This is a genomic window from Methanospirillum hungatei JF-1 (assembly GCF_000013445.1).
Classification (GTDB): domain Archaea; phylum Halobacteriota; class Methanomicrobia; order Methanomicrobiales; family Methanospirillaceae; genus Methanospirillum; species Methanospirillum hungatei.
In genome coordinates this window covers 461,374-576,716 of record NC_007796.1, presented here as the reverse complement: position 1 = coordinate 576,716, position 115,343 = coordinate 461,374, and the positions used below count along the sequence as shown (strand labels likewise).

Below are 115,343 nucleotides of genomic sequence, written 5' to 3'. Positions count from 1 at the left end.
GTCAGGGATCTGGTCGGCGGGGCGGCAACGGTTTTTCAGGTATACAATAACACCTATGCAGTCAGAATATCCACAAATGTCAAAGGGACTGATGGGGAACGTGCCGTCGGGACCCACCTTACTGATAATGTCTATGAAGTTGCGGTAAAGCAGGGTGAAACCTATTATGGCAGACGTGATCTGTTCGGAGTCAACTATGTGACGGCGTATGAACCAATCAGGGACCGGAATGGCACGGTCATCGGAGTATTATTTGTCGGGACTGAAGAAGAACAGACCCTTGATGTCGTAAAAAAGAGTATCCGTGATACGGTCGTCGGCAAGAATGGATACATGTATGTTCTTGACGGGAATGGAATGGTCCTTGTCCATCCGACACTTGATAATGTAAACTGGTCGGACATGGAATATGTCAAGGAGATGATGGAGAAAAAGGAAGGAGCCATCATCCATCAGGTTAATGGAACAACAATCCTTGATGCATATACCTATTTTGAGCCCCTTGACTGGTATATTGTATCGCGGGCAGAAATGTCAGATTTTGATGGGCCGATTAACACTATCAGAAATACCATCCTTGCCATTGTTATCGCATCCATAGTCATCGGTGCAGTCATTGCCATCCTCTTCGGTCAATCAATTGCAGGACCCCTTCAACAGGTCGTCGTCATGATCAAAGAGCTCAGGAATGGTCATTTATCAGCCAGACTGAACATCAGGAGAAAAGATGAGATCGGTATCATGGCCACCACTATGGATGAATTTGCCGATGACTTGCAGAAAAATGTTGTAGGAAATATTGTCAAGATTGCAAATGGTGAATATATTCAGGAGTTCACCGGGCCGGTCGATGAATTGGACCAGATCCGTCCATCCCTGCAGCTTCTGGTTGAGTCCTTTGATCACCTGCATAAAGAGACCATAAAACTTACCGATGCAGCACGGGCCGGAGATCTCTCCATACGTGGCGATGAGAAGGCCTTCCGAGGCGGTTACCGGAGAATTATTGCCGGATTTAATAAAACCCTTGAGACGATCACAGAACCGGTTAATGAAGCCATGCGTCTTGCAGGCTGTTATGCATCAGGTGACTTTACCGCGAGATTTGATGAGAAGATCCCGGTTGCAGGGGAATTTGTGGCATATCGGGATGCACTAAACACCATCGGTATCGAACTCTCACGACTCATGAAATTGATAACCGAGGAACTCTTTGAGGGAGTATCAGTACTGTCAGTTGCATCCAGTGAAATTCTGACCGTCACATCCCAGCTCTCTTCTGCTAGCAGTCAGACGGCAAATACCGTTAATGAGACATCTGACACGGTAGAGACGGTCAGAAAGAAGACCGATCTCGTCAACCTGAAGACAAAATCAATGTCAGAAAAGGCGATGAAGGCCATAGAGGTTTCAGAGACCGGTCAGCAGTCGGTTCAGGAGATCCTTGATGGAATGAATCATATTCAGCGACAGATGGACATGATCAGTATGAATGTTGTGAAATTATCCGAGCAGAGCCAGGCTATCGGAGAGATTATCGCAACCGTCACTGACATTTCAGAGCAGTCCAACCTTCTTGCCGTGAACGCGTCTATTGAAGCAGCAAAGGCCGGAGACTTTGGGAAAGGGTTCGCCGTGGTTGCTCATGAAATTCATAATCTTGCCCAGCAGTCAAAGCAGGCAACAGGAACAATCAGAACTATCCTGACCGATATCCAGCGTGGTGTTTCATCCACCGTGGTATCAGCCGAGCGTGGTTCAAATACGGTCGCTGATGCAGTCCGGCTGACAACTGATGCACGAAAAGCCATAGAAGTGTTGACAAGGTCAATTGCAGACTCCTCACACGAGGCGATCGAGATTACAGCATCCATACAGGATCAAGTAGCCGGTATGGATCAAATATCAGAAGCAATTGAAAATATCAGGAATGCTGCACAAAAGAATCTTGAAATCACCCATAAAGCAGAAAAGACAGCAGAAGATCTGCATGAACTGGGTATCAGACTTAAGAAGATAACTCTCCAGTACCAGGTATAACCTCCTCCATGACAGATTCAGATGATGAGTTTTATGCAATCCTCCTGGCAACATTCCGGGAGGATGCAGAAGAACTGCTCACCGGTATAACTGACGGGTTGATAAAACTGGAGCAGGCTGAGGATCATCCTGAACCATTCCTCATAGAAGAAGTGTTCAGAAAGACACACAGTCTGAAAGGTGCAGCACGGGCGGTAAATCTGCGTGAGATAGAATCGGTTTGTCTGAATCTGGAGAATATCTTCTCGTTAATGAAGAGAGAGGAGTTTTTTGCCTCTGCAGCAGAATTTGATCTCTTTCATGATGCAGTAAAAAGTATCAGAAACTTCCTTTCAGATGGAGAGAAGAAAAGTCCACAGCCGGTTGATATCATCCAAAAACTACGGGCATCACTTGCAGAACGAAAACCGACAGAAAAGAATGAGGAAGTATTTTCCGTTCAGACTGAAGAAGGACCTTTTTTTCAGACCCCATCAATAATGAGGCAGGGGAGTGAAGAGAAAAAACCGGTTATTCCTTTGAATCCTGATCCGGCCGTATTTGCTGCTCCCAGTACTTTTCTTGAAGTAAAACCAGCCCTTCATTCTGCACAATATGGGAGTGATGCCTACCATGGCCCGCCAGCATCCGATTCCGGTACCGTCAGGATAGCAGCAAAAAAACTTGACCGCCTGATTATCGGATCTGATAATCTCCTCTCGACACGGCTCTTTCTGACTCACCGGATGCAAGAACTTGAGGAGATGATAAGCAGGTTTTCTCTCTGGAGATGGAATCATAGCCTTGTGTTTAATGATATGCATCTTATCAGGGATGCCATGTATGGGTTAAACCGGACTTCCCTTCCGCCTGAACTGTTGTTATTTCTTGAACGGGTCTGTGATTTTCTGGAATATGACAGGGAATTTGTTACCAACCTGCAGCATGACCTTGCTGCCCATATTCATGCTACTGACCTTGACCGATCAGCTCTTGAAGCCAGCACGACCGAGATCGCAGATCTTATCCATGATGCGGTTCTTGTCCCCGTTTCAAGCATTCTTATACCGATATCCGGACAGATCCGTGAGAGTTCACGGGGTCTTGGAAAAGAAGTTGATCTGAAGACCGAGGGGGGCGAGATAGAGATGGATCGTCGTCTCCTGGACATGCTGAAAGTTCCCATGATGCATCTTATCAATAATAGTGTTGATCATGGGATTGAATATCCTGATGAACGGGAGGCGAACGGGAAACCACCACGAGGCCAGATCCGCATAAAAATTACGGCTCATTCTGGTAGTAAAGTTGAAATTACCCTCTCTGATGATGGCAGGGGAATTGACCGGGAAAAAATCAAAAAGACGGCTATTGAAAAAGGGCTGCTCTCCGATGAAGAAGGAACCGCCATTGATGATGATGAGGCAATCTGGCTGATTTTTAAGTCAGGTCTTACCACCAGCCCGATGATCACTGACCTCTCCGGACGGGGTCTTGGTCTTGCCATCGTCGAAGATACCATCACCCGTATGGGAGGAGAGGTTCTAGTTACCTCTGAAAAGGGGAAAGGAACTACTTTCTCACTCATTCTCCCGATCAGACTTGCAACCCTACGCGGATTGGTTATCAGGAGCGGTACATCGTATTATGTCGTTCCGGTCCAGCAGATCCTCCAGGTTATCAGGGTGCCACTGGATCAGGAACACAAAAAGAACGTCAGACAGATGATCCACTATAAGGGAGAGATGCTCCCGATAATCAGACTTTCAGAAGCGTTGAAGGTTTTGGATTTCGGGACAGATGACCCGTCCAAAGAAATCCCGGTATTGATAGTTGCGTATGGTGCAGGAAAAATCGCATACGCCGTAGATGAAGTAATCCAGGTTCAGGAGATCGTTGTGCGCCCGCTCGGAACACAATTGCGAAGAGTAAAGAAGATCACCGGAGCTGCCGTCCTTGGAGATGGAAAACTTGCACTGGTCCTTGACCCTCCCGAACTGATCCAAGAAGGGCTGCGGTTATCAGGCCAGGCACCTGCCCCCCTGCCGCCAAGAAAGACATCCGGAAAGGTCCTTATTGTTGAAGACTCGGTTACTTCCCGTGCACTCTTACGCAGGACCCTTGAGAATGCCGGTTTTCAGGTGACAACTGCCAGTGACGGAATGGAGGCTTTTAGTATCCTTCTTGAAGAAGAGGTGGATATCGTTGTCTCTGATGTGGATATGCCCAGGATGAACGGGTTTTCCCTTACCGAGAAGATTCGGAATGATGAACGGCTCTCCCATCTGCCTGTTGTTCTGGTCACCGCACTTGATTCGAGGGAAGATCGGGAACACGGGCTCTCATCAGGGGCAAATGCGTACATTCTGAAAGGCACATTTGAACGAAGTGAACTGGTCAGGACGGTGAAAGGATTATTAGCATAAATCCTAAAGTTCATACAGGGTTGCATCTATTAGTACACAATAATAATGTAATCAGGATCATGGTCTGTGACCGGAATAGTCTGATTTCAGGATAGATATGGCTGATATGGTTCAAAACTCATCGGTCCCCATACTCGTGGTAGAGGATAACCGAACACAGGGCGAGTATTTGCGTTATGTCCTCGAAAAAGAGGGCTATCCGGTAACCATTGCTACCAACGGGAAGGAGGCGCTCATCTCTATGAGCAAAAGCCGTCCCCATCTTGTATTGACTGATGTCATGATGCCTGAAATGGACGGGTATGAACTCTGTTCAGCAATAAAAAATGATCCTGCGACATCAGATATTCCAGTCATCCTGGTCACCCATCTTTTCAATCCGGTGGATGTCATCAAGGGTCTGGAAGCTGGCGCAGACAATTTTATCATCAAACCCTATACGCCCGAAGTTATCCACACCCGCATTGGAAGCATTCTGCAAGCCATTAATAAACCAGACCCGAATGATCGACCAACACCGCTTAATGTAATATTTTCTGATCGATCGTATACCATTACCGCCACCCGTCTGCAGATAATAAACATTCTCCTCTCAACCTATGAGGTGGCGATTAAGAATAATTCAGATCTGCAGGTAGCCCAGGAGAAACTTCATTATCTGAATGACCAAATGCAAAAAACCCTTGAAGAATTGCAAAAAAGTAACCATGACCTATCAGTCGAGAACCATGAGAGAAGGATGGTTGAGACGGCTCTTGGGAATGCAAATAAGAAACTACAACTGATGGCAAGTATCACCAGGCATGACCTTTTAAATCAGCTTAACTCACTGCAGGGATATCTTGAGCTGGCGACCATGGACCGAAAAGAAAATCCTGATCTGGCATGGTCTTATATTGACAAAGCCGTGGGAATTCTTGGACAGACCGTCAATACGGTGAAATTCACCAAGGAATATCAGGAGATCGGAATAAAAACCCCGATATGGCATAATTGCAAGAACCTTGTCTCTAAATCGCTGAAACATACCTCATTGCATCACGTACATCTGGAAAATCAGATTCCAGAAGATTTGGAAATATATGCAGATCCCCTCATTGAAAAGGTCTTTTCAAATCTCATTGAAAATGCAGTCAGATATGGAGGCAAGATCTCAAAAATATGTATCAGGTTTGAGAGAGAGAACGGGACCAACCGGATCATCTGTGAAGACGACGGATCTGGTATAGAATCAGACGAAAAGAAAAAGATATTCCAGTATCAGTATGGGAAAAACACCGGTCAGGGATTATTTCTTTCACGTGAGATACTATCCATCACCGGTATTATGATCGAAGAGACTGGTGTTTTCAATGAAGGGGCACGATTTGAGATCATCTGCCCTGATGGAACGATACGGTTCTCTGACAAAGATATCTGATTGAATCCTTTTTTAGATAGTGAAACAAAGCTCATTTAATTGCAATTTCCAGAATTATGACGCAGGAAAGCCTGAGAAAGTCTGATGTCTGGACTATTATTCCCCCTGAAGAAAAATGTATCGGGTAATAATGTGGTGTTCGTGGATGAACTATACGGTTATGAAGACATTGTCCTTATCAACCTCTCATCCGGTGAAGAGGAGATAATCAGTCATGTTCCTGATATTCAATGGCAGCCGGATATCGATAAAGACTGGATAGTCTGGGAGGACTGGCGAGATGGTGCCCATTCACGGGGAGATATCTATGCCTTTCACCTTCCAACCAGGACAGAGGTACAGGTCACCGATACATCCTGGGGAGACTGGTTCCCGGGCGTTTCATCAGAATGGGTAGTCTGGCAGTCGCAAAAGTATGGAAATTTTGATATTTTCGATATGAATCTGACCACCAGACAAGAGGTACAAATAACAACAGATCCCTCCAGACAGTGGCTGCCCCGTATATCGGGGGATCAGGTTGTCTGGATTGATGAGCGGAATGGAAACTGGTATATGTATGGGTATAATCTCTCTTCCCGGAAAGAATACCAGATTTCATCAGGACCGGATAATGAGGCATGGCCAGATATCTCTAATGAGACTGTGGTATATGTTGAATATGCAAAAAGGACGCAGCCATACCTTATGGTGATAAAAATGCCAGATGTAGTCAGATAATTCCAAACACATTCCATGAGCGTATAGGAAATGGTAAGAAAATTTAGGAATATCAGACCCGACTACCAAAAAAAGCACTCCCAAAAAAACCAAATATTCATAGGCAATCATGAGAATTCGGCCACCGAGAAAATATTTTTTTCCCAACCCTCCTGATATGATCCAGAAGGTTAGAGTTTTCAATTCGCTGAATATGGACAAGATCTACAAAGTATGGAAGATTCAGATCATCTATCCGGGTATGGAGCCTGAGTATATCCTCAAACGTCAGTTCCTCTCCATCAAGGGCAATATCAATATCAGAACCGTTCCGATATGTTCCAAGAGCCCGTGAACCAAAAATAAAGGCCTGATTTAATCGGGGACATCGGGCTAATGAATTTCGGATTCGTTCTAATTGGATCTCTGATAATCCGAAAGAAGATTTATCCTTCATTGGCAATCCTGTTCATCTTCTCCTGAAATGCTACCATAGCAGGGAAATACCGGAAAGCTATCTTTTGCATAATCTCTTCTGCGGTATTTTCATCATATGTATGTGAGGTAATATAACAACATTCAAGCATATCCATCCATATTTCACCATCAGAAATTAGATCCATTGATAACGCAAGCCGGATGGCATCACGAGAACCTCGAATCTCCTGATGCCCCTGATAGAGAGAGTAATCTCTCATCAGATTCCAAGCTAATTCATACGTAAATTCGAAGGATTTGATGAACCCCTGTTTTTCCATATTTGATAGAGGACGCGAGGTATATGATTGAACCCCTTCCTGTACCATCAAAAGGGCACGGTTATAGTTTTGAAGACGTTGTATATACCTGATGCCCTGTGACATGCATAATATTTAGTGTCCCGAACAATTATAATTTCATTCGAATCTTAAAAAATCCGGAGAAAATTAAATTTTATATGATTGATCATCAGGATGATTTCGAAATATATATGCAGCCCACATGCAATACTCCTGTAATTCAAGGAGGTATTTCATGCATCAAAAAACGGCAGCACGTATCATACTTATCATCGGACTCTGCATCCTTGCCTGTACAGCCCATATTGTGGCTGCATCTGAAGGATCAAATGACACTGAATCACAGGTTCTTGGCATAACCGGAATTAACGCGGTAAACTTCCCCAACGTGATCACCTATGTCACGGTTAACACTCCGGAAGGAAGAGAGGGGAGCCTGACTGCAGATGACTTTCAGGTCTTTGAAAACGGTGATCTGATGGAGATAACCTCCGTTCAGTTTCCGGATACTTCATCACGGACCAAACTGGATCTTGCCATTCTCTTTGATGAGACCGGGAGCATGAGCGAAGAGATTGCCGATATGAAAGCACGGGTTAATGAACTGACGGATGCCATCGACAGTGCGAATATTGACAGCAGGTACATGCTCATTAGTTTTCGCGATTCCCTCACCGTCCGGCAGGGATGGACGTCTGATCCGAGTCTTATCAAACAGGCTGTTGACAGTCTTGAGGCGGATGGAGGAGACGATGCACCGGAAGTAAACCTTGATGCCATTGAAACTGCCCTTTCGTCAGGGTTCAGGCCTGATGCCCAGCACATGATCCTTGACATCACCGACAGCATAACCCATTACCGGGGCGACGGAACAGAATTTTCTCAGTATACTATTCCTGAAACCGCAAGTCACCTGCTGCAGAACGGAACCAGTTACATTCTGGTCGGGCCTTCATCAGTATCAGGCGGATTTAACGTGCATACCGATAAAAAAGAGATCGTGAAAGCACTTGGAGGCAGTGGTCTCTTTATCGACATCCATGGAGATGAATTCTCCACCATCCTTGATAGAATCCAGTCCATAATCACCCATACCTATACCATCAGTTATTTCACTCCACGAATGTATGGCGAGGACCAGAAAATCACCCTTGAGATCAGAGTTGGTGCAGATTCAGCAACCGGACTTTTCAAAGTTCAGAAAGACCGTATATTCTCTCCTGCACCGTCAGAGACCAAAGACACTTCAGGAATGCAGGGCCAGCAACAAATCCGGGACATTGATGACATCAGCACGTATGGAACTTCTGTTGTAGACATTACCGGCATTAACGGGGTGAACTTTCCCTATATCATGACCTATGTCACGGTTAACAGCACTGCAGGAAAGAACGGGGCACTCAAACAGGAGGATTTCCAGGTGTTTGAGGATAATGAACTCATGAATATCACCTCATTCGCGTTTTCAGACCAGTCCACGACATCAAAACTAGATCTTGCCATCCTCTTTGACGATACCGGCAGTATGAGTGACGAGATCAATGAAACCAAAGAAAAAGTTATGGGGCTGACGAAAAGTATCGCTCTCGCCGGGATTGACTGCAGGTATGCACTCATCAGCTTTAAAGACACGGTTACCATAAACCAGGAATGGACTTCCGATCCCTTGGTCATACAGCAGGCCGTTGACGGATTACATGCCAGCGAAGGGTTTGATGCACCGGAAGCAAACCTTGATGCCATTGAAGCTGCCCTGGAGATGGGATTCAGGTCAGATGCACAGCATATGATCATTGATATAACCGATGACCTGACCCACTACCGGGGTGATGGCTCTCCATTTTCACAGTATATCATCTCTGAAACTGCGGAGAATTTGCTCAATAACGGAACAAGTTTTGTCCTTGTCGGGCCGACGACCGTCTCTGGTGCATTTAACGAGCAGAATGATAAAAGGGAGCTGGTAAAGGCCCTCGGCGGAAGTGGTCTCTTTATTGACATTCATGGGGAAGAATTTTCAACAATTCTCAACAATATCCAGGGGATTATTACACATACATACACGCTGGGATATTATTCACCAAAACAGACGGCAGACGGGAGTAAGCGTACGATCAGGGTTGTCGTTACACCTGATGAGGATAGTGGGCAGTATACTGCCATCGCCCGATGAAGGGGGTAAATCCCTGACTCTTCTTTATTTTCTATTTTCTCTGATATTTTCCATGTATTTATAATCATGTAAAACAGGGAAATTTATCTGAAAGGTCCGCATTACTATATGAAAGACAATGGACCATCTATGCATAATAAATCAGTTATAATATCCTCATTTTGGTGCATTCAACTTTTTTTCTTATTCATTCTCTGCTCATCGACGGCTTGTGCCGATACTGAACCAATATACATGGGAGTACTTCTCCCCCTTTCCGGACCGGAGGGGCAGCCCTTATATGATGCCATAACCCTTGCCAGGGACCAGATCAATGCAGGAGGAGGAATTGGTGGAAGACCGCTTGAGTTAATTCTCCGGGATACACGGCTTGGTGATATCATGACGTATGCGGATTATTTTGTCCGTGATCCCAGGATACGGGTGGTTATCGGCCCATATACTTCAGATGAAGTCTTTCAGGTATCAGAAATATTCATAAAAAATCATAGGGTGCTCATCTCACCGACTGCTTCATCTGATGAGATGTATCGTGCCTATGCAGGAACCGGAGGGGTATGGCGGACCATAACAAATGACGGGGAGACCACTGCAGTCATGATGCAGCATATCAAAGCCCATGACGGGAAGTATGTCTCGATCCTCACCATAAACAGTTCATATGGAGAGACATTTTATGACTGGATTCCCTACTGGGCCATAGAACAGGGGATAGCCGTTACGGGAGCAGAAACATATAACACCACGGAGGAGATTCCTGATGCAGTCGGACGATTACTGACAGATAATCCGGATTTTTTGATATTCATCCATTCAGGAGAAGGAAGTGAGATACGTGAGGTCATCAGTTCTCTCAAAAATGTGCCATCCCCGCCCAAACTGTATCTGGTCTATCCTGATATCGATTCAGACAGCCGGGTATGGGAGCGGGCAGATAGTGAGACATTACAGGCTCTTTTAGACTCCGGACTCTGGAAGATTGACACGGTCAGTACAGTATCAACCAAAGTTCCTGATGACACCCTTATCCTTATGCAAAAGCCTTGGGATTTACAATTTTCTGAAGAGTATCAGGCAATCGCACATGGCGACACCTCCGGATATGTCCCAGAGGCCTATGATGCGGTTCTTGCCGGTGCACAGGTTATGGCACGGTTTATGGCTTTTCCGGATATATCCCCAAAGACTGCTGCTATGACCGTCCTGACAAAAGGGACGGGAGATTCAATTCCACGAACAGTGCAGGGTATTCAGGCAGCATTGGATGAGATTCTTGCAGGGGATATACCGATCCTCACCGGAGCAACCGGCCCTCTTACCTTCAGGGAAGAAGGTACAGACCGGTTGATTCCCTGGTACGAAACCTATCAGATACAGGAGGGAATGGTCCGTGAAGATCCGATTGCTTACACGAGAACAACAAAGTCTGATGTCGGACTACTCCTCGGATTGAATGAATCTCCAGATCCGGCTCCTGATCCAACCCCTCATCCACCCGGTGAATTCTGGGCAGTTATCGGAAGCCTATCCCATAACTGGGAGAATTACCGGCATCAGGCAGATGCCCTGACCATGTACCAGTATATCCGGGACCAGGGAGTGCCTGATGATCATATTACCCTGCTCGTATATGATGACATTCCGACCGATACAAGAAACAAAAAGCCCGGGGAGGTGTATCATACTCCATCTGTTGAGGAAGTTCGAAAGGATGCAATTCCTGACCTTACGGGAGAGCTGGTGAATAAAGGCATGTTCCTTGACATCCTTACCGGAAAGGGCTCACAGGCCGGAGACCCTTTGCTCAAATCCGACGAAAACTCTACCGTTCTTATCTACCTATCCTCTCATGGACAACCGGGAGGAGATATTGTCGTCGGAGATGGGAGTAAATATATCTCACCGAAAGAACTCGCCGATGCCCTGACAGAAATGAAAGAGTCAGGGAGGTTTGGACAGCTGCTTTTAGTCCTTGAGTCATGTTTTTCCGGAGTTATTGCATCAGAGATTACCACTCCCGGAGTGGTCATAATAACTGCTGCTGCACCGGATGAGACATCAAAGGCTGCAACTTATGACTCAGAACTCTCAAACTGGCTTTCAGACGAATTTACCTCCCGGTTGATTACAATTTTGAGAGAGCCCGAATTTGACGGATCGATCAGACATTTGTACCAGAATGTTTATTATAATGTCAGATCATCCCATCCGACGATATCCAGGGGGTGTGAGTCAATTGACTTACCTTTAACTCTCTTCTTTGGAGGAACATACGATGCATCCGAATAAACAAAATAAAATTCATGCAAACATCCAATGTGGAACAACCGGAATGAAGCAATCCTGTATTTTAGATATCAATATTAATTGCAGGCATATTTCCGTTGCCGGCTTTCTTATGCTCATCCTGCTTTGCTGCATTGTTCCGGTTTCTGCTCTTGAACCAGAGAAGGCAAAAATTACTATCGGAGTCATTCTTCCATTGAGCGGCGATGATAGTGTGGCCGGTTCTCATCTTCTTCAGGGTATTCAGGTTGCAGCAGATGAGATAAACGCTGACGAAACATGCAGATATCAGGTAGATCTCCAGGTTGCTGATGATACCGGAGACCCGGACAGAGCATTGACTCTTTTCAAGGAGATGCAGACCGATTCTATTCCTGTGGTTATCGGATCCTATACAACTACCCTGACCCTTCCGATGGCACGGGAAACCGGAAAATCAGATACCACGCTCCTCATATCCCCCCAGGCGAACGGAGAATCTCTTTATGGCATATCACCGCTCTTTTACCAGGTCAACCCTCCGATATTCGCCCTTGCACAATTTGTTTCAGAATGGCTGGCCTACACATCAGACCGTCCTGCCCTGGTGTATGTTCAGGATAAATACGGAGAATCGGTCCTGAATCACATCCTAAAGGGCCTAATAGAGCAAGATTTCCAGATTTCAGGGACATACCCGGTTCTCCCGGAGGAGAATGATTTTTCATCATTTACCCGGACAATCCTCGATAAAGCTCCGGATGCGATTGTCATCATCATGTATGATACACGGCAGATTCCTCTTATCCGGAATATTTCTGAAGCAGGATACCGGGGACAGGTATTATTGACCGAATCATCATGCCTTGAGAATCTGGAGAAAGAAGAGACTGATGCACTCTCCCGGTTTCCCCTGTTTACCATCTCTGCCTACACAAATCTCGTGCCAGGCGACCACTCTGACCGGTTTGTTCAGTCATACCAGGAGGCATTTGGGAATGATCCGTCGAAAACCCTTGCAGGATATGGGTATGATTCCATGATGCTTATCGCCGATGCATTCAGGAATGGAAACGGAGAGGAGAATATCACGGCTGAAATGATCAAAGAGGGTCTTGATAACTCCAGATACTATGGGGTGACCGGCCCGAAGATTTTTGATATGAATCATGCACCTACCAGTGCTATGGACCGGTGGGGATTTAAGGATGGAAGATTTGAACTCATGACCATTTCACTGGTCTGACTTTTTTAAGGTTTGTATGATGAGCGGGATAACCGGTGCATTGTCCAAAAAAAGAGTGTATATGTACGGTTCAGTCAAGTCATAACTACACAAACTCGGCTGTCGGGACCGGGATGGAAGCAGGAGATGCCCCACTGTCAGTTCCGGCCATCTGCATCCCCTGTTCAGCAGAGGCTACAATAATGGGAGTATTCCCTGTACATTTGTAACTGTTCATCTGCAGGTCATATATACCATTTCCGGATCTGGCATAGATCATCACAAAGTACGTTGAACCAGACGCCGGCTTTGTTATGGAGGTGTATGCATTCGGCCCATAGGCATAATAATTAGCATAACACCGTGAATTCTGCGGATTACAATCCCTGCACACATACAGATCAAATACTGATGAACCGGCACATGCATTGTTATTATCCTTCAATCCTCCTGTTTTTGCTGCGGTTGCAATCCCCTGACCAGCACCACATGTTCCACGGACTGTTAATGACCACTCAATCTTTGACCGTCCATCAACCGGAATATAGTAACCGTACACTGCTGCTTGTCCCTGCCTGAGAAAACCAGACTGGATATCTTTTTTATAAACGCCGCACGGAGGGACCGGCCCTTGTGTTGGTGAAGGAGTGAACGTTGGAGTCGGACTGGGAGTTGGAGTGCGGGTCACCGTAGGAACCGGGGTAAATGTCGGAGTAGGGCTTGGAGTTGGAGTACGGGTCACCGTAGGAATCTGGGTAAATGTCGGAGTCGGACTGGGAGTTGGAGTGCGGGTCACCGTAGGAACAGGAGTAAATGTCGGAGTCGGGCTTGGAGTTGGAGTATGGGTTACCGTGGGAACAGGAGTGATTGTCGGAGTCGGCGTAGGAATGGACACATCAAGCGCTTTTGCCGCATTTAGCCTCCCGCCTGTCGCAACTTTTCCTGAAAGGGATGCAAGAACATCGCATGAACCCAGAATCTTACTCTTCATCTGTGGTGTAGAGATTGAGGGATTTCTGGCTTTGAGCAGGGCGGCTGTTCCGGTGACATAGGGAACAGCCATCGACGTACCGTTCAGATAAGAATACCCTCCGGCTTTTGTCGTACTGTAGATGCTGACTCCCGGAGCGGCAAGATCAACTGAACTCGTTCCGTAATTGGAGAACGTAGCCAGAGTGTCATGATAGGTAGAGGCTGCAACGGAGATTATCTGCGAACTTGGATATGCAGCCGGGTACTGGGGAGTAATGTCAGAATTTGCACCAGCATTCCCCGCTGCACAGATAAAGAGTGCAGAAGAGGAATCTATCGCTTCTTTGAGGGCAAGGGACTCTCCCGGACCGCTGAATGAACAGGAGATGATGGGGACTCCCTTCTGGGTTGCATAGAGGATTGCTGAAATAGCATCGGATGTATACCCGGACCCCTTGGAGTCAAGGAACTTCAATGGCATGATCTTTGTATTCCAGCTAACACCAGTCACGCCGATTCCATTGTTCCCGACGGCTGCCATGGTCCCGGCACAATGTGTTCCATGTCCGTTATCATCCATAGGGTCATTATTTTTTGAGACAAAATTCCAGCCCCTGATATCGTCAATATACCCATTTCCATCATCATCAGCCCCGTTTGAATACTCACCCGGGTTTTGCCAGATATTAGAAGAAAGATCCGGGTGGGAATAATCAACGCCGGTATCAATGAGCGCTATCACAACCGATGATGATCCGGTTGTTGCCCCCCAGGCTAAAGGAGCCTTGATATCTGCCCCTGTTTTTCCATAAAAGGGAGTTTGACCGGTATTTTCAAGACCCCAGAGCTGGGAATATCCAGGATCATTTGGCCACCCCGTTCCTGCTGCACGAAAACTCTGGGCCTGAATTGGAGCAGATGTCCCGGTTTTTTCAATCGGACTAAGTGATATCCGGTAATCGGGCTCCACGTACAGGACATCAGGATTTGTTTCATAGATCTCCATGGCACGTGTAAGGCTCGTTCCAGTCACCTGTACGACCTGCATCCCCACAACCCCGCTTGTGCTGAGATCACGAACTACCCGGGATCCTGCCTCTGCATGTGCCATCGCCTGTACCGACATCATGGCAGACTGGCTTTTCATCGATTCTGGTTTATACCGGACAATAAGCCGGTCAGGTGCATGTTCTTCAGATATCTGGATGGTATTCTGATAATTCTGACCTGAAATTTGCTGGATCCATCGATTGTCAGGGAACCAGTTATCAGACGGTCCTGCACATACCGATGGTATCAGGAGACACAGCAGGATACTTATTCCAATTCCTGCATATAGGATATTTTTTTCTGAAAAATTCATGGATACTCCCCCACAGAAGATATGAATACCAGATATCTGATGTGCTGAATCATGAAGTTTCTTCACTGGCCAGAAGAAGCTTCATAATGAACAATTGAGTTGATGAAAAAAAAAAGTATCAGAATATTAACACTTCATATAACACTGACCACCAGGACCCTCAACACAACACGGGAACTGCGGATTCCATTTATTTTCAGCAACCGGATGAATAATTTCAAGATACAAAGCAGTCAGATTTGCTCTCTTTCCTGTTGCCATATCCAGATCTCCCATACCATTCAGGAAAGGTTTGAGAAGTTCCCCTGAATTGAACTCCAAGGGGTGTGCCAGGAAGGTAATGATATTCTGTTCTGTATCCATGGAGATACTGGATATCTCAATCAGAGATTTCAGCTCCATTTCAGAACCGCTCAGTATAAGAACTGCATTCATCGGATTGGTTTCATTTACAATATGTTTTGTCTGGAAAAGGAACAGCTCATGAGGGTGTTGCACCAATGATCAATATCATGCAGGATCACAAATGATCGATCTCTACCCCTTAAGCTATCAACCAAAATAGACTAATTGATGTATGAACCTGCATGTATCAATTCCCACTTTACATACTGTGTTTGCAAAAATATAGGAAAAACCTGAACCTCTTGACGGTTTTATAATATTCGTAGCAAATTCTTTAATTTTAACTATACCCTCAAATCTGATAAGTTTTTTTATATTATGCACTAATGCAGCTAAAAAGAATTCTCCCTCGCAATTCTCTTTCCCTTTTTGAGAGAAACTCCTAAACCTCATATTATGTTTCATATTACCAAAAACTGGTTCGACCATGTATTTTCGTTTTCGATATAACTCTCTACCAGTGGGGGATTTCACACGTACTTCCATAACTCGTTTACAAATTTCCTGAGTTGTTGCTTGTTTCTCTCTGTTCATAAAAGATTGCCAAACAAACGTCCCGATACTTTGCAATTCCGGAAATGTGATTATTTCTCCCATACAAATCGCCCGACATATCATTTCCATTCGTGAGATATACCCATCATTATCTGAATATTCTGGAATTTTTCTTTCTTTAGAAGGAGGGATGATGAGTTGAATGCCATAATCCAATTCTGCTAAAGAATTCGGGTATGAGAAATAACCTGCATCAGATAGTAGTATATTAGGCGAAATTGATGGATGAATACCCGTAAAAAGGTCTTCGAGTTCATTTAGCATAGGTATTAATAATTTTTTATCGTTTTGCTCATCTGATATCATTGCAGCGAGGATAAATTGATTTTCAGAAACGATAATCTGCCCATTATACCCTTGAATCCAGCCATTGGTGGTTGACATTATCTGACTTTCAGGATCAGTGAGATTTACTTTTGAATCTGAAGATGGCTCTTTTTTAGGCTCTAAAGGCTTTCTACCTCGTTTCTTTTTACCCGATTCTAATTCTTCTTTTTCGCGGTCCAGAATCTTTTCTTCTTGTTTTTTAGATTCGATATCATGTCGTTCAATTAATTTCTCTTTAGCCCGATTAAGAACTTCCTTTCGTTTTTCTTTTGTTGAAAGATGCTCAGGTAGTCGGTTAATCTCCATATCCTGAATATTTATATCATCGTTTTCTAACTCATCAATTTCCTGTGATTCATCAAAAAGCCGACCTAGCTCTGCTTCAAGGTATTTTAATTTTTTATTGGCTGATAAAGAGGCATTACAGCCAAATTTTGATCCATCGAGGGCTAGGACACCGATTCTTGCTATCCCGGATTCTACGATAATTTGAGATAATTGTTTAAAAAGGGATTTGATTTCTTTTGAATTATTCTTCTTGAAACGATAGATCGTTGTATGGTCAGGTGTAAGATTATTGGCGACGATCCGATATCCAATATCATAATGGCAGCACATCTCAATTTTTCTGCTAGATTTTTCTCCACGAATCATTGAATAAATTATTATTCCAAGCATTGAACGAGGATCAAAAAAGGCAGAACCGCGACCATCGTCACGATATTTATTAATAAATGGACTAATATCGAGAATCGAAAGAATTTCTAATATGCCATAAGTAATATCATTTTCAGATAGCCAGTCCATCGCATTGACAGGGAGTAAAAATTGTTGTTCATTACCATATCCTCTAATCATGTTATAGCGATGAGACATATAATATATTGATCTTAATAATATATATAATTAAGCTTTAATAATTTATATTAAGCTTTTTTTGTGTTTGTGCAACAGCCTCTCATCCCCTTCAAAAATCGTGGAGAAGGGAATGACGTCCTGAATCGTTATCTTATATATCCCATCCGAGGTTCTGTCAATACTGCTCTCTGCACCTTGTACATACACGGTGTATCCTGAAGGTTCTGCACCAACAACAATTCCTATTGTAGAAATAAGAAGTAATAGCCCAAATAGTCCGTTTCGCAGGTATATGTTCATTCTCTTTCTTAGGTATGTGAAAGGTCAAAAATATGTAACCTTACCGAACGGAGTGCTGATGGTCAATTCAACACCGGAGAACGAAACAGTATTCCTTGACGGTGAGATGATTGGTTCCACGCCACTCGAGAGGGCTGGCATTCCTGCCGGAACTCATGAGATTACGATAACTCATGACGGATACATGACCTGGTCCCACCTGATAACGGTTCGTCAGGGTCAATTAACGCTGGTTCCAACTGCCCGGTTACGATGGGCAGGATAATAGAGAAAAGAAAAAAAATTATGCAGTGGTATTCACTGCTGTTTCTTCAATTTCAGAACTCTCTTCGATGACCACTGTCTCTTCAGATGATGTGTCAAAGAGTTTGAGGGCCTTTTCATTCATTTCTTCAACGAGGGTTTCAAGAGCGGCTACATCCGCTGGATCAGCCGTGCCATTCTCCTCAAATGATGCAAACATTGCCTCTGCTGCTGCCTGTATCTCCGCCTTCATTGCTTTAATATCATCATATGATGCGTCAGGATATTTCTGCTCATATTGTGCAATAACAGTGTCAAAATCGGCAAAGTCAGCAAGAGCATCCTCTTTTTCAATCATATCTCCAAGGACCGGATAGGCATATGATTCCTGTACCGCAGCAAGTAACCGGCCATACAGAGAACGGACACTGGCATCAACAGTTGCAGGACCGTCAACGTTATACTCATCCCATACCTTGTCAGTTGTATCAAAAACTATATCCACAGACGCCTCAAAGGCAATAACATCATCCATTACGGGTTTTCCTTCCGTTTCAAATGAAACAAACATGGTATCAGCTGCAGCAGTCAAGTTTGCATAAGAGGTCTTGACCTCGTCAAATCCTGTAACAATAACCTGCTCATCTTCCATTGCTCCAGATGCTGCTCCTTCAAACGCAGTCATTGCTTCCTCTGACAGAGCTAGCTCTTTGAAAAATGCCTCTTTCTCAGCGATATCACCGGTCAGAAGATATCCAAATGCTTCTTCTGTAGCCATCAGAAGAGTCTGGTGTACTTTTCCAAACATTGGAGCCAGATTCGGTGTGTTTGTTTCTACAATGGCAATCTCTTCACTGATATTTACCCCGGCGGTTTCATCCTCAACAAGAGTACCCTCCTCGGCCATAACTCCAAGAGGAAGCATTACTAATCCAATGAGTAATGCACAAATAAATAACATTTTCATATACCTACACTCCTAATTTGATTAGGTTGATTTCCAAAGATTAAATATATTCGATATACATGGCATGAGAAAATTCGGATTCTATGGTCGATGGACCAGAAGAAATACCCTTTTCATCATGTGGTTCCAACACTCTTTTCATGGCTAAACAAGCTGCTGCACCTGGAACATGTTACCTCTGCAAGGAACCGATAACCAAACGAACCGCCGTTACGCATATGAAGAAAAACCATGCTCCGGACACGGGTGAGGAGAGATTAGCCATTATGGTTGATACCCCGTATTCCTCTCCATACTGGATGGTTCTTCTTGTCAAACCTAATGCAACGCTTGAAGATCTTGATAGATCGTTACGGGACATCTGGGTTGAATGTTGTGGTCATTTAAGTGCGTTTACTATTACGGGAGTCGAGTACCAGAGATGTTCTGAATCAGGTATGGACGATTTTTTTGGTGATGCCAAATCGATGAAGGTAAAGATACAGAAAGTCCTGGTACCGGGCATGACATTTCTCTATGAATACGATTTTGGGACAACTACCGAACTCAGGCTGAAGGTTGCTGAATCCATTGCATGGCATAAGGAAAAGGAGAAGATCATTATGGCTGGTATGAATGATAAACTGGAATTTCCCTGCACTGAATGTGGAAAACCAGCCAGTTATCATTATATTGAAAATGATGATTTTACCGTGCTTTGTGATGACTGTAGTTCTGATGAAGACCTGGACGAGTGCTACCTGCTTCCAATATGTAACTCCCCCCGTACTGGTCTCTGCGGATATGAGGGTGGGAAGTATGATAACGGTTTATAAATTCGTTTCTGCTGACGAACGAACAGGATTGAGAGGGATGTTTCCCGCCATCTCCATATTTTATGTTGATATGTCTGCATGAGGCACCTCGTTTTTGCAGCATATTCACCAGTACTGAATTTTAGCAGGAAATGCTGACTGAATGTTAAAATAAACCCCATGTAGCAGTTGTAGCACGTGTAGCAGTTCTATTGGTACAGAGGGTAATCTTTTTTTTATACCCTCTCACTCCCCCACATCCAGGTAGTAAAAATTAATCGGATCTCTGATCCCATTGAATTATATTGCGGGTTTTCGGATCAAATACAATTCCAATCTCCCATATCTTCAGACCCTTGGCTTTATATTTTTCAGAATACCCTTTCCTTTTTATCTGCTCCAATGGACTTTTCTCTCCGTGAGATTCATCTCTTTTCACTTTAAATTCAAAGATCCATGCCGCCTGAGCCGTAATTACCGTCAAATCTATGCGTCCCTTATTTGTAGTATCTTCTGCGATCACGTGATATCCAAGACTTGCGAAAATGGTGTACATGATACTTGCATAGTATCCCTCAAAAGACGATAAATGGTTTTTTCGGTACCATTCATACGAAATTGAAGCAAAAAATGAATGAAAAAACTCTTTTAATCCCTCTCCATCTTTCTTCTCCAAAACCTCAAATAACAAGTTTCGCATCCCGGATACAGAAAATCCTGATAAGGACTGACAAAATAACAGGTTTAATGATGTTCGCACTTCAATATTCGGGTATCCTAACGTGCATTGAAATCCACGTACCGGGTCAGAAGTCCATTCTTTTATCGTCAGATATCCAGCCTGAAATAATAACGTCTCAACCCTTATATTATCAACATCAAAAGATCCAAGCAGATCTTCACCAGCTATCAATCCATCAAAATCGCCAGGGAACCGTGGATTTTTCTGCCATAATCTGATGAGGAAAGAAGGGGTACCGGTCTCAAACCAATATGAACGAAACATCTTCTTGGAAAAGAGCATTAAGATATCAAAGGGATTATACACAGTCTGACCTGACCATGAATAACCATTATACCACTCCCTTATCTCTTCAGAATTAAAGCCGATCAGATATTCACTGAATACCTGCTCAAGATCTTCATGGGTATATCCACAGATAGCTGAGTACCTGGGATCAAGAGTGATATCATCAAGGTTGTTCAGACCAGAAAAGATACCCGTTTTAGAGAATTTTGAGACCCCGGTGAGGAGAACAAATTTAAGATAAGGGTCCAGATCTTTTAAAATGCCATAAAAACTTTTCAATTCATCTCGTAATATACGAGTGGTTTCACTATCCTCAATCGCATCAAGAATTGGTTTATCATACTCATCTATAAGAACGACTACAGGCATCTGATAGGTTGCATAGAGATTTTTAATCAGAAGATCCAATTGGAAACCGGGAGATAATGATCTATCATAGGCTACATTATACCGTTCAGCTTCAAGAGAGAGTATGTGGGTCAGATATTCACCCAGTTCATCAGAATTCCTGTTGATACGTTGTCCAAGACTTATCCTGACAACTGGATAAACACTGGAAAAATCCCATGATGCTTCTGGTGTGTTGAGATAAAGATCTAGAAAATACTCCTTTTTACCAGAAAAAGCATAATCAATGGTATCAAGGAGAAGGCTTTTTCCAAACCGGCGTGGCCTCGAAAGAAAGTAATATGATCCGTTATCAACTAACGATTGAATGAAACGTGTTTTATCAACATATGCATACCCGCCAGTTCGAATCTTTTTAAAAGATTGGATACCAATTGGCAGTTTGAATCGTTCCATTTCGTATTATCATTACCACGTATTTGCATATATAACATAATACCACACAATGAGGAATCATTTTCCATAAGATAAGATTCTCTTTCATTCAGGGAAGAGGGATGGTATTTTCGAATCAGATTATGTCTCCTCTAAAATAAAAAAAAACTGACAGGTCTCTTCTCTGGATCTGCTACAAGTGTTACAACTGCTACATAGGCTTAAATTTCATTTTTGAATTCAATACCTACCCTCATTTTAATATAAGCCAATTTTCATAAAGAAAAGTATATTCTGGATATCATTTAATTTTATAATATTTATGTAATATAAGTGTCATTCAAATTATCAGCAGGCCGGTTTTTCATTGAACGGCTATCTTCCCTTCATAATGTTCAAACGAGCCATTCCTGATGATTTTAAATTCGATAGGATAAAAGGCCACCCGGTTTTCATCAAACTGAACGTCGCCAAGTGAACCAGGGTACTGATTTGCGGTAAACCAGGATGAGAGGCATTCCTGATCCTCCCCACAGGTCTCAACTGCATCATAGAGGATATTCATGGCATCATACCCTTCTGCCCCGTAAAATGTTGCTTCTTCCCCATATTCTTCACGGTACCTGGAGAAGAAGGGAAAAGAACGATTGAGTGCCGGAATGGTAAAGATGAGGCCATCTGCGACCGGGGTTTCAAGAAGAGTATTCCGTTCTATGACCCGTGTTCCAACAAGTGGTGCAGATATGCCACAATTTCTTATCATTTCCGCAACCGATTCGGCTTCTGACATACTGAGTAGCAGAATTATATCAGGATTGTTGTCTCTGACCGGGGTCAGGTCCAGACTGCCAGGCAGGGTATCAGGATCATACTGCACAATATCTACGATTTTTTCCGGGATAAGGGAATTCAGGGCGTTAATATACCCACGTGCATAATCGTTCTCCCCACCCAGGATTGCCACCCGGTCATATTGAGACAGGTATTCTGCAAGGATTGGAGATTCCTGTTCCACCCCAGGAGTGAACCGAACAAGTCTGCCATTCAAGCGACTCTTGTTTACGACGGCACTCCCAAGAGCAATCTGGACCTTCCCATCATCTGCAGCATCAGGGTACACCACATTGGTTGTCCAGCTGGCAACTGTTACAACAATAAAAAGGTCAGGGTATTCCGATTTCAAGGTATTCCATGCAGAAATTGCCGTTGTCACATTGCTTCCCGCATCGATAATAACTGGCTGAATTGGCGAGTCAGGATGATCCTCCTCTACCATCTCAAAAGCCCTTTCATATTCTTCACCAATATCTGATAGGAGTTACGCAGAACAACCTCTAAAAAATTTATAGCGCATATTTTGGGTTCTGAATATATTCTGAAATTCCAACTTTTATGATTTGCCATTGAGCATCGTACGGAGTAACACCATTCAAAAATTTATTGACTTCGAATCGTAAATATGCCCGAAGTGAGCAATTAATATGATTTCGTTGGATAATTCCCTTTCTAGCTTGGCATTTTTCGACACCACATAGTTCTTTGATAGCCCTATGATAATTCTCGATTGTCCAGCAAATAGATTGTAAAACCAGCCTATCTTCATTATTCATCGGCAAAAAATTGGTTGCCCAATATCTACTTACACCTTTACGATTTAGTGAGTGAAAAAGACGAATAAATCCATATTTCTTTAAATGGACTTCTAATCCCTCCTCTGGTATATTTAATGATGACACTTGAACATTACCTTTGGCATCGGGATTGACCATACGATTTTTCTTAACTCGTGTGAAATAAAACCATCCAAGACGGTTAATCAACTTCAAATTTTCATTTCCGGAATACCAACTATCAAACATGACAAAGGCAGGAGTAAATCCTCTTTTGAAAGCTGTCAAGGCCATTTCTTGGAGATGATCATTTTTGGTCTTATCATCAACATCCTTATCATAAATTCGATAATCAATTGGAAATGAAGTGATTCCATCTGTCCAAATTAAGGCAATCAATCCTATTCCTTTGATTACTTTGTGCTCTTTTCCACTCCACTGGTAATATGTACATTCGATTTTTTTGGAATGTTTTTTATCTAGAATAGTGTCATCCAGAACCAACCAGCCCCTTTTTCTGTCAACATATGCCTCAACTTCAGCCCACAACGTCTCAGGAGTTAGAGACTGTCTTGTTAGGAATCGATTGAAGGTATCATGTGATATCGAGAATTCAGACGTCGAATAACAATCAGCGACTTTTACACAAGAAACGTCGCATCGAGCTGCGATGAGGTAATTGATATAATCTACATCTGAAGGCTGCTTCGTTATAGGCACGTATATTATAGGCGTTGTCAATATATATAGATCTTTATATAATAAAAGTTAACTGCGTAACTCCTATCTGATACAAATCCACTCTGCATCACCAAAATTCCAACAGATATTTTTTCGGTGTTTTCCTGTGGTGAAGCAATGATAGGGTTAGTATTTTGAAATTTATCAGGGAATTTGAGTGCTGATGAGGTTGAACATAGAACGATACAGAATATACAAAGAGGGGTGAATCCATACCCCTTACGATACATATCTCACATGTTTATGTCAATAAAAGTTAAATTTATGTAATTTGGGTTCGGGAGATCCGTGTTTTTCAAATAGAATTATTTCGAATACCTTATCGCTCTTTGATACAAATATCCCATAAGATAATGGCAATACCTGATTATCAGACATTCTTGCTTCCGGTCCTGTTAGCTGTAAAAGATGGAAAAGAACACTCAGTCCAGGAGATTTATAGTCAAATAGCATCCTCATTTCATCTTTCTGAAGAAGAACTGAACCAAAAACTCCCAAGTGGAGTACAGTCTACCTATCATAACCGGGTCGGTTGGGCGAAGACATATCTGAAAAAAGCAGGATTAGTTAATACTCCTTCACGGGGGAAGGTGAAAATCACCGAACGAGGGTTAGCAGTACTCAGTCAGAATCCACAACGCATCGACCAAAACTTTCTCAAACAATTTCCAGAATTTCTGGATTTTAAAGACTTTCGAACAGACAATCATTCACCATTAAAAGAAGAATCAGGTACTGCAGAGAGCACCCTGACCCCGCAAGAGATTCTTGAGAATAGTTATCAGGATGTTCGAAATAAACTGGCACATGAACTATTATCACAGGTTATGAATAGCTCACCGGAGTTTTTTGAGCGACTGGTCGTTGATCTACTGGTCTCCATGGGATATGGAGGATCACGGAGTGAAGCTGGGGAGAGGGTTGGAAAGACTGGTGATGATGGGATTGATGGGATTATAAAAGAGGACAAACTGGGGTTGGATACCGTATGTATTCAAGCTAAAAGATGGCAGAATACGGTTGGAAGACCAGAGATACAGGCATTTGTGGGTAGTCTTGCAGGGAACCGGGCACGAAAAGGAGTTTTTATTACCACTTCCCGTTTCTCAAGGGAAGCCCAGGAATACGTCCAGCGAATCGAACAGAAAGTGGTTTTAATTGATGGAGAGACGTTAGCTGAACTTATGATAGATCATAATGTAGGAGTGTCAGATGAATCGCGGTATATTGTGAAAAAGATTGATATGGATTATTTTGAGGAGTGAACATTCGTTTCATGAATACTCGGACATCTCTTTTCTCAGCCTCGTATTGATCTATATTCGGGTTATTTTTAGATTTAGGACCTAAATTATCGATATTTATATTATCAGGATAATGTCAAAATAAAGGAGAGCAAATGTCGCTCTAAATCGTAAAAATCGAACGGAAACCAATTCACTCAAAGGCCGCTATCAAGTTCCGGATCATAGCTATATAAAGTATAGACTTTTCCATGATAACACAATACCGGCCGGCTATGAGAAGATCTTAAAACGGCAAATATCACCCTCCTATATTCCATTTAAAGGCGATAAATTGAATAATGTCGAAATTAATGATTTTAGCCTCTTGTACGGTAAGGGTGTTGTATGTTCTCCCCACCGCCAAACCAGCAGACTCCGGATATGGTCAGGATTATCTCTTTTTCCCGGTGATTACCAGCAGCGATGCAGAATGATCATAGGGACCCCCATCAAAATCACCAAATACCCGAATATCCGAAAAACCTGCCAACTCACAGAGCCTGATGAGATCACTGGCTGCATAGAGGCTGTGTTCAAACGTAAAGGTTCTGATATTCCCTTCTTTGATAAGGGTCCATTCCGTTTTAATCCTGTTCCAGTTCTCCAGGATCTCATGAGCCTGGACAAATAGTCCGTCTTCGGTCTTTGACGCTGTAATCGGTTCAAAATCCTTGGCCATCACCTCTTTTCCCATCACCTCAATAACAAATGACCCCCCTTGCCGGAGACTTTGGGAGATATTTTTCAAAACCAGGAGATCCTCTGCAGGATCCTTGAAATATCCAAAAGAGGTGTAGAGGTTTAAGACCAGATCATATGATTCCTTCCGGACAAACTCCCTCATATCGGAAAGAACCCATTCCACTTCTCCTGCATCAGCATACTCTCTCTTCGCTATCTCAAGGAGAAATGGCGTCCTGTCGACACCAGTTACCTGATATCCCTCTCTGGCAAGCAGACCTGCAAACCGTCCCGGGCCGCAGCAGAGATCAAGGACCGAACTCACCGGGTGATCAATGAGATCCAAGATCTTCTCTATCTCTTCCTCCGCCTGTTCAAACAGTTCGTCTGGAAATAATACCGTATAGAAGTCTTCCCAAAAGGATTCGTTCTCAAACCATTCCTCATCGGAACCACTGGAAGAGGCATGCATGTACAGATGTTACCCTGATTCATTATGACAATTTACATGCCAGATTATCATCGGGGAACTTATGTTTTCCAATCTGTTTTAAAAAAATGTAAGAAATAAGAGTAAAATATTAGTAACCCGGCAATTAAGGTTGTTATTTCGCACAGTTCATCTCACAAAAAAACCGGGTAGGTTTTTCATGATATCTTTCACAATCATCCATGCACCGGTTAATATCACCAAAATTTTCAGAAACTGGCAATCCTTTCTCTAAATAAATTCTGGTGACATGTGCATTTCTGACGATATCAGGATTCAAACTTTCTGACCGTTCTTTCAGATCAGCAAGAATACTCCCCTCATAGAATTCCAGAGGATGAATAACGAAGGTCAGATTTTTGGTTTCAGCAGAATAATCCAGCTGTGAAACCTGAACAAGTGACGTATTGTCTCCATCCGGATTACTCAATACCACACCGGCATTCATAGTGGAATTCGTATCTGGCAATACCGTTTCCAGGAGAGTAATATACTCAGGATCGTCAAAAATAACTCCATACGGGACTACATTCTGAATCGTCAGGATCATACTCCCGTCTTCATTCTCTGTGATAATGCTCTCTCCTCCCTCTAAGAGAATTTTATACCCGAAAGTTGCATCAGCAGATCCAACCACCATGAGCGAAAAAAGAGCGATACAGCAAATAATTTCAATTCCTTTGATATCCATTCTGATTGATATTGGATGAGAAGAGGTATTATAGTTAATGGCCATATTTTGGGTACTTAGTCATCATCTGACGTACCAGGAGAGTGCATACCAAGAATAATTATTATTGAGTGCGACTAGAAGCAGTAAATCGGATTGCGAACCCGATTAAAAACCGGAAACGCCACCCAATCTATTCTGGGCGTCCCTACCTGCATGTGCATGTTTAGCAATAAACGGGTGCGAAACTGCAGGAACAACGTGGTGATTCCCATAGTCTCATTGGGACAAGCTGTCGAGGAAAAGTATCATGGACAAACAAATGTTGAACCGCTAGGATCGTTAAATTTAGCAGAAGGAAAGAGATTTGCCCCTGTCCCCACTGAATGAGAATCACGGTACCAGTAACTTGAATAATGCTGGACGAATGGACAAAGTTGATTCCGGTCTATAGGAGGATCTAAAAATACCACAATTATCCGATTTTTTGAACTTGGAAACCCCAATACGCTCCTAAAAAACTTTTTTTTGTAACCACTCAACTTTAGGAAGTTGAGCAATTACCAATTTTGGCATGTGTTTTAAATCCTAATTTCTTTCCCCCATAAAAAAGATGAAACCCGAATAAATTTTTGAGGTATTATCCTATGGGATAATATTTCGCGACATTTGATTACTTTCTAAAACCTGAATTGTTGCAACAACAGATTATTACACACACAAACTAATCGAGAAGTCCCTAAATGAAATTAAAGAAATAATCCAAACAAGTAAGATTCATGAGACAAATAACAATAAAAAATTATGGGCCCAGCCGGATTCGAACCGGCGACCTCCGCCGTGTAAAGGCGGTGTCATAACCAACTAGACCATAGGCCCGTGCGCCTTACAAGGTATACTTCAGAACATATAAGGATTTTCAATTTCTATCCGGCAAAATTGTGGTATACATGCACATTAAACAGACCGGATGCCATGTACCGCTGCCGATCCTCAATCATCTCGGTCGGACTGTCAACCGAGGTGGACAGACTAACCTGGACCCACCCTTTTCCCATCGGCTTCTCAGGCCCCTCAGCCGTGAGTGGAGCCATCTTCCCGTTCGGCGCTATAATTCCGACAGGAACCGGGGCGGTCACATTCAGGGACGGTGCGGGGCGCTCCGCTTCTTCGGCTGAAAAAATCAGAACCGGACCGGGCTCTTCCCTGACAACCGGAATATCACTCGGGTACTCACCAAGAAGCATCAGATTTCTTGTTGGAATGATCTCATCAGGATCTCCTGACAACTGAGGCGGGAGAATGATAACCGGCAGTACCAGGATGAAAAACAGTACAGGAAACAGAATATGATGAATTATTCGCATGCTCCCCCTGCATGCAGCATCCCAGGGCATACACCGGTGCAAAAACCCCACCAGTCACACCGGAGAATGCCCGGTATACAGTATGTTAGTGGCGCAGCACAAAAACTCTCTGGTTTACCCCTGTGCTGCAGCCTTGTGAGCGAGAATATCCCGCCCATGAATAAGCCAGGATCGGCCAACCTTCCGTGCAGCAATCTTCTTTTCTTTGATATACTTCCGCATCGTTGTAACGGATATCCCTAAAGCAACTGCTGCCTCGGTCTGGCTGTACTCCTTATCGGTTCGGATCTTCATCGAACCCATCTCCATCGCATCCATCACCGGGGCAACCGGCTGCATCTGCACCTTAACGAGGGCTTCCTCAGCAAGATTGCCGACCGGAGGCATATCAGAATCAATAACTCCGGCAGACGATGAGATCCCGACCGGACTTGTCAGTGCCATCAGATCAGGGGCAAACATGGGTTTTTGTGGTTGGTAGGGAGAGTTCAGAGTCCGTCCTTCAAGTAGACCGACCCGGCGTTCGAGATCGGCAATCAGTGCCGCATGACGAGCAACCGTCCCGGAAAGGTCCGTGGATACAGTCAGAACCCCAGCGACTTCACCTTCAGCATTGGTCAGGTCCTTAAAATCCGGGGTATCTCCCCTGGTAACTGCCTGAATATATGACGAGAATATATCGCGGATAAGTGCTGAAAGGGTCGATTTCTGGTTTTCTGCAATCTCCAGCAGTGCATTAATATATTCTTCATCAAGAGATATTGTCAGATCCTTTCTCATGTTATCCAGGACAACCCATGTCCTGCACACCTCCGTTGATACGCGAATGAAAATATGAGCGATACTTGAATATGGTTTTACCGATACCGGCCCTGAAAATCGCTCAGCTACGCACCCCTATCAGGGACAAACATACTTTGGTACCCGAACGCAACATGTACACGCCCATGAACACCTCATCCGGCTGTATCCCAGATGCAATCCTCTTTGATCTCGATAATACCCTGTGTACCTTCATCGATGCAAAATATGCAGCCTGCCGTGCGGTCACGGACTATATCGGGACAGGAGATGAAACAGAACTCTTTCAATATTTCCTTCGGCCAGTACATTCATTTGAAGATCCAAACCACATCTTTGACTACCTGAAAGAGAAAGGAGTATACACCCCGGCATCTGCTGACCATGCCGCCCGGCTCTTTGAAGACGTAAAGATCGCCCACATACACCCCTATGACGGGGTTCATGATACACTCAGGCACCTCGCATCCCTCGGTATTAAAATGGCCATCGTCACCGATGCAGGATCAGAGCAGGCCAGGAAACGGATGAAAAAATGTGACATCGACTGCTATTTCCCAGTGCTCATCACTCCTGACCGTTCGGGAAAAAGAAAACCGGATCATACCCCTTTCCGGATGGCACTTCGTGAACTCTCGGTAACAGGGACCATATGGTTGGTCGGTGACTCAGTCAGAAGAGAGGTAATCCCCGGACAGGAACTCGGGTTTGTCACAATCTATGCACGATACGGGGATTACTTTGCACAAAATAATCCTGAATGTACCCCAGACCACATCATTGACCGGTTTTCAGACCTGCTCTCCATTACCGGCTTACACCAGATACGGTCCTGAGGTTCATGGCCCGAACCGGTAGGTATCAGGCGGGAAGACCAGTTCAAACCTGGCACCCTTGCCATATATCCCGGTCTCCCTGATACCAATCCCGGTTAAATCAAGAATCTCAGAGGCAAGATACAGTCCATAGCCCTTCCGGTCTGCATACGTACGGGAGAATATTCTCTCCTTGAAATCAGGATGAACACCTGGTCCTGAATCCTCAAATACCAACGCCAGACCTTCAGGCACCTTGTCTAATGAGACGGTTATAGTAACCCCTTCTCCGCCATACTGAAGGCTGTTTCTCACGATCTCATAGATGACCACGTCAAACATTCGGTCTACATATAAGAAGAGGCCATTCAGCTGAACATCTGACACGATTTTTCCTGAGAATTCATGGCGGTTGATAATCCTCTGCACTGCCTGGCCTGCCTCGATGAAGGAGGGGGGGCGGATTCCGAGATCCTGGTATGTCCGGGTCAGCTCAGCAATACGCAAAATCCGTTCACCAAGATCCCGGCTCTTCCTGATGAGCAGATGGACCTCATCATCATCCACGATCTCATCGATGATATCAATATACCCGTTTATCCCCATCATGAGATTCATGATATCATGACGGACAATAGCGTTGAAATAATTCAGTTTCTCGTTCGCTTTCCTGACCGCTTTTTCACTCCTGATATGATCAAGGAGGTCACAGGAGTCAGGTTCAGCCCCACCATTCCCGTTCTTTGTCCATACAAGAGAGAAACGCCCTGATGAGAGGCGGAAGAGATGCCCGGGCCAGCCTGAATCAGTTCCGGGGATTGCAAGCACAATCTTTTTTGCATCACCCGGGACCATCTCCTGGGCATCACGGATGATCTCATGGAGAAGAAATGCGATATCGGGGGGAAAACTCCCTTCAATATCCATATATTCAGAAGAGGAGGATATCTCTCCGGAGGGGAGACAGAACTCAATTCTGTCCTCATACACCCAGATAAACCAGCAAACTCCCGGCTTGAGAAGAAGTTCCCATTTGTGGGATTTGTCTGGTTTTGTAGTATCTTCCATAGTATCCGGCATGAAGGCATCGTACAGGTAGTCTATATAGGTTCTGATTTCATCCGCTTATGTGTGTTGGTTTTATAGTTACCAGAATTCAGAGACTGCGTAATAATACTCATCATTCCAGAAAACACCTGAACCAAATCTATCGGCAAGCGGATCAAGGATATTCTTCCGGTGGCCAGGACTCTTCATCCATCCGTCCATGAGGGCCGTGCCAATTGCAGTGCCATTGGTGGGATCAACATACCCGACTCCGGTGACTATTCCGGTCCCGATATAGGCAAGATTCTCTGCTACGCCTATCCGCACCCCCCCTTCGATATCCTTTGTCACCGGATACCCAAATGCCAAAGCCCGTTCAGATGGCCCGTCCCCGTTTCTGTCGGTGTGTGAGAGTCTTCCGGCACGGGCTAATTCACGTGCATATGCTTGAGCAATCCTCGCCAGATCCTCATCCCAGATAAGGGGCCGGAGTCCTTCGTGTATCCGGTTCTCATTTGTACTTTCACGGATGGTAGCGATGATTTCGTCATTGATCACTGACTGGTTCGGGAGAGGTTGAAAAGTCAGGGAGACAGGGGAGGGGATTCGTGCAAGTATCCCTGTCTTCTCAGGATCCCGGGACCCGGTCGCTTTTATGTACGCATAAACCTGATACTCACCAGGAAAAAGATCTGAAGAAACCGTCCCGATATAGGGGAGACTTATACTCTGTCCGGGCTGCATGGGATCAACCGGGATGACACAGATGGTCGCATTTAGATCCGGATCTCCTGGGGATCGAAAGAAGACATAGAGTGAGGCGATCCCGCTCGTCTGATCCCCCCTGTTTGCAATGGTAACGGTCCCGGTATAGGGATAACCGGGATGGGCAATCTCTTCTCCGGACAGACCGGTAATTTCCAAAGACGGACCGGTCGATACCGCACTCGTGGAAGAACAAAGAGAAATCAGGAGCAGAACGAGTATCAATAAAAGAGGTATATCCTGATAGTGTGGCAGGGTATGATTCATCGGATCACAAAGGTACCATGTCCAGAAAAAACATGTTTCTGGTGAATAAAATAAAGTCAGACCTCGTCCGGTTCAAGATCTTCAAACTCGATATCGGTCAGGTCACCATCACCTGAAAGATCATCGTCCATCATTGATTCATCAAGCGGCATATCAAAGTCCGAGAGGCCCTCATCAGATAGCCCACCGCTCTGTTCAGACTCTGATCCCTCATCCTTGCCGGAGAGATCATCTTCAATTGAATCATCAAATCCTGAATCAGACACGTCAGGCTCAAGGTCCCCTTCGAAATCCGGAAGATCCCCTGATTCGGTGACCGGCTGCTCATCCACGCCGGGTTCATCAAACGAGCCAAAGTCATCATCCTCAATTCCGGGAAGTGATGCCTCGCCTTCTTCATCTTCAGGGTATTCATCGCCGAAGAGATCTGCGGCCCCGCTCTCATCAAAGTCATCAGGTAAGGGAAGATCGCTGTCCCCTGCCGATACCGCTGCACCGGCCCCGGCAACTGCGGCTCCTGCAGCGACGGGCACATACCCCGTGGAAGAACCGGATGATGAACCAGCACCGGAGGAGGTTGAGGATCGGGATGGACGAAGTGGTTCGGGAACAGGTAAGCCTTCTTCCTTTCTCCGTTCGGCAACATATTCACGGATTCGGTCGCGGAGCGGGAGGTTTGACCGTGGTGACTGCACCGGTGTGGTTTTGACCGGTTCTGATCTCGTCCCTTTCTGATCCTTTTTCTTTGGCCTCCCTTTCAGATATGGATCAATAATGTAGAGCCACAGACCCATCACGGCAGTAACCCAGAGGGAGAAGTATACCGAACCGATCAGATCCTTGATTCCGGACTGAAACCCGGTGATGAGATAAAATATGAGAAGAAGAACTACAAGCGCTCCAAGAAAGGTTATGATCATCAGCAGCTTCTTCTCGACTTTCATGAATGACCCCGTCTGAAGTGATATCACCGGACCCCTTTTCCGGTGAATAGTATACCAGAATATCTCAGTATTGGAATTTATGTTCTCTGGTTCCTCCTTAAGAAAATATCAGGATCTGATGATGACAAGCCGCTCCTCGGTCATCTCCCGGATGGCATAATAGGGGCCTTCTCTTCCGATTCCTGACTCTTTTACACCCCCATAGGGCATACTGTCTATCCGGAATGTCGGAATGTCGTTTATCAGTACCGCACCACACTGAATGGTCTTTGAAGCATGGATCGCCAGGCCAAGGTCTTTCGTAAATATTCCTGCCTGAAGGCCGAACCGTGAGTCGTTTACCATGGCAATCGCATCTTCAAATGATTCATATGGCGTTACCGTGAGAATCGGGGCAAATACTTCCTCGCAGTTCACGGCCATGTCAGGTGTGGTGTCTGCAATGATGGTTGGAAGCAGAAGGTGACCGGAAAGCCTGCCCCCGCATAAAACCCGTGCCCCCTGGCTGACCGCCTCTTCAATCCTCTGGAGGGCTTCTTTTGCCTTGTCTGGGGTTATCATCGGACCCACATCTGTTGCCGGATCTTCGGGATCACCGGTAACGAGGGCATTACAACGGGATACCAGTTCATAGATGAAGCGATATGCAATAGTCCGCTGTATAAAAACCCGCTGGACTGAAATACAGACCTGCCCGGTATGGGAATATGCGCCCTCAATGATCCGGCTTGCAGCAAGGGTCTGGTCCGCATCATCATGCACAATCACTGCAGCATTACCACCCAGTTCCAGCGTGACATGACGTGCAGGAGTAATGGATCGAAGATGCCAGCCGACAGACGGACTGCCGGTAAAGCTCAAACATGAGATCCGCTTGTCGGTTGCCAGCCTTTCAGCAATATCTGACCTGCAGGGGATGACACTGACGGCCTCTTTAGGAAACCCGGCACGAATCAGCAGTTCACCAAACTTTAATCCGGTGAGCGGGGTCGCAGACGGGGGTTTAATGATACAGGAATTTCCGGCTGCAAGGGCAGGTCCTGCTTTATGGCATATCTGGTTCAGCGGGAGGTTGAACGGAGTAATAGCTAATACAATTCCCACCGGCACCCGCATTATCATGGCAATTCTCCCTTCCCCTGCCGGGTATCCATCCATCGGAACCATCTGATCATGGATACGGACCGCTTCTTCTGCAGATATCCGGATCGTCCCGATTGCCCTGGCAACTTCAGCTGCGGCAAATTTCCTCACCTTCCCCCCTTCACGAACGATGATATCGGTGAGGATATCAGCTTCCTCCTCCATCAGTCGTACAAGGTGAAAGAGCAGTTCAGACCGTTTGTGGGCGGGGAGAGCCGCCATCCGAACTGCTCCCTGTTCAGCTATTCGTATGGCCTCTTCAATCTCATCAGGCCCGGCAGCACAGACCTCCGCAAAGGTCACCAGTGAGTATGGATTTGAAATCGGAATGACGGAAGGAGTGGAACGGTTTGTCCCTCCAAGAATTAGGGGATGGGGATCCATACTGTACCTGGACGGTCTGGTTTTTAAAACAAGGGGATAAGGGTACTGATCCAGTGAACAACAGTGCCGGCAATAAATCCAAGGAATACCGTATAGAGAGATATCTGTATCGCTGTCTTCAGTCCCTGTTCCCGATAGAGAACCGCAATCGTTGAGACACAGGGAATAAAGAGGGTGCTGACCAGGGCGAATATATAGAGCTGAATGCGGGTCATCACCTCGGTCAGATTTGCAGTCCCTGCAAGCACCACCAGAGTCTCAAAAGCCATCTCTTTTCTCAGAACACCAAAGAGGAGGGCAGTTGATGCAAACGGGGGAAGGCCAAGGATACCCTGAACAACCGGGGCTGTTGCTGTTTCAATGACATCCAGAACACCGTAAAACCCGAGAAGACCAAGGAAAATACTGCTCACAATCAGGAGAGGCATTGCAATAACGAGAAATTCCCTGATGTGAATCCATGCCCGTGTCAATACCATTAAAGGTGACGGAACCCGGAGTGGCGGGACTTCAAGAACCATCCCCAGTTGGGTCCCAGGTGTAATTTTGGAGAGAAAAAGCCCTGATAGCAGAATCAGGGAAAAGATTATCAGGTAAATTGAAAGGGCTGCATAAAGCCCCACAAAGACCGATACAATTCCTGCGATGATAACCGTCCGGGCAGAACAGGGGACCATGGTTATCAGAAATGCAGCAATATGTCGCTCACGTTTTGTCCCAATCTGCCGGATAGCCATGATAGCCGGTACATTACATCCAAGCCCCAGCACCATCGGGATAATTGCCTGGCCATGTAAACCAAACCGGTGCATGATCCGGTCTGCAAGAAATGCTATCCGACTCATGTACCCGGTATCTTCCACAACTGACATCAGGAGATAAAAGGTGAAAACAAAAGGGAATGCAATCCCAAGACCGGCCTGAATGGCGATAACAAAGGAGAAGATGAGTTCATACACGAGAGGGTCCAGAGAAGCACCGGCCAGGGGACCCAGGACCCAGATATCACATGCCTCAACGATGAGTTCTTCAAAGAATGATCCGATGAAAAAGACAGCGAGAAGCATAGAGAGCAGGATCCCGGCCATAATCAGGACACCGGGAAACGGCGTCAACAGCCAGCTGTCAAGGCCGCGCATCTCTTTCCCGGAGGCTTTTGACACAACTTGGTGGTGTATCTCTGACGCTGCATGGTGTCTGTTACCGGCAAGGAGGGATGAGACCGGCATCCGGTGCTCTTCTTCCAGTTCGCCGGCAATGGTTCGTGCTGCTTCCAGAAGGGAAGGGTCAGTCCCGATCCCCTGTAATGCAAGAAGTGACGCTACCCGTGATGACCCTGAATCAGATACCCGCATCAGAGTCCTGATCGCAGCCTCAATATGTCGGTCATATGCCACCTGATAGGTCCCGACCGAGGCTCTTGTCGTTGCAACAGGGATTATCTCTGCGATATTTTTCCCAAGTGTTGCGGAGGTCAGCAGGACCGGGACTCCGGTAATTTGTGAGAGGGCATGTGTATCGATCTGAATTTCCTGCTTTTCCGCCTCATCCGCCATGTTCAGGACGGCGATCATGGGGATACGGTGTTCAAGAACCTGCAAGAAAAGATAGAGGTTTCGTTCAAGATGAACCGCATCAAGGATGACAACCAGCACGTCAAAGCTATGGGAGAGGACCATATCCCTGACCAGCCGTTCCTCATCACCCTCACCATCCAGCGAATAGATACCAGGAAGGTCGATTATCTCAACCGGAAGACGATTGATACAGGATACTCCGGAGAGGATATCAACCGTTGTCCCCGGATAATTACTGACCTCCACCCCGATACCGGTCAGATGTGAAAATATGAGTGATTTACCAACGTTTGGATTCCCTATAAGCCCAATCTTCACTGGTCCACCTCAACCAGAACTGATCGGGCAATCTCCGGACTTATCGCGATATCACAATCCTTCACCCTGATGAGAAGGGTATCTGCCATCCGCTGTTTCACCATCACCTTTTCTCCCGGAATAAGACCGAGATCTGCCAGTCGTCCGCCCCTGCCACATCCCCGGATGGCATCGATTTTAACTACGTCGCCATGAGCACAATCTGCCAGACTTTTAAACGAACATCGTCTGACATGACCATGACAAGTCACCGGGCAATCACGGTTACCCCGGAGAAATCCTCGAAGACGGTTGATGGTGTCGTCTGTTGTATGGTGCTCCATGGTACAGGCCTGTGCATGAGCCAGTTCATGTTCCATTCCGAGCATCTCCTGCAGAAAGGTCTCTAGAACACGGTGCCGTCTCATAATCGCCTCTGCAGCCCGAATCCCGGAAGGACTTAAGTGATACGCCCCGTCATTCTGGTAGGTGACCTCACCATTCATGACAAGTTTAGTGAGTACCTCCGTGACCTGTTCAATAGAGAGAGAGGTATGACCGGCAATATCTTCCGGCCTTCCCCCCTGTCCGGTCAACCGTGCCTGGCGCATCAAGGATAGAAGCGTATCCTCTCGTTCTGCAACATCCATCGCAGTATTCTGTTATCGTTTCAGGGGTTTATAGCCCACCCCGATCATACCATGCAGAGTTTACCTTTTATCTTTCGAAAACTCAACATCTCCCATATCATGAAGAGGCGAGCCAGTCCTTCTGATCCCGGCATATCCTGCACCATGAGAAGAACTAAAATAATCGCAACAATAGGACCAGCATCATCAAATCCTCGGATTATCAGGGAGATGATCCTTTCAGGGATGGATATTGCACGCCTGAACCTCTCTCATGGATCACCACCCTGGCATGAAGAAACGGTTCAGCAAATCAGAGCACTGGCAGATGAACTGAATCGGGAGATAGGTATCCTGGTTGACATTCCCGGTCCCAAACTCAGGGTTCTGATTCACTCCCCGCCCAGAGATGTGGTTCCCGGAGATACCATTCACATCGCCGCTGAGCATGAGCATGCGTCTGGTGCCATTCACGTACATCCCCCGGACTGCATCCCAAAAGTCTGCCCCGGAGACGTGGTTCTGGTAGGAGACGGGGCGGTCACATTACAGGTCTTAAAACCCGGCCCCCCGATGCTCACAACCGTCATATCAGGCGGAACCATCCGGGAGGGGATGGGGGTGGTGATTCCGGGAAGAAGGCCGGATGTTCCCTATGCAGGTGCCCGGTTTATCGACTATATCAGGCAGGGAGCAGCACTCAGGCCTGATTACATTGCCCTTTCCTTTGTCGGGTCGGCAGAGGATATCAGGGATGCACGAACCCTCCTCACCCGTGAAGGAATGGGAAATATCCCGCTTATTGCAAAGATAGAATGTCGGCGGGCGGTTGAAGGACTTGATGACATCATCCGGCATGCTGACGCAGTTATGGTCGCACGGGGAGATCTTGGTGTCGAACTTCCCCTTGAAGAAGTCCCGTACATTCAAAAACTTATTATTACCACGTGCAGCCAGCAGGGAATCCCGGTGATCACCGCAACCGAGATGCTGGAATCAATGGTGAGCAGGGGTAGACCGACACGGGCGGAAGTAACCGATGTTGCCAATGCAATCGTAGACGGAACCGATGCAACCATGCTCTCCGCCGAGACCTCTGTCGGAAGATACCCGGGTCAGGCAGTAGTCATGATGGCCCGGATAGCGATCGAGATTGAACAACACCTTCCCTACCTTCGTATCCTCAATGAACGATCCGACTGGCATGAGAAGAATGTAGAAGGTATCATCAGTTACCGGGCCTGTTACATTGCTGAAGAGCTGGAAAGTCCTGCAATCGTTGCATTTACAAGATCAGGTCTGACTGCTGAACGTGTATCACGGTGCCGACCACGATCTCCGGTCCTTGCTCTGACCCCTGACCCGGCTGTTGCCAGAAGACTTCTCCTCCGGTGGGGAATCCAGCCGGTCGTTTTTGATCCTATCCAGTCGGCAGATGAACTCTTCAGGGCTGCGGTAAAAATTGCAAAGGTTACCGGTATTGCCACATCCAAGGATCAGCTGGTAATAATCGCGGGTAATTTTTCCGGAAAGGAAGGTCGGACAAATATGATAAAAGTTGAAGAGATGCCATAGCTCCGTTAATCAAAGAGCAGAGTCCGGTACTTCCCTGAGCCTGATGATATATCTGTTCCGGGTCTTACCGGTTTCTCATGGTCAGATGCTCTTTTTCTGAGAAGGTCCGGAAGCATTGCAAAACTGCAGCAGGCAAAAACTTCAGACCAGACGGCACATCGTTCCTCTATACAGGGTTCTTTATCAAAGGGACAACGAAGATTTGTTTTTGTCATACTATGGTTTCTCACACAGATGGATGAGTATGTTCATTTCTTTCTTTCCGTCTGTCCTTCACATATATCCAGGAGATTACCAGGAGAAGTGAACTGATGATGATCACCACCAGAAAGACCTGGTAATAAGTTCCGGTTTTAGGGATCTCCCATATCTCTCCCAAATACATCGTGCTAACCTGGGAGGTTGCAAGGATAATTCCTGTAACGATAGGACCGATCATCCCCCCAAGTGTCTGCATACTCTGGATTATTCCGGTCGCTTCAGCAGTCCGCTCCTCCCCGATAAACTCCAGCACTCCGATGAGATCAGCGGTAGCGAGCATGGACATTCCGAATGAGAAGACCATCCAGGCAATCACCAGGACAGGAAGCGTTACCGGAAAGAGAAAGAGCAGACATCCCGCACTGAGGAGGAGAAGAGAGCCGGTAATGCAGGGAAGCCGGCACCCGATAACCGGGATCATCCGTCCGGTCAGCGGCCCTGCAGCCATATCACATAATGTCCCTGGAATCAGGATTAATCCGACCATTTCGGCTGACAGGGCAAGTCCGGTAGGAAGCCGGATGATATAGGGCATCATCTGAAGCAGTACGAAAAAGGTGAATACGGTCAGAAACCCGATCACCATGAACACCGCAACCGGGCGTCTTTTCATCAGTTGAATATCTGCCAGGGGATGAGACGCCCGCCTCTCGATCCGGATAAAAAGCCCAAATACGAGGACGGCAGACACAAGTAAGAGCAGCCCGAAAAATCCGATCTGGTCTTCTGTCGGGAGGGAGAAAAAAACCAGGGAGAGGAGCAGGAAGAGGAGCAGAGAGAAGAATCCTGCAAAATCGAGTGAACCATGCCCGTTTACCGGTTCATCATCTCCGATATACTTCCAGATGCAAAGAAGCAGGATACAGGTAGCCGGGATTAAAACCATGTAGGTCACCCGCCATGAGAAAAGACCGGTTATGAACGACCCGGTTATCACCCCGATGAATGTTCCCGCACCATACATGGCACTGATAATACCAATACCGGTATCTGCCCCAGTCTCACAAAGCCGTTGCCTGATGATCGCATACCCCAGGGGAAAGGCAGCTATTCCTGCCCCCTGCATGGCACGACCAAAGAGGAGGACCCAGATATCAGGGGCCACAAGTCCGCTGATAAGACCGACAGAGTATATCACAAGACAGATGATAAGAAGACGCTTATGGCCGAACCGATCCCCTGCGGTTCCTACAAAGGGTGAAGCTGCCGCTCCGACGAGCAGGACAATCGGGAGAATCCATGACTCATAGATACCTGGAACGGAGAATTCATGTTCAATCTCCGGCAGAGCGGCAGTGAGCATGGACTCCCCGGCCATGACCAGCATCACAGTCAGGGAAAGGAGCAGCAACAGGAGGAAGTGATCTTTTAAATACACGGGTTTCAACCAATGAATCCTTCTTTGTGTACCTCACGGATCAATAAAACTATACCCCGCCTCTTATTATACATCACAGGAAATCTGATAATCAACATGTTCTGTCCGGGGGGACCATGGAAAATAAAGTACATATAGTGGGGATGATGTTTCGGGCAAAGGCTGACGCTGCTTTGTCCATAACCTATGCAGACGAGGGGGCGAGGGATGTGTGCGGGTATACTCCTGCTGAACTGGTGGACACCGGTCTTATCTCTCTGCCCGATCTCATTCATCCGGAGGAGCGCGATGCGGTCAGAAAGACTATCCAGACTGGTTTGAATGAGAAGAGATCCTTTGTTATCTTTACCAGACTGCAGGTAAAGGACCGGTCCCCCGCAGAGGGAATCCTGATCGGATCCGGATCTTTTAAAGGTCCGCTCGCACTCTCCGGACTGGAAGGATATATCATCAGAATACTCAGTCAAGCGGTTCCAGACACCACAAACGGCCTCTTATCTCCGGAGACATACCTGCAGCTTCTCTCGCATACCGAGGAACTCATCGCGTTACTCAGTCCTGATGGACAGATATCATATGTAACCCCGTCAGTCTCTCATATCATGGGGTATGATCAGGGGGCGGTCACCGGTCTTCTTTTTACCCATCTCCTCCCTGCAGAGGAACATAAGCGTTTTGATGAGTTTAAAACCCAGGTTCTCGCGGGTGGGGGGAGTAGTGCCCGGTTTCATGTAAACCTTCCGGATGGTCAGATCCGTTCTATCCTTGTCAGACTATTCAAACCCTCTGGTATGGCAGGCATGATCCTGAGTGCGTCACGGACTGATGAACTGCAGGATATCTCTCTCAGCCGGGACAGCCTGTACCATGATCTCTTCTCACGAAACCCGGTCCCCGCAATTATCACCACCGCGTCCGATCTCCGAATCCAGGAGATGAACCATGCTGCATTGGCCTATGCCTCATCATACTCACCTCTCGGACAGACCGGAGTAGATCTTCGTGAGAGCGGTCTCATCAGCAGGGATGTCATCGAACAGATCAGGGAAGGCCTCTCCATCGCAGACCAGGTCGACCTGCCTGATACCAGGGCGGGATGGCAACAGGTCAGGATAGTTGCCAGGGAAATTCAGAGCGGTGATCGGGACCTTATCATCTGGACCATCAGTCCGGAGTCACGGGATGATGCTGAACCAGGTACCGAAACCGGTTCTGAATCAAGAGAGGTCCGGCACACCTATATTACCCTCCTGCAGATCGTCAGAAATGTCCTCAGCCAGAAATTCCTGTCCATAGCCGCTGAACCTGAACATGATATGCGGTATGGCAAGATCCTCCTTGAAGCTATCCTGCAGCTCTACGAAGCGGGCGGGGGAAGGGGAGCCGGAGTTCATCTCTGTAAATATATCCGGCTTATCATCGGGTGTATTACAGAAGATTTCGCTGAGGAGATGCAAGACATTGAGATTGTCATCTCCTGTGCTATTGACGATGCCATTGGTGAGAAACATGCTGCCATTCTGGGAATTATCACGGGGGAGGTTATCCTGAACGCGATACGTCATGCTTTCACCCCCGGCCAACCAGGGCGGATTGAGCTCTCTTTGCGGCGTGAAGAAGACTGGTATATCTATCAGGTTCAGGACAGCGGCAGGGGCTTTCCAGAGTCAATTATCCGAACCGGAAGCGCAACCTCCGGATTTACTATCATCGAAAACCTTGCACTGGAACTATCCGGGACCATGACCCTTGCCAATGATGGTGGTGCGGTGGTCAGGGTTATCTTCCCTGCAGCGATGAGCAACGAGACATAAAACCCGAACCTTTTTATGATACCAGAGAAACTCAAGTACCATGACTGCACTGACTCCTGAGATAAAGACTGCCTTGGAAGCTATTAAAGTGTTTCCTCTCGCAACGGCATCAAAGTCGGGAATTCCGAATGTTGCACCCATGGCTTCAGTATTTTTAGTTGATGATGAGACGATCTGGATAGGAGATAATTTCATGCAGAAAACTCTTGCAAATGTTCTCGAAAATCCAAAAGCTGCATTATATGTATATGGTGCCGGCGCAAAGGGATGTTACCAGATAAAAGCTGATGTCACGGTGAAGACCAGTGGTGAGGAACATGCGAAAATGAAAGCTATGATCCATGAGAAGAAACCGAACCTGCCGGCAAAATCACTTCTCATATTGAAAATCACCGAAGTGTATGAGTGTATGCCGGGAGCTGAAGCAGGGAAGCGGATCCTTTAAACCATTCCGAAAAGGAATTCAGGCGCAATAAATCAAAAAGGTACAGTACAATATGCTTCACATAGAAGATCTTCATGCAGAGATTGGTGGAAAGGAGATTTTGCATGGAATCACCCTTCACATCGAACCGGGTGAGACTCATGTTCTGATGGGCCCGAACGGGTCCGGGAAATCAACCTTACTCATGTGCATCATGGGTATTGATGCATATACTATTACAAAGGGGTCCATTACATTTAACGGGGTCGATGTAACGCATTTGCCAATCCATGAGAGGGCACGACTTGGAATGGGTATCATGTTCCAGCGTCCTCCTTCTATCCCTGGTCTGAAACTTGGCAAGATGCTGAATGTCATAAGCCCGAATAAAAAGCCGGAGGATGTATCTGAAGCGGTTTCAAGGATGAACATGGAGGAGTTTATGGGCAGGGATATCAACCTCGGATTTTCAGGTGGTGAGATCAAGCGAAGCGAAATATTACAGATGATGATCCAGGATCCCCATTTTATCATGCTTGATGAACCGGAGAGCGGAGTTGATCTTGAAAATATTCACCTCATGGGAGAGTCCATCGCCCGGTTGCTTCAGAAGAACCAGCGGTTTGTAAACCGGAAGAACAGTGGTCTTGTCATCACCCACACCGGGTATATTCTTGATTACCTTGATGTGGATAAAGGGCATGTCATGATTAACGGTGAGTTTAAGTGCCATGGCAATCCCCGGGAGATTCTTAAACTTATCAAGGAAAAGGGATACCACGAGTGCCTGAAGTGCGCTAAAATCCCCTGATTTTTTTGACCGAATATTATTCTCCCGGAGCACGGATGCTCCTTGGGATTGCCCTTGGTGATGCCTGCGGAGCTTCATTTGAAAATCTCTCATTTCAGGATGCAACGAAAAAATTAGAGGCTGAGGGTATTATACCGGGCCGATACACCGATGATACCCAGCAGGCCCTGGCAATAGCAGAAATTATGGCATTCGGAGATGAGATAACTCCATTTAATCTTGCAAAATCTTTTCTCACCGCTTATGTACGAGATCCACGGCAAGGGTATTCAAGACAGACTCTCCGGATGCTTCTTTCACCAGACCCTCAGTCATTCCTCAAAAGTATCTCTGATCATGAAAGGAGTGAGCGGAAAACGGATGGTGCTGCTATGCGAGCCCCACCACTTGGGTTTTTCCCTGACCGGAAGACGGTTATCAAATCGGCTGTGCTGAGTGCGTCAATCACCCATGGTCATCCCGATGCTATTGCTGCAACCGTGGCTATCGCTCTGTTTGCCCATGAACGAATATACCATGAAACACTCTTTTCAGAACTTTGGGCTGTTATCCGTGAAGAGGTGCGTGAGATGAGCCCGGATATCATATTCTGGTGTGACCGATGTTCAGGACTTGTCATCCCTGACCGGGAGATTCTCCTTGGTGAGTACGCACCATACGGGGTTCCCTATACCGAATCACGCATATTTCTTGGAGTCGTGATCTTTCTTCTGGCCAAATATGGGAATGATCCCTGCAGGCTACTAAAAGAGGCAATACAGCTTGGGGGAGATACTGATACTGTTGCAGCGGTTGTTCTGGGTATCGCCCTTGTCAGGGGCGGGGAGGACAGCAGGATTTGGGATCTGGTTGAAGGGATCGAAGACGGGCCGTATGGGAGAGAGTATGTGATCTCGATTGGGAATGGTCTATCTGATCGGTTTTACCCACCTATTATCAATGACCAAAATAACGTTTTGTCAGGTTAAATAGGGATAACAGATAAACACAGGACGGATAGATAAACACACTTCGTTGAGATTAAATTTGAATTTTAGAGAATGTTCAAAGAATCTCCTTTCGTGTTTCACAAATGATCTATGAGAAAACACTTAAGATATCATGCGGATTGTGAATTAATCATCAGTTTTAGTAGATAGTCTCTCCATTTTCCAATATTAATCCAGTCAATATTACCCCTTTTAAGGAATGACTTTTTCTGATTAGCGGGATATTTACCAAAACTGAATACTTTTTCTAAATGGTAGCAACTGTGTGAAGATAAGAAAAATTGCTTTTGTTACAATTGGATTTCATTATTCAACCATTTCTCAAAACAACGATATCAATTTCTATGGAGGGAATAATAATTCGACATATCTTTAAACTTGGTTTACATAATATAAATTAGACATAAAAAATTATTATTGGTTGATTCTTGCTGGAATTTTACTTCTTGTTTTGAATTTATGCCCCGTTTCAGCAAATTTGAACAAAATATCTCCGGGAGATATTGTATTTCTCGGGGAGAATGGCCTTGATCTAACAGATATTACTAATATTCCCACCCAAATCGCCTGGTATGCTCCATGTACCGAGGTAGACTCCTCATTTTTCAGGGAGGATACAAATAATGATGTAAGTTCGAATGATATACCGCCCCCAACAGGTTATTTCAGTTCAGGTTATTGTGATAAAAACAGGGAACCAGACCATATCCTTGATATTCCTGAACCCGAAAATTTCTTTGTTTCTCCAGATTTGTTTATTGGGCATGCAGGTGACTTCTTTCTCTGGGATGGATCACAAAAAGGAGAACTTGCATTTAAAGTAAGGGAACCCTATCTAGCCCTAAAGGTTTATGATACGACAACGAAGCGGATAATAACTGATGAACCAATACCCCGAGGTCATATCGTTAATTTCATTATCAATACAAATTTAGGGGCTGTTTTCAATCGAAATGGCTATACAGATGATGAAGCACCAATTAACCTAATGATTGAAGGGCCTCGGAATTCAATTTTTCGGGGTGAGGTTTCCGGCCTTGATACTGCATCACTCTCTTTACATAATCTCCCCGTGGATGAGACGGATGGCGATAAAAAATGGTATTGGGTAGGAGTTGGCACTGATCATTCAAATCCATCAAAAACGGATGGATGGAATACCGGAGCTTTATTTAGTGATTGTGATTTTGTTTATAATCTTGGTGAATATTCCGTATGGGCTGAAAGCCATCTTAATGATATGATGGATTACTATACTACATATGATGGAACCACTTATGCAGGGAAAACGGTGAGTGGTGTAAAAAAATTTAACCTGGTCAAGGGAGATGAAAGTGATTATAACCAATGTATAACGAGGAAAGATGAACAACAAGCAAAATTTCGGAAATTATCTGAATGGACTGGTGAAGGAATTCCACCACCAACCGGAACTACGAATTAGGTCATATTTTGATTGTGGTTGAAGAAAACAAATAAATTTCGATTTTTTTGTGACGAATTTTAGAGCAGATTAAGGTAGATATTGCATAACAAAAATGTCGTTTCCGTAAGACGGCAATTTCCCTTCGATTGGAACCAAAATTGCTAATGAAATTTCTGGTTTTTGTCTCATTGTACTAACAGTTAAAAGTTATGCAACGGCCTCTTTAAGGGGGCGTATTATGATAACAAAAAAAATTTGGGAAACAAAATATACTTCTCCAAAGGATGCAGTGCGGGTTGTGGGAATACACAAGATAACTCAGGAAGATATTCTTGAACATCAAAAATTATCAGAAAAATTAAGAAAGAAATATGGAAATTACATTCATTAATATAATATATTAACCTTAAATTATTTATACTAGATAAATTTATACTAAATTTTTAGGAATATTAGCATAATTACAATAACAAGGGCTGCAATGATTATCCCGCCAATAAGAACCTCTTTCTTCTGATAAAACGGGATCATTGCTGAAGCCTTACCCGTTCCGGTTCTTCTGGTGCCTTTCTTACCCGGCAATCCGGATTTTTTCCATTCGGCAAGATTTTTGCAGGCATGATTAAAGGGCAGCCGGTGTTTCGGGCAGTAAACCCCTCCACAATAATTACAGGTAAATGCAGACCCGCCGGATATCTCCTCACCACATATTTCACATTTCATAATGAATAATCCATAATTTATTCTTACATCCCAAAGGTTTTTTCCCATTCCTGATTATTTTCAAAGTTTTCACGGTTTTTCCTTCAAGAAACTCCTGACCACAGGTGTCACAGATAAGGACGGGTACTCCAGAAATTACTGTCACAACTCCTTCCTTTTCATACGATTTTGTAATAAAGTCATTTTTAAGATTACCCTTTTTGCAGTACATGCATTTCATGGTACTCTCTCCCCGAGATCTTGACTATTCTTTCATGTTGACGGAATGTGTAATTATAATAAATACGACTGAATATCCCGGTCTGTTCTCCTCTGCTGACCGAAGGCATCACCGGTTATGGTTTCAGCCTCCGGACTCGATTGATGCTTCTCATAATTCACGTGTGCTTTTGCATGATCGGTTGCGTAACAGTATACACACCCATGCAGACAGGTATCATACTGCCCGATGTCCTTACTTTTAATACATGTACAGGCAGGACGCTGACCGGGATCCTTACCCGGATGAGTATCAAGGTATCGAAGAAGGGCAGGATCATGCTGACCAATCAGTCGGAGCAGGGCATCATCAACACATTTGTTATGTTCGATCTCCGGACCATATCCGGCCTCATCAGCACAAGATGCAAGAGAGATTCCCCAGGACCGGTTCATCCCGACAATCCCCTCGATAAATTGTTGTTTCTCTACAGAATCTGGATTCCTGAAATGCCAGATACCGGCCTGCTTTTTCACTTTTGAATAGGACGTATCTACAAAACTGAAGACGAATTTTTTGGTATATGGTGCAATCCGGTCCCCGATATACGTGATTCTGGAAAGGATGGTATCTATGTCAAGGGTCCGGGTAAGGAGTACCGGGTCAAACCGCCATATCACCCGATCCCGGCCAACTCGTTCAGATAACCGGATGAATGTGGATATCCGTTCATCAAGGGGAGGAACACCCGGTTCAAGACCTTCCGACCCGTAATCGGTGAGGGTAACCTGAAAGTAGTATACAAGAGCCAGGCTATCCAGATAGTCAAGGTGCGGGAACATTGGCAGGGGATTTTTACTCCAGAATACGATCGCCCGGGTATCCTCAAATGACACGTAGTACGGGAGATGGGGATTAAAACTGTTGATCCAGCGGACATACCCCTTTTTTAGCCGGTGGATGAACCAGTCAGCGTAATATGCAGGAAGGTCTGTTGCTCTGCTGGCAGAGATAATGACCGGACATACTGCAGAAACCAGGATTCCTTCATCGGTGATAAGCGGGCGTTTCACATCAGCCATGTTCAGAGAAAACAGGATGGATTATTCTCTGGCAGGGATCGGCCCTTCATATCTCATCGGCGTATACCCGTTCATCTTTGCAAATCCGAACCGGCGGTAAAAGTATTCAGTCTCCGGGGCTGCGATAATCCCAATCCATCCGATGCCGGCATGCATGCAGATGGTCATGAGTTTCTTTACAATCGCCGTTCCTACCCCTTTATCCCGCCATTCAGGAAGGACCACAATATCCTGCAGGTATGCATCTGAAACCCCGTCTGAGATGATCCGGCCCATCCCAATCCACCGGTTATCCGGACCGATTGCGGCGACAAATGCATAACTGGATCTGACAATTTCACAGAGGATGGAATCATCCCATTCATCTTCCCACCAGTCACCTGCATGAAAAAGGGCACGGACCTCATCTACCTTACAATCGTCCACTGTTTCAACTGTGTATTCATCAGGCAGGAGTATCCCTCCTAGTCAGGGCTACCACATACTCGGATATTGACCCTCCTGCTCCGGTGATGGCTCCTAGGCTGAGCAGGACCGGGATGCGTGTTCCATCACCTTTTTTGATGTAAATTTTATCAGGCATGGTAACCCGGAGTGACGGATTCAGGGAGATGAGCGTATCAAATCGTCTTCTAATACATGAATCTGGTGACACATCGAGGAGTTCGAAGGCGTTTGCATTTCCCCCGGAGATTATCCAGTCAGGAGTGAGAAAGAGGCAGGGCACATCACCAGGGACCTCTGGTTCAAGAGGCTGAGAGAGATGTGGCATAAGCCTTCTGCGGAGATCGTGTTTATGCAGCGAGAGCTCGATGGTAGAATATAGTTCCCGGTCCCTGAAGGGTTTGATCAGATAACCTGATGGCTGAACAGCGATTGCACGTTGCAATGTTGCCTCATCAGAATGAGCAGTGAGGAAAACCACCGGAATGTCATACAGATCATGGATCCGGTCTGCAGCCTCTATTCCGTCTATCTCTCCCTGCAGCATGATATCCATAAGGACAAGGTCAGGGCGGACCATGCCAGCCTTTAGAATAGCATCTTCTCCCCTGGTTACCTGACCTGCAATTCCATACCCAAGTCTCTTCAGGGTCTGTGCAAGTTCCATTGAGATGACCATCTCATCCTCGACGATTAAAATCTGATGACCGGATGTCATATTCCCTCTCCGATGATGGTTTCAGGGACGGGTGTCTTTCTGAGCGGGAATGTCAGCGTGCAGGTCATTCCAGAACCAGACTCAAAGTGGACCGTTCCCTGGATCTGTACGGTCAGGTTCCTGATAAGTTCAATTCCCAGCGTTGTCTGATTGTCAGGATCAAACCCATCTGGAAGACCACGACCGGTATCATGATATCTGACGACCCCGGCCTCTCCTTCGGTTCCAACCCAAACCTCGATTATTCCATTCCCGGTATCTGTGAATGCATGCTTGATGCTGTTTGTTATCAGTTCATTCATCATAAGAGCAATCGGTATCCCGGTGCTGATATCAACAAAAACCGGCGAATCTTCATCGACATGATAGAGAATCCGCCCCTCCTCCATCTCAAACTCAAGGATGATCCGGTTTCCGATGTCCCGGATATAACTTCCGAGCGGGACCTGTGCAAGATCATCAGTCTGGTAGAGTTTCTCATGAATGGAGGCCATGGAGAAGATCCGGTTCCTGCAGTCACGGATGACATCGTGAACCTCCGGGTTGCCACTCTGAAAGTCAGTCAGACGAAGCAGACTTGCAATAATCTGCATATTATTCTTCACCCGGTGATGAATCTCCCGAAGGAGGGTTTCTTTCTCCTGGAGTGAACTCATCATATTCTGCTTTAGAAGGTCTTCCTGTGCCCGGACCTTCTCTTCAGCCTCTTTTCTCTGGGTTATATCAAGGCAGTTTCCGATAAGACAGAGGGATCCATTACATCTGAATATGGTCACATAGAGCTCAATCTGAACACGTGAACCTTCCCTGGTAAGAGCAGTAACTTCAAGATGGGCATTCTCTCTCCATCCGGACATGATCTGGTCGACGGTTTCCCTGACCTTTTCTGCATCAGGCATTTCAAAAAGACCAGGGAGAGATTTCGATCTGATAATTTCAGCCCGTGAATACCCGAATATCGTTGAGAAACGTGGATTGATATAGAGAAACCGGTTATTTCTGATGAGAAACACACCGACAAGTGACTTTTCAACCGGGTTTTTGAAATAATCCTCCATGTATGCCCGGTACCTGGCTGCTCCTGCAAGCTCAGTCAGCATGGTATAGGCATAGAGTTCGGGTTGAGAAAGATACTTTTTTGATTCGGTGTAGAAAAGGGCCAGATATCCCCATCGCTCATCTCCCGTCGAGACCGGAAGAAATACGGCAGAAGATACACCCAGATTTTTGAGAGCCTCCTGTCCGGATGGGGACGCATCCTCTGAACTGATAAGCATATACGGATAATCGGTGTGATCCATTTCCATAGCACTGAGAAGTTCTGCAAAGAGAACGCGAAGCCCGCTTTTCGTCTTCTCTCCCTCATCATTCCACCAGGTGATGAGATCCGGCCCTTCAGCTCCACTCTCATCACAATGACTGCAGGGATCTCCAATGAATGCCCCTGCCGCCCCGGTTACCTGACCTAATTCCCCAAGAGTGGTCTTCATCTCTGCAAAGAAATTCTCTCCCTTGAGGAGGCGTCCGGCAGTTCTTCCAATCACTTCCAGGATCAGGTCTTTTCTCTTGATAGCGGCCTCTGCCCGTGCTTTCTCTACGAGGATGGTAATCTTGTGGGAAAGGTCCAGCACCTGGATTTCCAGATCTTCAGCTTTATTCTGGTAAAAATCTGCACCGGAATTCAATGCCTCTATTGCTGTCTCCTTGCTGTCGTTGCCGGTGAGCATAATAAACGGTAGATTTGGGAATTTCTCCCTGATATGTCGCAGAAGGGTGATCCCATCCATGTCAGGCATGTCAAAATCAGAGATAACCACCTGAATGTCATGGGTATCCAGGTATTCAAGTGCATCCTGACCATCCAGACATACATGTACAGTGAATAATCCGGTCTCCTCCAGATAGAACTGGAAGATATTGGAGAGCTCCCGATTGTCATCAACAAAGAGTACGGGGATTATCGCGACCACCGTTCAGATTGGTACGCATTTACCTGTAGCCTATATAAGGTTTAGGTATCAGATCCCGGAGGATGAAAAAAGAATTAGATCTTCAGATCAATACCGAATTTTTCTGCATTTGCATCGGCTATTGCCTGGATTTTTGCAATCTCTTCAGTATTGACGGAGGGTTTAAAGAGATGAGCAAATCGTTTCTGAACACGAAGATACTCTTCGACCGGTTTTCGTTTGACCTTCTTGGCCTTCTCAATCTTCCCATTCACGATCTCATAATTGACCCAGAGACCGGTCTCGATTGCCAGTTTCCCAATGTCGATGGTCTTTGATCCGTCAAATCCCCAGCCGGTACAGCATGGGGTGTGGATCTGAATATAGCACGGCCCGTCAGTGTTCACTGCCCGTTCTACCTTCTTGATGACATCATTCGGGTATGCAATCGAACAGGTTGCGACATACGGGGCCCCATGTGCGGCAAGAATCTGAGGCATATCCTTCTTTGGCCTGGAATTTCCAAAGCTCTTCTTTCCGGCTGGAGAAGTGGTGGTACTGGCATCAAAGGGTGTTGCACCAGACCGCTGGATACCGGTGTTCATGTATGCCTCGTTATCATAGCAGATATAGGTGATATTATGGCCTCGTTCAAAGGCTCCGCTGATACAGAGGACACCAATATCAAAGGTTGCACCATCTCCACAGATACACAGGACATGCTCATCCCGACCCTGCCGCTTTAAGGCAGCCTCAACACCGGATGCAACCGCTGCAGCATTCTGGAAGAGAGAGTGAATCCAGGGGACTTTCCATGCCGTCTGAGGATAGGGAGTTGAAAAGACTTCCATACATCCGGTTGAAGCACAGACGATGGATCGCTCCCCGGCTCCTTTGAGAATTAATCTGGCTGCAAATGCAGGACCACAGCCACCACAGGCCCGGTGCCCTGAATCTACCAGTTCTAAGGTTCTGTCAGCCATCTCAGATCAGCTCCTCACGAAGGCCGAAGAAACAATCCCCTTTTCCAGCCTCAATAGCATCCGTCATCTTCTTAATATCCTCAATTCTGATATCCCGTCCGCCAAGTCCTGCGACATAACTAAGAACCTGTACTGAAGAATCAGAGAGGGCGTCCTTGATCTCATATCCAACGGCACCCTTCATCCGTGACCCAATTGAGACATTCTTCTCAAACACACCGACTTTCTTGATACCGGCAAGGGCCTTTTTGATATCCTCTGCAGGAAACGGCCGGAAGGCACGTATCTTGAGAAGACCTACCTTTCTTCCCTCTGCCCGCATTGCATCGATGGCATCCTTAATGGTCCCACAGACAGATCCCATGGCAACGATGGCAACCTCTGCATCATCCAGCCGGTATGCTTCGACAAGTTCACTGTAGTCACGGCCGAATTTTTCCTTGAACTCTTTTCCTGCCTGCTTTATAACGTCAAGAGCACGGCCCATCGCCTGATCTATCTCGTATCTGAACTCCATGTAATATTCAGGAGTTGCGTACATCCCCATGCTCAGCGGATCATCAGCATCCAGTTTATTGAACGGAACATAGGGTGGAAGATATGCAAGAACATCCTTCTCTTCCGGAATATCAACCGGCTCATAGGTGTGAGATATGATAAACCCGTCAAAGCAGACAAAAACCGGCAGAAGGATCCGGTGATCTTCTGCGACCTTGTACGCAAGAAGATGCATGTCAAAGGTCTCCTGCACGTCCTCTGCATAGAGCTGAATCCAGCCAGAGTCACGAAGACAGAGAGAGTCCTGCTGATCATTCCAGATGGAGAGCGGAGCACTGACTGCACGGTTTGCAATCGACATGACAATTGGCTGTCTCATACCGGCAACATTGAAGACAACTTCTGCCATGAACAAGAGGCCCTGTGATGATGTCGCCGAGTACACCCGTGATCCTGCTGCTGATGCCCCAAGACATGCTGAAAGTGCGGAAAATTCGCTGTCGACGCAGATATATTCGCTTTCCAGGGCACCATCAGCTACCATCTCTGCAAGCCGCTCCACGATATGCGTCTGAGGAGTGATCGGGTATGCAGATATGACTTCAGGTTTTACCAGCCTGACTGCTTCTGCTACTGCATGGGAGCCTTCGAGAATTGCTTTCATTTATTTCTCCTCCGTTTCCATGGTGATGGCTTTTGCCGGGCATTCCTGGGCACACAGCCCACACCCTTTACAGAAATCATAGTCAGGATTGAATTGTTTATCACCAGTCAGGATGCATCCTTCCGGACAGACCAGCTGGCACATCCCACATGACGTGCATTTGTCATGATCAAAAACCGGGCGGAAGACACGCCATGATCCGGTCTTGTTCTCCCGTGCCTGACCAGGGGCTGCTGCACATCCGATACGAAGTACCATATTTATGCACCTCCCTTGATCAGATCATATGCCTTCCGGCTGGCAGCCACATTCTTATCTGCCAGACTGCCGGAGAACCGTTCTCGGACTGCCTCTTCCAGTGCTTCCAGACTTATCTCCCCGGAGGCTGCAGCAAACGCTCCCATCAAAGTGGTGTTTGTAATTGGTACACCAAGAACCTCAAGTGCAAGTTTAGTTGCATCGATCGGAATATACCTGACACCTTCCGGTATGGTGCCATGAATATCTCCACCGGTATTAATGAGGATAATGCCCCCCTTCTTCATGCCGGAGAAGACATTTACATCCTTGATCAGGGTGCTGTCCTGTACAATAACGTAGTCCGGTTCATATACCTGGCTTCTGAGCCGGATCTTTTCATCCGAGAACCTGACAAAAGCCTGGACCGGTGCACCCCGCCTTTCGACTCCAAATGCCGGAAAGGCTTGTGAAAATACTCCGCTCTTAAAGGCTGCAACGGCGATCAGTTCGGCTGCAGTGACCGACCCCTGACCACCTCTCCCATGGATCCTCAACTCTCTCAAGAATATTCCCAGAATATTTTACACGATTAATCATATAAAATTACAGTCTGACCGGGATGCCAAGAATTTGTGTGACATTTTTAGAGAATACGGCTTCTGCAATCCTTGAGAGTCCCTTTGCCGCCGTCCACTCATCCAGTATGAGGAGATCACAGGAGAGCAGACGGGCGATCTCATCGGCTACTGACCCGGCCCTGCTACCGCATAACGCGACAGGTGCTTCAGGAGCTAAAAGCCGCAGGGATGCACATTCCATGGCAGCAAACATCGCAAGAGCAGCCTCACGGTCAGGATCATCCAGACTATCCCGAACACCGGCATGTAAAAACGCATCATTCGCTGTCATCTTCCCGGCATCTATTGCCCGGATGGCATCTAGGTCCAGAGCGCCATGCACCCAGCCCGGAGCAAACAGACAAGCATCAAATCCGCCGACGATCCGGTAATCCTGAATCAGAAGAGTGACGGTATTGGAACTGATATCTGAAACGATGCAGGTAGGGCCAAGTTGGCACACAACCTCATACGCCAGGCCAATCTTCTCAGGACTTGCCTGATGGGAGTAAACTTTAAACCTGGGATCCGTAGGTGAACCACGGTGCAGACCAGGTACTGCAACCGCCGGAATCCCACTCTCCCTGATCACATCAAATACCCGGGTCCCGCCTCCGGTATGCTCTCCTGCTCCCTCACGACTGACAAGACCACGGTTTTTTAGGTGTGCAACCGGAGTGATGTCTGAGAAATTATCACCCATCGAATAGGTAACCGCAAACCCTTCAATCTCCTCCCCTCCGGTCAGATGCAAAAGGTCAGAGAGTTGAAACGAAACTGCGTCAGCTCGTGGGATTTTATACACCTTCTCCCCTCCGGCAAAACGCATCGCAGTGGTTCCATGATCGATCCCGACAAACATTGCTGTTATACATTTAGGTAGAAGGAAAGGGATATGAGTATGGATGCGCAGTATAGTGACCGGCGGTGCCGGGTTTATCGGGTCACACCTGGTAGACTATCTGGTCGGTGCCGGTGACGACGTAATAGTCATAGACTCCCTGATTTCCGGTGATCTGAACTCAATAAAAAACCATCTTGATGAGAAACGAGTCACTCTGGTAAGCGCAGATCTCCTCTCTGATTCATGGCAGGAATACCTCTCTGGTGCTGATCGGGTATATCACCTCGCAGCAGATCCTGACGTGCGGGAGAGCTCGGTCGCACCTGAAAAACAGCTGAATAATACGATCATCGCAACTCACCGGGTTCTTGAAGCGATGAGAAAGGCATGTGTCCCGGAGATCGTCTTTACCTCAACATCCACCGTGTACGGAGAGGCATCAGTCATTCCGACTCCGGAGTCGTACACTCCGATGGAACCGGTATCAGTCTACGGGGCATCAAAACTTGCCTGCGAGGCACTCATATCTGCATACAGTCACAGTTTTTCCATGCGATCATGGATATTCAGGTTTGCAAATATTATTGGTGCACGATCAGGCCATGGTGTCATCACTGACTTTATCAGAAAACTCAAAGAAAACCCTCATGAACTTGAGATCCTGGGAGACGGGAACCAGACAAAATCATACCTTGAGGTCAGGGAATGTATCAGAGCCATCATGTATGTGGTCAGTCATACCCGTGATCCGGTCAATACCTACAATATCGGATCAGAGGACTGGATATCAGTCACCGAGATAGCAGATATCCTCTGCAGCGAGATGGGACTCTCACCACAGTATCACTATACCGGCGGAAGCAGGGGATGGATCGGTGATGTGCCAAAGATGCAACTTGATATCAGCAGACTTAAGAACCTTGGATATGTCCCTGATATCACAAGCGGAGAGAGTGTCAGAATAGCCGTCCGGGCAGCCCTGGAGTAATATGAAAGAGAAATTGTGTATCATTCTCGGCGATGGGATGGCAGATGAGCCGCTTGCAGAGCTATCAGGATTGACCCCGCTTGAAGCAGCTCATACCCCGAATATGGATTATATTGCCCTTGAAGGCGCTATGGGACTCTTAAAGACCGTACCTGACGGGTTTGCACCGGGGAGTGATATCGCAAATCTATCTGTGCTCGGGTACGATCCCACCGTCTGTTATACCGGCAGAGGGGCTTTGGAAGCTGCCAGTATGGGAATTTCTCTTGGAGATGACGATGTTGCATACCGGTGCAACCTTGTTACCATCGAAAATGACATCCTCGATGACTTTAATGCAGGCCATATCACTAGTGAGGAAGGGGCACAGCTCCTTGCCTCCCTGAATAATCATCTCTCAGGGATGGTTTGCCATCCGGGTATCAGCTACCGCAATCTTCTCATCATCCCCGGAGGTCATGGCTGTGAGTCAACGCCGCCCCATGATATCACCGGCCAGTCAATCGGGAATTATCTTCCCAAAGGGGCTGATGCTGAAAGGCTGCTTGATGCGATGAGAATCAGCACAGAGGTCTTTGCCACCCACCCGGTAAACCTGGACCGGGTCAAAAAAGGAAAGAAACCGGCTACCTCCATCTGGCCCTGGTCAGGAGGGAAGCGTCCGGAGATGAGATCATTTCAGGTAATGACAGGGCTTACCGGAGGAATCATTTCGGCGGTGGATCTTCTGAACGGGATTGGAACCTATGCAGGAATGGAGATAATAAAAGTCCCCGGAGCAACCGGGTTTATCGATACCGATTACCAGGCAAAGGCCAGATATGCAATTGAGGCTTTGAAAAGACTTGACTTTCTCTTCATACATGTCGAGGCTCCGGATGAGGCAGGACATATGGGTAGTATTGAGGAGAAGGTAAAGGCTATCGAGCGGGTGGATGAGATGATTGGTACCATCATGAAGGAGTTTAATGGCAGGATTGCGGTTCTTCCGGATCACCCGACACCAATCAGGATAAAAACACATACTGCTGAACCGGTGCCTTTTGCAATCCTTGGAAAGGACAAAGACGATACAACACGGTTTTCAGAGAAGGAAGGTGCGAAAGGGATGTATGGCCTGCTTGCCGGAACCGATCTCATCCCCCTTCTTATCTCCTAAATTCTTAATTTTTCAGACTTTTCTTCTTCATCGCGGTCTGTACATACTGAAACAGAGCTACGACCAGTATTCCAACGATGATACTGACGATAAGGTCAAGTCCTGGCGGGGTTGATTCACAGGCCCGGTCAAAGAGCAACTTTGATGATCCAAGCATCAGACCGGTCAGAATGGCAATGATGAGGTCATGGTAATATTTAAGCAGATACTTCAAAAGCCGGGTAAATGTCAGAATACCGATGATACCTCCTGCAAGATATGCCCCGATATCAGGGAGTGCCAGGGTTTTTACGGCATGGAGCATGTATTCATACTGGTTCATCAGAAGCGTGATATATGCACCGGATATTCCAGGGAGGATCATGGCACACAGGGCGATAAATCCCGTGAAAAACAGGATAGGATATGAGTGACCAAGAGCAGCAGGATTGAGCATTACAATCCCGAGGCCAAGGATAACCCCCAGGATAAGAAAGATAAAACTCCCCGGATACCGACCTGGCAGGGGAACAAAGAGCAGGACTGATGATGCGAGGATCAGACCAAAGAAAAATCCATTTGTCTGGACAGGATATTCATGGAGCAGCCAGAGCATGACCCGTGATATCAGGAGAAATGCAGAACCGATACCTGCTGCAAGGACGATGAGAAAAACTACATCCATCTCTTCAAATCTGGCCCTGAATGATGCAAGGTCCCATCTGATAAGATCCCGGATGATGACTGGTGAGATATGGGCAACTGCCGCTATCAACCTGCCATATATACCGGTAATGAATGCGACTGTTCCTCCTGATACCCCGGGGATGATATCACACATACCCATGAGAAGCCCTTTTACAAATATTGGCAGATATTCAGTGAGAAATGTTCTGATATGCATACGTGCCCATATTATTCTTTCTTAAGCTATTTCCATGTACTGAAGTTCAGATATGACCTGAGGGAGAAAATGTTCGGGAACTCATGAAAGGAACGAAATATTTTTGTTTTTACGCCTGCATCTATGAAGTGCAAGTGTTATCTAAGAGAGTCAGATACGGGAAAAGCGGATGACCCTGAAGAATATGCTGATGTGGGATGAGACCCTGTTTCGGGATCCGGATGTTTTTGAGATAGATTACATCCCCGATCAGTTCAATTACCGTGAGTCCCAGATGCGGGAACTGGCTTTTCTTCTCCGGCCAGGGATCAAAGGATCACGGCCGCTCAACGCCACAATAAAAGGCACGCCCGGAACCGGAAAAACCACCTCGATAAAGAAGATCTTTGCAGATATCAGTGAGATAAAGTCAAAGATGATCCCGGTTCACATCAACTGCCAGGTTGAGAATACACGGTTTATGATCCTCTCCCAGATATACCGGCAGATAGCAGGACATAACCCCTCCGCTGCAGGAAACTCCTATAAAAGGGTCTTTGAATCCATCGCAGATATTCTGCTTACCGAGGACCGGGTACTTCTTGTTGCCCTTGATGATGCGAATTATCTCCTTTTCGAGAATGAACTCAATAATATCCTGTACCTGCTCCTCAGATCACATGAAACATATCCGGGCACCAGAATCGGGGTCATGGTTATCATATCTGACATGGATGTGGATCTCTCCCGCGAACTTGACATCAGGGTTACGTCGGTATTTTCACCGACCGAGGTCTATTTTCCGCCATACTCGGTCACAGAGACATTTCAGATCTTAAAAGAGCGGGTCCTGCAGGGGCTGTATCCCGGAGTCCTCTCTGACAAGAACCTGGATCTCATCGTGGATCATACCCTGCGGTCAGGGGACATGCGGGTTGGCATTGATATGATCAAGCGGGCAGGTCTGAATGCAGAGAAAGAAGCAATGCGGGAGATCAGCGAGGAGCATATTCATGAGGCATATAAGATTTCCCGGTTCCTGCATCTTAAATATTCCATACAGGCCCTGCGTCGGGAAGAGAAGGATCTCCTGCGTCTCCTCGTGGATTTATCCAGAAAGGATGAACAGCTGACTTCCGGTCAGGTTTATACCATTGTAAAAAAGAAACTCAAACTCGGATATACGATTTATTACGAAGCCTTACGAAAACTGGACACGCTCCGCCTCATTAACCTCGAATTCAGGGATGGACGAGGGAGGACGCGCCTTATTAATCTTCGCTACGATCCTGATAAAATCCTGTTCTATCTATAAAAATCCCCCGAAGGGCTAAAACGAAGAGTTCAATACCGCAGCATCAGAGATGTAATGGTACTCCACGGGGGTTCGAACATGATTAGCGTTAATGAATTAGCACTTGAGATATTCGATAATCTTGCTAACTATTCAGAAGATTTCAATGTCGCATACCATGAACTTGACAACGGCGCAAAGATAGTTGACTGTGGTGTGTCAGTTCCTGGCGGATATGCAGCAGGACGGGCTTTTACCGAGATCTGTATGGGGGGTCTTGGTGAGGTTAATTTCAGAATGGGTCAGATAAAGCATGTTCCCATGCCATTCATTGAGGTCTCCACCGACTACCCGGCAATCTCATGTCTTGGTGCACAAAAGGCAGGATGGACCGTTAAGGCAGGTAATTATTTTGCCATGGGATCAGGCCCGGCACGTGCACTTGCCCTGAAACCAAAACACACCTACGAAGTCATCGGGTACGAAGACGAGAGTGACGACGCAGTCATTGCCCTTGAGTCTGACCACCTGCCCAATGGCGAAGTTATGGAGAAGATCGCAAAGGACTGTGGCATTGATGTCGAGAACCTCTGTGCCGTCGTCGCACCAACCGCATCACTGGTTGGATCCATTCAGGTCTGTGGTCGGTGTGTTGAGACCGCCGTATACAAACTGAATGAACTCGGGTTTGATACGAGAAAGATAACAGCAGCAATGGGAACAGCTCCGATCCCGCCGGTGAAGGCTGATGCAACCAAGGCCATGGGAACGACCAATGACGCTACCATCTATCATGGTCAGATAAGCCTTACCATGAAAGCCCCCGATATTGTCGACTTTCTTGAGAAGATACCAAGCAACAAATCAAAAGGATATGGAAAGCCGTTCTACGAAATCTTCAAGGAAGCAAACTTTGATTTTTACCAGATCGACACGTCACTCTTCTCTCCGGCAGAAGTTACCATTAACGAACTGACCGAAGGAAAGGTGTACCATGTCGGTGAAGTAAATCCGGATGTTACCTTAAAGTCATTCGGATATCTCTAATCTTTTTTCGTTTGAAAGTTATTTAAAAAGGAATTATGCGGAGATTCCAAGAGCGGACATCAGCTCTTCGAGTGGAATCCCATGTGCTGCTGCTGCTTCTGCAACGGTCTCTCCCCTGCTGATAGCACAACCGACACAGCCCATCCCAAACCGGGCAAATATCGCACCTGCATCAGGTTTTTCCTGCAGTACTTCAAGGATTGTAGAATCTTTGGACAATGCCATATGGTCTTAGGTACGATAGGTCACGAATAAAAGGATAACGATCTTTCCTGAATGAACCAGAATTGAGTACTATAAAAGGATCCTATTCCATATATTACAACAGAACGGCACAACAAGCCCTGATGATACCATGCTCTGGATTTCAACCACCTGTATGCGGGAGACACCGCTTGACATCGCCCTTGAAAGTCTTGGTTCCCTGACACGGGGCATTGAGATTGTTGACGGCGGTGTTCATCGCATCCCGGCCGTCAGTCTTCTTGAATCATTTCCGTATAAATACATGATACGACTGCCACAGCGGGATATTAATCCGGCAAGTATACATGAACCGATCAGGCAGGCAGCGGTGGCTGTCATCACCGAGAGGTTTGAGTTTGCTTCAGAGATTGGAGCAGAAGTTGTCGTTGATCCAGGGTTTGTTACATCACCGGCAGACAAAGCCCATGCGAAACGGCAACTGGCCCGATCCTGTGTGGATATCATACGAGCTGCTGATGAATTCGGTATTCGGTTTTTATTCAGGAATATGGGAAGACGGGAAGGAAACATGGTCAGATATCCTGAAGACCTAAATCTCATCACCCAGGTCCCTCTGGCCCTTGATATCGGACATGCCCATGTGAACGGATGCCTCCCACGATTTCTCCATGAAGCAGCCAGCCGGTGCCTGTACCTGTATGACTGCAGGGAGTTTTCCGAAGAGCATCTTGAGATTGGCAGGGGTTCCATTCACTTTGAACAGGTAGCGACAAGCATGTTTGCAAACGGTGCGAGAGGGGTGATAGATGCCCCGACATTCAGGGCAGCTCATAACAGCCTTATTGCGCTACGACGGTTTGGAATCGGGTAATATAATGAAAACATACACCCTCTATTCCTGGAATGTGAATGGTCTCAGGGCTATAAGTAGTAAAGAGGTACTCCCCGGAGTTCTGTTCCCCGGACTGCCGGCCCATGAGAATATAGACATCCTCTGTATACAGGAGACAAAGGCAGATGCCCATTCATTAAAGCCTGATATCACCCGTATCCCTGATTATTTCTTCTACATCAATCCTGCTGAACGGAAAGGATACAGCGGGGTTGCGATGTACTCCAGGACCGAGCCGGAATCAATAGAACTGGGAGGGCTATCTCCCGAGTTTGATTCTGAAGGTCGAATTATTACCGCCCGGTTCCCTGAGTTTGTTCTGATGAATGTCTACTTCCCGAACGGCGGAGCATCTGATGAACGACTTGCATTCAAACTCAGATTCTATGATGCATTTTTAGAGAAAATCAAGACCATGGATGCCGCCGGAGAGCGTATCATCTTCTGTGGTGACGTCAATACCGCCCATAAACCCATCGACCTTGCACGGCCCAAAGAGAATGAACTGGTATCAGGGTTTCTTCCCATAGAGCGGGAGTGGATTGACCGGGTTATCGCTGCCGGATTTTATGACAGTTTCAGGCTGTTTTCTGATGAAGGGAACCAGTACAGCTGGTGGGACTATAAGAGCAGGGCACGGACACGGAATGTCGGCTGGAGAATAGATTATTTCTTCGTCAATACTGCGGCAAAACCATTCATTACCGGTGCAGGAATCAGAAATGATATCATGGGCTCAGATCACTGCCCGGTGACCCTTACCCTTGAGTTCCCATAAAGGGGCCAACTATTTTTGAGAGTCTTTTATAGAGATGCCATAATGGCGGCGGAGAAAATCCCTGATACTCTCCGATTCTATCCACCCTTTATCAAGCTGATCGACGATCCGGTTGACCTGGGCTATCTGGGATGCGATGTGATGAGCATATTCTCCACCCTGCAGATCATTATATCCGGCAATAATCTGCAGGGGATTTCTGATATGATCATTGAGGATTGCAAACTGCTCAATATATTTCTCAATAGCTATGAGAGCTTCCTTCTTTGCCTCCTCGTTGGCTCGTATCTCACTGATGTCTGAAACAATACCTACGGTCTTAATCTGCTGGAAATTGGCATTGTACAGGGCAACCGCCTTGATTATCCATGTCTGAAACTGGCCGTTCCGGTGCTTGATCCGCAGTTCTTCGGTGATGGGATCTCCGGTCAGTACATGGTGGATAAAGGCACCTTTTACCTTCCCGATATCTTCTTCATGAATCAGTGTCGTCCATCCGGTCAGGGTACTGACCCTTGCAGGGGAGTCCAGACCCAGCCATTTCTCAATATCACCAAACCATAATATCTGGTCTGACTTCTGATCGTACTCAAATATAAGGTCGGTGGCAATATGGGATGCTATCTTAAACCGTTCCTCACTGATTCGTATTGCTTCTTCCGCTGCTTTCTGAGTTGAAAAGTCCTCAAAGGTCTCTATTGCCCCGATAGTATCTCCCTTTTCATTGACGAGCCGTGCTGATGTGCTCATGATCCATTTCCCTGCTTCACCGATATGCGGGAAGAAATCAATGACTTCATAAGCCCCGGGAACGGTTGGTGATGGTGAATAGAGATCTGAATACCACTCATCAAGGAGTACATCGACCTCATCCCCGACCATCAGATCACAGAGCATCGGACGCTCCCCTGCCGGATACAGGAGATGACCGTGCTCACTTGTCCCGATGAGGTCATTCACCTCACGCTCAAAGAGCATAGCAAGTGCCTGGTTGACCGAGAGAACCTTATGGTCCGGGCCAATAACCAGAGTCGCCAAGGGCAGGCCATCCAGGACCATACGAAGATATTCTTCCCGCTCCCGGATCTGCTTCAGATAGTTTTCACGGGTGGTAATGTCATGAATAACACCGGCAATCCGGGTAATAGTCTTTGTATCATCTGGAACCGGGGTCAGAGAAACCTCATAATGCCGCGTATTGTCATCCGGGGCCACCTCAAGATGAAGAGTGACGGACTTTTTCTCATGGATTGTCTGATAGATTGCACGCCGTATCTTTTCGGATGCGTCCGGTGAAAAGAATCCGGTTGCTTCCTCGAAGAGATCAGTTCCTTCACTCCAGCCGGTCAGATCCCTGCATGATTTGTTCACCTCGATGATGCTCCCCCTGGTGTCGGATAAAAAGATGCCCTCAGGGATGGCATCAATGAGCGTCGTCATAACCATCCGGCCTGTTGCGAGCTCATGAGCCATCCATTTTTCTTCAGAGAGATCGGTCAACGTAAGAATGATATCTTCACCTTTCTGCGAGTACCCGGTCAGTACTACTGGTATTGGAAATCCGTCTTTTCGTTTCAGAACCAGTTCCCGGGTCGTATCAGAATGACCGTTTTTCAGGCATTGCTCAAGAAAACCGCCAAGCTCAGGACCATCTATAGCATACTCATGAAGCGATGTCCCATGTAAAGATACTGCCTTTCGATCCAGTACATTCACAGCATATGGATTTGCATAAACAATCTTGCCGGTCCGGTCGGTCTTAATCACCCCGGCATCAATGGCGGAAAGGAGCCGACGGTAAGACTCTTCCCGGTCATGGAGGTTTAGAGAAAGCAGGGCAACGACAATCCCGATAAAGATGATAATAAGGCACCGGAGAATGACGTCAGGATCGAGCATTACGTAATGACTAAAGTATTCAAGGCCGATATATCCCCAGATCAGACCAAACGTAAAGATAATTCCAGGTTTTGGAAACCTCCAGCAGGCAAGAATAACCGGAATATAGAAAAGATGAGATATGACAGTGTGAATATTGTGTGATATTGCGAGGCTGTTGCACAAACACAAAAAAAGCTTAATATAAATTATTAAAGCTTAATTATATATATTATTAAGATCAATATATTATATGTCTCATCGCTATAACATGATTAGAGGATATGGTAATGAACAACAATTTTTACTCCCTGTCAATGCGATGGACTGGCTATCTGAAAATGATATTACTTATGGCATATTAGAAATTCTTTCGATTCTCGATATTAGTCCATTTATTAATAAATATCGTGACGATGGTCGCGGTTCTGCCTTTTTTGATCCTCGTTCAATGCTTGGAATAATAATTTATTCAATGATTCGTGGAGAAAAATCTAGCAGAAAAATTGAGATGTGCTGCCATTATGATATTGGATATCGGATCGTCGCCAATAATCTTACACCTGACCATACAACGATCTATCGTTTCAAGAAGAATAATTCAAAAGAAATCAAATCCCTTTTTAAACAATTATCTCAAATTATCGTAGAATCCGGGATAGCAAGAATCGGTGTCCTAGCCCTCGATGGATCAAAATTTGGCTGTAATGCCTCTTTATCAGCCAATAAAAAATTAAAATACCTTGAAGCAGAGCTAGGTCGGCTTTTTGATGAATCACAGGAAATTGATGAGTTAGAAAACGATGATATAAATATTCAGGATATGGAGATTAACCGACTACCTGAGCATCTTTCAACAAAAGAAAAACGAAAGGAAGTTCTTAATCGGGCTAAAGAGAAATTAATTGAACGACATGATATCGAATCTAAAAAACAAGAAGAAAAGATTCTGGACCGCGAAAAAGAAGAATTAGAATCGGGTAAAAAGAAACGAGGTAGAAAGCCTTTAGAGCCTAAAAAAGAGCCATCTTCAGATTCAAAAGTAAATCTCACTGATCCTGAAAGTCAGATAATGTCAACCACCAATGGCTGGATTCAAGGGTATAATGGGCAGATTATCGTTTCTGAAAATCAATTTATCCTCGCTGCAATGATATCAGATGAGCAAAACGATAAAAAATTATTAATACCTATGCTAAATGAACTCGAAGACCTTTTTACGGGTATTCATCCATCAATTTCGCCTAATATACTACTATCTGATGCAGGTTATTTCTCATACCCGAATTCTTTAGCAGAATTGGATTATGGCATTCAACTCATCATCCCTCCTTCTAAAGAAAGAAAAATTCCAGAATATTCAGATAATGATGGGTATATCTCACGAATGGAAATGATATGTCGGGCGATTTGTATGGGAGAAATAATCACATTTCCGGAATTGCAAAGTATCGGGACGTTTGTTTGGCAATCTTTTATGAACAGAGAGAAACAAGCAACAACTCAGGAAATTTGTAAACGAGTTATGGAAGTACGTGTGAAATCCCCCACTGGTAGAGAGTTATATCGAAAACGAAAATACATGGTCGAACCAGTTTTTGGTAATATGAAACATAATATGAGGTTTAGGAGTTTCTCTCAAAAAGGGAAAGAGAATTGCGAGGGAGAATTCTTTTTAGCTGCATTAGTGCATAATATAAAAAAACTTATCAGATTTGAGGGTATAGTTAAAATTAAAGAATTTGCTACGAATATTATAAAACCGTCAAGAGGTTCAGGTTTTTCCTATATTTTTGCAAACACAGTATGTAAAGTGGGAATTGATACATGCAGGTTCATACATCAATTAGTCTATTTTGGTTGATAGCTTAAGGGGTAGAGATCGATCATTTGTGATCCTGCATGATATTGATCATTGGTGCAACACCCTCTTGCGTACCAGGAGATAAAAAAAACCAGTACGGTAATGGAAAGGATCAGTACTACCCAGCGATCCTGGTCTTGTGTACCAGTCACCAGATTACGCATAATGTATATTAGCGATCCCGCATTTAAACATCAATCGGTTTATTCTGACAGATTATCATGAAAAAACACACAATCAGGATTTGGTATCCGAACCAGATACATGATATAATCCGGCTTTCAGGCTATTGAATACCTGAGAAGGGCTGCTATCCCACCAAGACCGGCAAGTCGCTCACCAGGTTCAAACCGTGAAGAGAAGATGACTACTTCAGAACGCATCGCCTCTGCTTGTCTGATAAGATCTGCTGCATCAGGATCCCGAAGAAGGGTATCCACCACCATGAGGGTCTGAACCGCTCCACATCCGGTTGCATCCCTGACCGCATCGATTCCATACGCTACCGGCTCATCTTTACCAATCCGCCGCATAAGTTCATCAAGGCAGGTTACTTCCCGTGCCAGCTGCAGATCCCCGTTCAGTTTTTCAAGGATACCCTGGCCGATGACCTCCTGCACCGCCCTTCTTCCTCCGGCCCGGGTATCCCCAATGACCAGGGGTGCAGAACGGGAAGGATTTTTCCGCTTGAATTTCGCGATAATCTCTTCTTTTACAAACCCAGGTCCTGCAATGACCAGTGGTCCGGTGAGCTGTGACACCTGTGACACAACAGCCTCTGAAAACTCTTCCCTGCTGCTCACCTCCGCTGTCTTCCCGCTTCCAGCAGCAAGTGACCAGACCTGCTTTGGACCATAACTCTGCACCCGGTAGAGTTCTGCTTCCCCCTCCTCAACGGTAAGAATATGAATCGCCTCTGATGTCGACCCTTTTATCGCCCGATCAATCCGTTCAAGATCACTTCCTGACCATGATTTGATAACCGAGATCTCATATCCGGGTTCGAGGTTTAAGGTGTGATGAGAGCCGATATCCACCCCTGATTCAATGGTTCCAAAAACCCGAAGCCGTATTGAATATTCATGAAACTCGACATCCTCCACCCTGATACCAAGACGGACCGGTCGCTTTTCCTGCTTTTCCGGACGTATCTTATCCTGCGATCCTTCAACACTCCGGAGCGTGGTTGCATAGACGAGAGAGCCGGGTGTAATGAGGTTGTGGAGGTGCCAGAGGTCATCACTATTCTCAGGAAAAAGACGAATTTCACCAAATGAACGTTGGAGTTCCTCTATTTCTGCTTTCATCCTTCCACCAGATCAGATCCTCCGGGCGGGACAAAAGCAGCGACCGCTTCGGTATTGAGCGCAAATTTAAGTGCCTTCTGTTCATCTGCAGATAGTTTCTCACGAAGAGCACGAACAACCTTTTTTGCGATATCATTGGGCTCAAATGTTCCCGGACGAAGGGTCACGAAAAGGTCACAGGATTTTGTAACCGCTGATGCCGGACCTCCGAGAATCCGGGTCTGGGGGGCCTTCTGAAGGCCGATAACTACCTCAAGCGGGACATCGTGGAACCATTGTCGTTCTCCCCTGACCACGAACGAACCTCTGGAGAGGTATTCACCTGACTCTGCAGTCTTTGATACCTGATCAGGCCGTGCCGCATACACATCAGCGGATGCAAACCCGGCCCGCCATGCACCTGAATATGCCGCTGCAAACCGTGCCACCTCATCCATATCTTTCGTTTTTCCCTTTACTACAACCACACTGGCTCCATGAACATCAGCATGGACAAAGGTGTCACCACCCTCCAAGTACTTCCTGATCAGTTCTTCATTCTGCCCGGCATCCCGGCCGCCAATGACCAGAACCTGATCTGATGTATAAAACCATCTGAACCGGTCAAACCACCGCTTCTTCGGCCGCTGGTATTGCACTTTCCTGGTTCGTGCCTGCTGCACCTCACGTTCCATAGCCGCTTTTGCCCCGGCAAGTTTCTTCTTGAACTTTTTGACCTGATCATAGTACCTGCCGGCATTCTGGTCAATGGTTTCGTGGACAAAAACCTTCACCGGACGACCAAGGTCGAGTTCAACTGCTGCCTCTGCAGGGAATATCCTGATTATTTTCTTTCCTGCACCGCTCGTATCCTTCTTTAATATGGCTTCAATTTCCTGCCATGAACGAGTCTCTGCAGCCTTTGATAGTGTTGTAATAATTTCAGATACAAAGCCGTACTCTTCATAGAGGAGAGCGGCAAGCTCCTCATTCCGGGTGATATTCTTCTCAAACTTTACAATAGCCTCTTCCTGCTGATGACGGATCCGGTCCTCACGGGATACCCGTATCTTCTCCTCCTGTTTCTTTACCGGAGGTGCAACCGGGTAGAATGCAGCAAGGGCCGCATTAAAGGAGTCAAAAGAACCGGGTTTTTCATCACCGACAGGAATCGGATGACATCCGTTTTTATCAAGGACCGGGGTCGGAGAAGTTCTGGCTTTTTCAAGGAGGTTATGGATCGCAGTATAAAGTGCCGGAGCATCAGCCTCTTTTGCAAGCGTTTTTTTATCTATCCCGGTAACAGAGAGGATGTATTCTGCATACCGACCACCAAGGAATGAACCGACGGCCAGGGACCTGACAATATCCCGGTCATCGGTGGACAACCGCTCAGCAAACTCCTCTACGGGTATGGAACTGACATCCGGCTGTCCAAAGACATATACAGCCCCGGGGAGTACATCACGATCCTTAAACCGGTGCCGGGTGAGCGGCTGGATGATGGTCATATCCTCCCCGCACAGAATGATATTTCCATCATCAAAGACCTCAACAATGAGATGGAACAGCTGCTCGGACTTTCTGATATCGATTATGACTGTCCGCTGCAACCCCTGCTGACGTATACCGTCAACCCTCCCGCCGGCAAGATATTTTCTGAGAAACATCGCAAATGCCGGGGGGATCTGTGGCATCTCGGGAAGTGTTGATACACAATGGAACCGCCTTCCTGGTTCAATAAGGATATTTACCTTTCCCTGGTTTTTACTATTCAGTCTGAAGATACAGAGACGGTTCTCATCTAAGTACACTTTATGCACCCAGAGGGGGAGGAGCCGTGTGATCTCGTCTGTTACGGTGATGAGGTCAAGTCCACTCATCCCCTGCATCGTCGCCATGATACCAAATTACATATGGCCTCATGACTAAAAAAATAAGACAACTGGTGCCCCAATGACAGAAGAACCGGTCACGATTACTCCAGCAGAAGAAACACACGCACCTCTCCCCGTTGATGAAACGGCAGAATATACGAAGCGTATCACGCGCACCCTCATTGCCGTAGGTGCCGGGTGCATCGCCGGAATCATTTGTTTTCTGACCGAACAGGCCACCGCAACATCAGGGGCAGGGAAATCTTTTATCTTTCCTATCCTGGTGATGATCGCCTCAATAATCATTCAGAAACACATTTTCATGCTTATCCGGATAGACACGACCAAACTTGAGAAGAAAGACTGGTTCTACCAGGGTTTTATCACTTTTGCCTTCTGGTATGTCACCTGGACCATCCTGCTCTCCGAGACCACCATATCAACCTGATAGCCCATGCGAATAGCTGTCGTTCATAAAGATCTCTGTCATTCACGCAAATGCGGGACGGAATGTATCCTGTACTGTCCACGAGTCCGCACCGGAGACGAAACAGTCCTTCTTGATGAAGAAGGAAAAGCAGTTATCTCTGAAGAACTCTGCGTCGGGTGTGGTATCTGTGTGAAAAAGTGCCCCTTTGAAGCGATCGATATCATCACTCTGCCTGAGGAACTGGAACATCCGACACACCGGTACGGACCAAACAGCTTTGTCCTGTATGGTCTCCCTGCACCTATAGAAGGGAAGGTGACCGGTGTAATCGGAGCCAACGGTATCGGAAAATCCACCTCCATGAAGATCCTCTCCGGACAGATCAGTCCGAACCTTGGGATCTTTGACACTGAAGTGAAATGGGAAGAAGTTCTCAAGAAATACACCGGTACCGAACTCTTTGATTACCTGCAGCGACTTTCAAAGGGTTCAATCAAGGCATCCGTCAAACCTCAGTACATTGATGTCATCCCCAAGGTCTTTCAGGGAAAGGTCTGGGATCTCCTGAAAACAACCGATGAGCGTGGAGCGCTTGATCAGTACCTGGACATCCTCTCACTTCGTCAGATCCTTGACCAGGAGATTTCGAACCTCTCCGGTGGAGAACTCCAACGGGTTGCTCTTGCTGCAGCACTTGCACGAAACGCCGACTTTTACTTCCTTGATGAAGTCACCCCGTACCTTGATATCTACCAGCGGATGGCAGCCGCTTCAGCAATACGTGATCTCGCTACCGAAAAGCCGGTGGTTCTTATCGAACATGATATCGCCATCCTTGATATGCTGGCCGACACGGTTCATATTGCATATGGAAAACCGGCCGTTTTTGGTATCATCACTCGTCCGAAAGGAGTTCGGATAGGTATTAATCAGTACCTGGACGGATTCCTGCCTGAAGAGAATGTAAGATTCCGTGATTACCAGGTGACCTTTGAAGTCAGAGCACACAAGGACGGATCACAGCGGGAACCACTTCTTGTTATTCCGGAGATGAAACGAACCTTTGACAGGTTCTCCCTGACGGTGCATCCAGGGGAGATATTTGCGGGTGAAGTCATTGGGGTTGTGGGACAGAACGGTATTGGAAAGTCCACCTTTGCAAAACTTCTGGCCGGTGTTGAAAAACCGGATTCAGGCTCGATGGAAACATCAGTCAGGATATCTTATAAACCGCAGTACCTGAAAGGGGATTCATCAGATACTGTCGAGTTCTTCCTCAGGCAGATTGCACGTACCTTCGATTCTGCCCAGTATCAGCACGATATTGTTGAAGGTCTGACTCTGGGCCCGATTCTCCAGCTTCCGGTCAATACCCTCTCCGGGGGAGAACTGCAACGTGTCGCAATAGCTGCCTGTCTCTCCCAGCCCGCTGACCTGTACGTGCTTGATGAGCCGAGTGCCCATCTTGACGTAGAGCAGCGGGTCAGACTGACCAAAATATTCAGAAACCAGGTCGAAGGAAAGGAGGCAGCAATCCTTGTGATCGATCATGATATTTATGTAATTGATATCATCAGTGAACGACTGCTGGTCTTTGACGGAGATCCCGGAGTCCGTGGAGAGGCAAAAGGGCCGTTTGATATGAGAACCGGGATGAATATGTTCCTCTCCCAGCTTGGGGTGACATTCAGAAGGGATATGAGTGGCAGACCACGGATAAACAAGCCTGATTCATATCTGGACCGGGAACAGAAGAGCAAAGGTGAGTATTACTATCAGGATATCGAGTAAATCCCTTTTTCAGATCTATCAAACCGTACTCCATATTCATCTACTCCTGATGCATTGGTCTTTCAAAAAGAACAATTCATGTCACTCCATAACGGTTTAAGAATTCAGGTACCTGACCATCTCCAAGAAAGGCGTGAACCGTCAGAAATTGAAGATATTGAAATGAGAAAAGGTCAGGACAGAGTTACCGCACAAATAGAGAAAACATCACAACTGATTACACGAGTAGAAGAGCAACTCTTCTCTCCCTGGGAAAGACTTGTTGATCTTCTGGCTGAAGGTTATCTTATAAGACTCTTACAGGAACAAGGTATCTCTGTTTTCTATACTTTCCAGCGGCTGAAAGACTATTCAGGAAAGACAAACTACGAATTTGATATCATTGCCCAGAACGGAGACGAGATGGTTGTCGTTGAAGTTAAAACAACTCTTCGGTCCTCTGATGTAAAGGAGTTTGCTTATAAAATGGAAAAGTTTCGTGAATGGCTTCCACGATATGCAGAGAATACCACCTACGGAGCAATGGCATATATTCATTCAGATAGTAATGTGGTCAGGCAGGCAGAGAAGAATGGGTTTTTTGTGATCCGGGCAACCGGCAATAGTGCCAGTATTGTAAACCAGGATGGGTTTAAGCCGAAAAAATTCTAAATCATATGATAATTCAGAGCAGAACCAAATGATTTGGAAATAATCATTATTGTCTCTAAATTGATAGTTTTTTAATTAGCGGCCAATATCTTTGGATTAAATATTGTGTCTTTTTTTTATACTGGGCTTGAAGAGAATTATCAGGTTATTTTCACCGAGTTTTATATAATTATTTGAGAGAGATCTTTCCAAAATTATATTTGAGTTATCCCCTGGTTCAAAGCCCTCTACCGGAAAGAGCCATTGAATCAGGGCGCCATCTTATCCACAAACCGGAACAGATCATCTTTGGTCTGAAAATCCAGAATCTCTAAACTCAGGATATCAAGGACGACATCATCCATATTCTGAATCTTACTTTGTGTATCTTTCGGAAGGGGACCAAATTTCTTTATAAGCAGTCGTTCAATCAGGTGACGTTTCTCATCCAATCTCCCAATTTCAAAACCCTTCTCAATGCCTATCTGAATGCCCTGTTCTTTTCCTTTATCTTCTGCATATTTTAATATCTTTAACATTTTTACCTCCTCCCATATTTTTTCTAAGAGTTCAGCCTCCACAAGTCTGTTTGCCATCACCATGGTCAAAGCAATTACTTTATTCTTGAGGTTCTCATCCCTTATCTCTTTCTCAAGTTTTATCGTCTCAAGAAGCAGCTCCCTGACCGGAAGCCTGCTCTCCATGAGAGGCACAAAGATCAGTTCCAGTTCGTTTACCGGATTTCCAATTGCAATGTCATCATGCATCCTCTCAAGAACCTCATCGGCATTTCTTCCCTTGATAACCTGGTGAATAACCGAATAATGAAGGCAGCCGGTATCAATGGCAGATACATGGTTTTTTGAATTGGCAGGGGAAAGGACAACCGTATGGATAGATACACGATATTTTGAGAATAGTCTCAAGTCATAATGGGCAAATCTGATCAGGTCATCCTCCGTCAGGGTAGCCTGTTCCTCAATGTGGAGTATATCCCCGTTTTCAAGCCTGAACGTAAGATCAACAAACTCATCACGGGTCTCAACTTCGGCAAATTCAGTGACCAGTACTCCGGTGATTTTTGGAAGATCCAGGCCGAGGAAGTCAAGCGTTTTGTTTTCAAAAAGAGTAAGCGCCTCTTTAAAAGCAAGATCATAATTTTGTGAGTGTATACTGTTAATTCCAGCACCCCGGTTAAATTTGTGTTAAACCGATTTCAGGTTATTTGGAGATACTGATTTTTATTTGTTGATAAATAATTTTTATCTGAACGATCACTCACACAATAGGGCAATATTATTTCGAGATTTTTTTATTGAAGTAAGTAATTCATAACTTCAGATGAGGAGATTTTTACACTGACATTGACAGAATCATGGTTTTTATCATCAGGACAACCGGAGAAAATACCAATATTGTAAATCAGGATATTTTGTGAAAATTTTTCAAATAAGTTCAATAGTAATAGTTAGGTTCAAGGGTGTTTGAATTCTCTCTTCTATTTAAAAAAATGTATTTATAATAATGCTCATAACAAGAATATAGTAGTACTGATTCCTCTACCATTTTATATGTCAATTAAGCAAAAAAACTAATGCATTGTCAAAATTACAATAGTGTTAGATCAATATTATATTACTACTATTGATAAAAAAACCTTTGATAATATTGTGTTCCATATCAAAATTAATATCTATTCCGAAATCAATATAGAAATTGAGGATTAAAAGGGATGGGTATAATGGGAAAAACCGATAAGAGATTTAATATTTATGGGATAAGAATATTACAATTAATTTTTATCCTTTTTTTTATTACGGGAATAACAGTTGGAGTAATGGATAAAAAAACGGTTCCAGACCTGGTTAAAGAATCAGATCTTGTCGTCACTGGGACTGTTAAAGATATTGAAAGTAATTGGGATGATGAAAAACTGAATATATACACAATAACGACAATTATTGTTAATGAGGTTTTTCTTGGACCAGCAATTCCTAAAGAAGAAATTAAAATACTTTCTAAAGGTGGAACTGTTAATGAAATTACGCAATGGGTGGAAGATGAACCATCCTTTTCAATTGGTTCTGATGTCGGTCTTTTACTGAATTATCCATTAAAAAATCAGTATTTAACCAACAATATGTCAGATGAAATTTGTACTGTGACTGGTAATTTCCAGGGAGTTTTCTCTATACAAAATAATAAAGTTGATTCTGAAGAGCATAACGAATATGGAAGATATTCTATTGACGAATTCAAATTAATTATTGAAGAAGCAATTCAAGGTAGAGAACATATAATTTCGTCAAAAAAACTCTTTGTTAAATCTGGATATGAGGAGAAAAAAAAACTTGAGACTTCTTCACCAATGATACAAAGTGTCACTCCTTCTACTGCTTCTGCAGGAACAGATACTATTATTACTATAAAAGGAACTGGTTTTGGAACTAAATCAAGTAGAGACTCAAATGCGGACGTTTTCTTTCTTTATAGATTTAATGGACAAGACCAAACACTAATATGGGCTTCTGGATTTCCTCACTTTTCAATAAATGAATATGATATTGTCTCATGGACTGATTCTCAAATTCGAGTTAAGGTTCCTGTTGGAAGGACTCAAGATAATTATGATGGTGGAGCATCAAGTGGATATGTTGGAATCCTGACGGATAATGGTGAAGTTTCTAACGTTGCAGATTTTTCAGTTACTTTTTCATATGGGAAGAGAAAATGGCCCGTAACTTCAGTAAATTATTATATCAATCCCGGTAGTATAATTGGGTCACTTACGGCCATTCAAAATGCGGCAAATTCATGGAATGGTCAGTCATCATTCAAGTTTAATTATGCTGGTACATCTTCAACTACAAAATCAGGTGCTGATGGTAAAAATGTGCTTCTTTTTAGAGACTTAGGTAGTTCTGGCCCTATTGCTCAGGCAACATATTGGTTTTCATCTGGCATTATATCTGAAGCAGATGTTGAATTTAATACCTATTATTCCTGGACTACTGATACAGCATCTGGTGGATTGAAAAATATTGAAGCAATAGCCATTCATGAACTGGGACATTGGCTAAATTTAAAAGATTTATACGGTTGGGTTCCAGGATTTCCTTCAGATTTAAGCCCAATCATGAAGGTCATGTTTGGATATAATGGTGACGTTATTGGTAATACAAATTTAAAAACATTATCTGCTTCAGAAATTGCAGGAATTAAGTGGATTTATGGGGGATCCGGTCCGACTCCTACACCCACCCCAACTCTAACACCGACACCTACACCCACCCCAACTCTAACACCGACACCTACACCCACCCCAACTCTAACACCGACACCTACACCCACTCCAACTCTAACACCGACTCCTACACCCACTCCAACTCTAACTCCGACACCTACACCCACCCCAACTCTAACACCGACACCTACACCCACCCCAACTCTAACACCGACACCTACACCCACCCCAACTCTAACACCGACACCTACACCCACTCCAACTCTAACACCGACTCCTACACCCACTCCAACTCTAACTCCGACACCTACACCCACCCCAACTCTAACACCGACACCTACACCCACTCCAACTCTAACTCCGACACCTACACCGATTCCGGTCCCTGTTGTGACAGGTATTATACCAGAATCCGGTCAGGCCGGATTGACCATTAACTATACTGTCACCGGCTCCAATTTCGTTGATGGTGCGTTCGTCCATCTGGTAAAAGAAGGGCAGACCAATATTACTTCAACAGGAACACTCAAGGAAGGAAAACTGACCGGAATATTCAACCTTCCTTTGGATGCCATAACGGGGCCATGGAATGTCATCGTCGAGCAGGACGAGTTATTCAGTAATGATAATATCTTATTCACCATTACTCCGGCTCCGGCAGATACCCCGGTAATAACCTCGATAAATCCGGACTCAGGAGAGAAAGGTACGGAAATTATCTATTCAATCACAGGTGAGCACCTGCTGAATGGCGCAATAGTAAACCTTACCCATGAAGGTGAGGAAAATATTACGTCAATCGGATATCTTATGGGATCACAGCTCTTTGGCACATTCGTGATACCAACGGATGCTCTCACCGGACCATGGAATGCATCGGTGAACCAGAACGGACTCTATAGTAACGATGAGATTCAGTTCACCATCACAGATGGTCCGGTTCATATCCCGGTTGTTCATAATATTACCCCTGATTCAGGAATGCAGGGTGAATCAACCGATTACCTTCTTCAGGGAGAAAACCTTACGGATGGTGCTCTGGTAAACCTCTCCCATCCAGAACAGGTCAATATTTCATCAACTGGAAATCTCTCAGAAGGAAACCTGACAGGGACCATCGCTATCCCCGATGATGCTCTGCCCGGACCATGGAATGTGACCGTGAACCAAAGCGGCCTTACCAGTAATGATAATGTTCAGTTCATCGTTCTGCCATCCGGGCCGTTCCCGGTCGTACGCTCCATTGCCATGTCATTTGCAGCACCAGGAAAAGGGAGCGGATTTGTTGTTTATGGAGAAAATTTTGAGAACGGGGCGATTGTAAACCTGTCACACTCAGGTGAGAAGAACATCACCGCTATAGGTGAATTAGTAAAAGGGACTCTAACCGGGACATTTAGTATACCTGAATCATGCAGACCTGGACTTTGGAATGTAACGGTGAATGTTCGGGGAAAAGTCAGTAATGACAATGTCCAGTATCCCATTAAAGGGAAACTCCGGTAAAAATCCGAAATTTTTTCTGGATTTTTTGCTCTTTCAGAGGAGAATCATCTGAAGGGTTGAACAGGTATAACCTCTCTTTTGAAAATTTTAATATCCTTGTTTGCCATTGAGAAGAACCAATAAGTAATTCATATGATTGATAACTCACCATACACACAACTCTCATGAAATCATTTTCATTGCGGCATGCGTCATCTTAATCAGTATGTCTGGTTGTATTGATAACAACAAAGCACAGTCATCTGGGGTAAAAGATAAAGCGGATCAGAAAAATAGCAGTATAGAAGAGAAGAATTCATCATTTATTCTCACCAGTGACGGTATTCCTCTTCGATATGCTATTCATGGAGAAGGTCCCCCTGTTTTCTTTGTCCTGGGATATGGGATGACCATCGATGAATGGCCGCACCGGATAATATCGAATCTTGCACGAAACCACACCGTCATCGTCTACAACCATCGCGGAATATCGGGGGTCCATAACCCGTATGTTCCATTTACCATTCCGCAGGGAGCCATGGATCTGCATGATGTTATTACTCAACTGGCAGGAGGGAAAAAAGAGTGTGGAAGTTCTGACGATGGATTGAATTCCGATGAAACGAGGACTCTAGAGAAAGGGAATGGTACTGCTCTCCCGGTTGATATCGTCGGATACTCGATGGGCGGTATGATCGCTCTTGAATATGCGAAAACATATCCCGATTCAGTAAACCACCTTGTTCTTATCAGTACCGATTGCGGTGGTGCTGAAAAAGTGCCTGCTGAACCTTGGTTGATAGAAGAGATGGGACAAACACTTAACAATCCGAAAGAATATCTGGAACGGGCAGGAAGACTTCTCCTTACTGATGAATTCCGCACCAGTCACCCTGACCCGTATACCTGGTTTGTGGATTACGGGGAGGTCGCTGATCCTGCGGCAGTACAGGAACAGTACGAATCCTTCCTCTCGTGGAAGGGTGTGTATGCTGATCTCCCTTCGATCCATTGCAGCACACTTGTCATCACCGGGGATCAGGATCTTGTTATTCCCCCGGAAAATGCCGTGATCATCGCCGATGCCATCCCGAATGCAACGCTCATTATCAGGAAAGGACAGGGGCATGGGATGATCTTTGTAGAACCTGAAGAGATAGCAGGGATAATCGAAGAGTTTTTAGAAGGGAGGGTATTAAACTAAAGGAAGTGGAGATATGCGGTTTGGACATACATAATTACCATGATTTCATATTTTGAATGAAATCCAAATCATTTTCGAGATTATATTCTCCCAGCTCAAACTCAAGATATGCTTTTTCTGTCCGATCGGCAAACCGTATATCATCCTTTATTGCCTGTTCTGGATCTTCAAACGGTTTCACGGAAAACCACTTTCATTCCGGATTTTAATACGATGTAAACCATCATAGAGATCTCATCTCATCGATACTAGGAACACAATCTACCCCATTGAACTTATTTTGATAATTCCAATCTCCATACGCAATCAGTAAGGAATATCGAACATATTCCAATAAGATTATTTGCATTACGGAGTTTTATAGTTCAATGTAGTAAACAGGCCACATCTAATACTTCAGACCCCCCTTGAAGAAACATTCATCCTTGTATTCCGCCTAATAATATTTATGGAATATGAGGGGGACCCACGGGAGAATGTTGGTAAGCCATATCAGCGAGGTATGCTGCCATATGGAGGAGGTGTTGGTAGGGGTGGGCTCATCGCCTTTGTTGTTACGAAAGAAGAATTCGATGAAAAGATGCAGCGGTTAGATAAGGCAGGGGTTTGTTGAAATCTGTTTTCCTCGATACCTGCATCTTTTTTGAATGCATTGAGGATTCGAGGAAAAAGACCATAATCAGCCATGCAATTCATCTTGGATTCTCTCTGGTTACCTCAATACCCGTTATGGGGGAGGCAGTGGATCAGATGAGAAAGCGTCCAGTTAGATCGGAGCTCATCCTTTCCTTTATCAATCTATGCGAAGAATGGAATGTTGCCACCCTTTACCCTGATCAAGTTGTGGCACGTATCTGCAATTGTATGGCCAACCGTGAGATAGATTTCCGGGTGGAAAAAACAGATCGTGTGCATATAGGATACGCTATGTCGAATGGTTGTACCTATTTTTTAACATCAGATAAAAATCTTATTAAATATCGAGTACCTAAATTGCTTGAAGATGCTGGGTTCTTTAAGCCTGAAACTCTCACCCTCGAAGAATTTACAGAGTATTTGAATTAACTCCGTTTAATTCCGATTATGCATTCATGGCAGAACTTGCCAGATAAGTTCATTCCACAATTTTTTGAATTAATGACTGGCCCAATAATTGAAACGATTCTTGAAAACCTGATGGACACAACGAGCCGTCATATAGAAGGGGCCAGATTTGAGCTCATGGTACCACAGGAAGGATGCAGGGAGAAGGGCAGATCTCATAAAAGTTCATCGTAATCCCTAGCTTACGCACCATATCCTAAGAGGTGGCTGGGTTCCAAGTTTTGATTCAATTATGTATCAGGATTTTTGCAGAGTTCGAGGTACTGTTCCAGGTGAAAAACCATGGAGAGAGGGATATTTAAGAGGGATCCATCACGATGCACGTTTGAAAGGGAAGTCCGAATGGAAATCTCCGGCTGATACCTGTCAATATACACCCTGAGGCTCTTAGCTTTAACATTCACTCCGGCTTTTACTTCAACAGGTATTACACCAGTCCCATTTGAGATGACAAAATCCACTCCAGCTGTCGCTTCTGATGTCCAATAGTAAATTGAACCGGTTATTATCGATGAAAGTTGCTGGAGAACATACTGCTCAGTTAATGCCCCATTAAACTCCTCAAAAACCTTATTTCGTTCAAGAATCACCTGAAATGGAAGTTGACTCATGACCCGGAGCAAACCGACATCAAGATGATATATCTTAAAATCATGGAGATCTTCATCCGGTTTCATGGGTATGGCTCCCTTCGTGATTCTCCCAACCCGTCTGATAAGCCCACAATCCAATAGCCATAATAACGCATCTTCGTATTCACGAGCTCTGGCACCACTCTTTACCAGTCCATAAAGGAATTTTTTATTCTTCCGTGTAAGTTGTGAAGGAATACTATTCCAAATAAACCTGAGTTTTGGGACCATCGAACGAGGAGCATGTTTCGAGAAATCTTGTTGGTACGTTTCTAAAATATTTTTTAACTTTATTTCAACTTGGGAAAAGTCACGCTGTTCAATCCAGATATTCACTGCTGCTGGCATCCCTCCAATGATATAATACTTTTTCAGATAATCGTGTAGTTTCTCCAGAAGGAGTAAGGGCAGAGGCTCCAATCCGGAATTTTGAAGAGATAAGAGTAATTCATATTCATCATTGGCTAGAAGAAACTCTTGGAATGTAAGGGGCTCAAGTGTTAGAATATCCACTTTCCCGACGGTTAATAATGTGCCTTCATGAAGTGCTATCCCAAGTAAAGATCCTGCCGAACAGATTGAATACTCAGGTGCTTCTTCTGCAAAATATTTTAGAGATGTCAGGGCTCGTGGCACTTCCTGAATTTCTTCAAATATCAGGAGAGTATCTCCGGGAGTTATTTTTTCCCGTGAAGTGCTCCAACTAATTCGAGAATTCTATGGGGATCAATGGAACCTTCAAATAAATCTGACATCGAAGGATTATTTTCAAAATTTATATAAAGATAGTCCTTAAAACCGGTCCTTCCAAATTCTTTCAAAAGCCACGTTTCTCCAACCTGCCGTGCCCCTTTCAGAATTAATGGGAGACGGTTTTTCTTATTTCGCCATGAATGAAGATTTTGTAGTACTAATCTCTCCATGATATGCTCTTTATTTACTAATAGACCTCACAGATACATAAGGATAATTGCTTAAATAATCACGGACTACATAATGAATAATGTGATAAGAAAACACAAAAATATATAGAAAAATGTGTTACAGATCACACATCTGACTAACAAGATGATACTTCCTTTAAAGCGACCTTCATTTTTTGGATATAATTTTTAATAACATCGATATTAGAGATTATTGCATCGATATCTTCTCGGTTTAACCCAGCATATTGATGAGCAAGACGGTTCCGATAATATACCATGTGAGACATTTTTTCACGAATATTCTCATCAATTAGCTTTTCTTCCCAGAGTATCCGAAAAATATCCCGATACGTGCTCGGTAGACCAGCATGCCGATACCCGATAACCTCTTCTCCAAGTTCAAAAGAGAGGTTCAATATCGTAAATAGAACCATCGATATTGCATGAAATCGTGTTGTATCAGCATCCTGTATCGCACCTTCCGAAGTGATTTTTTCATAATCACGAAAAAACCTATCAATATCTGAAATTATCGTGAGAACTCTTGTTTGGAGATCCATTACACACCTAATAATCGTTCTCTACACCGGTTTCTCATTGGTTCAAGATCCATAAAGGACAGACTTACTGATTTAATAACTGACCATAAAGAATCCTCATTTCTGATATACAAAGGAACTCCCTGAGCCAAAACCTGCATCTGTGCTGAAAGGGGGAGGTCAGCAAAAACCTGAACGTCGAGTTTTTTTGAGGAATAAGATCCAATTATCTCTTTCAGATCTCGTGGAGGATCTGTCATCCGGGTAATAACTGCTATATCAATGTCAGAATATGGTTTTGGTTCATTACGAGCATAAGATCCAAACAAATATATCGCAAGTATCTGACAATTTTTTGATAAATCATGCAATAAATTGATTATATCGTTCTGCTCGTCAGGTGGAATCTTATAATCGGCAAATATTTTCCGTATTTGAACGCGGTCACTCTGAAAGGTCATATGATCAATACTCTTTCTCATTTGATTATCATATTCAAAATGATATCGATATAAAAAAAATAAAAATGAAGAAATAGGGATTACTGAGCAGGAGCAGAGACACATGCCGGCTGAACAGCCTGTGAACTTTGGTTCTGCACCGGTGTTATAACCGGAGTTGGTGCAGGAGTCTGTACCTGGACCGGAACCTGGGCTACAATGACCGGCACCTGAGTTGAATTATTTGATTGTGTGACTGGCTCTACCGGCGCAGGAACTGCTGCCTGTCCAGCGACGGAAAGATTCAGCTGGGTACTTGCTCCTGGCTGGTATGGTGCAGACTGATCGGCATTCTGTTCATTGATCTTGAACGTTATGGTCGGAACCCCGTTTGCAAAATCTTTTTCCCCGGCCATAACAATGAGCCGTTCATCAAATGTTCCGGTTCCACCAAATTTGCCTGCTTCGGTTACAGTGATCCTTCCTTGCGGGGTTCCGTTCACGTATGCAGTAATGACCGTTCCAGCCGGAACCGGGGAGCCCCCGATTGTAGCAGTTCCATAAAATTCACACGGAAGCTGGGGTGATGCAGCGGATACCAGTCCGCATACAGCGATACACATGCCGGCAATGAGAAGAACCGGCATCCAGATGGTACACTTGATTGTCATAGTATCATAAAAAATGGTGAAAATTTCACCTAATTTTACCAGCCGGTGTAATCATCCGGCAGGATTACGTTGCTTATGGTTTCTACAATATCGTAGAAGTACATGAAATCTGCCCGGTCATTTGATCTGAGATCAAGATTGGTTATTGAACCTGGGGTAAACGGATAGGTATCACTCCAGTCTGCACTGGACAAGGGGTTCTTTACCTCCGCTTTATACCAATACTCAAAGTCCTGGGGCTTAATCCAGAAGGTGATCGGATCACGCTGCTCCATTGATTCATACGGAACGTCAACGGCGAGCATCTCCTTTCCGACAAGATCTCCATACTCTCCAAATTTCAGGACTGAAACCGGATTTGTCGGATTGGAGAGATCGATCCCTTCTCTGGTTGCCATTACCCGATCGCCAACTCTGAGTGGGTACCCATTGAACTCTGCTTTTCCATAGAAGTACTGTGGCTCCCATGCTGAAGGTGCAGGTGTCGGAGTCGGTGTTGGTGGAACGGTTGGTAATGGTCCGGCCCAGAGGTGAACAGTCCGTGAAATTCCCCCTTCATATGGGATCTCCCTGGTCTCTCCAAGGACACTGATGGTCTCGTTGTCATCGATGGCCTCATTGATCACCCATGCCTGGGTATACCGTGGCCATCCGTCATCCTTGACCCAGAAGGTGATATTGGAATTCTCCGGGAGACATTTTCCCTGAATGGTGAGTTTATCTGCCCAGCTGCTGTTTCCACTCCCGAAATAGCCGGTGCTGACCATGGTGAAGGGATTCTCAGGTCCTGAAACATCATGTCCCTCAATCCTGGCCTCAATCATGCCACCGATCTTGATATTTGGCTGACAGTTGTAACAGGTCCCATCTGCATCCAGATATTCAGTACCATCAGTTATCCTGACATCACCCTGAATACTCATCGGGATGGATGGAACTCCAGCACAGCCGGTCGGTACCGGAGTTACCGGAATTGGTGGAATTTCATTTGGCGGGTTTTTCAGAACAACGAGTCTGAGTTGTGTCTCTTTACCCGGCTGATAGGGAACGGTCCAGAGATAAGTCCCATCATCCTGCAGGATGTATGCCCGAACCATCCGGGTCATCTCATCAGCAACCCAGAATTCTATTTCTGAATCTGCAGGAACTCCTTGTACCTGTAATTTTGGAGAGAAGGTTCCTGTTTTTCCGAATACTCCTTTTGCTGTTTTGATCGGATTGAACTGTCCGGATATGTCATATCCGGGTATCCGTGCCTCTACTGTTCCCCCACTCTGAATTGGTTTTCCATAGATCTCAACCGTTCCGACAAAGGTCTGGGGAACAGCCGGCACCGGGATGGGTGTCAGAGTTGGGACAGGAGTAACCGCTCCTTCTACCTGAATCAGGTCTTTTCGTGCAGCAGTTGAACTCATACCGGTTGCATCGGCAATTGTCAGGTTGACGGTATATTTTCCGGGACTCGTGTAGGTATGAGTCGGATTTGCGACCATGTCTCCGGTTCCGTCACCAAATGTCCATGCATACATCGTGGGACTGCCGGAGGATGTATCGGTAAACTTCACCGTAAGAGGCGGTTTTCCGGATGTCGGCTGTGCAGTAAAGTCTGCATGAAGAGTTCCTGAGTCAGATACCGTGATATACCCTTCCTTGAGCTGAGTTGCACTTGAATCCTGATTTGAGACCGTTAGTCTGACCGTGTAGGATCCTGGGAGCATGTACTGGTGAACCGGATTTGCGACCGTATCCGTTGTGCCATCACCAAAGTCCCATGCCCACATGGTTGGTCCTCCGGTTGAGAGATCTGTGAAGGTCACGGTTAACGGGACAATTCCGGATACCGGTTCTCCTACAAAGTCTGCAATCAGAACATCAGCCGGAGAATCAGTAACCGGAACCGGGTTTTCCATTTCAGGGAGCTGCGGTGGCATGTCACTGATAACCGGTTGAATATCAGTCTGAACCTGCTGTTCAGGGATAGGTTCTTCTGTGATTTCAGCTTCTACCGGTATTTCCTGAATAATGGTATTAGTTTCAGTTCCAGTTTCGGGCACAGTATGCACGAGGGTATCCGATGATGGAACATTCGTCACTGCCGGTGCATCACCACCAACCGAGAGATCCAGTTTCATGCTGACTCCGGGTTGGAATGCGGTCTCCTGCCATGCTTTCTGTCCGTCTATCCAGAAGGTGATCTGCGCACTTCCGGATGAAAGATCACCTTCTTCAGCAACTACTTTCAGCCGCTGGTCAAACGTCCCCGGTCCTCCATACGTTCCTGCTTCCTCGAGGACATACCGGCCACGTTCCGCATCATTGATCTTGGCTGACAGAATAGTCCCTGCCGGTGCAGGGGAGCCGTCAATGGTTACAGTTCCGTAGAACTCACAGGGAAGTGCCGGAGCCCCGGCAGAACAGATAAGTACAAAGGAAAACAGGAGGAGTGTAGCCAGAGCCGTCCGGGCGGCTACGGTTCCTGTATTCATGATTCCTCACACACCAATGGCAGCCAGTGTTCCAGGCTTTTCCATGTAGAGCCAGTATCCCCTCGATGGGAAGAGATACGTGTTCTCACCCTGTCCACCGTTCACAATGGTTGCTTCCCACTGCTGGTGCTGTGCATCATAGCCACGGGCATAAATCCATGCATCCTTGACTGATTTCAGGGTGTCCTTTGCGGTTGCAGGGGTACCTCCGGTAAATCCGATTGCTGCCCATCCGGTTGGAAGGCTTCTGGTAACTGGAGCACTGATTGGATCGTTCTTGAATGTCAGGTTAATCGTAAACGGAGTAACCGAGTAGATCCAGTATCCATTCAATGGTGCTATAACCGTCTGGGTCAGAACCTGATCCCAGTACTGCCGTGCCGGATCATATGCCCAGATTGCATGTCCACCGGTTGGAACATCGCGGAATACCGCACTTGCATTGCTGTATCCATCAGCAAGGGTCCGTGCTACGGAGATGAAGTTCCAGCCACTATATAGCTGAATCTTGGTCGGATCATATGGTCCGATGGTCGGGGTCGGTTGTGGTCCCCCGATGACTGTGATGTAATCTTTCTTGATTGCCCGGTCGATCTCATCACCAAGGGTGATGGTCAGGGTAACCGTGTACTTGCCACCATATTGGTAGACGTGGGATGGATCTTTTACTCCTGCGGAGGTGAATCCGTCACCAAAGTCCCAGAACCAGTTGGTTGGTGATCCGGTTGACTTGTCAGAGAACTTGACGGAAAGGGGTGCTGCCCCTGAGGTGGGGCTTGCAACGAAGTCTGCTTTAATCCGTGGTTCACGAACGGTAATGTAATCAGGCTTTGTTGCAGTGTCTTTTGCTCCTTCCTTGTTCATGACCGTCAGGGAGACAGTGTAGACACCTGCTTCACTGTAGCTGTGCTTTGGATTGGTCTCTGTTGAAGTTGTTCCGTCTCCAAACTCCCAGTATCGCTCAGTCAGGTTCTTACCGGTCGATTCATCCTTAAACTGGACTTCAAGCGGTCTGCTTCCCTGGGTCGGGTCTGCACTGAATGCAGCGGTTGGAACCCGGTCATCAACAATTCTGAGGGTGAGGATGATGTATTTGTCATCCACCAGCCGCTGGTCAAGGAAGTTCTTGATTGCAGTGACTGCCTGCTCACCCTGGTAGTAACCCGGACCGTCGAGTGGGAAGAGCTTGCTCCACTCATCCGGATAGGAGGTAACCATCCAGATCCGGTTGGATTCGATTGGATCGCGGACATCGGTCTCCTCTACCATGTCAAACTTGTGATTATACATCGGGTGCTGCAGAATGATGCTGTATGCACCAGGTTTGAGATCACAGAGGTTGATGTAGTTGAGCAGGTTTACTTCAAAGGTATCATCGCAGAAGACAGGAATCTTTGCATTAACATACTTGTCATTGCCGACTTTCTCTTCTCCGAAGATCCACATGTTGATCTCCTTAGTGACATTATCGCCTTCACCGGTGTGTGGGAACCCACATGCCTTTCCAGTCAGCATGATCTCATCCATAGAGGTCCAGCTACAGCCATTCGGACAGCACTCAACCGGTTTGGTGATGACATCCGGCTCGAGGATTGCATCAAAGCATGGCTCCTCAAGGATAATATCACGTGATGCGGTGACCGCACAAGCACAGTCCAGACAACATCCGTTGATCGGCTGACTGGATGCATAGACGGTGTATGTTCCCGGATTAATCGGTGCCTTCTGAGTCTTCCAGGTGTAGGTCCATGTTCCGTCGCTCTTGACCGGAACTGCAATGGTTGTGAACTGATCAGACTCTTCCTTACAGCCAAGCTCAATCATATCTAGTCCTGGCTGGATGATGTTTTCAGTCTCGTCCGGACGTTTCCATCCAAGGAGGTCATTTCCACACTTGTTCTGGCACTGGCTGCCGGTCATGAACAGGTAGACAACATTACTATCGGTATTGGTTCCTGACAGGGTGATATCATTGCCCAGATAGTATGGAGGCTCTTCTTTCACATCAAGAGTAACTACTCCCTTGTTCACCTGAACAAGAGCATCTCCATCAATGACCAGAGATGGATCAGACTCGACACTCTGCACATGGATACGATATGGACGGTCAGGTGCAACGTCCGGTCCGACAGTAAATTCTACCGTCTTATATCCTGGAGTTGGCTCGTTATCATTGTCAGTTCTGACCTGAGCATAGTAGTAGACACCATTCTCATAGACATCCCGTGCGTTGGGCTTGTCATCGGTCGGAACGACTGAACGGATAGTACCACTCTTCTCACAGCAATCTGGTGAAAGTTTTGTATCACCGATAGTAAACGGTCCTTCCTTACTGTCAAACCCGATTGTTCCGTCTGCAACACCACTCTGGTCGGGGCGGATCATCGGTGGACGCTCACAGGGTGCACCACTCATCTTGAGAGCACAGCAATCCTTTGGATCGTCTTCTCCTGGTGCACATTCCATGATAACGATGATATAGTCTTTACCCGGTCTTCCTCCTATGGTTACGAAGAAGGACGAATTACGGGTTACGGTTCCCGGATTGACGATAACATCTATCGAGTCATCTGCAATAACCGCCGGAATCACCTTGGTAATTGCTTTTCCAGTCTGATCTCCTGGATAATTCTTTCTGATATTATTCAGATCAACTTCAGCATAGAAGTTGTATTCGCCATTCGGATATAAACGATTTAGATCAGTTCCTAATGCTCCAGTATTCCATCCGGAGGTTGTCTTATCATTATCCGGCCAGAACCATGGATTTGCATCAACTACCAGTTCACGAAGAGCAATATCTGAGTCTGGAACTCCATTGAGGGTTCCACGGAGGAATTTATAGGTCACCTGAGTCACGTTGGAAGACCCGACCATGTTGATGATACCAAGGTCTTCAGGTGCAAGTCCTTTTCCTCGCTGAATGATTGCAGAGTAAAGATTTGATTCAATCCGGAAGTTTACAAAGTTCCCTGCCGGAATCTTTCCTCCATCCTCATTAATATCCTGGTCTTCGTTCTGATTCCATATACGAAGAGCAATGGATGGATCTTTTACAATAAATGCAAGTTGCTTGGATTTATCTCCGGACCAGATCCACCATCTGCCAGTACGATTCATGAACTGTGCCGGGTCAATGAAGAATTGCTTCGGGTTGTCGATAACAATAGAACCAACTGGTTCGGTAAGATATGCTTCTGAAGTCGGGTCAAACCAGGCGATAGTATCTCCACTCTTCAGGAACAGGGATACATCAAGTCCCTCCTCACCAATGAAGACGTCTCCTCCCTGAGGAATTACGGTTAACTTATTCTCTGCTGCACTAGAGAAATGCAGGTCAAGGTCAAGGTTGATACCTGGCTGATACAGAATTGTTTCTTCAGCTTTTACTCCATTCAGCCAGAAGGTAACCGGTTCACCTTTCAGTGTCTCGTTTGCTCCTGCCTGAACCATCATCGGCTGAGATTCCGTTCCGTATGTTCCATTCGACATTGTTACAGCCGAACCACCCCAGAATCCAAGGATGTCAGATTCCACTGTTATTCCGGGTTTTGCAGGTGTATCTCCGATATAAACCGTCCCTTTCAGAAACATCGGGACCAGCTGCTTAATCTCCACATCCTCTGCCATTGCCGGCGCTATACCTGCAAGAAGAAGAAGGATCAGGAGACAGACTCCGATTCCTTTCATCACCATACTCATCTTACTCACCACCAATCAGTATCCCGTCAGTGTTCATCTCGATGAGATAGCCGACTGTTGGATACATGAATTTGTCATCATCCACTCCCCTGATAATCGGATACTCCCACCGCTGGGTTAACGGATTGAACATGAGCGTCTTGTTCCAGGCTTCTCCCAGTGAGGCAAGGGCTACATTAGCAGGAGTTGGCTGCATGAACATGATTCCGATACCGTTCCAGCCTAGCTTCAGATCACGGGTAAAGATACCTCCCTTTGTGTAATCCGGAGTTATCACGATTGATCCTGGATCCTCCTTCCATACTCTGAGCGCTTCAAGTGGCTTAACCGGATAATCATCAGTCACATTCACCCATTCATTTGCAGCATTATTGAAGACTGCATAAGGAACTCCTCCGGTCTGGATACCCTTAAACAGTTTGCTGACGGTGTTGTAGTCATCTGTTACAGCCATGGGGACTGACACATGGTTCCATCCCTGTTCAATCGTAAACTGACTGCCGGTTCCGATTGTAATATAATTGTCTTTTGTGACGGAGTTGGAACCACCATTATTCTTCACCGTCAGGGTTACCGTGTAGATACCCGGAACAGTAAATGTAATCGTCGGATTCTGTTCAACTGATGTTGCAACTACCTTTCCTTCACGCAGAATCTGCCAGTTCCATTCATCAACAACACCGGTTGATTCATCAGTGAACTCCACCTGAACCGGGTAGAATTCGGATGATAACGGATCTGCAGAGAATGCTGCAACCGGTGCATCGTTCATAACCAGGTAATCAACGATCTTTGGAACGCCAACTCCCCGGCTGTCTCCTACATTCAGAATAACCTGGTATGTACCTGGTTTTTCATAGATGTGTACCGGGCTCTGAAGTGACGAGGTTGTATTATCGCCGAACTCCCATTGCCAGGATGTCGGTGTTCCACCGGTTGACTTATCGGTGAACTGAATCTGGTCACCTGCATAGGCAGATGCCGGAGCCATGGTGAAATCAGCAACTAAACCGGTGGAGATCGGATTACCAGTGACGGTTACCGATTTGGATATACTCGAGTCACCGTACTTGTCACTCACGGTCAGGGTCACATTATAGGTCCCTGGCAGGTAATAGACATGAGCAGGACTTTGCACTGATGAAGAGGTTGCATCACCAAAGCTCCACTGCCAGGATGCCGGAGATCCCAAAGATTCATCAATGAACTGAACCGTCTCTCCGGTAACTGGTGACGCAGGATTGAAGCTGAAGTCTGCAACCGGACCGGATATTACATTAATATAACTATCCTTGGTTGCGGTGTTGCTGACTCCCTCTGCATCGGTTACGGTCAGTTCAATCGTATACTTCCCGGTTTTGTCAAAGACCTTCTTCGGGTTCTGCTCAGTTGAGAATGCCTCACCATTTGCAGTCCATGCCCAGCTGACACCCTGCATAACAGACGTGTCAGTGAACTGCACTGATAGAGGAGCATTGCCCTGTGTCTTATCGGCTGTGAAATCAACATTGCCTTCACAGGCCTTGTCTTTCAGCTCAAAGGTCACATGAGCATACAGGTCATCAATGCCATCCTGGTTAAACCCATCAATCAGAGCTTTGACTGCAACTCCTGCATACAGGGAATCCTTGCCCTCTATCTTGAATAATTTGCTGTCATCAGTTGGCATGGTTGTCAGGACAAACCGGTCTCCCGTGTTTTCAGGTTCTCCAAGGCGAATATCAAAGTTATTGTTCGCTCCGGGTGCCTGGACAATCACATCATATTTACCGGTTGCTATGCTGCAGAGGTCAATGCCATTTGCCTGCAGAAGTCCCTTATTGAGTTCGAACTTGTATGTGCCATCGCAGTAAATGGGAGTTACTGTCATCAGATAATTCTTAAGACCGAACTGACTCTGGCCAAAGAGCCAGACCTGAAGCTGCTTGCAGGAGTTACCGCCTGAGCTTCCTTCAATCCAGATCTCCTGGACTCCACCCAGCTGACCACAGGGGTAGCCAGGACAACAACAGCGGGTTACATCATCCACCTCAGCGGTTATGTCAGGCTTGATGAGTGTAACATCAATGCTGGATACTGCTGCGCATTCCGGACAATTGAGAAGGCTGCATACTCCTTCCTCACATGCTACTCCGAAACAGTCACCAAATCCACATTCTCCGCCTCCGGCAGCATCACACTGACAGAACCGGCATCCTGGATCAACACTTGCCATCCAGATGGTATACTTGCCTTCACTAATCGGGACAGCCCCCGTGTCCCAGTTTGGTTCCACACGCCAGTAGTTGGCAATTCCATCCTTGGTGTCATAGACAACTGCTCTGACCGGATCATTGCTGTCAAGCGGGCTGAAGAGGTTGACACCACAGGGGTTCAGACCTGGACCGGTCAGCCAGATGTAGGTCATGTTGCTGTCAGAGTTTGTACCATCGATCCATATCTCATCACCCAGGTAGAACTCGGTCTTGGCAACGCCGGCCGGATCCTTTGTTGCACCGGTAATAGTCCCCTGAGGAACAGTAATGGTGGCAGTTGACTTCAGGTTATACAGGATATCCTGTGCCTGAATCGTGTAGGTGCCAGGACCGACTGTGGTATCAATCCAGAATGGAACAGTAACCTTTCCATCAGGTCCGGTTCTGACCTGTGCATAATAGCGAGTACCTTTCTCAAAGACATTCTTACCCTGTGACGGGAATGCATCTCCTGACGGTACAGCCTGACGGATGTTCATACCCTGGGTACAGCAATCCACAACAAGCCGTGTTCCAATCGGATATGGTCCGTCAATCGGATCAAGTTCGATGCCTTTCCCCATGAGAGCTGCTCGGTCTTCCCTAATAAACGGTGGCCGGTCACAGATCTTTCCGCTGATTTTCGGCGGACACTCATCATAAATGAAGATCTCATAGAGCGTATTTGGCATACCGGTTACCGTTGCGGTAAACTGGACATCTCTGCTCTTTCCGACCGGTGCAGATACATCAACCTTGATCTCACGTGCTGTCAGTTCCACTTTCTGTGAATCCCAGGTAAAGCCCTGACGCTGACGGTTCTTGAACATGTTGTTGACATTACAGACAGCGGTCACATCATAGGTTCCCAGCTTGTAGTTGTAATCAGTCTCAACACCAGTTCCTGCATCACGCCATCCGGTCATCCACCCGGTTGGATCTGCGGTTTCAGAGTTCAGGTTTTCAGGCCATACCCATGCTGCTGATGGATCAACTTCCAGATTAATTGTCGGTTTAATCTCAACATCACCGGAGTTTTTCCCGAGCGTCATTAATTTTAAAAGAGTTTCCCCAGTTGGATCTTTTGGATTGGTTTCATTAGGTGCTCGTACACCGATATTTACATATCCCTGACCGGGAGTGTAATCAAGACGACTGGTTATGTCATCGAGGTTCGTATCGGTGGTCATCTTGAACTGAAGAAGCGTACCCCTCTGGACCGAAGCGTTCGCTTTCATGTCAGTATTCAGATTCCAGATATCGAATGAAAGAACCGGTTCCTGAGTAATGAATGCCGGGACCGGATTTCCCTGCGGATCTAATACCGGTGTTTTCGCATCTCGTGCCTGGTACCAGACGTTCTCTTCTTTATCCGTGGGCATATTGAAGTCAGTCGGATCATTTATTTTTATGTGATCTGTCACATTTCTGACCACATCCAACGTTACAATATACCCGTTTCCACCCAGACAATTGGTGATATCCAGGTGTTCCTCACCAAAGTAGACAGTATGGTTTTGCCGGATCTGTTTGATAATCAGATTTTGATCAATATTATCAAAGGATTCAGCAGATACTATCGCAACGCATGTCATCAGGACGATGCATGTCGCCATTAGTAGATATCTGTTCATTTTCTCCCTCATCTGAAAACACCCCACGTTCAGGCAGATCTCATATCATCCCCGTACCAGAATGATACAGGTATGGCACTCACCGATCTGTCTATCACACCCCATGGTAGCTTCTGTGGCGTATTCAACTCCCATACGTAGATAATAAAAATCCTATATATTATTTCTAATATAAATATTTCCATAAGTATCTCAAAAATAAGGTTTTTCGAAATATATCCTATTTATATTACACATTGAAGCATCGAAAACTGCATCGAAGATATTTCACAAGATGATATATATTTTTTCCAATATATGTAGATAAATCGAAAAATCACGAATGCTTTCCTTGTGATTTCAAAGAGAAAAATTCACTGATGATTTTAATTCGGAAAGGTACTATTATCTTTCAGGTTTTTCAGATCGCTCTGATGCATGTATGCCGCGGAAATAAGGGGCTTTGAAATATTCTTAATTTGCTCTTATTTTCAGAGGTGCCACATGATGAGAAATTGCGGATAGTATAAAAATAAAAGTAAAAAAGAAATGAGGATCGATTAACGAATTCCAATGGGTTTTTTGGCAGTGTTTTCATAGCTGCCATTCGAGACGGTGAGAGAGACCTGATAGGTTCCTTCCTTAAGGTAGGTATGCTTCGGATTTCTCTCAGTTGAGGTCGATCCATCACCAAAGTCCCAGACCCAGCTTGTTATGCCAAAACCTGAAGAGAGGTCAGTGAACTGGACATTGGTTCCATTGGTTACTTCGGTTTTGAAATCCGCAACGACCGGGGTTGATGAACCCTGGACTGTGATGGTCTGGGTTGCAGAGTCACCACTGATTCCGGTTTCATCACTCACCGTGAGCATGACAGTATACACACCAGGGGCCATGTAGGTATACACCGGACTCTGGAGTGGTGAGGATGAACCATCACCAAAGTGCCACATCCAGGAGGTCGGGTTACCTGACGAGAGGTCAGTGAACTGAACTTCAGTTCCTACCGTTACATCTTTTGGTGCAAAGGCGAACTTTGCAGTCGGGCCTTTTGCTACCCGGATGTAATCGTTCTTTACTGCTTTACCCTTCTCATCACCATTGGTGGTAAGGCTGATTGTATACCGGCCTTCTTCAGTGAAGGTGTGTGTTGGGTTCTGTTCAGTGGAGGTTGTTCCATCTCCAAAGTTCCAGAGCCATGATGTTGCATTGTAACTCTTGTCAGTGAACCGGACGGTCAGCGGTTTGTTTCCGTAAGTCCGATCTGCATCAAAGTCAGTTCCAACCAGACAGGATTTGTCTGTGACGGTGAACTGGATGTGGACATAGTTGTCGTCAACGCTTGGATCGTCAAGGCCCTTGATGAGAGCATAGAGGACTTCAGTTCCGAGCTTGTACCCCGGTCCTTCTACCTGGACGAGTTTACGCCAGTCGTCGTCGTAGAACTTCTGGGAGTCTGGATCGGGAACAACTAAAGTTGTTGTATCCACATGAGTAAGGAAATCTTCATTTGGATTTTGTTCTCCAGGATTAATCTCTGAATAATTCTCTACCGGACCGATGTCTGGATGACCCATGATGATCCATTTTTTGTTCACTTCCACAGGTCTGGCCCATATTGAAGGATCAAGATCATCCTCATAGATGACATCATACTGATGATTATATCCTGCATCCTGAATGATCAGATCATAGGTACCTGAATCTATTCTGCACAATGGAATACCATAATATCCGAGAATATCTTTCACCACATCAAATACAAACGTCCCGTCACAATTGACAGGCACTTTTATGTTCATGAACTTCTCGTCGCCGATCTTTCCTTTGCCAAAGAGCCAGACATTCAGCTCTTTCTTCGGATTTCCGGTTGAAACTCCACTAACGTTGATAGGATGACTATCGATGGTGGTTCCACAGGGATATCCTGAGCAACAGCACCGCTCAATATCCTCAGTAATCGCGGTAAGTTCAGGAGCCTTCAGTTCGATAGTTGCAACGGCATACACATCACAGTTCGGGCAATCAAGGAGTGAACATACCTTTCCATCACATCCAGGACAAGTCTCCGGGTTTGTAAAGCACGGATGACCACCGCAATCAAGACAATTTGGACAGTTTGGCGGCCAGTTACTAATCGCCCATATGGTATAGGTCCCTGGATTCATAGGCAGGTATCTGGTCTCCCAGTACCGTGGCTTTCCAGTGGCATCATTGTTGGTAAATATCCAGTCAAATCCTTCGATGGGTGGAAGACTTACATCAATGACTTCAGGTCCATCTCCAATTGGTCCATGTGGATATGGAATCGGTATCAGGCCTCCACCACATTCAGGCTGACATGGACCGGTCATGTACAGATAGGTTCTCAGACTGTCGGTATTTGATCCAGCGATCTTGAGGGTATCACCAAGATATGCCTCAGTGATGGGTGCATTTGTTGTATCTGATGCCTGTGAGATCTGGATGGAAATATCACCCTTTTTAACAGTTAATTCAGTCTCCGCAAACAGGTGAATTCCATTACATTCGGGAGCACGTTTCTGAACATGGATCGTATATACAGGGTTATTATCCGCTTTCCAGACCGTATTATCCACTTTGATGTCTATCGTTGCTTTTCCAAGACAGTCAGTGGTAATACTTGCATAATAGAGCACACCGTCATGGTATACCTTTGGCACGACATCTCTGAAGGTTAGCCCATCACAACAGGACGGATAGACAATTTCTTTTCCTATGGTATATGGACCGCCTTCAGGATCAAACTGCAACGCAACATTAAGTGGATCATTCTCAAACCATGGCGGGCGGTCACAGATCTCACCGGTCATCTTAAGAGGACATTCCATGAGAGCGATGATGTACTCAGTCTGTGGTTTCCCCGTCACCGTGGCAGTTGCCGTTTCGGTTCTTAGAATGGTCCCAGGATTTACCGTAACACTCACGGTCTCTACAACCAGTTCCAGATTTGTTGTGGCTGATTTTGCCCCACCTATTGTTACGTAATTGTCTAATATGTGATTTGCCCAGCAGGTTGCCGATATGGCATATGTTCCCTGAGGTGAATACAAAAGACCGGTTTGTGGATCGATTGCATCGGTATCCCAAGTCTGCCACTGATGCTTGTTGGTCAGAATATTGATATCCTTGATACCTATTGCCGGATAATTCGGATTACAATCCGGACAGTTACACCCTCCGGCATCAGGACCGAGGAGGTAGTTGTAATCCTTTCCATTCGGTCCGATGACATTGATATCAAATATCGCGCTGTTCTGACCTCCAGGCCTGTTCTGAATCTTGTACAGGTTGGTCTTAATGTTAAAGTTCAGATTTGTTCCAAGGAAGACCTGCCCGGTCCGGTTTACATCAGGACATACATCATCAGCCGGAACGAGTTCAAGATGAGGTAACTCTACATAAAAAGCGACAACAGGGTATCCATTATAATAAATAGCCTGACCAGTAGTCTCATCACAGATATAAAAAGAACCCTCTGTGTATCGATTATTCATCATATACTCAGTCGGGTTGACATAATAGTTGGTCACACTCCCCGGAGCGATCGTGATATATTTATCTGCTGATGTATGTCCACCAGATTCAACATCATCCCCCCACCATCCGAGGAGATATACCGGGTTTCCAGTGTTTGGATCTATCAGCGCATTTGATATATCAAGCCCTTCTTCACCAATGAAAACCGTGGTATTCTGTTCTACAATCGGAACATTAATATTAATCCCTGCGGCCGATACTTGCGGTATAAGGAGAATGCCTATACCACAGAGCACCATGAGTGCGAACAGACCTTTCTTAAAATCGATTAATTTGTCTTTTTTCATCAACACCACTCCATCCATGAGATTTCTCTAACCTGAAAGAAATGACCGCCAATACCGATTGAAAAAATTCAAATCAGATTTGTCGTCGCTTCCTCCATCTCACCAAATTGATTGCTCAATAGCCCCCATTCTGTGATAATATACATCATATATTTAATGAAGAATATAAATATTTCTATTATTCTTTTTTAATACTGAAGAAAAAAAAAGATTATCACTTTTTTAAAAGAGAAAAAGAGAGATTGTAAAGATATTTATTGCCGTTTGAGAACATCGATCTGTTTTGTAACAGAATCTTTATTATAATCATTTTTAACAGTCAATTTCGCATAATATCTGCCGAGTTGAGAGTAGGTATGCTCGACTTCATCCCATGCTTCTGTGAACTGGTCGACTTTGCCATCGCCATACTCAAGAGTCCACTCGGTGATGAGCCCCTTCGAATTGTCCAAAAACCTCACGGTTCTCTCACCAATATCTTCCCATGAAAAGTCTGCAGAGACCTTTGGATCGATCAGTGTGATTTCCTTTGTGAATGACTGTGAACCGGCATTATTTCCAACCGTCAGAGTGACTGAAAATGTTCCATACGTGGTATACAGGTGTTCAGGGCTTTGTATTGATGAGCCCAGACCGTCACCAAAGGTCCATTTCCATGAGGTGATCTCTCCTTGGGATTTGTCAGTAAACTGCACCTGTTTCATCTGATTGGGGTTTATAGTAAATTCAAAGTCAGGAACCGGAGGACTGACCGATGGGACAAGGATGTCCTGAGTCTTGGTTGATTCTTTGTCATACTGATCCTTTACTGTCAGATTAACAGTATATGTTCCAGCAGATGCATACTGGTGTTTTGGACTCTTCTCTCCAGATGTTGAGTTATCCCCAAAGTCCCAGATACTTGTCAGCGGGGTTGCACCATAACTCTGATCGATGAACTGAATACTGAATGGTTCATTTGCAACCTTGGATATGGTAAAGTCTGCAACTGGATCATAATATTTTGCAGGAATGTCCCGTACAATAATATAATTGTATTTCCTTAACGGATTCTTCTGCTTTCCGTCTGTCCCTGTACCCTCAATTGTTAATGTAACATCATAAATTCCAGATTTATTATAAATGTGTTGAGGGTTTTTCTCTGTAGATGTTAAACCATCTCCAAAATCCCAAGAATAAGCGGTCCCATTAAAGGTTGATTGATCTGTAAATTGAACCGTTAATGGAACATAGCCTTCCTGCGGGGTAGCAATGAAGCTTAAAGCATCTTGTTTACAACGGATAGGTTCTAGGAAGAATGATGTTGTCACATATCGGTCCCTGACCCATGCCTCATCTAAAAGGGTTGTTAATTTATCAAAGGCTCGTTTACCAGTATATGAATTCGGACCTAAAACTGGAAATGCCTTTGTCCAGAAAAATGGATCTGACTTTACAACATACAGATTGTCTTTTGTGAGGTTAGACATTAAAAATGTATTCGGCTCTAAAGTGGAGATTTTTTTATAAAATGTTGAATTTTCTAATGTAACATCAAAAACTTGTTTTGACTGGTTTGTTTGTCCGGGTAGTTGAACAAGTAAATAATACTCTCCATTATCCAAATCACATAAATCTAACCCATTTGGCTTTAATAAATACTCATAAATATCTAATTGGAAGCTTCCATCTGCATCCAGGAAGGTCGTGAAATTATCAGTAAATAGATAATTCTTATCATATATTTGATTATTACCAAACATCCAAATCTGCATGGGAGTTCGTGAATCACCAAATATACCACTTAATGTAATATTGACCAAAGATGACGTAAACCCACATGGGTAACCAGGGCAACAACAGGGTTCAACCTTATCAATTGAATTAATATTCGTTGTTAATTCAGTAATTGTAAAATCTTTTTTGATAATTGGTGCCAAACAGGTGCAGGTAGGACAATCCAGTAATGCACAAACACCTTCTTCTCGTGTTTTACAAATTGATCCACATTCATTTGGACGATTGAAAAATTCTGTTACTAGATCATCGGGATTAATTGTCGATGCATATATCGTATATTTGCCAGGCTCAAGAATTGTTTCAGAAATATCCCATTTATATTCCCAAGTCCCATTCTTTCGATCAGTGAAGCCTACAATAAGAGGGTCATTAGAATTTACGGGTAAATTATTAACCTTTAATGACGTTCCACATTTCGGTAAGCCTTCACCAGTAATCCAAAGATAAATAGCATCGCTATCAAAATTTGTTCCATTCAATATAACTTTTTCACCTTTACCAGCTGAGTTAACGGGTATCAATTCAGGTGGTATACTATAATATGCCGAATAATCATAAAAAGAAAAGTCAAAACCACCAACAACAATATTTACCTTATAATCCTCAAAATCAATTTTCCGAACTGGACTTACTGGTTTTGGCAGATTTGGTTTACGATGAGCTGATGCTTTTTGAACATGAAAAGTATATTCACCGGGTTTCACGGAGGTTGAAAAATCCGGATATCTTAAGCCAATATTTATATCATGGTGCCATATTCCATCTGGTGTTAAATACCAATCTCCGGTATTGTATTGATCAGCCCATAATTCTACCATATAATGCGTACCATTCCATGGAACATCCCAGCATGTGCTATTTGATGGGTACGAGAGATTATTGGGAGATAATTCATAAAATTTTTCTCCTTTATCCTGTTCCGGCTCATAATATGCATCCCATGCCTGACCTGGTATTTTTGAATAAATAAAATCATCAATAATGTAGGGAGGTCTATCGCATACATCACCAGTCATTGTTTGAGGATTAATGATCAAACCAAAATAATATGATTCTGATGGCCGAACTGTTTCATTAACAATAACCGTAAAAGAATCATTCCCCCGCTTAACCGAATCAGGACCACTGATTGTCATTTCAGCTGATACAATATTAGAAAAAATGATTAAACAAAGTACAGAACACATCAGTACAACAATACCAAAACCCCATCGATTTTGTAGTTTAGAATTTCTTTCCTGAAATTCAAATGTTTTTTCAATCATTTTGAATTGCTCCCCCAATGAATATGTTTGATCATGGTCAGACCACAAAAACCAAACAATCAATAGATTATGCTATATAAAAAATAATATATAAATTTAACTAAATTTCCTCTGTAGCAATAATCAAAAAAGATGCAAAAAGGATTATTAAATGTAAACTACATACTCAAAAATATCCTTAGCATATCCATTGGATACTAGCAATTTTACATTGTAAATTCCTTTCGAACTATATAAATGAACAGGGTTGATCTCTGTTGAAGTAGTTCCATCCCCAAATGTCCATTCCCAGCTATTTATTCCAACTCCTTTTGAACCATCAAAAAATTGAACAAGGCGGGTTGATTGATCACCAATATATCGAAATGAAAACCATGCATCAATTATGGGAGATATTGCAGTAATATAATCAAGTTTTGTAATATTTGATGAATACGATGTCTTATTATATACCTCTAAGGTAACGTTGTATATTCCAGGTTTGAAAAAAGTGTGATTTGGACTTTGATCAAATGAAACATTTTTATCACTAAAATCCCATCTCCAACCTTTTGGATTGCCACTTGACTGGTCAATAAAATGAGCCTCAAAAGGTGCTACTCCTCTTGTGGATAATGCAGTAAAATTCGCAACTAACTGCCCATCATCCCCACCAGAAGGCTGCATGACTGTAACATTCACCAGACCATTTCCTTTTCCACTGACTCCATACTTATCCGTCACAGTAAGATTTACAGAATAATTACCAGGCGTCACATATTCCCAGACCGGATTCCTTTTCGTAGAAGTATTTCCTTCACCAAACTGCCAGAAATATTCATATGAACAGTCCTGTTTACAAGTCTGATCAATGAAGGATACTTTCAAGGGCGCGTATCCACTCACAGGAGCCATACTAAATGATACATTAGGAATCGGATAATCTGTCACGCGGATTAAACCAGTTTGATTAATTATGTCATTCCCATTCTTCGCATGAATCATCAAAGTAACATTAAATTCTCCAGTTTCATTGTACACATGAACCGGGTTCTGCTCAAATACCTTTGGAGTATTATCTCCAAAATACCACTCATAATTGATAGGTTCCTGTCCAATTGACTGATCAAAGAATGAAACCTCAAGAGGTCTCGACCCGATTCGGGGATAAGCATTAAATGCAGCTTTTGGAGTTGGTGCATTTTCCACAGTCACATTTCTGCTTTTCGATGCATAGTAAATCAGCCCATCCGAGTAAACCGTAAGATTTATCGGATATTCCCACACCATATTCGGATTTGGACTATATGGCTTGTACTGATACACATATGATAAATCAGTAGTCGTCCTTTTTGTTCCATTACCAAAGTCCCACTCAAAAACAGGGGATTCATTCAGACCGCTGCACTGAGATATCACCGTCACATTCAGAGGGTTATAACCCTTTGTCGGCGCGACGGCGAAATCAATGACTGGAGGAACAGGTTCAGTAACATTCACTAGAACATACGCCTGATCAGCACCATTTGATGCATTAAAGTATAACGTAACATTGTAGACTTTCGGCGTCTCAAAAGTTACCGTAGGATTCTGAACATCATACACATTCGGTTTTCCATCGTCGAAATTCCAGATATAATCAAATGGTTCTTTCCCTTCAGACTGATCAACAAAAGATACTTTCAGCGGGGCTGGTCCAGATTGTGGAACCGCTGCAAATCGTGCCCTGGGTGGAGCAGGTGTTTCAATAGTTACATTCTGGGTATTTTGCGCAGGATACGCAACCCCGTCAGAATACACGGTGTGACGAATAGTATAATTCCATGATTGAGATGGATTCACACCACCCGGATTATAGGTATACACGTACGAAGGTGTTGTGGTATTAACTACCATTCCATTTCCGAAGTCCCATTCATATATTGGTGATGCATTCAGCCCATAGGACCGTGAAATAACCGTAACATTCAATGGCTTCTCACCTTTTGTTGGAGCTACAGCCAGGTAAACCGGAGGAGGATAAACCGTGATCATGTCTCCAGCTAGACAAGATTTACTGTTCGAACCCTCATAAATTGTGAGATTAACAGAATAAATCCCTGGTTTCTTATAGGTATGAGTGGGATTCTGATTATATGAACTATGTAAATTCGTGGAATCAATACCGAGGAAATCAAAATCCCAATCCCAACTTGTTATTTCCCCAGATGAAAGATCAATAAAACTCACATTTAAGGGAGCAGTTCCAGCAACAGGTACTGCAGCAAAATTAGCAATAAGACCATTTCCATCCTCTGGAGCTCCAGTATACCCAGATAAGGAGGCAAGATTCCCCTGACTATTCCTCACGGTCAGATTTACCTGATAATAATCGGTATCAGTCATATTGACTGTAAAATTATCCCAACCTGACGTGTTTTGTGGTACACCAGAATTATCGGTTACCTTCCACCACCAATCGGTGATCTCTGCCATCGGAAACAGGAGTTCTTCAGAAGTGTCATTAAACCGGATTGTCCCTATCGGATTAGTTGCTGTTTTGTTTCGGAAATCAGCGGTTACCGAATATGATGGTCTAATCCATTTCCTACCATCTATAACCTGGTACACATCAGTTCCATTATAACTGACAGATGTGGCGTTTGTTAACGTAAGATTTACAATAATCGAAGTTTCATTTAAAAACGGACCGAATACTGGATTTGGAATATATGAATCACGTGATCCACTATATGCAGTTGGTTCTGTTACCGTAATATTCCAATGTCTCGTATTAACTGAATCACCGGCACTTGCAGTCGTGGTATCAAACAGATATAAAAAATCTCCATATGCCAGATTATCCTGAGAGAAATTATCTGATACAACCAGAGTCATATTTGCCTGGTTCATCCCATAAAAAGACGGGTACAATAGTGCTGTCCCAGGTTGGACCAAAACTAAAGACATTAAAAAGGTTAGAAGACATACTAACCATTTTACCAAATAGGTCTTGGAAAATATTTTTTCGATGTTACTCTCTATCATTATAACCCCACCAAATAACCATCATTCCCTTGATCAGGATAATAGTATTAATTATTGAATAGGTTATATAGATTATGGGTTATAAAGATATATGAAATATTAACTATTTTTTTCTTTTAATTTTAAAAAACGATTGAGGAATCTTTTTCTTAAATCTGAGTACAAAACAATATATTAACAAGATAAATTTTTTTCCTCTATTCGTTCTATAATGACAACTCAATCTATATCATTATTGGTAATTTAAAAGAACACAACCCAAATACAAGTGGAATATTCAACGATGCGCTTGCCTTAATCCCATTTTAAATCATATTTTAAGAAAAAAAGCATGAAAATTATTTTTTGAGTTTATCATAAAATAATCCAAGATGAAAAAATTATTTGACGATTACCCCATCGCTCCATACACCATACCCCCCGGTCTTTCCATTATATGCACGAAGTGTTACGGTGTAAATTCCAGGTGACTGGTACTCATGATATGGATTTTGATCGTATGATTTTTCACCATCGCCAAATTGCCAGAGCCAGGACGTAGGGGTACCAATGGATTCATCAATAAACTGCACGCCCAGAGGAGCTGATCCAGTTGAAGGTGCCCCTCTGAAGAATACATGGATCTGATCAGGTATTGGTTCGCTATATGTGTAGATATTATGATCATCAGAAATATTTGTAAATGTCCAGAATTCTGAAAGATTCTGTTCGACTGAATCAATTAAAATCTGTTTCATTTCTGCCCCCGGTTTTGCCTGAGTAATATATGTACAATTCGTTCCTTCCTGGTATGCTGAAATACCTGGAGGATACACGATACTCCAACGGTTTGCCGAAGCATTCACTAATTTCTGTCCAGGTATTCTCTCGAAATTGACCGAAATGGTATGATTAGTACTGATATTCCTGAATTCATACCATCCGACTGGCCCAACACTTGCCTGATCAACAAGAACATCACCGACCTGATAACCGGTATCCGAAATCATGGAAAATCTCTGATTTCCACCGGCAGGGATAATTATTAACCCTGAGGGATCTATTCGCCCGTTTGGTCCGGAACTTGCGTTAATTGAATAATGTGAGGGAGGTCCAGAAACCGAAATATAATCTGGTGCTGTGAGGGTGTCAGTTCCTGCTGTATTCGATACGGTTAGATTGACGGTAAACTGCCCTGGTCCTGCATAGGTGTGCATTGGGTGTTGCATCGTAGATGAAAGCCCATCGCCAAAGTTCCAGTTCCATGTAGTAGGATTACCAGTTGAGGAATCTGTGAACTGAACCGATAATGGGGCAACACCGCTACGGGGACTGCCAGTAAAACTCGCTACAGGTGGAACAACAGAACTTGACACGTTGATATAACCAGGAGCAGTCGTAACATTGGAACCGCCACTGTTCGAGACATTCAGACTCACCGTATACAGACCAGCTCCGGAATATGTGTGGCTTGGATGCTGATCGGTAGAAAGACCACCGTCGCCAAAACTCCAGGTCCAGTTGGTTGGTCCGCCAGTGGATGTATCAGTAAATTGAACCGATAACGGGGCAACACCGCTACGGGGACTGCCAGTAAAACTCGCTACAGGTGGAACAACAGAACTTGTCACGTTGATATAACCAGGAGCAGTCGTAACATTGGAACCGCCACTGTTCGAGACATTCAGACTCACCGTATACAGACCAGCTCCAGAATATGTGTGACTTGGATGCTGATCGGTAGAAAGACCACCATCGCCAAAACTCCAGCTCCATGATGTCGGACCGCCAGTGGATGTATCAGCAAACTGAACAAACAGCGGGGCCACACCAGTACGTGGAATTCCAATGAAACTTGCTACCGGAGGAACGGGTGGCAGCACTTGAAACTGAACATTATCATTACTATACTGACCAAAGCGGTTCACACTGACATTCCACATCCCTGTTGCAGTACCAGATGGAATATCAAAAAATCCAGTCAGATTGCTTCCTGACAGATTACCAAATGTAGTGATATTACTATAACCACTCATGGTAAGGTTGACTATCGAGCCTTCACTGAAATAATTACCAGTAAGATTAAATCCTACATTCATTCCAGCCTTTGTAAAATTCGGATAGATACCTGTCACGAATGGATTCGGAAGAGGAGATGTTGCATTAATATAACCCGCTTTTGACGTCAGGTTAGAGCCAGCAGAGTTTGCGACGGAGAGGGTTACGGTATACAGGCCGGGTGTTTCATAGGTATGAATCGGGTTTCGGATTGTAGTATTTGCACCATCTCCAAATGTCCAGTAAAACGACGTTGGATTTCCGGTAGATGTATCATTAAACTGGACACAGAGGGGGATGTCTCCAGATGTGACGTTTGAGGTAAAGCTGGCAACAGGAGGCAATGGGACCGGATTTGTTACATTGATATAACCTGGTGCAACTCTTGTATCTGAACCACCGGCATTCGAAGCAGTCAGGTTTACGGTATACAAACCTGCAGTGGTATACGTGTGAACCGGATTCTGGCTTGATGAAGTATTTCCTTCACCAAAGTTCCATAGCCAGGACGTGGGACTGCCTGTTGACGTATCGGTGAACTGGACAGTAAGAGGAACAAGACCTGTTGTCACATTCGAGGTGAAATTGGCTACAGGAGGAGGTGTTATAGTATTGGTATACCCCTTAATGCATATGCTGGTATTTACAAAACCAGGAATTGTTACTATATCAGTCCAGGAATTTCCATCTGAACTGACATATCCTTCACCCGGATTTGCAGACCATGTATTACCAATAGGCCCAGAAGCAGGATTCTCGACTGCAAGTGGATATCCATAACTTGGATTTGTCAAGTGAACAACAATTGAAAAGATATCACCAACGGAAAGGAAAACTGGTGTATCAAGACTAATTGTATGATACCCACTCATCGGTATTGTCCCAGTCTTCTGTGAAAGAATGGTCGAACCAACTGGCCCTCCTGCTGTTGGATTTTTATAAACACGAACATCGTAGGTAGCAGAGACATCATTTGTATAAAAACCAACTGCGGTAAGGTTTTCATCTGCCGTCGCAGTAAAAATATTTCCGCCCCAGATGCTTGTTGAGGGAATGCCAATATACGATGAAGTCCCAGCAGGATCATACTGATAAATACCCGAATAATCATTCACATCCGAACCAAAGATATGGGCATTGTATTTCCCAATTGTCGGATCATGATACGATATCCATCCATATCCCTGATCACCCCAGCTGGTACCCCAACTGTTTCTAAGCAGAAATGCACCATCACCAGGCGCAGGAGTGGTGAAATTATTCCTGTTGTAATTATCATCCCAACCTACCAGATTAATACAATGGTTGGAACCTGAACATGTCGGACAGTAATATGATTTATGGGTGAAATTATACGACGCGGGATTCCAGTAAAACGAACTAATCAAAGCACCATTGTTTACAATTGAACTCTTAATTGTCTCCAGATCTGAAGCGTTAGCCATACCTGGAATCCAGTAAATTTCCTGAACATGTTTCGTTATAGGACCTGAAGGGGAAGTATAATTCCATGTGTCAACAGGATACGGGTCGGTCGTCTCATTCACCGGCCCCATCCAGGCGACAAGATAACCTCCGGATTTAAGATAATTCCCTCCGGTATTAGGACCAGTGAGCCAGAGATTGCGATTGACTACATGTTTTTCAGAAAAATCGTAAGTCTGATTTGGTTTCAGTGAAGACTCAAGTGATGCAAGTGATCCAAATGCCCAGCAGGTACCCCAGGGATTCTGATTTTTAATTGGTGTTAATTTATCAAAGGTTCTGAGATCATACGATGAAGGATACAAATCCTGAACATTTGAATCAAAGGGACGTTTCCCAATCAGATGATCAAATGAAATCACCGGAGGTTCATAGCCAAGTGCAAATTCACCGGTCTCATTTAAAGCATTAACCCTTTCCAAATACTTCAGGTATTCTGGATTAATTGGAGCTGATGATGCCACAGGAACATCTGCCGCATTTTCTTCCCCATAACAGGATAATGTTATGCTAATAAGTACAAAAAGTACCAATAAAATGTTTTTAAGTTTGAAAAAATTCCCCATCATTTCATTACTCCCCCTTGAATAAATATAGATTAATGAGTTTTTTAATATACTATCTAATAAATATATCGATGAAAATGATTTTCTTGCAAAACTATAAAAAATAGGAATAATACAAGAGATAATAGAAATAATGAGGCAGAATTATTCCAATCTCACTAACCTACCGGCAAATTATAAATGAATTGAGACAAAAAGAGCTGCATGGATCCAGACCAGGAACTCACATAGATATACATTTGATGAAAACATGAAACAAAAAATCCCTTACGGTGTGATGAATTATGCAGAAATTATTAATGGCTCCTATTACTTTATCGATAAAACTAAATATATATATGACCTTGAAAGCGTTAACAACCCGGTTTTTTTAAGACCACGAAGATTTGGAAAATCCCTACTCTGCTCAATGCTTCACTATTATTATGATAAAAAGGAAGCAGGGCGTTTCCAAACACTTTTTGGTCACACATGGATTGGAAAAAACCCGACTTATACCCACAATACATTCATTGTCCTCAAATATGATTTTTCAACGATTCCAATCTCAAAAAATTTTTCTGAAATTGAGCATAATTTTAATCGATATTGCAATGAACTCCTCATCAGTGTCCAGTCTGCTTATGAAGATATATTAAAAGACTTTCCACCGGTTCAACCTGAAGGAAACGCCTCCACCAATTTATCTGTATGGTTGGATAAAATAGCCATTACGCATTCAATCCAGGTGTATGTTATTATTGATGAATATGACAATTTCGTAAATCAGCTCATTACGACTCACCAGGACCATCTGTATCGGGAGATAACCTCCGGAGACAGTTTTTTTAGAACATTCTTTAAAGTACTAAAAGCGGGCAGGCAAACGGGAGCTATTTCCAATGTTTTTATCACCGGAGTTCTTCCGATTACCATCGATGACCTGACTTCCAGTTACAATATTGGAAAATTTATCACCTTATCTCCAACCTTTGAACATATGCTTGGATTTACCAAGGAAGAGGTAAATCATCTCCTTGACAGGATATTTCACGATTATTCCCTTCCTTCTGATTCGCGAGATCAGGTAGAAGAGACAATAAAAAACCAATATAACGGATATACCTTTGTGAATCCCGAAGGAGAAAAATTGTATAATCCTACCATGCTCATGTATTTTCTAGATCTCCTATGTGAGCAACAGAAGATCCCAATAGACCTTATCGATTTGAACCTCCGAACTGATTTATCCTGGGTAAAAAGAATTACTGGTAGTAACCCGAAAACGACCGGGGAATTTGTCCATGAACTGACGGTGCAGGACACTATCCAGTATAACAGAAATCTCCTCGTATCTAAGTTTAATATGAGTCAGTTCTTTGAACGGAACTTTTACCCGATCTCATTCTTTTATCTTGGAATGCTGACAAAAAAAGATGAATTCAGATTAGAATTGCCTAATCTTTCAATGCGGGCCATCATGGTTGAATATTTCAATGAGATAAACCATATGGATATAACAACAGATTATGGAGCAGTGCAGGAGGAGTTTGGAAGGAATCCGGATCTTCACATGCTCTTTTCCAAATACTGGGAACTCTATATTAAGAAACTTCCCGAAGCAATATTTACCCAGGTGAATGAAAATTTTTACCGGACAACTTTTTATTCGTTCTGCAGCCAGATCCTCTTTTCATGGTTTACCTGGAATATTGAGCGTTCATATCCACAGGGAAGAACAGATCTCGAATTCGTAGGGAAATATCATGAGCGGTTTGCTGGCCTCAGATGGATTATTGAATTCAAATACTATTCCAATACTGAATGGAAAAAACTGAAAATCCCACTAGAAACATTGGATCTTCAGGAACAGGATACATCGCAGATCCTTAGATATGGAGAAAACCTGAAACAGGAATATCCACAAGCCAGAATTCAGATGTTTATTCTATACTGCATAGGCAACATTGGTTTTCGTATATTTGAAATTACAAAACAGCATTCGTGAAGAATTTTCTAAAACGGACCGATAAAATATAAGATTAAGAATTTACCTGGATACAATCATTACATACTCCATATCCACCGGTCTGACTGTTATAAGCCCGGAGAGAGACCGTGTATGTTCCTGGAATGGTGTAGGTATGGGTCAAATTCTGTAACGGAGAGCTCGTTCCATCACCTAACTGCCAGTACCAAGATGAAGGTCCTCCTATAGAAGTATCATTGAACTCGACTGTTAGAGGAACACTTCCGGATTGTGGAGAGATAGTAAATATCACATGAATTTGGCCAGGTACAGGCGTTCCAGTTGTATTAATCGAATGGGTATCATTGATATCAGTAAAGGTGTAATGTGAGATGTTCCCCTGTGAAACCTCATCCACCTGAACATCTTCAAGGATGGCACCAGGTTTTCCCTGAGTCAGATACAGTGCATTCGTTCCTTCAACATATGATTTTGTCCCATACGGATGGACAAGCGACCAAGGATCAGACGAAGCGGAAATGGAATGCATTGGAGAGACCAATGTAACCCAGATATCACTCCAGCCATGATTTCCAGAAACATCACCGTCATTTGATTCTGAATCACCTCCAATAAAATATCTGCCATCAGTATTTTGAACTACTCTATATGCACCATCATAGTCTGATCCACCAAGGCATTGCTGCCAGATCAGATTACCGGAATTATCAAGTTTTACTACCCAATAGTCAGCATATCCGTGATTTCCAGAGACATCGCCATCATCTGACCAGGAATATCCGGCAAGCAGATATCCGCCATCTGAAGTCTCAATGACTGAATATGCATGATCATCATCTGATCCACCTAGACTCTTCTGCCAGATCAGATTACCGGATTTATCAATCTTTATTACCCAATAATCACTGTTGCCATGATTTTCGGAGACATCGCCGTCATTGGAATACGAATATCCTGCAATCAGGTATCCCCCGTCAGATGTCTCAATAACTGAATGTGCATACTCAAAATCCGAACCACCCAGACATTTCTGCCAGATCAGATTACCGGATTTATCAATCTTTATTACCCAATAATCACTGTTGCCATGATTTTCGGAGACATCGCCATCAGTGGAATACGAATATCCTGCAACCAGGTATCCCCCGTCAGATGTCTCAATGACTGAATATGCATGATCGTATTCGGAACCACCAAAACACTTCTGCCAGATCAGATTGCCGAGGTTATCGATTTTAACAATCCAATAATCAGACAACCCATGATTGCCTGAAACATCCCCATCATCTGACCAGGTGTATCCGGCAAGAAGATACCCGCCATCAGTAGTCTCAATGACCGAACGAGAACTCTCATCATCTGTTCCACCAAGGCATTTCTGCCAAACCAGATTACCTGAGGAATCGGTTTTCAGAGCCCACATGTCTGACCAGCCATGATTGCCGGAGACATCACCATCATTTGAATCCGTAAATCCGGTCACTAAATATCCGCCACCAGAAGTCTGAATGGTAGAACGTGCGCTGTCAAAATCAGTACCGCCCAGACATTTCTGCCAGAGAAGGTTGCCGGCAGGACCCAGTTTCACAATCCAGGCATCATCCCATCCATGGTTTCCAGTGACATCCCCATCTGTTGAATATGTATACCCTCCAATTAGATATCCCCCATCATTTGTATGAAGAACGGACCAGATCCCTTCATCATCTGATCCTCCTACTGATCTCTGCCAGTTCCGCTCTACAACCGGGATTCCGGCAGTGGAAAAGAGTGAAGTATTTTCTTGCCGGGTTTCCATTCTTGGACCATAATTACTCATTTCAGACGGTATCTTCTCTCGGGAGTAATTTACATCCCTGTCTTCCAAAAAGAGCGAACTTTTTACTCCTGAATTAAACATCTTATGATGCAGGTCAGGCTGTTCTTCAGCCATAACAGGAATGAGCCCTCCCAGAAGGAGTACTAAACCCACACAGATTATTGTCTTTATTAGTCCTGAATGTAGCCCATCCATACATTTTCTTCTATGTATAACATTATTATATTATCTATCACATATCGAGATTTCAATTAATAATTCATTCTTTTCGCGATAAAAATCCATAATTAATGCAAAATTAAAGAGACATTACAACAAAAACATGAGAAAAATTATGGGTGAATAGCAAGACTCTCATCTGCATCATCCAACTATAGAACGGTAATACAATTATTACAGACTGAATTACCCCCAGTTATATCATTAAACGCTCTGAGTGAAACCGAATACCGTCCAGGAATCATATATATATGTTCCGGATCCTTCTCTGTTGAATTACTGCCATCACCAAACTGCCAGTACCAGGAATTCGGACTTCCAATTGAATTATCAGTAAATTGCACTTTCAGAGGATAGTTCCCAACACTGGGTGAGTACGTAAACCGGACATGAACCTGATCCTGTTCAGGGCTGCCATTCGTTTCTATGATATGATCCTGATCAATAGATGAAAAGGTATAAGAAGGAGCCGATGCATTCAAAAATCCATCTACCCGGAGATTATTCAATACAGCCCCGGGTTTTGCCTGTGTTATATAGTATGGATCTGAATACCGGGGATAGGTGATATTTCCAATGGGATGGATAATTGTCCATTCATCAGCAAAAGATGACACATTATGACCGATTCTGACTAGTGGAGCGGTATCATACACACCCTGGCCAGACTTCACCTCGTAGGGAACCTGCGAATACCCGGTCACTGATGGAGCCTGGATATCAGACCAGCCGTTCCCATCAGGATTACTCCAATAATTACCTGCAATAAATGGTCCTGATATGATGTTTTTACCTGGAGTCGGTCCATTCGGATTTGTCCAGGTGATATTTTCTATATGCCCTGCTCCATCAAGATGCACAAGGCTCCCAAAGTAATTATCAAATATCGCACCATACCCACAACTGTTATTCTGAAGAATAAAGAGGTCAGCCTGTGTATGAGCGGTGATACGATTATGTCGTACGATGAGGTCTCGTGCCTGGTCAGATATCCTGATACCGAGAGAATTGTTCACCACCATATTTCCTGAAAGAGTCGTATTATTACTACGAGCTGTTGTATCTATTCCAGCTCGAGAATTCTGAATGGCAATATTGTCGTGAACAACCCCATGCGGCATGTAGCTGATCAATCCACTATACCCATTCATGAGGGCAATATTATCCTTCATGATCGTATAGTACCCTTTTCCTGTATCACCAGGATCAGGACCTACATAGACACCTCCAGCAGCAATCCCATATCGATAATTATTGATAGCATAGTTCCTTGAGATATCTGCATGATTTCCATGATTTAATATCCCGTTCCTCCCCCGAAAGACATAATTATGATATAAAGATGAATTATCACCATATGAAAAGATACAAACATCACCAGTATCTTCAACCGTATTAAAATGTATCTGTGAATAATTTCCTCTTGATTGAATACCATGGGCTGATGCATTTCTGATCGTGTTATTATGTATGAATGCGTATTCACCTTCAGAATAAATACCATGGTAAAAATCTGAAATCAGACTGAAATTTCTAATAATACACTGATAACTCTCTGGCAGGATTTGCACACCATCACAAAATCCTCCAGAACCCATGACCTGGTGGCCACTTCCATCCAGTGTAACGCTCTGATTTTCGAGTCGGATTGCATAGTCTTCTGATGTGGTTCTCATATTATCTGTGCAGTAATACAAACCCGGAGCAAGGATCCGAATCTGCCCATCCGAATAATCACCAATGAATATATAATCAGAACCAGAATGACCAGGTATAAGCGGTATTCCAATATTTTGAACTCCAAAGATACCTGAATCACTTAATTGGGCTGAAACATGAAAGATGCCTGTAATCAAACCGATGCAAAAAAACGTGGTAATCATCACATTCCTTAAACACATATCCCTACTCTCCCCATGAATAACTCGCAAACCTGTCCCTTCGAAATATCAAAATAATTAAATAATAATGAGGGTGTTGCACAACTCAGATCCCCCCATAATTTTTTAACTAAGGTCAATCAAAAGTACTTTACCTTAGTACGTCCAACATATACTCAATGTATAATACGATAGGTCGGGATTTTGAACAACTTTACCTTCTCCCTGAGGATATTAGAGACTGGGTTCCGAGTGATGATTTCTGTCATATATTAATTGATTTAATCTCAATTCTCGACCTATCCCCATTATATAAGGAATACCGGGAAGACGGCCAAGGTGCGGCATTTTATCATCCAGAAATAATGACTGGTTTGATCATTTACTCATATTTTAATGGAGTTCGTTCAAGCCGTCAAATAGAGAATAAATGCAGATACGATGTAGGATTTAGAATAGTAACCCGCAATTCTCTCCCAGACCATTCCACAATCTCGCGATTTATCAAGAAAAACAGTTCTTTTATTGGACAACTTTTCATTCCAGTATTGACTCTCCTTAATGAAGCAGGATTAATCAATAACGTCCTTCTCGCCTTGGATGGAACAAAACTAAAGGCGAATGCTTCACTTGGATCGAACATGCCATATGAAAAGATTGAGGGAGAAATTCAAAAATATCTAAAGGAAGTCCAAGAAAAAGATGATGTCGAGGATCGTCTTTATGGCCCGGATAAATCAGGTAACGAGGTTCCCGATGATTTTAAGACTCACTCAAAAAGGATAAAACGATTCATTCAAGCAAAAGAACGACTTGAGGCTGAACATAAGGAGAAATCCCAAAAAAAGGAAGAGAAGATTGCCCAAAGGGAGGAAGAGGAGAGAGAGTCTGGAAAAAGGAAACGAGGTAGAAAACCTAAAAAGCCTGCAAAAAACCCTGATGAACAAAGTCTTGCAAACACTACAGATCCTGATAGTTCAATAATGAAAAGTGGGCCTGGTTGTATTCAAGGATATAATGGCCAGATAATTGTAAACCAGGATGGCTATATTCTGGTTCCGTTTTTAAGTAATTCACCCGTTGATTACAGATTACTTCAACCATGTTATGAAAGATTAGAGGAAATTGCTCAATTAACCGGCTTATCGCTTGAATATCTTAATTTACTTACTGATGCTGGTTATTGGAGCTATGAAAACTATCTGTATATGAAACAGCAGGATATTGGATTTCTCTGTTCTACATGCCATGAACCAGATATTTTCAGTATTAGAGGCCTCGAGAGAAGTTTACTTGAACTTGAACGAATTTCCGATCAACTTTTTGATGGCATTTGCAGTATTCCAACGTTAGCATCTATTGGTGATTGGTGTACGAGAAATCTCATTCAAGATGATAATATTCCAACACCCGCTTCTATTGCTAAAGGGATTATGGAAGTGACAATGACTCCGTATGGTGCCAAAAAGACATATTCACAACGAAAAACGATTGTTGAACCCGCATTTGGATGGATTAAAGAAAATCGCAATTTAAGAAAATTGCAGAGAAGGGGAATATCACATTGTCAGGATGAATGGAGTTTGATTTGTTTAACACAGAATCTTCGGAAGGTCTGTTCAAGAGGGGAGTTGAAGAAATTCAGAGAACTGATCCTGCAAAAGAAGCGGCATATTATCTGTAATAAGGGAGTGGGTATTAGAATACCTTATTCAATATTGTCCGATGCATTATCATCTTTGGGCAGAATGATCGGAGACAATTTTCTAAAGATGTTGATAAGAAAAAGTACTTACCAAAAATTTTCCAAATTTTAGTCATGCAACACCCTCTAATCTATAATAAATTATGACTAGATAAAACTTACCGATCTGTATAAGGTCAAAAAACGATATGATCAACGGCTCTATCACTTTTCCAATGATCCATGACTGATATTTGAAAGAGTATCACCTAATTTTCTGTATTTTTCCTACTCTTCTCGAAAAATGAATGTACGAAAGGTAACCATCATTATTATTCAACTTTCTCAGCTCATAACCTGCAGTTTGTTCCATCATCCCAGAAAAAACCTGACTGCAGGATTAATGTGATACTCTTTCTTTTCATCAGGAGATAATTAGAGTTTCGGCAATATTAATTCTGATATAAATACCCTTAAAACTCTATGCAGGGTTTGTTCATGAATCACGATGGATCTCTCTGGTTTCTGGATCAGATTAACTCATTCAGTTCAAAAACCTTAACCCCTTTATTCGTAAATATATCTCTCCCTTCTACAGTCCTTGCAGCTATGCCCAGGGTTACCGGATATGTTAATCTCTTCACCATACCGGTTTTCACCTCAAGGTTTTTCAGGATGATTTCCGTATCTTCATAACTCAGCTCCCGGTTTTTTATCTCCACAGCAAGTGATCCAGCAGACCCTATTGCAAGAAGATCAATCTCATCACCCCGCCTGTTCCACCAGGATCCAAACCGTTCATAATCAGTAGCAAGCCGGGGAACCAATAATTCCCTGACCATCTCTTCAACCTGCCATCCGGCAAAATCATTCCATTCATCCAGGATTTTTTGTTTCAGGAGGTCATACCTTCCATGTTGGTACAGAGTCATATTCCGATAGATATACCTGCAATAAAACCGGATAAACGGATCTTTCAGGAGATATCTTCCCATTTTTGAATGGAACCGCTCCTCAGTTACCGGCACCCGGTATTCAATGATGCCAAGAATATCTGATAATTCGGTGAGATATGGGGGGAGAGAACTTGGAGCAATATGAGTCAGATCTGCAATCGTCTTCTGGGTAGATCTCCCGTCTGCAAGTGCTCCAAGAATCTCGTAGTATGTCGTATGACCCCCACCAAACTCTTCTATCAGCATGGCACTCATCTCCTGAGAAAGAGGAGCGAGATTACTCAGAATCACTCTATCCAGGGCTTCTTCAAAAGAATGACAACCATATTTCTCAAGTATGTGATAATAATAGATTATTCCACCAAAGAGGAGATACAATCGTAGTTTTTCTTCCCTGTTGTTGACACAAAGATCATCAAGAATGGAGAAGCATTCAGATGCCTGGAATGGCTTTAAGGTGATAATTGAGTCTGCCCGACGGAAAAGAGGAGCTTTAGTATCGATAAAGATCTTCTGTATCATTCCGACTGATGAACCTGAAGCAATGAGAAAGAGATGTGATTCTTTCCCCTTTAGATCCCACATGTTCTGAAGCTGTGAAATAAAAGCGGGATAAATGTCTAAGAAACGTTGGAATTCATCAAAAACTACGATAAATGGTCTTTCAATCCCAAAGAGAAATTCCAGAAAGGCTTCGGGAGTTGGAAATGAGATATATTGAGGAAGGGAAAGGACTTCTCGAATGTATGAGGTATATTCAGCAATCAGGATATCAATATTTTTGTGAGGATCAACATACAGGTATATGCCA

Annotated in this window: 90 protein-coding genes and 1 tRNA gene (2 of these 91 only partly in view); 36 read left to right on the top strand and 55 right to left on the bottom strand. The window is 44.7% G+C overall.

What is annotated here, in order from left to right; genetic code table 11:
* From MHUN_RS02585 to MHUN_RS02570, 4 genes are all read left to right on the top strand, one after another.
* On the top strand, positions 1–2,040 hold the 3' portion of the coding sequence (locus MHUN_RS02585) for a methyl-accepting chemotaxis protein (RefSeq protein WP_011447544.1). Its footprint begins 348 nt before the window's first position; 2,040 of the gene's 2,388 nt are visible here — the last part of the coding sequence; its start codon lies off the left edge, out of view; it ends in the stop codon at positions 2,038–2,040.
* A gap of 8 nt (positions 2,041–2,048) precedes the next feature.
* Entirely contained in the window at positions 2,049–4,445 is a 2,397-nt protein-coding gene (locus MHUN_RS02580; RefSeq protein WP_011447543.1) for a hybrid sensor histidine kinase/response regulator, read from the top strand.
* Between the two features lie 97 nt (positions 4,446–4,542).
* Entirely contained in the window at positions 4,543–5,865 is a 1,323-nt protein-coding gene (locus MHUN_RS02575) for a hybrid sensor histidine kinase/response regulator (RefSeq protein ID WP_011447542.1), read from the top strand.
* 84 nt (positions 5,866–5,949) lie between these two features.
* Positions 5,950–6,585, top strand: a complete 636-nt coding sequence (locus MHUN_RS02570) for a TolB family protein (RefSeq protein WP_048067229.1) — start codon at positions 5,950–5,952, stop codon at positions 6,583–6,585.
* Positions 6,586–6,682: 97 nt separating this feature from the next.
* On the opposite strand, the gene MHUN_RS02565 is transcribed toward MHUN_RS02570, so the two are convergent.
* Together MHUN_RS02565 and MHUN_RS02560 are read right to left on the bottom strand one after the other, a co-directional pair.
* The gene (locus tag MHUN_RS02565; protein WP_011447540.1) at positions 6,683–7,021 is read right to left on the bottom strand and encodes a nucleotidyltransferase family protein; all 339 of its coding nucleotides are present in this window, start codon (positions 7,019–7,021) and stop codon (positions 6,683–6,685) included.
* Complete coding sequence (locus tag MHUN_RS02560) at positions 7,011–7,427, bottom strand: nucleotidyltransferase substrate binding protein (RefSeq protein ID WP_011447539.1); 417 nt, start codon at positions 7,425–7,427, stop codon at positions 7,011–7,013. The genes MHUN_RS02565 and MHUN_RS02560 overlap by 11 nt, the downstream gene beginning before the upstream one ends.
* A gap of 151 nt (positions 7,428–7,578) precedes the next feature.
* Between MHUN_RS02560 and MHUN_RS02555 the strand changes: the two genes are divergently transcribed.
* The 3 genes from MHUN_RS02555 to MHUN_RS02545 all read left to right on the top strand — a co-directional run bounded on the left by MHUN_RS02555 (position 7,579) and on the right by MHUN_RS02545 (position 13,027).
* Positions 7,579–9,516, top strand: coding sequence for a VWA domain-containing protein (locus tag MHUN_RS02555; RefSeq protein WP_011447538.1), 1,938 nt, complete (start codon positions 7,579–7,581; stop codon positions 9,514–9,516).
* A 234-nt stretch (positions 9,517–9,750) separates the two neighbouring features.
* The gene (locus tag MHUN_RS02550) at positions 9,751–11,805 is read left to right on the top strand and encodes a C13 family peptidase (protein ID WP_048067228.1); all 2,055 of its coding nucleotides are present in this window, start codon (positions 9,751–9,753) and stop codon (positions 11,803–11,805) included.
* The gene (locus tag MHUN_RS02545) at positions 11,792–13,027 is read left to right on the top strand and encodes an ABC transporter substrate-binding protein (protein ID WP_011447536.1); all 1,236 of its coding nucleotides are present in this window, start codon (positions 11,792–11,794) and stop codon (positions 13,025–13,027) included. Before MHUN_RS02550 ends, MHUN_RS02545 begins: the two co-directional genes overlap by 14 nt.
* 85 nt (positions 13,028–13,112) lie before the next feature.
* Here the strand turns inward: MHUN_RS02545 and MHUN_RS17130 are convergent, their stop codons facing one another.
* The 4 genes from MHUN_RS17130 to MHUN_RS18590 all read right to left on the bottom strand — a co-directional run bounded on the left by MHUN_RS17130 (position 13,113) and on the right by MHUN_RS18590 (position 17,786).
* Positions 13,113–15,341, bottom strand: a complete 2,229-nt coding sequence (locus tag MHUN_RS17130) for a S8 family peptidase (protein WP_011447535.1) — start codon at positions 15,339–15,341, stop codon at positions 13,113–13,115.
* 126 nt (positions 15,342–15,467) lie between these two features.
* The gene (locus MHUN_RS02535) at positions 15,468–15,743 is read right to left on the bottom strand and encodes a hypothetical protein (protein ID WP_143709329.1); all 276 of its coding nucleotides are present in this window, start codon (positions 15,741–15,743) and stop codon (positions 15,468–15,470) included.
* A gap of 150 nt (positions 15,744–15,893) precedes the next feature.
* Positions 15,894–17,504: an IS1182-like element ISMhu2 family transposase gene (locus MHUN_RS02530; protein ID WP_011447087.1), complete on the bottom strand. Its 1,611-nt coding sequence runs from the start codon at positions 17,502–17,504 to the stop codon at positions 15,894–15,896.
* A gap of 45 nt (positions 17,505–17,549) precedes the next feature.
* Complete coding sequence (locus tag MHUN_RS18590) at positions 17,550–17,786, bottom strand: hypothetical protein (protein WP_143709328.1); 237 nt, start codon at positions 17,784–17,786, stop codon at positions 17,550–17,552.
* Between the two features lie 58 nt (positions 17,787–17,844).
* On the opposite strand from MHUN_RS18590, the gene MHUN_RS02525 reads away from it, so the two are divergent.
* Entirely contained in the window at positions 17,845–18,051 is a 207-nt protein-coding gene (locus MHUN_RS02525; RefSeq protein WP_158498141.1) for a PEGA domain-containing protein, read from the top strand.
* 18 nt (positions 18,052–18,069) lie between these two features.
* On the opposite strand, the gene MHUN_RS02520 is transcribed toward MHUN_RS02525, so the two are convergent.
* Positions 18,070–18,996: a hypothetical protein gene (locus tag MHUN_RS02520; RefSeq protein WP_011447532.1), complete on the bottom strand. Its 927-nt coding sequence runs from the start codon at positions 18,994–18,996 to the stop codon at positions 18,070–18,072.
* 83 nt (positions 18,997–19,079) lie between these two features.
* Here MHUN_RS02520 and MHUN_RS02515 point away from each other — a divergent pair, with 83 nt between their 5' ends.
* Positions 19,080–19,811, top strand: a complete 732-nt coding sequence (locus MHUN_RS02515; protein ID WP_011447531.1) for an IS1096 element passenger TnpR family protein — start codon at positions 19,080–19,082, stop codon at positions 19,809–19,811.
* Between the two features lie 253 nt (positions 19,812–20,064).
* Here the strand turns inward: MHUN_RS02515 and MHUN_RS02510 are convergent, their stop codons facing one another.
* The 3 genes from MHUN_RS02510 to MHUN_RS02500 form a co-directional block, all read right to left on the bottom strand.
* Positions 20,065–21,624, bottom strand: coding sequence for an ATP-binding protein (locus MHUN_RS02510; protein WP_011447530.1), 1,560 nt, complete (start codon positions 21,622–21,624; stop codon positions 20,065–20,067).
* 343 nt (positions 21,625–21,967) lie between these two features.
* Positions 21,968–22,909 (bottom strand): ABC transporter substrate-binding protein, encoded by a 942-nt coding sequence (locus MHUN_RS02505; protein ID WP_338040852.1) that lies wholly within the window; start codon positions 22,907–22,909, stop codon positions 21,968–21,970.
* Between the two features lie 37 nt (positions 22,910–22,946).
* On the bottom strand, positions 22,947–23,933 hold the full coding sequence (locus tag MHUN_RS02500) for an IS701 family transposase (protein WP_011447528.1): 987 nt from the start codon (positions 23,931–23,933) through the stop codon (positions 22,947–22,949).
* A 374-nt stretch (positions 23,934–24,307) separates the two neighbouring features.
* Here MHUN_RS02500 and MHUN_RS02490 point away from each other — a divergent pair, with 374 nt between their 5' ends.
* The gene (locus MHUN_RS02490; RefSeq protein ID WP_011447527.1) at positions 24,308–25,219 is read left to right on the top strand and encodes a restriction endonuclease; all 912 of its coding nucleotides are present in this window, start codon (positions 24,308–24,310) and stop codon (positions 25,217–25,219) included.
* Between the two features lie 412 nt (positions 25,220–25,631).
* On the opposite strand, the gene MHUN_RS02485 is transcribed toward MHUN_RS02490, so the two are convergent.
* From MHUN_RS02485 to MHUN_RS19140, 5 genes are all read right to left on the bottom strand, one after another.
* Positions 25,632–26,393 (bottom strand): class I SAM-dependent methyltransferase, encoded by a 762-nt coding sequence (locus tag MHUN_RS02485; RefSeq protein ID WP_011447526.1) that lies wholly within the window; start codon positions 26,391–26,393, stop codon positions 25,632–25,634.
* A 133-nt stretch (positions 26,394–26,526) separates the two neighbouring features.
* A complete protein-coding gene (locus tag MHUN_RS02480) occupies positions 26,527–27,102 on the bottom strand; it encodes a hypothetical protein (RefSeq protein ID WP_143709327.1) in 576 nt (191 codons plus the stop codon).
* A 784-nt stretch (positions 27,103–27,886) separates the two neighbouring features.
* Positions 27,887–27,960, bottom strand: a tRNA-Val gene (locus tag MHUN_RS02475).
* Positions 27,961–28,007: 47 nt separating this feature from the next.
* The gene (locus MHUN_RS02470; protein WP_143709326.1) at positions 28,008–28,499 is read right to left on the bottom strand and encodes a hypothetical protein; all 492 of its coding nucleotides are present in this window, start codon (positions 28,497–28,499) and stop codon (positions 28,008–28,010) included.
* A 63-nt stretch (positions 28,500–28,562) separates the two neighbouring features.
* On the bottom strand, positions 28,563–29,258 hold the full coding sequence (locus MHUN_RS19140) for a helix-turn-helix domain-containing protein (protein WP_204223018.1): 696 nt from the start codon (positions 29,256–29,258) through the stop codon (positions 28,563–28,565).
* Positions 29,259–29,395: 137 nt separating this feature from the next.
* Between MHUN_RS19140 and MHUN_RS02460 the strand changes: the two genes are divergently transcribed.
* Positions 29,396–30,085 carry an HAD family hydrolase gene (locus MHUN_RS02460; protein WP_052288800.1) on the top strand — a complete coding sequence of 230 codons (690 nt, stop codon included), beginning with the start codon at positions 29,396–29,398 and terminating at the stop codon, positions 30,083–30,085.
* Positions 30,086–30,088: 3 nt separating this feature from the next.
* Here the strand turns inward: MHUN_RS02460 and MHUN_RS02455 are convergent, their stop codons facing one another.
* The 6 genes from MHUN_RS02455 to MHUN_RS02430 all read right to left on the bottom strand — a co-directional run bounded on the left by MHUN_RS02455 (position 30,089) and on the right by MHUN_RS02430 (position 37,138).
* On the bottom strand, positions 30,089–31,132 hold the full coding sequence (locus MHUN_RS02455; RefSeq protein WP_158498139.1) for a sensor histidine kinase: 1,044 nt from the start codon (positions 31,130–31,132) through the stop codon (positions 30,089–30,091).
* Between the two features lie 78 nt (positions 31,133–31,210).
* Entirely contained in the window at positions 31,211–32,143 is a 933-nt protein-coding gene (locus MHUN_RS02450; protein ID WP_011447520.1) for a CAP domain-containing protein, read from the bottom strand.
* A gap of 56 nt (positions 32,144–32,199) precedes the next feature.
* Positions 32,200–33,087: a YrhK family protein gene (locus MHUN_RS02445; protein WP_011447519.1), complete on the bottom strand. Its 888-nt coding sequence runs from the start codon at positions 33,085–33,087 to the stop codon at positions 32,200–32,202.
* Between the two features lie 108 nt (positions 33,088–33,195).
* Entirely contained in the window at positions 33,196–34,614 is a 1,419-nt protein-coding gene (locus MHUN_RS02440; RefSeq protein ID WP_011447518.1) for an aldehyde dehydrogenase family protein, read from the bottom strand.
* Positions 34,615–34,637: 23 nt separating this feature from the next.
* Positions 34,638–36,509 (bottom strand): ferrous iron transport protein B, encoded by a 1,872-nt coding sequence (feoB, locus tag MHUN_RS02435; RefSeq protein ID WP_011447517.1) that lies wholly within the window; start codon positions 36,507–36,509, stop codon positions 34,638–34,640.
* A complete protein-coding gene (locus tag MHUN_RS02430; protein WP_011447516.1) occupies positions 36,506–37,138 on the bottom strand; it encodes a metal-dependent transcriptional regulator in 633 nt (210 codons plus the stop codon). Before MHUN_RS02430 ends, feoB begins: the two co-directional genes overlap by 4 nt.
* A 99-nt stretch (positions 37,139–37,237) precedes the next feature.
* On the opposite strand from MHUN_RS02430, the gene pyk reads away from it, so the two are divergent.
* Complete coding sequence (gene pyk / locus MHUN_RS02425; protein ID WP_158498138.1) at positions 37,238–38,692, top strand: pyruvate kinase; 1,455 nt, start codon at positions 37,238–37,240, stop codon at positions 38,690–38,692.
* A 5-nt stretch (positions 38,693–38,697) separates the two neighbouring features.
* On the opposite strand, the gene MHUN_RS02420 is transcribed toward pyk, so the two are convergent.
* Together MHUN_RS02420 and MHUN_RS02415 are read right to left on the bottom strand one after the other, a co-directional pair.
* Positions 38,698–38,907, bottom strand: a complete 210-nt coding sequence (locus MHUN_RS02420; protein WP_048067220.1) for a hypothetical protein — start codon at positions 38,905–38,907, stop codon at positions 38,698–38,700.
* An 11-nt stretch (positions 38,908–38,918) separates the two neighbouring features.
* Positions 38,919–40,331, bottom strand: a complete 1,413-nt coding sequence (locus tag MHUN_RS02415; RefSeq protein WP_143709325.1) for an MFS transporter — start codon at positions 40,329–40,331, stop codon at positions 38,919–38,921.
* Positions 40,332–40,447: 116 nt separating this feature from the next.
* On the opposite strand from MHUN_RS02415, the gene MHUN_RS02410 reads away from it, so the two are divergent.
* The 6 genes from MHUN_RS02410 to MHUN_RS18885 all read left to right on the top strand — a co-directional run bounded on the left by MHUN_RS02410 (position 40,448) and on the right by MHUN_RS18885 (position 46,186).
* Positions 40,448–42,145: a PAS domain S-box protein gene (locus tag MHUN_RS02410; RefSeq protein ID WP_011447513.1), complete on the top strand. Its 1,698-nt coding sequence runs from the start codon at positions 40,448–40,450 to the stop codon at positions 42,143–42,145.
* Positions 42,146–42,185: 40 nt separating this feature from the next.
* Positions 42,186–42,590: a pyridoxamine 5'-phosphate oxidase family protein gene (locus tag MHUN_RS02405; RefSeq protein WP_011447512.1), complete on the top strand. Its 405-nt coding sequence runs from the start codon at positions 42,186–42,188 to the stop codon at positions 42,588–42,590.
* A gap of 52 nt (positions 42,591–42,642) precedes the next feature.
* The gene (locus MHUN_RS02400; protein ID WP_011447511.1) at positions 42,643–43,380 is read left to right on the top strand and encodes an ABC transporter ATP-binding protein; all 738 of its coding nucleotides are present in this window, start codon (positions 42,643–42,645) and stop codon (positions 43,378–43,380) included.
* A 5-nt stretch (positions 43,381–43,385) separates the two neighbouring features.
* Positions 43,386–44,348: an ADP-ribosylglycohydrolase family protein gene (locus MHUN_RS02395; RefSeq protein WP_143709324.1), complete on the top strand. Its 963-nt coding sequence runs from the start codon at positions 43,386–43,388 to the stop codon at positions 44,346–44,348.
* A 442-nt stretch (positions 44,349–44,790) separates the two neighbouring features.
* A complete protein-coding gene (locus tag MHUN_RS02390; RefSeq protein WP_011447509.1) occupies positions 44,791–45,813 on the top strand; it encodes a DUF3821 domain-containing protein in 1,023 nt (340 codons plus the stop codon).
* Between the two features lie 220 nt (positions 45,814–46,033).
* Entirely contained in the window at positions 46,034–46,186 is a 153-nt protein-coding gene (locus MHUN_RS18885; protein ID WP_158498136.1) for a hypothetical protein, read from the top strand.
* Between the two features lie 44 nt (positions 46,187–46,230).
* Here the strand turns inward: MHUN_RS18885 and MHUN_RS02385 are convergent, their stop codons facing one another.
* The 11 genes from MHUN_RS02385 to MHUN_RS02335 form a co-directional block, all read right to left on the bottom strand.
* Positions 46,231–46,518, bottom strand: a complete 288-nt coding sequence (locus tag MHUN_RS02385) for an AN1-type zinc finger protein (RefSeq protein WP_048067218.1) — start codon at positions 46,516–46,518, stop codon at positions 46,231–46,233.
* Positions 46,508–46,729 (bottom strand): YgiT-type zinc finger protein, encoded by a 222-nt coding sequence (locus tag MHUN_RS19930; RefSeq protein ID WP_048067217.1) that lies wholly within the window; start codon positions 46,727–46,729, stop codon positions 46,508–46,510. The genes MHUN_RS02385 and MHUN_RS19930 overlap by 11 nt, the downstream gene beginning before the upstream one ends.
* 62 nt (positions 46,730–46,791) lie before the next feature.
* Positions 46,792–47,799 carry a DUF1848 domain-containing protein gene (locus MHUN_RS02375; protein WP_011447507.1) on the bottom strand — a complete coding sequence of 336 codons (1,008 nt, stop codon included), beginning with the start codon at positions 47,797–47,799 and terminating at the stop codon, positions 46,792–46,794.
* A gap of 21 nt (positions 47,800–47,820) precedes the next feature.
* On the bottom strand, positions 47,821–48,225 hold the full coding sequence (locus tag MHUN_RS02370) for a GNAT family N-acetyltransferase (protein ID WP_011447506.1): 405 nt from the start codon (positions 48,223–48,225) through the stop codon (positions 47,821–47,823).
* A 19-nt stretch (positions 48,226–48,244) separates the two neighbouring features.
* Positions 48,245–48,961, bottom strand: coding sequence for a response regulator (locus MHUN_RS18095; RefSeq protein WP_011447505.1), 717 nt, complete (start codon positions 48,959–48,961; stop codon positions 48,245–48,247).
* Positions 48,958–50,931, bottom strand: a complete 1,974-nt coding sequence (locus MHUN_RS02360) for a response regulator (protein ID WP_011447504.1) — start codon at positions 50,929–50,931, stop codon at positions 48,958–48,960. Before MHUN_RS02360 ends, MHUN_RS18095 begins: the two co-directional genes overlap by 4 nt.
* A gap of 74 nt (positions 50,932–51,005) precedes the next feature.
* Positions 51,006–51,893 carry a thiamine pyrophosphate-dependent enzyme gene (locus MHUN_RS02355; protein WP_011447503.1) on the bottom strand — a complete coding sequence of 296 codons (888 nt, stop codon included), beginning with the start codon at positions 51,891–51,893 and terminating at the stop codon, positions 51,006–51,008.
* 1 nt (position 51,894) lies between these two features.
* Positions 51,895–53,055: a transketolase C-terminal domain-containing protein gene (locus MHUN_RS02350; RefSeq protein WP_011447502.1), complete on the bottom strand. Its 1,161-nt coding sequence runs from the start codon at positions 53,053–53,055 to the stop codon at positions 51,895–51,897.
* Entirely contained in the window at positions 53,056–53,313 is a 258-nt protein-coding gene (locus MHUN_RS02345) for a 4Fe-4S binding protein (RefSeq protein ID WP_011447501.1), read from the bottom strand. It lies immediately after the preceding gene.
* A 2-nt stretch (positions 53,314–53,315) separates the two neighbouring features.
* Entirely contained in the window at positions 53,316–53,858 is a 543-nt protein-coding gene (locus tag MHUN_RS02340) for a pyruvate ferredoxin oxidoreductase subunit gamma (protein WP_011447500.1), read from the bottom strand.
* Positions 53,859–53,898: 40 nt separating this feature from the next.
* The gene (locus tag MHUN_RS02335) at positions 53,899–54,774 is read right to left on the bottom strand and encodes a methanogenesis marker 12 protein (RefSeq protein WP_011447499.1); all 876 of its coding nucleotides are present in this window, start codon (positions 54,772–54,774) and stop codon (positions 53,899–53,901) included.
* 43 nt (positions 54,775–54,817) lie between these two features.
* Between MHUN_RS02335 and MHUN_RS02330 the strand changes: the two genes are divergently transcribed.
* Both MHUN_RS02330 and MHUN_RS02325 read left to right on the top strand, forming a co-directional pair.
* A complete protein-coding gene (locus MHUN_RS02330; RefSeq protein WP_011447498.1) occupies positions 54,818–55,744 on the top strand; it encodes an NAD-dependent epimerase/dehydratase family protein in 927 nt (308 codons plus the stop codon).
* 1 nt (position 55,745) lies between these two features.
* Positions 55,746–56,903, top strand: a complete 1,158-nt coding sequence (locus tag MHUN_RS02325) for a cofactor-independent phosphoglycerate mutase (protein WP_011447497.1) — start codon at positions 55,746–55,748, stop codon at positions 56,901–56,903.
* A 4-nt stretch (positions 56,904–56,907) separates the two neighbouring features.
* Here MHUN_RS02325 and MHUN_RS02320 read toward each other — a convergent pair whose 3' ends face one another.
* Entirely contained in the window at positions 56,908–57,786 is an 879-nt protein-coding gene (locus MHUN_RS02320) for a DUF368 domain-containing protein (protein WP_011447496.1), read from the bottom strand.
* Positions 57,787–57,955: 169 nt separating this feature from the next.
* Here MHUN_RS02320 and MHUN_RS02315 point away from each other — a divergent pair, with 169 nt between their 5' ends.
* Entirely contained in the window at positions 57,956–59,080 is a 1,125-nt protein-coding gene (locus tag MHUN_RS02315; RefSeq protein WP_011447495.1) for an ORC1-type DNA replication protein, read from the top strand.
* Between the two features lie 78 nt (positions 59,081–59,158).
* Positions 59,159–60,106, top strand: a complete 948-nt coding sequence (gene mch / locus MHUN_RS02310) for a methenyltetrahydromethanopterin cyclohydrolase (protein WP_011447494.1) — start codon at positions 59,159–59,161, stop codon at positions 60,104–60,106.
* A gap of 33 nt (positions 60,107–60,139) precedes the next feature.
* Here mch and MHUN_RS02305 read toward each other — a convergent pair whose 3' ends face one another.
* Positions 60,140–60,331: a DUF1858 domain-containing protein gene (locus MHUN_RS02305; RefSeq protein ID WP_011447493.1), complete on the bottom strand. Its 192-nt coding sequence runs from the start codon at positions 60,329–60,331 to the stop codon at positions 60,140–60,142.
* 130 nt (positions 60,332–60,461) lie between these two features.
* Between MHUN_RS02305 and MHUN_RS02300 the strand changes: the two genes are divergently transcribed.
* Both MHUN_RS02300 and MHUN_RS02295 read left to right on the top strand, forming a co-directional pair.
* Positions 60,462–61,184, top strand: coding sequence for a sugar phosphate isomerase/epimerase family protein (locus MHUN_RS02300; protein WP_011447492.1), 723 nt, complete (start codon positions 60,462–60,464; stop codon positions 61,182–61,184).
* Between the two features lie 4 nt (positions 61,185–61,188).
* Positions 61,189–61,983, top strand: a complete 795-nt coding sequence (locus MHUN_RS02295; RefSeq protein ID WP_011447491.1) for an exodeoxyribonuclease III — start codon at positions 61,189–61,191, stop codon at positions 61,981–61,983.
* A 9-nt stretch (positions 61,984–61,992) separates the two neighbouring features.
* Here MHUN_RS02295 and MHUN_RS17125 read toward each other — a convergent pair whose 3' ends face one another.
* Positions 61,993–64,047, bottom strand: a complete 2,055-nt coding sequence (locus MHUN_RS17125) for a PAS domain-containing protein (RefSeq protein WP_143709323.1) — start codon at positions 64,045–64,047, stop codon at positions 61,993–61,995.
* A gap of 67 nt (positions 64,048–64,114) precedes the next feature.
* Here MHUN_RS17125 and MHUN_RS02285 point away from each other — a divergent pair, with 67 nt between their 5' ends.
* Positions 64,115–65,725 carry an IS1182-like element ISMhu2 family transposase gene (locus tag MHUN_RS02285; protein WP_011447087.1) on the top strand — a complete coding sequence of 537 codons (1,611 nt, stop codon included), beginning with the start codon at positions 64,115–64,117 and terminating at the stop codon, positions 65,723–65,725.
* A 281-nt stretch (positions 65,726–66,006) separates the two neighbouring features.
* Here the strand turns inward: MHUN_RS02285 and MHUN_RS02280 are convergent, their stop codons facing one another.
* Complete coding sequence (locus tag MHUN_RS02280) at positions 66,007–67,032, bottom strand: mRNA surveillance protein pelota (RefSeq protein WP_011447489.1); 1,026 nt, start codon at positions 67,030–67,032, stop codon at positions 66,007–66,009.
* Complete coding sequence (rqcH, locus tag MHUN_RS02275) at positions 67,029–68,894, bottom strand: ribosome rescue protein RqcH (RefSeq protein WP_239441560.1); 1,866 nt, start codon at positions 68,892–68,894, stop codon at positions 67,029–67,031. Before rqcH ends, MHUN_RS02280 begins: the two co-directional genes overlap by 4 nt.
* 73 nt (positions 68,895–68,967) lie before the next feature.
* On the opposite strand from rqcH, the gene MHUN_RS02270 reads away from it, so the two are divergent.
* The 3 genes from MHUN_RS02270 to MHUN_RS02260 all read left to right on the top strand — a co-directional run bounded on the left by MHUN_RS02270 (position 68,968) and on the right by MHUN_RS02260 (position 71,760).
* Positions 68,968–69,336 (top strand): hypothetical protein, encoded by a 369-nt coding sequence (locus tag MHUN_RS02270; protein WP_011447487.1) that lies wholly within the window; start codon positions 68,968–68,970, stop codon positions 69,334–69,336.
* Between the two features lie 6 nt (positions 69,337–69,342).
* The gene (locus tag MHUN_RS02265) at positions 69,343–71,109 is read left to right on the top strand and encodes a ribosome biogenesis/translation initiation ATPase RLI (RefSeq protein WP_011447486.1); all 1,767 of its coding nucleotides are present in this window, start codon (positions 69,343–69,345) and stop codon (positions 71,107–71,109) included.
* A 78-nt stretch (positions 71,110–71,187) separates the two neighbouring features.
* The gene (locus MHUN_RS02260; RefSeq protein WP_011447485.1) at positions 71,188–71,760 is read left to right on the top strand and encodes a hypothetical protein; all 573 of its coding nucleotides are present in this window, start codon (positions 71,188–71,190) and stop codon (positions 71,758–71,760) included.
* 248 nt (positions 71,761–72,008) lie between these two features.
* On the opposite strand, the gene MHUN_RS02255 is transcribed toward MHUN_RS02260, so the two are convergent.
* Complete coding sequence (locus MHUN_RS02255) at positions 72,009–72,665, bottom strand: DUF4351 domain-containing protein (protein ID WP_048067216.1); 657 nt, start codon at positions 72,663–72,665, stop codon at positions 72,009–72,011.
* Positions 72,666–72,671: 6 nt separating this feature from the next.
* On the opposite strand from MHUN_RS02255, the gene MHUN_RS02250 reads away from it, so the two are divergent.
* The 6 genes from MHUN_RS02250 (at position 72,672) to MHUN_RS18880 (ending at position 78,950) form a co-directional block, all read left to right on the top strand.
* Positions 72,672–72,905, top strand: a complete 234-nt coding sequence (locus tag MHUN_RS02250; RefSeq protein ID WP_048067215.1) for a hypothetical protein — start codon at positions 72,672–72,674, stop codon at positions 72,903–72,905.
* A 671-nt stretch (positions 72,906–73,576) separates the two neighbouring features.
* Positions 73,577–76,489: an IPT/TIG domain-containing protein gene (locus MHUN_RS18580; RefSeq protein WP_158498135.1), complete on the top strand. Its 2,913-nt coding sequence runs from the start codon at positions 73,577–73,579 to the stop codon at positions 76,487–76,489.
* 205 nt (positions 76,490–76,694) lie between these two features.
* Positions 76,695–77,672 (top strand): alpha/beta fold hydrolase, encoded by a 978-nt coding sequence (locus MHUN_RS02235; RefSeq protein WP_011447483.1) that lies wholly within the window; start codon positions 76,695–76,697, stop codon positions 77,670–77,672.
* A gap of 448 nt (positions 77,673–78,120) precedes the next feature.
* Positions 78,121–78,285: a hypothetical protein gene (locus tag MHUN_RS19135; RefSeq protein WP_204223016.1), complete on the top strand. Its 165-nt coding sequence runs from the start codon at positions 78,121–78,123 to the stop codon at positions 78,283–78,285.
* Positions 78,282–78,737 carry a PIN domain-containing protein gene (locus MHUN_RS02230; RefSeq protein ID WP_048067212.1) on the top strand — a complete coding sequence of 152 codons (456 nt, stop codon included), beginning with the start codon at positions 78,282–78,284 and terminating at the stop codon, positions 78,735–78,737. The genes MHUN_RS19135 and MHUN_RS02230 overlap by 4 nt, the downstream gene beginning before the upstream one ends.
* Before the next feature lie 72 nt (positions 78,738–78,809).
* On the top strand, positions 78,810–78,950 hold the full coding sequence (locus tag MHUN_RS18880) for a hypothetical protein (RefSeq protein WP_158498134.1): 141 nt from the start codon (positions 78,810–78,812) through the stop codon (positions 78,948–78,950).
* 56 nt (positions 78,951–79,006) lie between these two features.
* Here MHUN_RS18880 and MHUN_RS19680 read toward each other — a convergent pair whose 3' ends face one another.
* The 12 genes from MHUN_RS19680 to MHUN_RS17105 form a co-directional block, all read right to left on the bottom strand.
* Positions 79,007–80,044, bottom strand: coding sequence for an ATP-binding protein (locus MHUN_RS19680; RefSeq protein ID WP_204223014.1), 1,038 nt, complete (start codon positions 80,042–80,044; stop codon positions 79,007–79,009).
* Positions 80,045–80,085: 41 nt separating this feature from the next.
* Positions 80,086–80,331: an AAA family ATPase gene (locus MHUN_RS19675; protein WP_204223012.1), complete on the bottom strand. Its 246-nt coding sequence runs from the start codon at positions 80,329–80,331 to the stop codon at positions 80,086–80,088.
* A gap of 137 nt (positions 80,332–80,468) precedes the next feature.
* The gene (locus tag MHUN_RS02220; protein WP_011447482.1) at positions 80,469–80,894 is read right to left on the bottom strand and encodes a type VII toxin-antitoxin system HepT family RNase toxin; all 426 of its coding nucleotides are present in this window, start codon (positions 80,892–80,894) and stop codon (positions 80,469–80,471) included.
* Positions 80,894–81,334: a nucleotidyltransferase domain-containing protein gene (locus tag MHUN_RS02215; RefSeq protein WP_158498133.1), complete on the bottom strand. Its 441-nt coding sequence runs from the start codon at positions 81,332–81,334 to the stop codon at positions 80,894–80,896. Before MHUN_RS02215 ends, MHUN_RS02220 begins: the two co-directional genes overlap by 1 nt.
* 80 nt (positions 81,335–81,414) lie before the next feature.
* Positions 81,415–81,984 (bottom strand): hypothetical protein, encoded by a 570-nt coding sequence (locus tag MHUN_RS17120; protein ID WP_011447480.1) that lies wholly within the window; start codon positions 81,982–81,984, stop codon positions 81,415–81,417.
* A 35-nt stretch (positions 81,985–82,019) separates the two neighbouring features.
* Positions 82,020–84,470 carry a PKD domain-containing protein gene (locus tag MHUN_RS19670; protein ID WP_011447479.1) on the bottom strand — a complete coding sequence of 817 codons (2,451 nt, stop codon included), beginning with the start codon at positions 84,468–84,470 and terminating at the stop codon, positions 82,020–82,022.
* Between the two features lie 6 nt (positions 84,471–84,476).
* A complete protein-coding gene (locus tag MHUN_RS02200) occupies positions 84,477–88,160 on the bottom strand; it encodes a DUF3821 domain-containing protein (protein ID WP_158498132.1) in 3,684 nt (1,227 codons plus the stop codon).
* Between the two features lie 13 nt (positions 88,161–88,173).
* The gene (locus MHUN_RS17115) at positions 88,174–92,052 is read right to left on the bottom strand and encodes a PKD domain-containing protein (protein ID WP_011447477.1); all 3,879 of its coding nucleotides are present in this window, start codon (positions 92,050–92,052) and stop codon (positions 88,174–88,176) included.
* A 527-nt stretch (positions 92,053–92,579) separates the two neighbouring features.
* Complete coding sequence (locus tag MHUN_RS17110; protein WP_011447476.1) at positions 92,580–95,867, bottom strand: PKD domain-containing protein; 3,288 nt, start codon at positions 95,865–95,867, stop codon at positions 92,580–92,582.
* Between the two features lie 254 nt (positions 95,868–96,121).
* Positions 96,122–98,911 (bottom strand): PKD domain-containing protein, encoded by a 2,790-nt coding sequence (locus tag MHUN_RS02185; protein WP_011447475.1) that lies wholly within the window; start codon positions 98,909–98,911, stop codon positions 96,122–96,124.
* Between the two features lie 147 nt (positions 98,912–99,058).
* Positions 99,059–101,782 (bottom strand): PKD domain-containing protein, encoded by a 2,724-nt coding sequence (locus tag MHUN_RS02180; protein WP_048067211.1) that lies wholly within the window; start codon positions 101,780–101,782, stop codon positions 99,059–99,061.
* A 515-nt stretch (positions 101,783–102,297) separates the two neighbouring features.
* The gene (locus MHUN_RS17105; RefSeq protein WP_158498131.1) at positions 102,298–105,903 is read right to left on the bottom strand and encodes a PKD domain-containing protein; all 3,606 of its coding nucleotides are present in this window, start codon (positions 105,901–105,903) and stop codon (positions 102,298–102,300) included.
* Positions 105,904–106,282: 379 nt separating this feature from the next.
* Between MHUN_RS17105 and MHUN_RS02170 the strand changes: the two genes are divergently transcribed.
* Positions 106,283–107,992, top strand: a complete 1,710-nt coding sequence (locus MHUN_RS02170) for an ATP-binding protein (RefSeq protein ID WP_239441559.1) — start codon at positions 106,283–106,285, stop codon at positions 107,990–107,992.
* Positions 107,993–108,026: 34 nt separating this feature from the next.
* Here the strand turns inward: MHUN_RS02170 and MHUN_RS02165 are convergent, their stop codons facing one another.
* The gene (locus MHUN_RS02165) at positions 108,027–109,988 is read right to left on the bottom strand and encodes a PKD domain-containing protein (protein ID WP_083758380.1); all 1,962 of its coding nucleotides are present in this window, start codon (positions 109,986–109,988) and stop codon (positions 108,027–108,029) included.
* A 176-nt stretch (positions 109,989–110,164) separates the two neighbouring features.
* Positions 110,165–111,895, bottom strand: a complete 1,731-nt coding sequence (locus tag MHUN_RS02160; RefSeq protein ID WP_048067210.1) for a NosD domain-containing protein — start codon at positions 111,893–111,895, stop codon at positions 110,165–110,167.
* Positions 111,896–112,071: 176 nt separating this feature from the next.
* On the opposite strand from MHUN_RS02160, the gene MHUN_RS02155 reads away from it, so the two are divergent.
* Positions 112,072–113,709 (top strand): IS1182-like element ISMhu1 family transposase, encoded by a 1,638-nt coding sequence (locus MHUN_RS02155; protein WP_011447217.1) that lies wholly within the window; start codon positions 112,072–112,074, stop codon positions 113,707–113,709.
* A 397-nt stretch (positions 113,710–114,106) separates the two neighbouring features.
* On the opposite strand, the gene MHUN_RS02150 is transcribed toward MHUN_RS02155, so the two are convergent.
* Positions 114,107–115,343, bottom strand: the 3' portion of a protein-coding gene (locus MHUN_RS02150; RefSeq protein WP_011447469.1) for an ATP-binding protein. It continues 194 nt past the right edge of the window; 1,237 of the gene's 1,431 nt are visible here — the last part of the coding sequence; the start codon falls outside the window, past its right edge; it ends in the stop codon at positions 114,107–114,109.

Excerpts from the sequence above, each read along its gene's own strand:
- MHUN_RS02580 (WP_011447543.1), top strand. The coding sequence starts at position 2,049 with ATGACAGATTCAGATGATGAGTTTTATGCAATCCTCCTGGCAACATTC.
- MHUN_RS02575 (WP_011447542.1), top strand. The coding sequence starts at position 4,543 with ATGGCTGATATGGTTCAAAACTCATCGGTCCCCATACTCGTGGTAGAG.
- MHUN_RS02570 (WP_048067229.1), top strand. The coding sequence starts at position 5,950 with ATGTCTGGACTATTATTCCCCCTGAAGAAAAATGTATCGGGTAATAAT.
- MHUN_RS02565 (WP_011447540.1), bottom strand. The coding sequence starts at position 7,021 with ATGAAGGATAAATCTTCTTTCGGATTATCAGAGATCCAATTAGAACGA.
- MHUN_RS02560 (WP_011447539.1), bottom strand. The coding sequence starts at position 7,427 with ATGTCACAGGGCATCAGGTATATACAACGTCTTCAAAACTATAACCGT.
- MHUN_RS02555 (WP_011447538.1), top strand. The coding sequence starts at position 7,579 with ATGCATCAAAAAACGGCAGCACGTATCATACTTATCATCGGACTCTGC.
- MHUN_RS02550 (WP_048067228.1), top strand. The coding sequence starts at position 9,751 with ATGGGAGTACTTCTCCCCCTTTCCGGACCGGAGGGGCAGCCCTTATAT.
- MHUN_RS02545 (WP_011447536.1), top strand. The coding sequence starts at position 11,792 with ATGCATCCGAATAAACAAAATAAAATTCATGCAAACATCCAATGTGGA.
- MHUN_RS17130 (WP_011447535.1), bottom strand. The coding sequence starts at position 15,341 with ATGAATTTTTCAGAAAAAAATATCCTATATGCAGGAATTGGAATAAGT.
- MHUN_RS02535 (WP_143709329.1), bottom strand. The coding sequence starts at position 15,743 with ATGGAGCTGAAATCTCTGATTGAGATATCCAGTATCTCCATGGATACA.
- MHUN_RS02530 (WP_011447087.1), bottom strand. The coding sequence starts at position 17,504 with ATGTCTCATCGCTATAACATGATTAGAGGATATGGTAATGAACAACAA.
- MHUN_RS18590 (WP_143709328.1), bottom strand. The coding sequence starts at position 17,786 with ATGAACATATACCTGCGAAACGGACTATTTGGGCTATTACTTCTTATT.
- MHUN_RS02525 (WP_158498141.1), top strand. The coding sequence starts at position 17,845 with ATGGTCAATTCAACACCGGAGAACGAAACAGTATTCCTTGACGGTGAG.
- MHUN_RS02520 (WP_011447532.1), bottom strand. The coding sequence starts at position 18,996 with ATGAAAATGTTATTTATTTGTGCATTACTCATTGGATTAGTAATGCTT.
- MHUN_RS02515 (WP_011447531.1), top strand. The coding sequence starts at position 19,080 with ATGGTCGATGGACCAGAAGAAATACCCTTTTCATCATGTGGTTCCAAC.
- MHUN_RS02510 (WP_011447530.1), bottom strand. The coding sequence starts at position 21,624 with ATGGAACGATTCAAACTGCCAATTGGTATCCAATCTTTTAAAAAGATT.
- MHUN_RS02490 (WP_011447527.1), top strand. The coding sequence starts at position 24,308 with ATGGCAATACCTGATTATCAGACATTCTTGCTTCCGGTCCTGTTAGCT.
- MHUN_RS02485 (WP_011447526.1), bottom strand. The coding sequence starts at position 26,393 with ATGCATGCCTCTTCCAGTGGTTCCGATGAGGAATGGTTTGAGAACGAA.
- MHUN_RS02480 (WP_143709327.1), bottom strand. The coding sequence starts at position 27,102 with ATGGATATCAAAGGAATTGAAATTATTTGCTGTATCGCTCTTTTTTCG.
- MHUN_RS02460 (WP_052288800.1), top strand. The coding sequence starts at position 29,396 with ATGAACACCTCATCCGGCTGTATCCCAGATGCAATCCTCTTTGATCTC.
- MHUN_RS02455 (WP_158498139.1), bottom strand. The coding sequence starts at position 31,132 with ATGGAAGATACTACAAAACCAGACAAATCCCACAAATGGGAACTTCTT.
- MHUN_RS02450 (WP_011447520.1), bottom strand. The coding sequence starts at position 32,143 with ATGAATCATACCCTGCCACACTATCAGGATATACCTCTTTTATTGATA.
- MHUN_RS02445 (WP_011447519.1), bottom strand. The coding sequence starts at position 33,087 with ATGAAAGTCGAGAAGAAGCTGCTGATGATCATAACCTTTCTTGGAGCG.
- MHUN_RS02440 (WP_011447518.1), bottom strand. The coding sequence starts at position 34,614 with ATGGATCCCCATCCCCTAATTCTTGGAGGGACAAACCGTTCCACTCCT.
- MHUN_RS02430 (WP_011447516.1), bottom strand. The coding sequence starts at position 37,138 with ATGGATGTTGCAGAACGAGAGGATACGCTTCTATCCTTGATGCGCCAG.
- pyk (WP_158498138.1), top strand. The coding sequence starts at position 37,238 with ATGAAGAGGCGAGCCAGTCCTTCTGATCCCGGCATATCCTGCACCATG.
- MHUN_RS02420 (WP_048067220.1), bottom strand. The coding sequence starts at position 38,907 with ATGACAAAAACAAATCTTCGTTGTCCCTTTGATAAAGAACCCTGTATA.
- MHUN_RS02410 (WP_011447513.1), top strand. The coding sequence starts at position 40,448 with ATGGAAAATAAAGTACATATAGTGGGGATGATGTTTCGGGCAAAGGCT.
- MHUN_RS02405 (WP_011447512.1), top strand. The coding sequence starts at position 42,186 with ATGACTGCACTGACTCCTGAGATAAAGACTGCCTTGGAAGCTATTAAA.
- MHUN_RS02400 (WP_011447511.1), top strand. The coding sequence starts at position 42,643 with ATGCTTCACATAGAAGATCTTCATGCAGAGATTGGTGGAAAGGAGATT.
- MHUN_RS18885 (WP_158498136.1), top strand. The coding sequence starts at position 46,034 with ATGATAACAAAAAAAATTTGGGAAACAAAATATACTTCTCCAAAGGAT.
- MHUN_RS02385 (WP_048067218.1), bottom strand. The coding sequence starts at position 46,518 with ATGAAATGTGAAATATGTGGTGAGGAGATATCCGGCGGGTCTGCATTT.
- MHUN_RS19930 (WP_048067217.1), bottom strand. The coding sequence starts at position 46,729 with ATGTACTGCAAAAAGGGTAATCTTAAAAATGACTTTATTACAAAATCG.
- MHUN_RS02375 (WP_011447507.1), bottom strand. The coding sequence starts at position 47,799 with ATGGCTGATGTGAAACGCCCGCTTATCACCGATGAAGGAATCCTGGTT.
- MHUN_RS18095 (WP_011447505.1), bottom strand. The coding sequence starts at position 48,961 with ATGACATCCGGTCATCAGATTTTAATCGTCGAGGATGAGATGGTCATC.
- MHUN_RS02355 (WP_011447503.1), bottom strand. The coding sequence starts at position 51,893 with ATGGCTGACAGAACCTTAGAACTGGTAGATTCAGGGCACCGGGCCTGT.
- MHUN_RS02350 (WP_011447502.1), bottom strand. The coding sequence starts at position 53,055 with ATGAAAGCAATTCTCGAAGGCTCCCATGCAGTAGCAGAAGCAGTCAGG.
- MHUN_RS02345 (WP_011447501.1), bottom strand. The coding sequence starts at position 53,313 with ATGGTACTTCGTATCGGATGTGCAGCAGCCCCTGGTCAGGCACGGGAG.
- MHUN_RS02335 (WP_011447499.1), bottom strand. The coding sequence starts at position 54,774 with ATGTTTGTCGGGATCGATCATGGAACCACTGCGATGCGTTTTGCCGGA.
- MHUN_RS02330 (WP_011447498.1), top strand. The coding sequence starts at position 54,818 with ATGCGCAGTATAGTGACCGGCGGTGCCGGGTTTATCGGGTCACACCTG.
- MHUN_RS02325 (WP_011447497.1), top strand. The coding sequence starts at position 55,746 with ATGAAAGAGAAATTGTGTATCATTCTCGGCGATGGGATGGCAGATGAG.
- MHUN_RS02320 (WP_011447496.1), bottom strand. The coding sequence starts at position 57,786 with ATGCATATCAGAACATTTCTCACTGAATATCTGCCAATATTTGTAAAA.
- MHUN_RS02315 (WP_011447495.1), top strand. The coding sequence starts at position 57,956 with ATGACCCTGAAGAATATGCTGATGTGGGATGAGACCCTGTTTCGGGAT.
- mch (WP_011447494.1), top strand. The coding sequence starts at position 59,159 with ATGATTAGCGTTAATGAATTAGCACTTGAGATATTCGATAATCTTGCT.
- MHUN_RS02305 (WP_011447493.1), bottom strand. The coding sequence starts at position 60,331 with ATGGCATTGTCCAAAGATTCTACAATCCTTGAAGTACTGCAGGAAAAA.
- MHUN_RS02300 (WP_011447492.1), top strand. The coding sequence starts at position 60,462 with ATGCTCTGGATTTCAACCACCTGTATGCGGGAGACACCGCTTGACATC.
- MHUN_RS02295 (WP_011447491.1), top strand. The coding sequence starts at position 61,189 with ATGAAAACATACACCCTCTATTCCTGGAATGTGAATGGTCTCAGGGCT.
- MHUN_RS02285 (WP_011447087.1), top strand. The coding sequence starts at position 64,115 with ATGTCTCATCGCTATAACATGATTAGAGGATATGGTAATGAACAACAA.
- MHUN_RS02280 (WP_011447489.1), bottom strand. The coding sequence starts at position 67,032 with ATGAAAGCAGAAATAGAGGAACTCCAACGTTCATTTGGTGAAATTCGT.
- rqcH (WP_239441560.1), bottom strand. The coding sequence starts at position 68,894 with ATGAGTGGACTTGACCTCATCACCGTAACAGACGAGATCACACGGCTC.
- MHUN_RS02270 (WP_011447487.1), top strand. The coding sequence starts at position 68,968 with ATGACAGAAGAACCGGTCACGATTACTCCAGCAGAAGAAACACACGCA.
- MHUN_RS02265 (WP_011447486.1), top strand. The coding sequence starts at position 69,343 with ATGCGAATAGCTGTCGTTCATAAAGATCTCTGTCATTCACGCAAATGC.
- MHUN_RS02260 (WP_011447485.1), top strand. The coding sequence starts at position 71,188 with ATGTCACTCCATAACGGTTTAAGAATTCAGGTACCTGACCATCTCCAA.
- MHUN_RS02250 (WP_048067215.1), top strand. The coding sequence starts at position 72,672 with ATGGGCAAATCTGATCAGGTCATCCTCCGTCAGGGTAGCCTGTTCCTC.
- MHUN_RS18580 (WP_158498135.1), top strand. The coding sequence starts at position 73,577 with ATGGATAAAAAAACGGTTCCAGACCTGGTTAAAGAATCAGATCTTGTC.
- MHUN_RS02235 (WP_011447483.1), top strand. The coding sequence starts at position 76,695 with ATGTCTGGTTGTATTGATAACAACAAAGCACAGTCATCTGGGGTAAAA.
- MHUN_RS19135 (WP_204223016.1), top strand. The coding sequence starts at position 78,121 with ATGGAATATGAGGGGGACCCACGGGAGAATGTTGGTAAGCCATATCAG.
- MHUN_RS18880 (WP_158498134.1), top strand. The coding sequence starts at position 78,810 with ATGACTGGCCCAATAATTGAAACGATTCTTGAAAACCTGATGGACACA.
- MHUN_RS19675 (WP_204223012.1), bottom strand. The coding sequence starts at position 80,331 with ATGGAGAGATTAGTACTACAAAATCTTCATTCATGGCGAAATAAGAAA.
- MHUN_RS02220 (WP_011447482.1), bottom strand. The coding sequence starts at position 80,894 with ATGGATCTCCAAACAAGAGTTCTCACGATAATTTCAGATATTGATAGG.
- MHUN_RS02215 (WP_158498133.1), bottom strand. The coding sequence starts at position 81,334 with ATGACCTTTCAGAGTGACCGCGTTCAAATACGGAAAATATTTGCCGAT.
- MHUN_RS17120 (WP_011447480.1), bottom strand. The coding sequence starts at position 81,984 with ATGACAATCAAGTGTACCATCTGGATGCCGGTTCTTCTCATTGCCGGC.
- MHUN_RS19670 (WP_011447479.1), bottom strand. The coding sequence starts at position 84,470 with ATGAATACAGGAACCGTAGCCGCCCGGACGGCTCTGGCTACACTCCTC.
- MHUN_RS02200 (WP_158498132.1), bottom strand. The coding sequence starts at position 88,160 with ATGAAAGGAATCGGAGTCTGTCTCCTGATCCTTCTTCTTCTTGCAGGT.
- MHUN_RS17115 (WP_011447477.1), bottom strand. The coding sequence starts at position 92,052 with ATGAGGGAGAAAATGAACAGATATCTACTAATGGCGACATGCATCGTC.
- MHUN_RS17110 (WP_011447476.1), bottom strand. The coding sequence starts at position 95,867 with ATGAAAAAAGACAAATTAATCGATTTTAAGAAAGGTCTGTTCGCACTC.
- MHUN_RS02185 (WP_011447475.1), bottom strand. The coding sequence starts at position 98,911 with ATGATTGAAAAAACATTTGAATTTCAGGAAAGAAATTCTAAACTACAA.
- MHUN_RS02180 (WP_048067211.1), bottom strand. The coding sequence starts at position 101,782 with ATGAACCAGGCAAATATGACTCTGGTTGTATCAGATAATTTCTCTCAG.
- MHUN_RS02170 (WP_239441559.1), top strand. The coding sequence starts at position 106,283 with ATGAATTATGCAGAAATTATTAATGGCTCCTATTACTTTATCGATAAA.
- MHUN_RS02165 (WP_083758380.1), bottom strand. The coding sequence starts at position 109,988 with ATGGATGGGCTACATTCAGGACTAATAAAGACAATAATCTGTGTGGGT.
- MHUN_RS02160 (WP_048067210.1), bottom strand. The coding sequence starts at position 111,895 with ATGATTACCACGTTTTTTTGCATCGGTTTGATTACAGGCATCTTTCAT.
- MHUN_RS02155 (WP_011447217.1), top strand. The coding sequence starts at position 112,072 with ATGTATAATACGATAGGTCGGGATTTTGAACAACTTTACCTTCTCCCT.